Consider the following 115,343-nt stretch of genomic DNA (forward strand, 5'->3'; position numbering starts at 1 on the left):
TAATTGTATATCCGGATGTATTCAAAGTAATACCAGTACCGACATTAGCGCTTGCAAAGGTAAAGACTGGTGATCCTCCTATAGATACATCGTCTGCACCGACAACCCCAGACAACGTTGCCGTTCCTGTAGCAGTACCTGCAGTGGTACCATCATATATTTTATTATCTCCTGTTAAACCGACCACTGTTAATGTTGCCGCTGTAATATCTGCTGATAAGGTGGGTTGCGTTAAGGTATAATTTCCAGAATCTGTTCCTGAAATCGTATAACCCGACGTATTTATGGTAATTCCTGTGCCTACATTTGCCGATGCAAAGGTAAACACCGGTGATCCTCCTATAGATACATCGTCCGCACCAATAACTCCGGATAACGTTGCCGTTCCAGTTGCCGTAGCAGCAGTGGTACCATCATATACTTTATTATCTCCTGTTAAACCGACCACTGTTAATGTTGCCGCTGTAATATCTGCTGATATGGTGGGCTGGGTCAATGTATAATTTCCTGAATCCGTTCCACTAATTGTATATCCGGATGTATTCAAAGTAATACCAGTACCGACATTAGCGCTTGCAAAGGTAAAGACTGGTGATCCTCCTATAGATACATCGTCTGCACCGACAACCCCAGACAACGTTGCCGTTCCCGTAGCAGTACCTGCAGTGGTACCATCATATATTTTATTATCTCCTGTTAAACCGACCACTGTTAATGTTGCCGCTGTAATATCTGCTGATAAGGTGGGTTGCGTTAAGGTATATTTACCAGCATCTGCACCACTTATGGTAAAGCCTAAAGTGTTTACAGTAATGCCTGTGCCTACATTAGCCGATGCGAATGTATATGTTGGTGAGCCAGTTAAATTTACCGTATCACCTCCTAAAACTCCTGATAGCGATGCTGTTCCCGAAGCTGAAGCTGTCGTGTTGTCATCATATACTTTGTTATTACCAGTTAACCCAGTTATGGTTAGGGCGATCAGAGACGTAGTAGTTACATCTATCTTAGTTGGAGATGCTTGCAAGTTAGGTGACCCTTCATCATCTTCTGCTACCGCATATACATCGTAAGCTGTTCCTGCTGTTAAACCAGTAACGCTAAAATTATTGGTAAACCCTCCTGTACTTACGGCTGCATTTCCACTAGTCACTGCAGAACCTCCTCCTGATGCTGTACCTGCTTTTACTTCTGCTGAACTTGGAGCTGAAGCTCCATCTGCAACCACCACATAATAGATACTTCCGCCTTCGTCAATATCGGTTCCCAAAGTAAAACCTGATTGAGTAACCGAAGAAGAACTCGGGGTACTGTTCTCAAATACTGGAGCCGTTGTGTCTCCTGCACTTGGAATCTTCCATATTTGTCCAAAGATCTCATTTTCATTATCTACTACTGTAAAATTGGTGTCATCTGCCTGCCAAACGACTAACAATCTAGAGGAAACCGTACTATAAGCTGCGTTTACAGCCAATACTCTAGTTAAATTACTACCAGTTCCTCCAACAGCACTTACTCTTTCGTCATCTATTCCTGTATCTACATTGAGGTTAGTTATTCTTTGTAAATAGGCTTCAAACTCATTATCAATTTGTCCTCCATCGTTACTTTCTCCCTCCCAAACTGCCACATATTCTCCAGCATCCGGTAAATAGGCTAGTGCAACATCTGTTCCATCATAAAGAGCATCTCCTGCAACATGATCACTTGCTTTGTTTATGGAACCAACTAATGTTCCTGTATTACTAACCAGCTGCGTGTAGATTTCATTTTTTCCATCTAAAGCAGTATCAGCGTCTGCGGCTACTAAAAATTGATTATTTGTAGCGTTGTATACTACTGCGGCTACATCTGCATCAAAACTAGTAGAAGCTCCGGCGTCAATAATAACAAAGTCCGCACCTATTTCAGTACCGACATTACTAATCCGCTGTCCAATAATATCATTATGGCTATTTACAGGATCAGCATCCCAAACCACCAAATATTCATTATTCGTTGAGTTCCATGCTACTGCAGGGTCGTTGGCATCAGAATCTGCCGTAAGTGTTGAGTTTGAAATTCTAAAATCGTTTGTACCAATTTCTGCCCCTACATTGCTAATTCGTTGCCCATAGATTTCTCTAAGATTATCTGCAACACCAGAATCCGTATCATCTGCATCCCAAACCACTAAATATTCATTGTTGGTTGCATTATACGCCACATCTGGGTCACTTGCCGCCGCTGTCGTAGTTCCACTTCCACCTGCATCACTAATTCTAATTTGACTTCCAGAAAGTGTTCCATTCGCATTTACAATGCGTCCAAAAATTTCATATTCATCATTGACCATACCTCCAGTATTGTCATCCGAATCCCATACCACTAAATACTGGTTATTGGTTGAGTTATAAGCTACTTTTACAGAAGATGCATCATAGTCTGCATTTCCTGCTACATTGGAACTAATTAAAAATTGATTGACCACCGTGGTTCCATCACTTCCTTTAAGGATTTCTCCATAAATTTCGTTTTTATTGTCTGTCCCATTGTCTCCATGCCAAACGACTAAAAACTGATCATCGGTGCTGTTAAAAGCAACATCAGGAGCATTGGCATCGTAATTAGTATTCGATGCTGGTCCCATATTACTAATTCTAAAGTCATCACCTACCAAAGTTGTTACCGGCGCATTTACCGTCATTACCAGCGCTTCTTGATAGGTCGTGGTCCCATCGCTTACCTGAATTCTCAAATTATAGGTGCTCTTCGTAGCAAAATTAAAAGTAGTATTTGCTTGTAGTTCTGTACCTGAAATAGCAAAAGAAGCATTATCTGTACTTCCAGCACCGGCTACCAATGTATATGTAAACGTATTTGATTGATCTGCATCTACTACAAAAAGATCTGAAATTTTTGTCCCTGAAGTAGTCCCACTTTCGATAGTTGGAGGGTTCGGGAAAATTTCTATGGGTGCAGAATTACTTACAGAAACTGTAAAGCCTTGCCCCCAGATTTCTTCTTCTCCATCTGCTAAAGAACCTGTATCATTTTCTCCTTCAAAAACAATTAAGGCACTACCTGTACCTGTTACCGCTACCCTGGGATATCCGGCATCGAAGTTAGAATTCCCTTCTCCTCCTAAATTACTTATTCTTAATTGAGAACCTAGTAATGTATTGGTGTTTGAAATCAATCTTCCGAAAATCTCTACCTCTCCATCATCCAAGGCCTGACTATCATCCTCTCCTTCCCATACTACCATATACATATTATTGGAAGCGTTCCAAGCAACATCTGGTTGACCTCCTCTAAAATTATCTCTTGTTGTTGCTGTAGCCTCAGCATCATTTCCCATTACAGAAATTCTAAAATCATTTGTACCAACTTCTGCACCAACGTTACTAAGACGTTGTCCAAAAATCTCTACTTCATTATCTACTACTGGAGCACCATTGTCATCCGCTTGCCAAACCACCAAATATTCATTATTAGTTGAGTTATACGCAATTTCAGGATTGAAAGCCGAATACGTTGTGGTTGCATCTCCCATATCTGAAATGACAAAATCATTGGTGCCCGTTTCTGCTCCTGCATTGGTTAATCGTTGTGCATAAATCTCAAAACCATTAGCTGTGCTTTCTGATCCGTACCACACCACCATATATTCGTTATTTGTACTATTCCATACCACATCTGGGTGTGCTGCATCTGGATCTATTGTTCCAGTACCTCCCATATCAGAAATTCGGAAGTCGTTCGTACCTACCTCTGCTCCTACACTACTTAATCGTTGCCCAAAAATTTCAAATTCTAAATAGGTCATTCCTAAGCTTGGGTCTGTTGCTGACCATACCACTAAATATTCATTATCTGTAGCATTCCATGTTACTTTCGCATTGGAAGATAATCCAAGGACGTTTCCTGTTCCGTTCGTATCGGAAATACGAAAATCCGTTCCTACTTCTGCTCCAGCGGCTGAGATTCTTTGTCCCCAAACTTCGGTCTCTCCGTCAATTAAACCTCCAGAATTTGTATCTCCAGTCCAAACAACTAGAAATTCATTCGTAGTGGAGTTATATGCAACGCTAGGTGCGCTTCCTCTGTAGATGGTAACTCCGGTTGAAGTCATATTAGAAATTCTGAAATCTGAACCTACTTCAGCTCCTGTGGTAGCGTTAATTAGTTGTCCGTAGATTTCTTGCTCTCCATCCACATCATCTCCTTCCCATACAACAAGATACTGTCCAGTTGTTGAATTATATGCGATAGCAGCTCTATCACCATCTATACTGGTGACACCATCTGTACCCATATCTGAGATACGAAAATCGTTGGTTCCGATTTCTTGAGCAAAAGAAAAAATTGTAAAAAATAAAAAAACAAGGGTCTTAAGAAAAGTAATTTTCTTCATGGTGGTTTGGTTTTAGTTACAAAAACCCCTCTCACATTCGGGGGGAATATTTAGTATTAATTTAATTCAAAGAGTTCTCAATTATCTCTTTGACAAGTACCTGAAAATAAGCGACATAGTTAATCCTTTCAAATTAGTGATAATTTAAGCATTCACAAAAAAAAGTGAAGAATTTATGTTTTTTTGTGAAGTTTGAACGATTCTATTTTAACAAGGACTTTTGATTTAGAATGATCTTTTTATTTAAAAACAATACCCAAATAGTTCTTTCTCTACAATTAAAACATTTGCAAGAATAGATCTTAGGAAAGATCATTTGCATGAAAGATTTTTTGTTCTCTCTGTTACACTTTGGGCACATATTTCATATTGAAAACCTGGTAGTCTTTTTAACATTTTTTCCGGTTGAAGAATGTTTCAGGTCTACACAAAAATCTCCTATTTCATTCAGGTTAACAAAATTATGTGAATCTTATATCCGTTTTTGTGAAGTTTGACTACATGTCTTTTTAGAACGAAGTCAACAATTTTTCGACCCTTGCTTTATAACGTCTCGATACAGGAATTTCTTCTTTTGAAATCATGACAAAACCGTTTCCCATCAGGTCTACTTTAGAAAAATTTATAACATAACGTTGATGTACTTGAGTAAATAGAGTCTCTGGAAGTTGCTCTAAAAAATCACTAAGCTTAGCACGAATCATATGTTTTTTGTGATCTAAAAAAACATGTAAATAATTGCCATCAGATTGAATGTAATTAATATCCTCTAAAATCAATTTAACCCGAACATAATTATCTTTTATATAAATACTGGTACTCGTCTTTTTATAATTTGTAAAATTATTTATAGCAATATCAATAGTTGTTAACAATGTTGGTTCATTGTATGGTTTCATGAGGTAACCATTGGGCTGTGTCTTTTTAACTTTATTGATTGTTTCTTTATCTCCATATGCGGTTAAATAAACAAAGGCCATGTTATTGTGTTTTCTAATTTTGCTTCCCAGCCAAAGACCGTCCTTGTCTCCAGCTAAATTGATGTCTATTAAAACGATATCTACCTGAGTGTTTTTTAACGCCTCCCAGGCCTCCTCAGCATTGGCATAAGAGCCAACTATATTAAAGTCATTATCTTCTAATATTGTTTCTAGAGAAATTCTATTAAGTCCATTATCTTCTACAACAAAAACCGTTTTTTCTCCACTCATATCGCATTATTTTTATCTAAGAAAGTAAATGTATACGTAAGCTTTGTATCATTTACAATATTTACAGAGGCATTCATCTCTTCTGCTAACGACGTTATTAATCTACTGCCGAAGGTTTTATTCTTCTTTAGGTTAAGTTTGTCTTTCTTTATACCAACCCCATTATCAGAATAAATAAGTTCGCACAAGTCTTTATCTCTACTTATTTTAATAAAAACCTCTCCTGTATCCATTTGTTTAAACCCATGTTTAACTGAGTTGGTCATCAATTCATTGATAATTAATCCTATCGGATTCGCATAATCCAAGTGCAACGAAATTTCGTTTGCAAGAACAGTCACTTTTATCTTCTTGTTCGGATAAGCTGTCAATAAACTACTACTTAATTTTTCTAAATACTCTTGCATTTGAATATCGATAATATCATCTTTTTGATATAGCATTTCATGTATTAAAGACATCGATTGTATCTGATGTTGTGACTGCGCCAAAATCTCTTCAGAATTAAACCCTTTATTCTTTTTAGCATGTATCAGTAACAAACTGGCAACAACTTGTAGGTTATTTTTTACGCGATGATGCACCTCTTTAACAAGTATTTTATTTTCCGCCAATGCTCTATCTACAGTTATTTTTTGTTCCCGTATGGTTCGGTTGTCTTTTCGTATTTTAAAGAACGTAAAATAAAGAAAAACAAGCATTCCAAATAAGCCTATTAATCCTATCTTCTGATATAAATTAATTCTACGCTGAGATTCAAAAAGTGTTTTTGCCTCTTCCAGCTCTTTTTCTTTGATATCCGTCTCATATTTTAGTACACCGCTCATAAAGCTCTTGTCTATCTTAACTTTATTCAAAGAGTCTGAATACTTATTATATAGTTTGAAATAGGAATTGGCTTTTTCGTGATCTCCTTTCAATAAGAGTGCTTCTACTTTTAACTCTAGCATTTCGGACTTTGCCTTGGGGTACACATAGGATTGTAAACTAGTTTCGGCGCTGTCTATATATTTCAGGGATAACCCAATTTTTTTTTGATTCAAAAAAAGCTTACCCAACCCATTGTATGCATCAATAACTATATTCAATTCGTTAAACCCTTTAGCTTGTTTCAGTTCCTTTTTATATAAAAACATGAGTTTATTCGCATTGTCTGCTTCAGACGATGTCTCTTCTGCATTCGTCCTCAAAACATCTTCAAAATAATTTACATAAGGATGGCCCCCTTCTGGTGTTGAATTCAAAAACTCAAGAACTTTAATTCCTTTGTTAAAATAATGGTGAGCACTATCCTTTCGCTTCATGTTTCTAAAGCACAACCCAATGTTGTTCAATGAACTGCTTTGCAATAAATACAATTTTCGCTCTTCATACTTTTTAGCGCTTTTCTTATAGGACTCTATGGCTCTTTCATAATTATTTAATCGATAATGCACATAGGCAACTTCACTTTCATAAACACTTCCTCCACTTACAGGGTATCCTACCTTTTCGCTTGTTTCATAATATATCGGAAGTATTTTCAAAAATTCATTGAATTTTTCAGTCTTCCTGTATACCTCTTTCAATCCAAATAAAATTCTCGTCGCCAGTATAGAATCTTTTATTTCGGGATACGCCAGTAGTTCTTTTGATAATACTACAGCTTCATCGTGAGCGTTTGTTGTAAAATATATCCTTAATAGGTTAAATTTGGATAGAATAATTTCATCAACGGTTTCATTTCCTTTTGCCCAATCAATCGCTTTTAGATTATACTCAATTGCCTTGTCAAAACTTGAAAAATAATTCTTAAGTGTTGCATAATTATCATTTATCGTATCCAACACACGCTGAGACTCCTTAAAATCTTGCTTATTATTTACATTTCTCCCATCAAAAGTTTGACTTATACCATATGATGAGTAAAAGCATATAAAGCATATGTACAACGTAAATTTGACAATATGTGCACTTGTCTTTTTGATGATCTATAATATTTAAGTGAGATTGTGGTTAAAAATATTAATTTAAATCAAATTAAAGCCAAGAAATGTGAAACTACCTATGTTTTCTGTTAACTATCGAAACGGAAGCCATTAAATAGTGTGTTAGTATTGTTCTCATTACAAATATTTGCATCCGCTATTAGTATTTTATATGAATTGAAAAATCATAATCATTAGGTCGTCCTTTTTAGCTATTTTTAGCAAATGAATTTCCTTGCTCACCTCTACTTATCAGAAAGTAATACCAATATTATGATTGGAAATTTTGTTGCAGATAGTATTCGAGGAAATCAATTTACACATTTACATCCTGAGATCCAACAAGGAATTCGACTACATAGAGAAATCGATACGTTCACAGATGCGCATGATATTGTGCGAAGAAGTAAGCGAAGACTACATAAACGATATGGTTTGTATGCCGGAGTTGTTATCGATATTTTTTATGATCATTACCTAGCCAAAAACTGGAATAACTACTCAGCTATACCTCTCGATCTTTATGTAGATCAAGTGTATAAATTACTTCAAAATAACTTTGACATTCTTCCTGAAAAAACGCAATACATGCTCCCTTTTATGATAGAGCATAATTGGTTGTACAACTATCAATTCAAAGAAGGAATTGCACGCGTAATGAATGGTATGAACAGGCGTACCAAAAATAGAGCTCAAATGAATCTAGCCATAGAAGATCTTGTAGTTCTAGACAAGGAATTTCAAGAAGACTTTGTCGCTTTTTTTCAAGAATTATGTATCTTTTCACATCAAAAATTAAAAGACATACAATCAGCATAGACATTATGAAAAAATATATTTTACTAACCCTTATTTCTTTCTTATTATATAATTGCAAGCTAGAACAAACAACCAAGATAACCGGAGTAGTTGCTGATAAAGGTATGGTAGTTTCCGCCCGAGAAGAAGCTTCTAAAATAGGTGTTGAAATAATGCAAAAAGGAGGAAATGCTTTTGATGTCATGATGGCCACTGAATTAGCGTTGGCGGTAGCGTATCCTTACGCTGGAAATATTGGCGGTGGTGGATTTATGGTCTATCGAATGAAGAATGGAGACGTTGGTGCACTGGATTATCGCGAAAAAGCGCCATTAGCATCTACCAGAGATATGTATTTAGATGTGGATGGAAATGTGATTCCTGGAAAAAGCACCGTAGGTGCCATGGCTGTGGGTGTTCCTGGAACTGTTGCTGGTGTTTTTGAAGCGCAAAAAAGATTTGGGAAATTATCCCCTGCACAGATTATTGCACCCGTGGTTGCTTTGGCAAAAAGAGGAGTTATCGTTACTAAAAAACAAGAGGCTCGAATAAAAAAATATCAAAAAGCGTTTGAATTAGTAAATCCTGGTTTTAATCTTTTCAATAAAAATATTAAGGAAGGAGATACAGTTAAGTATAATGCTTTAGCAAACACATTAGAACGTATTGCTAAAAATGGTCGCGATGAATTTTATAAAGGGGAAACTGCACAGCGTTTTGTACAATTCATGCAAGAAAGTGGAGGGATTATTAGCTTGAAAGATCTTCGTAAATACGAAGCCAAATGGAGAACCCCTGTTTCTTTTGAATATGATAATTTAAAAGTAATTTCTATGTCTCCACCTTCCAGCGGGGGAGTTTGTTTAGCACAAATTATGAATGGGGTTGAACCTTTTGATCTAGCATCTTATGGTCATAATACTACTAAAACTATTCAGATTATTGCAGAAGCGGAAAGAAGGGCATACGCCGATCGAAGTTTCTTTTTAGGAGATCCCGATTTTGTTAAAATTCCTTTGGACACCCTGATCAGTAAAAATTACACTAAAAATAGAATGTCTGATTTCTCTTTTGAGAATGCCACTAAGTCTAGTGATGTATCTTATGGGAACATCGAGATCATAGAAAGTAATGAAACTACGCATTATTCAATCGTAGATCAATTTGGAAATGCAGTGTCTGTCACAACAACTTTAAATGGTGGTTTTGGTTCCAAATTGTATTGTGCCGATTTAGGTTTCTTTTTAAACAATGAAATGGATGACTTTAGTAGTAAACCTGGAGTTCCAAACTCGTACGGATTGGTAGGTGCTAAAGCGAATGAGATCGCGCCAGAAAAAAGAATGCTCAGCTCCATGACACCTACTATTGTAGAAAAAGATGGAAATTTACATTTAGTAGTGGGCTCACCTGGGGGATCCACTATTATTACCTCGGTTTTGCAAACCATCTTAAATGTGCATGAATATGGTATGGGTATGCAAGAAGCTGTAAATCAACCTCGATTTCATCATCAATGGCTCCCTGACGTGGTTATGATTGAACCAAACAAATTTGACTCGATTACTAAAGCGGAACTAGGAGGTCTCGGATATGTTATTGATGAACGTAACTCTCGTGTGATTGGAAAAGTAGACGCCATTTTAGTCCTAAAAAATGGAAAACTAGAAGGCGGAGCTGATCCTCGTGGAGATGATACTGCTGTTGGATTTTAAATTATAACATTATGAGCATTCAACCCTTTCATTTAGCGATACCCGTAAAAGATTTGGAATTATGTAGAGCATTCTATAGAGATGCTTTGCAGTGTAAAGAAGGAAGAAGTTCTGACCAATGGGTAGATTTTAATTTCTTTGGGCATCAATTAGTTATCCATCAAAAAGACGATTACAAACCTCAGAGAATATCAAATCCAGTAGACGGGCACGATGTACCTGTACCGCATTTTGGAGTGGTGCTGCAATGGGAAGACTGGACCATACTTGCTGAAAGACTGCAGAGAAAAAGAACAAAGTTCATCATTGCTCCTACCATTCGTTTTCAAGGAAAAATAGGTGAACAGGCAACCATGTTTTTTAACGACCCTGAAGGGAATGCTTTAGAGTTTAAAGCTTTTAAAGACATTGATCAATTATTTACTACTTAAATGCAAACTAAGGAAACGCATATTGTTCCTCCTCAGGAAAAAGCGATCAGAATCCAAGAATACGCTGTTAATATTTTTACAACCATCCCTACACGATCAGCGCTGAAGAAGGCAATCAAAAAAGGTTTGATTCTTGTAAATGATCAAACATCTTCAACCAGTATTTTACTCAATGGAGGAGAAAAAATTGAACTACTGGAGCAAGACACTGCTACTCCCAAAAAACAATTTACACTATCGCTATCTGTTGCTTTTGAAGATGATTATTTAGCAATCATAGAAAAACCTGCAGGTATTTTGGTGAGCGGAAATACCTTCAAAAGTATTGATAATGCATTAGTTCAAAATCTAGCTAAAAGCAATCTGACTGACATGGTAAGACCACGACCTGTGCATAGATTGGACTATCCTACAACCGGTCTTTTATTAATCGGCAAAACAAGTGCAAGCATCTTAGCACTAAACTCTTTATTTGAGCAAAGGAAAGTTCATAAAACCTATCATGCTATTACTATAGGTTCCATGACTCAAATTGGAAGAATACAATCTCTTACGGACGGTAAAGAAGCGGTTTCCCATTTTAAAGTACTTCAATCCGTTACTTCTAATCGGTTTGAAGAATTGAACTTGGTTGAACTTTCTCCTGAAACAGGAAGAAAACATCAGTTAAGAAAACACATGTCTGAATTGAATAACCCTATACTGGGAGATACAGCATATGGAAAAGAAGGGCTTATCCTAAAAAGGAAAGGGCTCTATTTGCATGCGAGTAAATTGGAATTCACACATCCTTTTACGGAAGAGTATGTGGTTGTAGAAAGTAAGTTGCCTAAAAAATTCATCAAGATTTTTCCTGACTTTGCATTCTGATAAAAGCTTTTTTTAATCTATCAACGAATCTTCTGATCTCATCCTCATTCATACTTGCAAATCCAATACGAATAGCATTATGCCCACTATTTTCCATATCGTAACGCCTCCAATCTCCTATTTCTAATTTAAATTTTCTAGCATTCTCACATACTATATCCCAGGAGTATTTCTTATTCAAGGCTACCCAAACCGCCATTCCTCCCTTAGGCAATTGAAAAGAAAATGCATCTCCCAGCTCTTCTTTTAAAAGTTTACAGAACAGATCCCTTCTGATCTTATACGCTTTTAGAATCTTTTTAATATGTCGATCTAAATCTCCTGTTTTTATAAAATCTGCAAATGTCAGTTCAAGTAAAGCATCCCCTTGTCTATCTATATACCTTCTAGTCTTCGCTGCCTGGTCCACAAAATCTTTTGGAGCAACCAAATATCCTATTCTGAAAACTGGAGCCACCGTTTTGCAAATAGACCCTATATAGATTACATTTCCATGTGTGTCATGACTAGCTAATGGTAAAATAGGCGCATGATTGTAATTAAAATCGTAATCATAGTCGTCTTCAATAATGGCAAATTGATACTCCTTTGCCAAATTCAATAAATGAATTCTTCTTTCGGCGGAAAGCGTTACCGTAGTGGGATGATGATGATGCGACGTCACAAAAACTGCTGTGATCTTTTTCCTTTTACACACTTCCTCTATTTCTTGTGTGTTTAGTCCATTTTCATCTACAGTAACACGAACTAAATTCGCTTTTTGTTCTTTAATAGTTACATCCGCCGCTATATAATTAGTATTTCCGACAATCACATTACTGTGCTCTGTTAACAGTAATCTGGATGCTAAAAATATCCCCATTTGACTCCCTCTAGTAATCAGTATTTGCTCCTCCGAAATATGTAACCCTCTTGTAGTATTCAAGTATTCAGCCAGCGCTTTTCTTAATTTTGAATTTCCATGAGTAGGACCATACGTCAATGCTTCTAAAGTGCTTTTCTTTCCTGCTAATCGCCTATACGTTCTAGCTATTTCTTCTAAAGGAGTCAGTCGAACATCAGAAATTCCATCATCTACAACGGTCCAATCTTTTTCAGTATTGAAGGTTTTTCTTTCCAGTAATGCTTCTTTTTTAAAGGTGAAGTTTGCGCTACTACTACAAAACTCTTTATCATCTAATAGGTATTCCTGTTGATGCAAAATTGGCAGATCCGCATGAACATAGGTGCCTTTTTTCGGAATGCTCTCTACCCAACCTTGCAGTAATAGCTCATCATAACACGCTACAACCGTTTTTCTATGAACTCCTAATAACATTGCTAAATTTCTACTACTGGGCAGCTTTGTTTTTGGAGGTAACGTTCTATTCTTTATCAATGTTATAAATTGATTTGACAATTGAAGATATAGCGATGGCCCCTGATCGCGTTGCAGTGAAAAACTTGTTTTATAAGGAAACATATCTGGACTACTGAAAATATTAATTCTGGATGAAAATAAAAGTCCATAAATCTAGTAGATTTGAATTAGAAAAGCAAGAACAATGATAAAATCCGAACTTACATCAGAAGAATTTGACATCTATTACAAGAGATATTTGGACAAATTAGATACAAACACCTCTTTAAGAAATGGGTTTAAGGAAGGGCAGAAAAACCTAGTCACTTTTTTTAAATCTATTCCTAAAGAAAAGGGAACCTACCGTTATCAAACAGATAAATGGAGTATAAGAGAAATTTTGCAACATTTGATAGATACAGAAAGAATCTTTATGTATCGCTGTTTTAGAATAGCCAGAAAGGATACAACACCTCTAGCTGGTTTTGATCAGAATATTTACATCACTCCCTCTGGAGCAAATGAAAAATCTCTCGACGATCTGCTGAATGAGTTTATCATCAATAGAAATAACTCCATAGCATTATTAAACAGCCTCACAGACACAAATCTGCAATTCATAGGAAATTCGAACGGAGGAGAAATGTCGGCCAGAGCAGCAGCATTCACTATTATTGGACACGACATTTGGCATATGGATGTTATAAAAGAACGATATTTATAAGATGTTAGAAATTAGACCCAATTGTGAGCATTGCGGTAAAGATTTACCCAATACTTCAACAGAAGCTATGATATGTAGTTTTGAATGTACCTATTGTAAAACTTGTGCTTTGGAAATCTTTGAAAACGTATGTCCCAGTTGTGCCGGGAATTTTGTAGAACGCCCCATTCGTCCTAGCAAAATGGTTGAAAAGTATGCTGCTTCTGATAAGATAGTACTCGATAAAAAAGATCTTGAAAAAGCGAAAAGATTGTCAGAAAAATTTAAGCATATTGAACCTCATAAAAGATGAAAATTCAGATTTTCTGATTGTATACATGATTATTTACAGCACTAAAACCTAAAAAATTATGATGCCTATTAACGAAATGATCCTATTTGCATTAGCAGCACTTATTATGGTACTATCTCCAGGACCTAACATGATCTATTTAATTTCCAGATCTTTATCACAAGGAAAGAAAGCAGGAATTATTTCTTTATTCGGAATTATGTGCGGATTCTTATTCCATATTTTAATGGTAAGTTTCGGATTGACTGCCATCTTTTTTGCCGTTCCGTATGCCTTTATGATTGTCAAGTTTCTAGGAGTGGGATACCTACTCTATCTGGCTTATAAAACCGCTACTTCAAACAACAAAATATTTGAGGCGGGTAATCAACTAAAAGCAGATAGTGCTATTAAACTATTTAATGCCGGGTTACTGACCAATGTACTGAATCCAAAAATGGCCATCTTTTACCTCTCATTTTTTCCTCAGTTTATAAAACCTGAATACGGTTCTATTTTAGGACAAAGTTTTCAATTGGGTATCATTCAAATTATGATAAGTTTTATTGTTAATTTTTTGATCGTAGTATCTGCGGCTAAAATGGCTAGTTGGTTTTCAAAAAAACCTATTTGGTTAAAAATTCAAAAGTGGTTTATGGCATCTGTTTTATCAGGACTGGCTATTAAAATGGCATTCACGAAAGCAAAATAACGATTGATAAAGTTACTAAAGAAAGAACAATATTTTTAAGTATAGATACTATGAAGGAATATCAAAAATCAAAAATAAACAGAATTAAAAGAGGTCAAAATAGAGCCACATACGATGTAGAAAAGATCGATGCTATTTTAGATGCTGGTTTTATAGGTTTTGTGAACTATATATTTGAAGGTAAACCTATTTCCATTCCTATGGGGTATGGTAGAAAAGGTAATAAGATCTACCTACACGGCTCTCAAGCCAATAGAATGCTAACTTCTCTATTAAAAGCAAAAGAAATATCGATGACCGTAATGCACCTTGATGGGTTAGTTCTAGCGCGGTCTGGTTTACATCATTCTGTAAATTATAGATCAGCCACGCTGTTCGGAACCTTGAAGAATTTAGAAGATGATCTAGCAAAAGAAGAAGGCTTAAAATGTTTTATGGATCATATGATGCCAGGACGTTGGGATGGAATTCGTTCTATGCATCAGGAAGAACTGGATAGAACGTTGGTAGCTGAAATGACCATTGAAACAGCTTCGGCTAAGATCAGAGATGTAGGAGTAAATGATGAACCAGAAGATTATAATCTGGATGTTTGGGCTGGAATCGTTCCTTTAAAACAAATTGCTGAATATCCTGTTTCCGATGATCAATTAAAGTCAGGAATTAAGATCCCCGATCATGTAATGCGCTATTACGAAGAGTACAAATATTAAACAAATAAAGAAAACTTGATAAATCCATTTATTTTATTGCTTACATTAAGGCTACAGAGTACATTGCACATATGAAAAAATTCGATGTTATTATTTTAACTGATCCACGTTATGCAGATGAATCAAAAGTGGATCAATACAGTCAAAATGTATACTTGGAGGATAACCTCTTGAAGGAAGCTCTAGAAAAATTAGGAATGAACGCTTCTAGAAGGTCTTGGGATGACCCGAATTTCGATTGGTCCTCTACACATTTCATCATTTTTAGAACGACGTGGGATTATTTTGATCGATATCAAGAATTTTCTGCTTGGTTAAATGAAGTAAGTAAAGTTACTACTCTTCTTAATTCCGAAAACCTAATTCGTTGGAATATTGATAAACATTATATGCAAGACCTTCAAGATAATGGTGTGCATATTTGTGAAACCTACTTTGTTGAACCTGGAGAAACTGCTTCCTTAAAAGAACTAGTAAAACGTTACGATCTAAATGATTTCGTTTTAAAGCCATGTATATCTGGTGGAGCTCGTCATACCTATAAAATTGATATAGAAAGTCTTGATGAACATGAGGAGATCTTTTCTAAATTGATTCAACATGAGGCTATGATGTTACAACCATTTCAACATAACATTGTCTCTAAAGGCGAAATTTCTTTGATGGTGATGAATGGTATCTATACACATGCTATTTTAAAGATCGCTAAGGAAGGAGATTTTAGAGTTCAAGACGACTATGGAGGCTCCATTCAGGACTACATGGCGAGTGCTGAAGAGATTGCATACGCAGAGAATGCCGTAAAATCATGTATAGAAATGCCAATATATGCAAGAGTTGATGTATTTTTAGACAATCAAAACAAGTTAGCCTTGGCTGAGCTGGAATTGATCGAACCAGAATTATGGTTTCGTAATCATCCAGAGGCAGCAATGGAGCTAGCAAAAGGTATTAAAAATAGAATCAAACAATATGAAGAAATTTCTTAAAGTACTGGGAAGTCTCTTAGGGATCCTGATCTTAGTAGCACTCATATATTATTTTGTTAAAAATGAACCTTTGCCTGAAGGCATACAAGGTAAAGAGGCAGATACTCTTGCATTAAAAATGCTTTCCGCTATGAACAATGATGCCTTTAAAAGCACCGAAGTTTTGGAGTGGAGTTTTAGAGGAGAACATCACTACAAATGGAAAAAACAAGAAGGAAAAGTAGAAGTATCTTGGAATAATCAAACTGTTGTTCTGGACCTAAATGATCATACCAAAAGCCAAGGGAACAATAAAGAAGTCATTCAAAAAGCCATGGATTATTTTAATAATGATAGCTTTTGGCTAGTAGCCCCTTATAAAGTATTTGATCAAGGAACTGAACGCAGTATCGTTAAACAAGATGGGAAAGACGCTTTAATGGTAACCTATACTTCTGGAGGCAGTACTCCAGGAGACTCTTATCTATGGACATTAGATTCTAACTATCTTCCCACTTCTTATAAAATGTGGGTAAAAATTATTCCTATTGGAGGTGTTTCGGCAACTTGGAATACTTTAAACACCATGGATTCTGGTGTTAGGCTTCCTTCAAAACATACCCTTTCTTTATTCGGTATGGAGTTAGATATGGGTGAAGTAAAAGCTTATAATCCGAATGCCGATGCCTTAGCCAATAACATATTAAAAGCAATTAAACACGAAGCGTATAAGAACACGCGTTATATTGATTGGAGCTTCGGAGGACGAAGACATTATAAATGGGATAAACAGGAACATATCGTTGAAGTTTCATGGAACGACGTAAAGGTTATTTTACATCCGAATAATTTAGATAAAAGCAAGGCATTTTTAAAAGGTGTAGAAACTCAAAATAAAGATAGTTTTGTAAAAAGGGCTTGGGACCTATTCAATAATGACAGTTTTTGGTTGGTAGCTCCTCATAAGTTGTATGAACCTGGAATTATACGTAGTATTGTTATAGAAGATAACAAAGAAGCTCTCAACGTGAAATATACTACGGGTGGTACCACTCCTGGAGATTCCTACACATGGATTGTAGATTCTAACTATGTTCCAAAAAGTTATAAGATGTATGTGCCTTCTATGAAAATGGTAGGAACTCCTGCAACCTGGGAAGAATGGATCACCACTGAATCAGGTACTTTATTGCCCAAAAATCATACCTTCTCTGGTAATAGGAAATTAAGTATGGGCGATGTAAAAGCATATAATTAAGATGAATTCAAGAATTATTTCAAACGGTATACTAAGAGCCTTAGCCATTGTAGTAGGAATTGCGTTATTATGCTATTTCCTGTATATGATACAGTCAGTTTTGGTATACATCGCTATTGCTGCTGTTATCGCGTTAATAGCTAGGCCTTTGATTATTTTCCTACGAAGAAAATTAAAATTCCCAAATACACTGGCAGTAATAACATCTATGGTCGTTTTTCTGGCGCTTCTCATGGGGTTAATAGGTATGTTTATTCCTTTAGTAGTTGAGCAGGGAGGAAACCTCTCCCTTTTAAAGACGGCCGATCTTGAAAGTAACATTTCAAGTATTATGGAACAGGTAAACGCATATTTTGAATCGAAAAATATTGATATTCTTAGCGAACTGAAAAGCGCAGATATTTTCTCAGGATTAAAGTCAATACCAGAAGTACTAAACTCTATTGTTGGAGCTATGGGATCTCTAAGTGTTGGATTATTTTCTGTGCTGTTTATTTCATTCTTTTTCATGAAGGATAGTAGAATATTCAAAAACTCAGTACTTGCCATTATTCCAAGTGGTACAGAAAATAGATTTTCACATTCCTTAGAAAAAATTAATGATTTATTATCTAGGTATTTCTTAGGATTAATGTTACAAATTACTATACTATTTGTGCTGTACACAATAATCCTTTTAATATTTGGAATTTCTAATGCAGTAGTCATTGCATTTCTATGTGCACTACTAAACATTATACCATATGTAGGGCCATTAATTGGTGCATTCTTAATGATCATTTTATCGATGACGAGTAATTTAGGTCAGGACTTTCAGTCGGAAATTTTGCCAACCACTACCTATGTAATGATTGGTTATGTAATAGCTCAGTTAATAGACAATTTCTTCAGTCAACCGCTTATATTTTCCAAGACCACAAAATCACACCCGCTCGAGATTTTTTTAGTGATCATTATTGGCGGTTTATTAATGGGACCTCTTGGAATGATTATCGCAGTGCCAACATATACTGTACTGAAAGTAATTTTAAAAGAGTTCTTATCTGAGAATAAAATTGTTAAGTCATTAACAAAGGACATTTAACGCTGTGCAATTGAGTAGTAATATCTAACCTATGCTAGGAAAAATCCATTTTTACTTAGGAATTAGTATTGTCATTATATTTATTTTGACAGGTCAGTATATGCATCATAATTATGATCATTTAAAAGGTATGGAGCAAATGAACAGAGCTTTGTTTCGCGCAGGTCATTTATATATATTATTATTTGGCCTTATTCATATTGCCTTAGGATCTTATTTTAGAAGAATTAAAAATGTCATATTTAGAAAAATACAATGGTTGGGTTCCGTTATACTATTTATAGCTAGTTTTCTAGTGATCTATGGTTTTTTTACCGAATTACCCACAGAACATATTGAACGACCACTAACAAGAATGAGCCTGTACCTTGTGCTTTTAGGCATTTCAATTCACGGTCTTGTCTCTTTAAAGAAAGATTAGTTTGGAAAGGTTAAACACATCCATATTACAAAAAGAAGTACAGCAATTTATAGCTAAGAACCTTACTTCTGATATTACAAAACTAATCTTAAAAGGCAGTCCTTTTACCGATATATCGGTACAAGAATTAGCTAATCAGATTGTTGCAAGGCAAAAATCAAGAAAGAAGCTCCCCACCTGGTTCAATTCAGACATGATCTACTATCCCAACAAGTTGAGTATTGAACAAAGTTCATCCGAGATCACGGCAGCATATAAAAGTAAGTTGGTTTCAGGAAATTCTTTAATTGATATAACGGGAGGGTTTGGTATTGATGCTTTTTATTTTTCAAAAGAATTTAAAAACGTTACCCACTGCGAAGTAAACACCGAATTATCAGAGATTGTTTCATATAACAACAAGCAACTAGGGATATCAAATATTGAAACCATTTCTGGAGATGGGATTAAATTTATACAGCATTCTAAGAAGAAGTTCGATTCTATTTATGTAGATCCTTCTCGTAGAGATGATGTAAAAGGTAAAGTTTTTCTGTTAGGAGATTGTCAACCAAACATCCCTGAAAATCTAGAGCTCTTATTTGAAAGATCGAACACTATATTGATTAAGAATTCCCCTATTCTTGATATTACCAGTACTATCAAAGAATTAGCATTCGTTAAAGAAATTCATATTGTAGCGATCAATAATGATGTGAAGGAATTACTATTTCTGTTAGAAAAAGGGTATCAGTCAACTATTATGATACATACGGTTAATTTCAGTAAAAATCAAATACAAAAATTTAGTTTTCCGCATACATCAAAAGAAAAGGCCCACTATGCAGCCCCAAAAAAATACATATACGAACCCAATGCAGCCGTGCTAAAATCAGGAGGGTTTAATGAAATCGCGGTTCAATTGAAGTTAGATAAAATTCATCGACATTCTCATTTGTATACTAGTGATGTACTTGTTGAGGATTTTCCAGGAAGAATCTTTAATGTTACTGAGGTCTTACCTTACGACAAAAAACTGAAAAGAAAGTTAGTTTTTAACAAGGCTAATATCACAACCAGAAACTTCCCTAAAAGCGTAGCGCATATCAGAAAGGAGCTAAAGCTTAAAGATGGTGGTGAAAATTACCTGTTCTTTTCGACAGATATACACGATAACTTGATTGTTCTTAATTGTGTTAAAAATGTACTAAAACACTCATAAGCAACCATATAAAAAGCATTTTTTTTTAGGATTTTAATTTTTTTGTATTACTTTTGAACCAATAACTCCTCGGAGTTACACATAAAGTGTTTTATTTTAGGGGTATAAAACACTTCATAAGCCTTGATTTATTCAAGGCTTTTGTTTTTTCAGGCAAAACTTCTAAATATGATATTTAAACTTCCTAGATATTATAAACTCATAGAAATTTAGTAATTTTAGCCATATATAAAATATATAATGGCAAACAAAAACATACGTACTTTATCCTATCGAAAAGAGTTAGAAGAGAATCTTTTTGAAAATATTGCTGACGCTTCTCAAAAGAGCGATTCCAAAGAAGAGTTACAAGCGATCTCTAAACGATTTATGATCGACGATTCTGTAGTAGTAGGAACTAGTTCGTTTTATGATTTTACTAGAGAGGAAAACAAGAACAAAAAAATCCATGTGTGTAGTGGAACGGCTTGTATGGTTGCTAACACACAACATAACCTTCACAAAAATTTAGAAAAGCATTTTGATGAATCAGAAATAGGACATGCTGCATGTGTAGGTCGTTGCCATAGTAATGGAGCATTTATGTTTGATGATAAAACGTATAATGCTAACACAAAAGAATCTCTTGATGCAATTATCAACACGAAAGAGTATCAAGAAAATTCCTACCAAGTTTCGGCAAATACAACCGCGATTTTAACATCACAAATAGGTGATATTTCAAATTTCTATGCACTTGCAGATCAACACAAAAATGATTCTCAAGCTTGTATTCAGCAATTAAAGACCTCAAATTTAAGAGGTCGTGGTGGTGCTGGCTTCCCTTTTTGGTTCAAGTTGGATGCCGTGATTAAAGAAAATAGCGACCAAAAATATATCGTCTGTAATGCAGACGAGGGAGACCCTGGTGCCTATTCAGATATGTATCTGATGGAACATCAACCACATAAGGTGTTATTCGGAATGTATATGGCAGGACTTATCGTTGGCGCCAATACGGGAGTATTATATATTAGAGGGGAATACCCAGATTCTATTAGAATTGTTAATGATGCCATACTAGCTCTTAAAGAGAAAAATTTAGTAAATGGATTTACATTTAAAATTATTCGTGGACAAGGATCTTATGTATGTGGAGAAGAAACGGCTTTATTGAGTTCTATTGAAGGATTAAGGCCAGAAGTTCGTGTACGACCTCCCTATCCTGCTCAATACGGCTTATATGGCAAACCAACTGTATTGAGTAATGTTGAAACATTTGCCAATGTGCATTGGATATTAGAAAATGGTGGAGAAGCATATGCCTCACTAGGAACAAAACAGTCTACTGGGACCAAATTAGTTTCTTTAGATAGTTTATTCAATACTCCGGGTATGTATGAAATAGAAATGGGCACACCTTTACAAACCATTTTTGAAGATTTTGGAGGTGGTTTTAAATCGGAAGTGAAAGGATTGCAAATTGGAGGTCCTTTGGGAGGAATTGTTCCGATGCATAAAATTCCAGAATTAACTTTAGATTTTGAATCACTTGGAACCAATGGTTTTTTATTAGGGCATGCAAGTTTTGTATCTATCCCTATTGATTTTCCAATGGTTAAATTCTTAGAACATTTGATGGAATTTACAGCAGATGAATCTTGCGGTAAGTGCTATCCTTGTAGGATAGGTTCACACAGAGGAATGGAAATGCTTCAAAAAGCACAAAATTCTGATTACAAAATAGATCGACAATTATTTGATGACCTTTTGGAGACATTAGAAATAGGTTCGTTGTGTGCATTAGGTGGTGGAGTGCCACTACCTGTTAAAAATGCATTACAATATTTTCAGGAAGAATTGAATGAATACTTCATAAACAACTAAAAAGATGACTGCATATATTAATAACGAAGCATACGAGTTTCATTCTGGTGAGACGATCTTAGATTTTGTAAGACGAATCGAACAGGACAAAAATGCAATTCCGACTATGTGCCAGGACGATCGGTTAGAGAATTTTGGTTCGTGTAGAGTGTGTTCCGTAGAAGTTGCCAGAGAAAAAGACGGGCCAACTAGAACAATGGCTTCCTGTCATACTCCGGTTGGTGAAGGGCAATATATCTATCATAATACTGAAAAAATGCAACGTTTACGTAAAAACATTGTTGAGTTAGTATTAACTGATTACCCTTCAGATAAAGTATTCCCGGCCGATCAGAAAAAAGCAACACCTTTTCAAGAAACCATTGCTCAGATAGGAATTCCAAACGTTCGATATCCAGAAGGTCAAAATCATCTAGATATTGAACCAGACAGATCACATCCATATATCAAATCGGACCTTTCACAATGTATCAATTGTTTTCGTTGTGTTAGAGCCTGTGAGGAAATTCAAGGGGAAATGATTTTAAATATGTCAGGTCGAGGATTTGCTACGAACATTATTAAAGGTTTTGATACGTCTTTCGACGAATCAGCGTGTGTATCGTGCGGTGCCTGTGTGCAAACTTGCCCAACTGAAGCCTTGACAGACAAGTACGAAACTAAAACATTAATTGCAGACAAGACAGTAAGAACTACCTGTACCTATTGTGGTGTTGGTTGCCAATTAGATGTCTCTGTAATTGATGGAAAAATCAAAGGAATTCAAGCGCCTGAAACCGCCGAAGTAAATGAAGGACATACCTGCTTAAAAGGTCGTTTTGCTTTTGAATTTTACGATCACCCAGATCGTTTAAGAGAACCTATGATCAAAAAAAATGGAAAGTTTGAGGAAGTTACCTGGGATGAAGCATATGACTTTATTGCAACAAAACTCATTGATATAAAAAATAAATATGGACCCGATTCCATTGGAGGAATTTCTTCTTCTAGGGCAACCAATGAAGAGAATTATTTAATGCAAAAAATGATTCGTGTTGCCGTCGGAACCAACAATATTGATGGCTGTGCACGCGTTTGTCATGCTCCTACCGCTTGGGGAATGCAACAATCTTTTGGTACCGGAGCCGCAACGAATTCAGTAGAAGATTTAAAACAAGCCGATGCTATTTTCTTGTTTGGAGCCAACCCAATCAAAGGACATCCAGTAACTGGTGCAAAGATCAAACAAGCTTTTATGAAAGGGGTTACTTCTATTGTGGTCGATCCTATTAAAACGAAATTGGCAGAGTTAGCTACTTATCATTTACAAATACGTCCAGGAACTAATGTTGCCATTTTAAATATGTTAGCACATTACATTGTAATGGATGATCTTGTAAACAAGCATTTTATCGAATCTTATACTGAAAAGTATGACGAGTTTAAAAGTCATGTTGAGCACCTTAATATGGATGAACTAGCATTACTAACAGGTGTTTCTAAAGAGTTGGTTCGAAAAGCGGCACACGCATATGCAACGGCAGATAGAGCCATGGAATTTCACGGTTTAGGTGTTACAGAGCATTTTCAAGGAAGCAAGACAGTAATGTTACTATCTAACCTAGCAATGATGACTGGTAACATTGGAAAAAATGGAGTTGGATTAAACCCTTTACGTGGGCAAAACAATGTACAGGGAGCAGCTGACATGGGAGTTCAGCCACATCAGGGAGCAGGATATTTAGATGTTAGCAAAAAAGATATACAACAATATTTTGCAGATAAATATGGGATTGAAAAAATGCCAACCACAAACGGTTTGAAAATTCCAGAAATGTTAGACGCTGCAATAGATGGAAAAATAAAAGCCCTTTATATTATGGGTGAGGATACTATCATGACGGATCCAAATACCAATCATAGTATCAAGGCCTTTGAACAAGTAGAATTAATTGTAGTTCAAGAATTATTTATGACGGCTACTACCGAAATGGCAGATGTTGTATTGCCTGCTTCTTCTTATTTTGAAAAGAACGGAACCTTTACAAATGGAGAGCGAAGAGTACAACGTGTCAATAAGGTTGTAGAGCCTATTGGAAACACAAAACCCGATGGTCAAATCATTATTGATATGATGGCACGTTTAGGTTATGAGCAGCCAACTGGGCTAACCTATGATGCGGCTAATGTAATTGAAGAGATTGCTGATGTTATTCCTTTTATGAAGGGGTTATCTTGGAAACGATTGGGAGAAAATGGTTTGCAGTGGCCTATTAAAGAAGATGGAACAGATACTAAAATGCTGCATGTAAATGGTCAATTTAAAAAAGGAATAGGTACTTTTCATCATTTTGATTTTGAAGAGACTCCAGAAATAGTAAGTCATGGAAAGAAATATCCGTTTATCTTAACCACAGGTCGAGAGTTAGAACATTATAATTCTGGTACCATGACACGTAGAACGGATAATCAAAAGATACTATCTGACGATGTTTTAGAGGTACACCCGAAAGATGCCATTAAAAAAGGAATTAAAGATAACGAGACCGTTCGTATTTTTTCGGATCGAGGAAGCGTTGAAATACCTGTTAAATATTCAAGAAATGTAAAGAGAGGTATTTTACGTACCACATTTCACCAACCCGAAGTTTTCATTAATATCATAACAGGAAGTGTTGGAGATAAAGAGACCATGACACCAGAATATAAAGTTGTAGCTGTAGATTTTGAGCGATTATAATTTCATAGACACTTCTTTTTTTGGCTATGACGGAATTCAAGTAACCAAAAATATTCCTACAAAAGTTAGCGATGATATTGTTGTTGAGGCTGCCTTACAAATCAACATTAATGAAGAGTCATACACAGTCGTAATGCGAACACCTGGCAATGATTTTGAGTTAATTAGAGGCTTATTGTTTGCAGAAGACATCTATCGAGATAAAAAATCGTTGCAACTAAATATTGTCGAGCAACACGAAAATGGTTTTTCCATTATCAACGCCACAATTCCAAAGAATACACTAGGTAAGGGTTATTTAAACAAGAGAACCTTACTCTCTGTTTCTTCTTGCGGCATTTGCGGTAAGCAAGAGTTAGGTGCTATCAAACCTAAAGGCGAAGCTCTTAATAATGAACATCTTATTTCAGCTAAAAAGATAAAAGAGATGTTCTCAATAATGGCTAATCGGCAAGACCTGTTTACACATACGGGTGGAAGTCACGCCGCATCCATATTTAATGACAACTACGAGCTGCTTACGATTAAAGAAGATATTGGAAGGCATAATGCAGTAGATAAATCTATCGGTCAACTTATCAATAATGATATGCTAAAACAGGCGCTGTGTATGTTGGTAAGCGGTCGTGTTTCTTATGAAATTGTTTCCAAAGCTTTTTTTGCCAAGATCTCTATTATTATTGCTGTTTCTGCATGTTCAAGTTTAGCCATAGATTATGCCAAAGAATTTGGTATTTGCCTTATTGGATTTAGTAGAGAACATAAAATGACTATCTATGCAAACCCTTCGAAAATTAAATTATAAGAGTATGAAAAAATTGATATTGCTTGCTTTTTTAATAGGAAACTCATTATCGATTTTTTCTCAAAAAAACTCAAATGTTCCCGAGAAAAAGGAACAATCAGGCTTTTTTGCTGTTGATTTTTTATCAGTTGAAATGCCTTTTAACGCCACTTTCTTAAATGAACCCAATATGGGATTGACTGGAATTCACTATAATCTAAAATTCGATAATTTCTATACTGGATTAGGGATATATGGATCCGTTACAGGAAAAAGAGGAGGGCTTTTTACATTAGGCATTAATGCAGGTTTTCAAAAATATCTTTCTGAACGATTTTTTATAGACACTGGGCTACATTTTGGTGGCGGTGGTGGTGCCGGTGCTCCTGACGGAGGTGGTGCCTTTATCTTACCGCATTTGAATCTAGGATACGATTTCAAAGATTTTTCTCTTACTACAGGATATAGTTACATCAACTTTTTTGACGGTGGAGATATCACGAGTCATCAGATTAATATAGCACTCCAAATTCCTATGGACTTTAGCTATTCTTCCTATAAGAATGCTGAATCCAGTTTTTCATCTGATGAAATTAAAGCCTCCGATTGGAATCAAAATGGTACGAAGACGTCATTTATGCTTCATTTGAATAATCTATCAGTAAAAGGTGGTTCCCAAGATACTAATGGGCTCCCACTAGCTGGTGAAACAATTAGACTCGCCGGATTTGAGTTTAATTCTTACCTTTCTGATTCGTGGTTCTTTTTAATTAAAGCAGATGGTGCATATGATGGGATACCTGCTGGATATATGGACATTTTGCTAGGTGCAGGTTATCATTTATCATTGAATAATGATCGAACTAATATTTTGGCAAAATTAGCCATTGGTGCCGGAGGTGGCGGCGGAGTCGATACGCAAGGTGGAGTTTTAGTGTATCCTGATATCTCATTGGAACAACATATTAGCGATAATGTGTACCTATCAGTTAACAAAGGTTTTTTAATGAGCCCCAATTCTTTTTTTAAATCGTCAACACTCGGATTCGGTCTGAAGTACTATACAAACATAAATGGTTTAGCTAATACGAGCAGTAAAAATACGTTCAAAGAATTTGAAATTATCTTAAAACAAGACATGTACCTCAATGCAGATAGAGACCTTGCACCTACGCAGCACTTACACCAAATATCTATGCAACTGAACTTTAGCTTAACAAAGTCATTATATGTAGCAGGGCAAACATCTTTCGCAAATTTCGGAAATGCTGGAGCTTACGCAGAAGGAATTGTTGGAATTGGGCTGAAAACAAATTCTTTTTTCAATGAAAAAGTAGCACTATTTGGGCAAGTATTAGCAGGTGCAGCAGGAGGCGGTCATATAAGTACAGGTGAAGGACTGATTATAAAACCAAGTATTGGAGGAAATTGGTTTCTTAATGATGAGTTGAGCTTGCGTGGAGCATTAGGTTATGTTAAAGCATATGGCGGAGATTTAAGTAGTCCTTTCTTGAATGTCGGAATAAGTTATCGCTTCTCTTTTTTAAGTTCCAACTAAGGCGCTTTTAATTATTTAAAATAGGGATTCAAAGTTTTAGAATGTCATATAATACATAAAGATCACTGAGTCTAACATCACAGGTAATTTTAGTATCTTTCAAAGAAATTATCAACTCACATGAAAAGACGCTCCTTTGTAAAAAAGGCAACATTAGGTTCTTTTGTTGCATTATTGGGTACTGATATCGTTTTTGGATCCAATATGTTGAAAGGGTATACTCCTTTGGCATTGCAAGAAACCGATCCGTTCAAACTCTTCAAAAAGCATAAAGAGATGGTTGTGCTAAACAACCGACCCTGGAATATGGAAGCGCAAGCTCATCTTTTAAATGATACCATTACACCAACTACAAAGATGTTTATCCGAAATAATGGGAGAATTCCTGAAGATATTGATGTATCGACATGGACGTTAACCATAGATGGTGAATCGGTTGCTCAAAAGAAAACGTATACGCTTGCGGAATTACAATCCAAATTCAAACAATACACCTATCAACTTACGTTAGAATGTGGTGGTAATGGGCGAAGTGAATTCAATCCACCTGCAAAGGGAAATCAATGGACTATAGGAGCTATTCATTGTGCGGAATGGACAGGCGTCCGTTTAAAAGATATATTAGATGATGCAGGGATAAAAAGTAATGCGGTATATATTGGCTATCATTCTGCCGATACGCACTTAAGCGGAGACCCTGCGAAAGAACCAATCTCAAGAGGAGTTCCTATGTCGAAAGCATTACAAGATGAAACCTTGATCGCATTTAAGGTGAATGGCAAAGACATTCCGTTAGCTCATGGATATCCTTTGCGATTAGTAGCCGGTGGATGGCCCGCTTCTGCATCTGGAAAATGGTTGAACAGAATCAGCGTTCGTAACAAGGTTCATGATGGCACCAAAATGAAAGGGAAAGCCTACAGAGTCCCTTGCGAACCGGTTGCACCAGGAGCAAGTGTTAAAGATGAAGATATGTGTATCATTGAATCGATGCCCGTAAAATCGTTGATTACCAGTCCAAAGTCTGGCGGAATGATCAAAGAAGGAAAGTCTTTAAAAATTAGAGGTCATGCCTGGGCTGGAGAATTAGAAGTTGCCAAAGTCTCCTACTCTATCGATTTTGGAGCTACCTGGCAACCAACTGTTTTACAACAACCTTCGAACAGATTAGCTTGGCAAAACTTTTCCGCAAACATCAACTTTCCGAAAAAAGGGTATTATGAAGTTTGGGCAAAGGCGTTTGACAGTAATGGTATTTCTCAACCCATGATCTTACCAGGATGGAATCCTAAAGGGTATTTAAACAATGCGTGTCACCGAATAGCGATTAAAGTAATATAAATGAGCAATCAGGAGCATATAAAACGAGCACAAAGCTTACTGAATAGTGCTATATTCTTGTTGTCTATGGCAACATTACTACTACTTTTTCTAATCTACGACCCTACACTCTCCATTTTTGAAAAGACTCCTGATAACCAGGTGGCCATTGTAGATGAAGACAAAATTGAGAACGGTATTCACCTTCGTACAGGGTTAAAAGATGCTAAAGGCTTAATGACTGTGGTGAACAACTGTACCAACTGCCATTCTGCAAAACTGGTTATTCAAAATAGAATGAATAAAGAGCGTTGGGATGCGACCATTCGATGGATGCAAGAAACACAAAACTTATGGGACCTTGGAGAGAATCAGCAAATCATTGTGGATTACCTGGTGACGAATTACCCGGTTTTGGAGAAAAGCAGACGAGAAAATTTAGCAAATATTACATGGTATGAGATCAACGATTAGCATATTTGTTACTTTACTGTTATTGATATCCTGTAAACCAAAAGAAAAGGTTGATAACAGGATCAATTACCTCATCGAGTTTGAGGCATTTCAAAAAATAGCTACTCAACCCCAAATTAAACTGATCGATTTTCGAAAGCCGAAACAGTATAACGACGGACATATTCCAAGCGCCATTAATATTTGGCGATCGGATATTGAAGATCACGCCTATCCATACAAAGGAATGATCGCTAAAAAAGAAACTATAGAACAGTTGTTTAGCGCTTTAGGAATTCATCCTGATGACCTACTTATTGTGTATGATGATAATGGCCTATGTGATGCGGCTCGTTTTTGGTGGGTTCTGCAGCAATACGGACATACCAATATACGGTTACTTCATGGAAGTTATTCAGGTTGGAAAGAACAAAATGGCGCTGTGACTACTGAAAAACCTGAATTCTCTAAAACCGATTTTAGATTTAAAAACAATGCTTCTTCAAAATTATACATCGGAAAAGAAGCGGTGTCAACATCATTGAATACTATCACTATTGTCGATACCAGAACACCAGATGAATTTTCTGGTAAACGACAAAAAAAAGGAGCCTTTAAAGGAGGAAGAGTTCCTACGAGTATTTCCATCAACTGGACTTCCGCTATCGATTATCACAACAAAAAGAGAATGCGTCCTATAAACGAGCTTGACAGTATTTATGGCGCTAGATTACCATCCAAAAAAGATCCAATAATTGTGTATTGCCATACTGGAGTTCGCTCTGCACACACTATCTTTGTATTAACTCAATTGCTTGGGTATGAAAATGTAAAGAATTATGATGGGTCCTGGTCAGAATGGAGCTACTTTAACGACTTACCTTTCGAACAAGATAGTATTACTACAATTTTAAAATAGTATGTCAAGATATATAGATGCCTTTATAAATGCTTTTAATGGAAGTTTAGATTGGACCTGGAAATCTATTCTTTTTGAAGTTCCGTGGTACCAAAATTACTTTTGGGGATTGATCCTGATCTCACTACTTGTTTGGGGGCTAGAAATCGTGTTTCCATGGCGTAAAGAACAATCTATCTTTCGTAAAGACTTTTGGTTAGATGGATTTTACATGTTCTTTAATTTCTTTGTGTTTTCTATTGCCATTGACGGATTTTACAGAGTCTTAAATATAGCCTATACCGATTTGGGCTTAACTTCCAATAGTCTAGCAATTGTAAACATTAAAGAATGGCCCATGTGGATTCAGTTAGTGACCTTCTTTATTGTGTTGGATTTTGTACAATGGTTTACACATGTTTTGTTGCATAAGTTCCCGCTATTATGGCGATTTCATAAAGTGCATCATAGCGTTAAGGAAATGGGCTTTGCTGCACATTTGAGGTATCACTGGATGGAGAACATCTTATACAAGCCTTTAAAAACATTTGGTATCATGATCTTGGGAGGTTTTGAACCCGAACAGGCGTTTATTGTGCACTTTGCCGCCATTACTATTGGACACTTTAATCATGCCAACATTAAAATTACCTGGGGTGTTTTAAAATATATATTTAACAACCCGGTCATGCATTTATACCATCATGCCTATACCCTACCCGAAGGAAAATATGGGGTCAATTTTGGCATTAGCCTAAGCCTATGGGATTATCTCTTTAAAACCAATTATATCCCTGAAGATAGCGGCACTATAGAAATTGGTTTTCCCAAAGACAATGAATTTCCTAAAACTTTTTGGGGACAGTTGTGGTATGGATTCAAAAAGAGATCTTAAGTTGTTATCTCTTAATAAAACAAAAAAGCCTTACTATTTCTAGTAAGACTTTATGTGAGCCCGATAGGGTTGAATATCCTTTTGGGATCCATGTTGAAAATCCCGCCTAGCACTTTCAGTGTATGCTTTTCTGTTTTTCAAAATTTGAATCTGAACATCCATTCCAAAAAACAGAAAAGCCTAACAAGTAAAAACTTGTTAGGCTTATTTATCTGTGAGCCCGATAGGATTCGAACCTATGACCGCCTCCTTAGAAGGGAGGTGCTCTATCCAGCTGAGCTACGAGCCCGTAGTTTTATTGTTTCTACGAAAACAGTGTCGGGGTGGCAGGATTCGAACCTGCGACCTCCTCGTCCCAAACGAGGCGCGATAACCGGGCTACGCTACACCCCGAGTGCAATTTTCTTAGCGGAGAGACAGGGACTCGAACCCTGGCGACGAAAAACGTCGACAGATTAGCAATCTGCTGCATTACCACTCTGCCACCTCTCCTTCAATTTTTATACCGAAGTATTTATTAAAAATTGCGAGCCTACATAACAAACAAAAGTTTATCGTTTAGGCGGGTGCAAATGTAAGATTACAAAAACAATCTTGCAAGCGTTTTTCTCAATTTTGTTCAAAAAATTTAATCTGGATACTCTACGCGCAAATGATAAATGTTCATCAATTTGGTTTTTATCACTTTTTTGATTTTCTCAATTTCTCTAAACGTAATATCCGAATTGATAAATTGATTATCTGCCTTTTGCTTTTCCACAATCTTATTAATAAGATCATCAATAGATTGCGCCGTTGGCGTCTTTAAACTCTTAGACGCTGCTTCCGCAGCATCGCACATCATAAGAATAGCAGTTTCCCTAGAAAAAGGAATGGGTCCCTGATATTGAAATTTCTCAATATGTACTTCTTCCTCAGGATAACGTTGCTTTTCCTGCATATAAAAGTAATAGACCAAACTCGTTCCATGATGGGTTCGTATAAAATCAATAATCCTATCTGGCAGTTTATTCTTTTTTGCTAGTTCTATTCCTTTTATGACATGATCAATAATAATGGTAGCGCTATCAACTGGAGAGAGGTCATTATGTGGATTTACTCCTGTTGACTGGTTCTCTATAAAGTACATAGGATTCAACATCTTACCAATATCATGATACAAGGCTCCTGTTCTAACTAACATGGAGTTTGCTCCAATCTCATTCGCTGCTGCTTCTGCCAAGTTCGCCACCTGCATTGAATGTTGAAACGTTCCCGGTGCTTTTTCGTTCAACTCTCTTAATAGTTTGGAGTTGGTATTCGACAACTCTAACAAGGTTACATCCGACACCAATCCAAACGTTTTCTCATATACATAAATAAAGAACAATGATAGAAAGGATAGCAATCCGTTGGCTCCAAACATGAGTAGGTACTCCCATTTTATTTGTAGTGCATTTCCTTCTTTTATAATAGAGAATGCTAAATATGTGATCATATAGATCAACGTAATCTGACCTATTGAAATAAACAGGTTTGCTCTTTTGTGTAATTCAGAAACGGTTAAAATCGTTACAATTCCGGCAATTATCTGTAGATAGATGAATTCAAAACTATTAGGCACGATAAACCCTAAAAGTAATATGGTAAGAACATGTGCAAACAGTCCTAATCTTGCATCGAAAAACGCTTTTAAAACAATGGGTAAGATACTCAATGGAACTACGTACAAATACTCAACATTATATTTGATAACCAATGTTTGAATCAATACCATTAAGAATACATTGAAGAAAATAAAGGTGACCTTATTATTATTTTCAAATATCTCTATTCTATACTTTCGTAAGAAAAGTAAGAGCATTAACAATGCTAATGAAACCAAAACCGTATACCCGAAAACGATCCAGGTATAATTCGATTCTGTCCATACATTAGACTCTGATTCACTCTTCAGTGACTCTAAAATTGCCAACTTCTTACCTTCTACGATATCTCCTTTTGAAATAATTCGCTCTCCCTTGGATACTTTACCGATGGTCAGTGATATATTTTTTATGGCATCTTCAATAATTCTATCAGTAAAAGCTTTATCATAGGAAATGTTTGGCACAACAACTTCAGATAAGGCATCAAAAACAAGAGTTCCTCCATAGTTTAAAGGCCTCCCACCTAATCGACTAATAATAATATCTGAAACTTCATTCGACGTCAAAAAATTACTAAACAATATATCTTCTACCTGATTCTCCTTCTTCAACGAGATCAAAATATTCTTGTTGGACACTACATTATCACTTACATTATCTACGAATCCAATTTTATATATCTCATCAATTATAGTAGTTCCTAAAGAAATACTGCTTGTAATTTCTTCATTAGTAATAGAGTCACTTACCTGCTCAAAAGACATTTTAGTTAAAAAACGATCTTTAACATCATCTAATACACGCGTGTCATCCTGAAAATAAAGTCGAGCATTATCGCGAATCGACTTTTTATCCAGATCTATTTCTGCAGTCGTCTTTTGAATGGCAAAGTCAAAAGGTGCCAGTAAGATGTCATACTGCCAAGGTTTCCCTTTATTAAAATCATATTTGAACTGACCTCCTTTAGGGAAAAAATATACAATAGAAACAGCCGTAATCAAGAATAGTATTACTTTGTAAATAATAGTATTGTGTTGATATAATCTATTTATGGTCTTACTCATCGTAAAATTTTGAATAACAAACTTAACTAAAAAACCTGAGGTCAAAAATTGAAGTAATACAATCAACTCAAATTTGATTAAAAATGGTTAATTTTGCACAGTAAAAAATCAATAAATATTATATGAAAGAAGTCGTAATTGTTTCAGTAGCCAGAACTCCGATTGGAAGTTTTATGGGAAGTTTATCTAATATTCCTGCACCGAAATTAGGTGCTCATGCTATAAAAGGAGCCTTAGATAAAATTAACCTAGACCCTAACATGGTCCAAGAAGTTTTTATGGGAAATGTAGTTTCTGCAGGATTAGGTCAAGCACCGGCTAGGCAGGCTGCTATTTTTGCTGGAATTCCAGATACTGTTCCTTGTACTACCGTGAACAAAGTATGTGCTTCAGGAATGAAATCAATAATGTTGGCTTCTCAGACTATTGCGCTCGGTGATGCAGATATTGTTGTCGCCGGAGGAATGGAGAATATGAGTTCTATACCACATTATCATCATGCTAGAAAAGGTTCGAAATTTGGGCCTATTAAAATGGAGGATGGAATGCAAAAAGATGGCCTGGTAGATGTGTATGGACAAGTGGCTATGGGGGTTTGTGCAGATGAGTGTGCTACAGAATATGAGTTTTCTAGAGAAGATCAAGATAATTTTGCCATTCAATCTTACAATAGATCAGCTGAGGCTTGGGCTTCCGGAAAATTTGCGAATGAAGTAGTACCTATTGAGATTCCTCAACGAAGAGGAGAACCTATTCTGATGTCTGAAGATGAAGAGTACAAAAATGTAAAAATGGAGAAAATTCCAAGTTTACGTGCGGCATTTACAAAAGAGGGTACGGTTACAGCTGCGAATGCATCAACCATTAATGATGGTGGTGCGGCATTAGTTTTGATGTCTGCTGAAAAGGCTGAGGAACTAAATTTAAAACCTTTAGCAAAAATAAGTAGTTATGCAGATGCTGCGCACGAACCAAAATGGTTTACGACAGCGCCGGCTAAAGCTTTACCTAAAGCATTGGCAAAAGCGAACATTGATATTAATGATGTTGATTATTTTGAATTGAATGAAGCTTTTTCTGTTGTTGGTTTAGCCAATATGAAAATTTTAGGACTTGACGATAGCAAGGTAAATGTAAACGGCGGTGCAGTATCTTTAGGGCACCCACTTGGTGTTTCAGGAGCCCGTATCATTATCGCATTGACCTCTATTCTAGCACAAAATAATGCACGTTTTGGTGCTGCTGGTATTTGTAATGGAGGTGGTGGTGCAAGTGCCATGGTAATCGAGCGAATTTAATCTTGTTGAAAATATGCTCTACGGCATTTGTAATTTAAGTATTGTACCTCTTCGTTTAGAAGCTAGCGACACTTCCGAAATGGTCTCTCAACTCTTGTTTGGAGAACATTTTGAGGTTTTAGAACAGCATGCCAAATGGAGTAGAATTAAGCTGCAATACGATAATTACGAAGGCTATATTGATAATAAACAGTTTGTCGAAATTTCGGAGGACATGTTCCTTAAACTGTCTAACGAACACAAGACATTATCTGGGGAAATTCTAGATTTCTTTAGTGACTCGAAAAATAATTTAACCACAATTCCTATAGGGTGCCACTTGCCTTTTTATAATAAGGAGCACTTTGTTATTGGTTCACACTCCTATTCGTATGATGGCATTACCTATTCAGGTAAGCTTTCGAAAGAAGAGATCATAAATAAGGCTTTCCTATTTTTAAACACACCTTATTTATGGGGAGGAAGAACTCCTTTCGGTATCGACTGCTCTGGTTTTACGCAAATGGTCTATAAGCTATGTGGATATCATTTACAAAGAGATGCTAAAGATCAAGCTACTCAAGGAGAAGTCTTAAGTTTTATTGAAGAAAGTGAGCCAGGAGATTTGGCGTTTTTTGACAATGATGAAGGCATCATAACCCATGTTGGGATTATTATGAAAGACTATTACATTATTCATGCACATGGTAAAGTGCGTATTGACCTTTTAGATCATAGTGGTATTTATAATTTAGATACTAAAAAACATACCCATAAACTTCGAGTTATAAAGAAGATCATATAAAAAAAGCCGAAACTATGCTTCGGCTTTTTTTTGTTTTATACTCTAGAGGCTATCCCATCTTTTTCAAGATATCTCCATATTCTTTTGCTTTATCTTCCATTTCTAAGATCTCATATAGACTTTTCAAAATCTTTACTGTGTCTACTGTTCTTCTATATTGATCTCCTTTCTCCAGGTAAGGTAATGCTTCTTTATAAATTAATTTCTTCTTAGCTTCTAACTCATCATACTTATCAAAATCAGTCAACCCTTCCATTTGTTTGTTGATCGCTTCTTCTTTTGATACGATTAATCTATATACACTAATATAAGCATCGCCATAATCAGGCTTTAACTCAATTGCTTTTTTGAAATATTTGATTGCTTCTTCTTCTTTTCCTTTCTTATCGCTATTGATAATTCCAAGGTTATAAAATAAAATTGGATTGTTAGGATCTAACTTGACAGCTTTTTCCATCATCTCTCCAAACTTATCCATCTTATTTAACTTGATATAAAAATCAGCTTCTGTAAGCAGTAAGCTTAAATCATTAGGATTCTGAGCTCTTACTTCCTGAATCATTTTAATAGCTTCATCTGTTTTACCAGTTCTATTTAATAAAAGCGCAATATTCTTAATAATATCTCCTCTTTTAGACCCGCTAACTTCATCTCTAGGCTCTTTAAATTGACCTAATCTTACCATGTTATCTCTTTGCGTTTTACTTCCTAAATTTCTTTCAACACCAGTCTCTTTTTCCTTTGCATAGTAAATAGTTCTAATACCAGTATAGTTTAAGTCTTTTAATTGCATATACCTTTTAAGAGATCCTTCATAGTCTTGAGCGTTATACGCACTAAGTGCTGAGTTTTGTAGTGCTGCTGTATCACGCTTATCCAATGTGTATGCTAATAAAAAGTCTTTCGCGGCATTTACATAGTCTTTGTCTTTTGTAAATAAATTTACCGCTCTATTACGCACATTGTCAATCATTTTATCAACTATGGGCTGCGCAGTAGCTACATATTTCTTACGACCTGATTTTTTTTCAGTTTCTTTTAAATTATCGAAAGCCGTTGCTGCATCTTCATACTTTTGTGTAGCATTAAAAGTCTGAACCTGCAAGTAATAGAATTTAGCTTTCATTTTTGCATCCATATTAGACACCAAACCTTCAGCAGTTTTTAACGCTGTAGCAGCTGTCTTATAATCTAACTTCTTAATAGCCCTTTCTGCCGTCTTAATCTCATTCTTTTGCGCAAAAAGACCTGTTGTTAATAGACCTACAAAAAGCGCTAATACTTGTTTTCTCATTTTGTTATTTCTTAGATTGTAATGTTTATTCTTGATTTTCATTTGTACCATTTTCAATTTCCGTGCCATCATTTTCTTCACCTTCATCGGAATCTTCTTCATGCATTACTTTTGCTACAGCAGCGATACTGTCGTCTTCTTTTATGTTGATCAGTTTTACACCTTGAGTAGCTCTACCCATAACACGTAAATCTTCAACAGCCATTCTGATCGTAATTCCTGATTTATTGATGATCATCAGATCATTACTATCGTCTACATTTTTTATGGCCACTAAATTACCTGTTTTTTCTGAGATATTCAATGTTTTAACACCTTTACCTCCTCTATTGGTAATTCTATAATCTTCTAAGTTAGATCGTTTACCATATCCTTTTTCGGATACCACTAAGATATTACTCTCCATATCATTCACTGCAACCATTCCAATAACTTCGTCATTTTCATGCCCCAATGTAATTCCTCTAACTCCAGAAGCTGTTCTACCCATAGGCCTTGTTTTTGCTTCTTCGAATCGAATTGCTTTTCCAGATTTTAAGGCCAACATTACTTGACTATCGCCTGTAGTAAGTTTTGCTTCTAAAAGCTCATCATCTTCTCTAATGGTAATGGCATTAATACCATTAGTTCTAGGTCTAGAATATTGCTCTAAAGATGTCTTTTTTACTTGACCTCGTTTGGTCGCCATAATCACATAATGGTTATTTACATACTCTTCATCTTTAAGATCCTGAGTTACCAAAAACGCTTTTACCTTATCATCTTGTTCTATATTAATAAGATTCTGGATTGCTCTTCCTTTTGATGTTTTTCCACCTTCTGGAATTTCAAAAACTCGCATCCAAAACACCTTTCCTTTTTGTGTAAAGAACAACATGTATTGATGGTTCGTTCCTATAAATAAATGCTCTAAGAAATCTTCATTTCTAGTTGCCACTCCTTTCTGTCCGCGACCACCTCTATTTTGCACCTTGTATTCATCAAGATTTGTGCGCTTTAAGTAACCTGCATTTGAAATAGTTACTACTACTTTAGAGTCTGGAATCATATCTTCAATTCTCATATCTCCTCCCGCATATTCTATAGTAGAACGACGCTCATCACCATACTTTTCTCCTATATGAATTAGTTCATCTTTAATGATTTGATAGCGCCTAGGTTCATTCGATAAAATGTCTTTTAAATCTGCAATTGTTTTAACAATTTCATCATATTCTGCTCTTAACTTATCTTGCTCTAAACCAGTTAAGTTACGCAACCTCATTTCTACTATTGCTTTAGCTTGAATTTCTGTCAATTCAAATCGCGTCATTAAGCTTTCTCTAGCCTCATCTGCATTCTTTGAAGCTCTGATCAATTTGATCACTTCATCAATATTATCAGATGCAATAATTAGTCCTTCTAAAATGTGCGCTCTAGCTTCAGCTTTCTTCAGTTCAAACTCAGTTCTTCTAACAACAACTTCATGTCTATGATCTACAAAATGGTGGATCATTTGTTTTAAATTCAACTGCTCAGGCCTTCCCTTTACCAGCGCAATATTATTCACACTAAAAGATGTTTGTAAAGCGGTATACTTATATAGTTTATTTAAAACAATATTAGGGATTGCATCACGCTTTAAAACATATACTATACGCATTCCATTTCTATCAGATTCATCTCTAATATTTGCAATGCCCACTAATTTTTTATCATTAACCAACTCAGCAGTTTTCTTAATCATATCTGCCTTGTTCACTTGATAAGGAATCTCAGTAACAATAATACACTCTCTACCTTTAACTTCTTCGATAGTAGCCTTAGCTCTCATAACAATTCTACCTCTTCCGGTATGAAATGCATCTCTCACTCCATCATATCCATAAATGATACCACCTGTAGGAAAATCTGGAGCTTTTACATGCTGCATCAATTCATCTATCTCAATATCTCTATTATCAATATACGCGATGGTCCCATTAATTACTTCGGTAAGATTGTGCGGTGCCATATTAGTTGCCATACCTACGGCAATACCAGAAGCTCCGTTCACCAATAAATTGGGAATTCTTGTAGGAAGTACAGTTGGTTCTTTTAAAGTATCATCAAAGTTTAATTGGTGATCTACAGTATCCTTATCAATATCTGACAACATTTCTTCAGATATCTTTTGCATTCTTACCTCTGTATAACGCATTGCAGCTGGACTATCTCCGTCTACAGAACCAAAGTTTCCTTGTCCATCTACCATCATATATCGCACACTCCAATCTTGGGCCATACGTACCATGGAATCGTAAACAGATGTATCTCCATGCGGGTGATACTTACCTAATACCTCTCCAACAATCCTTGCTGACTTTTTATACGATCCAGTAGCTTTAATTCCTAATTCATGCATACCATACAATACCCTCCTGTGAACAGGTTTTAAACCATCTCTTACATCAGGTAATGCTCTTGATACAATTACAGACATAGAATAATCTATGTACGCAGATTTCATCTGTTCCTCGATGTTAATCGGAATCAACTTTTCGCCTTCAGCCATATGTTTTTCTTGTTAATTTTTTACTAAATTTTTAATAACAAGGCAAGATACTATAATTCCTATTTTTCACCAAGATTTTACAAGCCCATTTCCTTAGAGTTATCAACATTTCTTGATAAATTTTTAACACTTTTTAGATACCTGATTTTCAAGTAGTTTTAGCGCTATTTTTTGGGGTCAAAATGGCAGGTTTTACCGCTTGGCATTCTTTTTGTAATTTTTTAGTGAAAAAAGGACTAAATTTACAAATAGATAAAAGAAAATATGGACGATAATTTTTCACCAAAAGTAAGAGATGTCATTACATTTAGTAAAGAAGAGGCCCTGCGTTTAGGGCATGACTTTATCGGAACGGAGCATCTATTATTAGGTTTGATAAGAAAAGGAGAAGGAAAAGCTATTGATATATTAGATACTTTTGAATTAGATCTTGAACTCATTCGAAAGAAATTAGAGCAATTAAACCCTGCTTTACCATCTATTGATAGAGAGAGTCAAAAAAAGAGCCTTCATTTAACTAGACAAGCAGAAAAGGCGTTAAAAACGACGTTTTTAGAAGCTAAGCTATATCAAAGTGACGCTATAGACACTGCACACTTGCTTTTATGCATCCTTAGAAACGAGAATGATCCTACCACAAAATTGCTTAATAAGTATGATGTAGATTACGATCAATCTAAAGCCTTATATAAAGAATTGCATGTAGAACAAGACGACTTACCCATAAATCCGATTGCTGAGACACCTTCTGATGACGAATTTGCATCTTCAGAAAAAAGCAATCCATATGAGCAACCTCAAAAAGGGAAAGCTTCTAAGAAATCTAAAACACCAGTTTTAGACAATTTTGGTAGAGATTTGACAGCTTTGGCAGAAGCTGACAAATTAGACCCTGTTGTTGGTAGGCAAAAAGAAATAGAAAGAGTCTCGCAAATATTAAGCAGAAGAAAGAAAAACAATCCAATGCTTATTGGAGAACCTGGTGTAGGTAAATCTGCTATTGCGGAAGGTCTAGCCATTAGAATTGTAAATAGAAAGGTTTCAAGGATTTTGTTCGACAAAAGAATTGTGTCTCTAGATCTTGCCAGCTTAGTTGCAGGAACTAAATACAGAGGTCAGTTTGAAGAACGGATGAAAGCGCTAATGAATGAATTAGAAAAGAATGAAGATATTATCTTGTTTATTGACGAAATTCATACCATTGTTGGTGCTGGAGGAGCTACTGGATCTTTGGATGCCTCAAACATGTTAAAACCCGCTTTGGCAAGAGGAGAAATTCAATGTATTGGAGCTACTACTTTAGATGAGTATAGAACAAACATTGAGAAAGATGGAGCTCTTGAGCGTCGTTTTCAAAAGGTGATTGTAGACCCTACAAGTGTTGAAGAAACTATTCAGATACTACACAATATTAAGACTAAATATGAAGCACATCATCATGTCGATTTTACAGATGATGCTATTGAGGCTTGTGTGAAGTTGACAAATCGTTATATGACGGATCGATACTTACCAGATAAAGCTATTGATGCTTTGGATGAAGCAGGTTCAAGGATTCATATTACAAATATTGTAGTACCCAAACAGGTATTAGAACTGGAAACTCAGTTAGAAGTCATAAGAGAACGAAAGACAAGTGCAGTCAATGGTCAGAAGTATGAAGAGGCTGCTAAATTGAGAGATGATGAGAAAAATTTGGAAGCAGCTTTAGAGTCGGCACAAAGACAATGGGAAGATGATTCTAAGTTAAACAGAGAGATCGTAACCGAAGATAACGTGGCAGAGGTAGTTTCTATGATGACTGGAATTCCAGTAAATAGAGTTGCAGAAGCGGAAAGTCATAGACTTAGTGAATTACCTAGCATGATTAAAGGCAAGGTGATCGGTCAGAATGAAGCGGTTACCAAAGTAGTAAAAGCCATACAACGAAATAGAGTTGGATTAAAAGATCCGAATAAACCAATTGGTTCATTTATCTTCTTAGGTCAAACTGGAGTTGGTAAAACGCAATTGGCTAAAGTACTTGCTAGAGAATTATTCGATTCTGATGATTCATTGATCAGAATTGATATGAGTGAGTATATGGAGAAATTTGCTATTTCAAGGTTAATCGGAGCACCTCCAGGATATGTAGGTTACGAAGAAGGTGGACAACTTACTGAGAAAGTTCGAAGAAAACCGTATTCCGTGATATTATTGGATGAGATTGAAAAAGCACATCCAGATGTATTTAACATGTTGTTGCAAATATTGGATGACGGATACATTACAGATAGTTTAGGTAGAAAGATCGATTTTAGAAATACGATCATTATCATGACCTCTAACATTGGTGCACGACAGTTGAAAGACTTTGGCGGCGGTGTTGGTTTTGGTACAGCAGCGAAAAGCGCTCAGGCAGATGAACATGCAAAAAGTGTTGTCGAAAATGCCTTAAAGAAATCTTTCGCTCCTGAATTCTTGAACAGAATTGACGATGTTATTGTATTTAATGCTTTAGAGAGAGAAGATATTCATTCTATTATCGATATTGAGCTAGATAAATTACTAAAAAGAATCGCTGATTTAGGCTATACATTAAACCTAAGCGAGAAAGCTAAAGATTATATAGCAGACAAAGGCTTTGACAAAAAGTATGGCGCTAGACCTTTAAAAAGAGCCATTCAAAAATATATTGAAGATGCCTTAGCAGAGGAAATTGTGAGTTCAAAACTAGCGGAAGGAGATACTATAAAAATGGATCTCGATGCTAAGAAAAATGAGTTGACAATTAAGATAAAGAAGGGCAAGAAGACACCTGAACCTCAAGACAAATCTTCTTCCGATGAATAAAACAAACCCCGAGTGAAAACTTGGGGTTTTATTTTATAAATACCATGACCATAGAAAAACGTTTACAACAGTTTTACATAGACAACAACCTTCCTAACAATGGTGGAGTCGACAAAAACACATTCAGATTGAAGGTATTTGGTATTAATTGGAAATTTCCGAATCCTCAATTCAGAAAAGATATTGTTCACATCCATGACATACAACACATTTTAAACGATTGTGATACTTCCTGGAAAGGAGAAACTTATATTTCAGGATGGGAACTCTCAACTGGTATGTGGAAACATTTCCCCGTCTGTCTCTTTAGTTTTTGGGCTGCTGGTTATGGTGTATGGATGTACCCTAAAGCATTATTTACAGGGTATAAGAAGGGAGTAAATGATATCGGTATTATTGATATAAAATTGAATAAATCGGATTTTATGAAAATGACATTGGATCAATTGAAAGATCTTGTTTCTAAAAAAGAAAAAACCACTTTTGGAATGGTGCAATGGCTTCAATTTCTTTTCTGGTTGCTTATAAGTGAAATTCTTTTTCTCACCCCTTTTGTGATCGGTATAATACTCATTATATCTTTAATCAAATAGGTACTAAATGAAGAAGATTGTACTATCTCTTTAGATTATTATCAAAACAATGGCGAAATGGCAATTTTTAAATTTATGAATTCACTATAAGTGAATCAACAAGCTTTTGAAGCTCTATTATTCATCAATTTATAGTAATTTCGCTTGCATTAATTGAATTGATTATCCATTATGAAAAAAATCACCTTTCTTTTTATAGCATTTGTAGCAATTTCATTTACAAAAACACCTGTGCAAGAAGGTGCTATTTTAAATTTACTTTGCTCTGGTAAATGGGTTATTGAGTACGCCATGATTGGCGATGTTAAAAGAGAGTTTTCTGAAGAGCGAAGTAAAAGCACCTGGCTCGTTTTTTACAAAGATGGTACGAACGATGCGATGAGCCCTGAAGGACTTCATAAAGGCACCTGGAAATATGATGCAGAAAAAAAAGAAATTACGTTTACAGAAAACAGCAAGTTTACCAAAGGTAAGGATCAGGTAACGGTTCAAAAGATTAAACAACTTGACAAAAATAAATTGGTTTTAGAAACCTCAGCAAGGAATCAAGTGTTCGCTATTCATTTTAAAAAAGAATAGTTTCTTAGAACAATTCTCCACTATCAATTTCTAGAGAAGCGATAAAACTAGATGCATTCATAATATCGTCATGTAATACTCTATCCTCTCCTACTAAAGATACCTCATCTCTAAAAGCCACAAGCAAAGATTCAATAAAAGGTGAACTTTTTGCCTTTCCAAAAGATAAAGCTTGAGAAGCTGTAAATAATTCAATCGCTAAAATGGTTTGAATATTATCTACCACTTTTTTTGCTTTGGTAGCTCCATTTGCGCCCATACTCACATGATCTTCCTGACCATCGCTAGACTCAATTGAATCTACACTAGATGGTGTGGCGTATTGTTTATTTTGACTAACAATACTTGCCGCCGTATACTGAGGAATCATAAATCCTGAGTTTAGGCCAGGATTGGACACTAAGAATGGTGGTAAATGCCTATGACCGGATACGAGTTGATAAATTCTACGTTCAGAAATATTTCCTAATTCTGACATGGCGATAGCCAAATAATCTAACGCTAACGCTAACGGTTGTCCATGGAAATTTCCTCCAGACACGATCATATCTTCATCTACAAAAACATTAGGGTTATCAGTAACCGAATTGATCTCTGTCAAGAACGTTTTTGTGGCAAAGCGAATCGTATCTTTGGTAGCCCCATGAACCTGAGGCATGCACCTAAATGAGTATGGATCTTGTACATGTTGTTTTTCTTGTGCTATCAAAGTACTATCTTCCAAAAACTCACAAATCCTTTCCGCTGTTTTAATCTGACCTTTATGTGGTCTTACTAGATGAATCAATTCGTTAAAAGGTTCTATTCTACCATCAAAGGCTTCCAAAGAAATAGTTCCTATCAGGTCTGCTAAATAAGATAACTTAAGACACTTTAGAAGGTTATGAACTCCATAAGCGCTCATAAACTGTGTTCCATTTAACAGTGCCAAGCCTTCTTTGGATTGCAAATTTATTTTAGACCAGCCGAAACGTTCTAATACTTCTTGTCCAGATATTTTTTCCCCATCAATATATGCTTCACCCATTCCTATCAGCGGCAATGCTAAATGTGCTAAAGGTGAAAGATCTCCTGAAGCGCCTAAAGACCCTTGCGTATACACCACAGGGTAAATTTCATGATTGTAAAAATCTATTAATCTATTTACGGTTTCCAATTGCACTCCAGAATGTCCATAACTAACCGATTGTATTTTTAGAAGCAACATCAGTTTGACCACTTCTTGTGGTACTTCTTCTCCAGTTCCACATGCATGACTCATTACAAGATTCTCTTGTAGCTTTTGCAAATTCTCTCCCTTTATCTTCACATTATACAAAGCGCCAAAGCCAGTATTGATTCCGTAAATAGGTGCTGAATCTTCATCCATTTTATCATCAAGATACTTTCTGCACTTGATAATTTTATCACTAGCAGACATAGATAGTTCTAGTTTACTTTCTGAATAAAGAATATGATAAATAGTCTGTAGATCTAAAGGAGTACTACTAATGGAATGCGTAACTGTCATATTGATTTGATTGCTGGTATAAAAGTCTACATTCAATCATAATTATGCAACTAATTTTAACAATATTTCTTTGGAATTAGTTTTATCTTTACAATCTACAAATTATAAGAGAACATATGAAAAAATTAAGTTTCCTAGTATTAACATTAGTATTACTAGCTTCTTGTAAGCCAGAGCATCCATCGGATTATATGTCCTTTTCTGGAAAAATAGAAAATAACAAAGATTCCGTACTTTATATAAATGGAGGCAATTACAGAAAAACAATTACCATTAACGAAGATGGCACTTTTAAAGATACTTTAGTTATCAAAAGGAAAGGGAATCATGGGATTATCTTAGGCAAGAAAAGATCTTTTGTTTTTTTGGATAATGGTTTTGACCTAGCGTTACATGTGGACAGCGATTCTTTTAACAGAGAAATGAAATATGAAGGTAAAGGGTCTGCTACCAGTAATTTTGTAAGTGCACAGTATTCATTCTCTAAAAGTTTTGGAGAGCCGTTTGAGTATTTCGGCTTAGAAAAAGATGCATATTATGCCAGATTAGATAGTATTGAAAAAGGAGTTGCGCGCATTGCAAAGGAACATAGCGATGCGGACACACTTGTTTTAAATCAGGCAAAAAAGTTCAATACACAGTTCTTAAGTAACATGAGAAATGAGAAGATCTATGAAGTACAGCGTAAAAAATTCTTAGAAGTAAAAGTTTTAAGAGATCGTATGGCTAAAGGACAACCTTCTCCTGAGTTTAATGACTATCTTAACTATAAAGGTGGTAAAAACAATCTCTCTGACTATAAAGGTACATATGTGTATATAGATCTTTGGGCGACTTGGTGTAAACCTTGTATTGCGCAGTTCCCTGCACAAAAGCAACTTGAAAAAGATTATCATGGTAAAAACATAACCTTCTTAGGGATCGCTACAGACGATGAAAGAACAGCAAGATCTTGGGACAAAGCAAAAAAACTTTGGAGAGATGCTGTTAAAAAGTACGACCTTGGTGGAGTGCAGCTTTTTGCTGTCGATAAAGAGTTTGCCGTTGGTTTTTCTGTCAGTACTATTCCGAGATATATTCTTTTAGACCCGGAAGGTGTTATTGTAGATAATAATGCCCCTAGACCATCGGACCCAAAACTTCGAAAACTTTTTACCGAACTAGGTATTTAATAAAATAAAAAAAGCGAGATGAAAATCTCGCTTTTTTTTATGACATTCTGTTTTAATTAGTCTTTATATACACCCATCTCCGCATACTTGTCCATTCTTTGGCTTACTAAGTCTTTGGCCGATAGATCTTTTAATTCTTCAAAAGCTTCCGTAATAGTGTTTTGTACTAGCCTATAAGCTTCTTCTCTATTTGAATGTGCTCCACCTACTGGTTCTTTAATAATGCCATCAATAAGTTTCAACTTTTTCATATCGTCTCCTGTCAACTTTAATGCTTCCGCCGCTTGCTCTTTAAATTCCCAACTGCGCCATAAAATAGAAGAGCAAGATTCTGGAGAAATTACGGTATACCAAGTATTCTCCATCATAAAGACCTTATCTCCTACTCCAATTCCTAAAGCTCCTCCAGATGCACCTTCACCAATTACAACCGTAATAATCGGAGTTTTCAATTTGGTCATTTCAAAGATGTTTCTCGCAATAGCTTCTCCTTGACCTCTTTCTTCTGCCTCTAAACCAGGGTATGCTCCAGGAGTATCCAATAAGGTAACCACAGGAATCCCGAATTTTTCAGCCATTTTCATCAATCTTAATGCTTTACGATACCCTTCTGGGTTAGCCATTCCAAAATTTCGGTATTGTCTCGTTTTTGTATTGTATCCTTTCTGCTGACCAATAAACATGTAAGACTGATCACCAATCTTTCCAAGCCCCCCAATCATTGCCTTGTCATCTTTTACACTTCTATCTCCATGAAGCTCCATAAAAGTATCTCCACAAATTGCCTTAATATAATCTAATGTATAAGGTCTATTTGGGTGACGAGAAAGTTGAACTCTCTGCCAAGGCGTTAAATTTTTGTATATTTCTTTTTTTGCTTTTTCTAATTTCTTCTCAATTTTTTTACAAGTAGCAGTAACATCTATATCACTGTCTTTACCAATATCATAACACTTTTCAAGTTGTTCTTCTAAATCCTTAATTGGTAATTCAAAGTCTAAATACTCCATAGTTTACTTATTAGATTTTGTAAAATAGTATCGATTTCTATTGTTTGTTTGTAAATACAAACTTACTATAATTTTTGTATCGGTGCGCAAATTTTTATTTTTAAAAATCTGCCACCTTTTTAATCTTATTTTTAATTTTTCCAGCGTTTTTGATCACTCCGTTTAAAAGTACTACTCCAAGTACAATCACCGCCCCAAGATAAAATCCCGAGTTCATTTCTTCTTTCTCTCCAAAAACAATAAGCGCCAAAATGATTGCATATACAGGCTCTAGGTTGATGGTTAGCATAATTGTATAAGGGGTTAAATGCTTCATTAATTTTACTGAAGCTATAAAGGCATAAGCGGTACAGAAACTACTTAAGACAAACAACCATAACCAATCCATCGCAGGAAGCTGAAAAAACTCAATTGTAAATTTCCCTTGAACTCCTAAAAACACAGTCACAAATAATACTCCAAACAATAGTTGGTAAAAAGAAATTACATTGGCATCATGCTTTTTTACATATAGCCCGTTTAAAACTGAAAATAATGCTGATAGTAAAGAAGAAATCAATGCATATATGATTCCCCAAGTATATTGAGTTTCAAAATTAAAAATAATATAGAGTCCAAAAACAACAATACAACCCAGTAGTATCTCTACCGGTTTTATTCTTCTTTTGAAAAAAAAAGGTTCTATAAAAGAAGTAAAAAAAGCTCCTGTGCTCATCGTTACCAAGGCTACCGAAACGTTTGACACTTTTATTGCTTTAAAAAATGTAATCCAATGCAATGCGATTACTATTCCTAAAAAAACAAACTTTAGTATTGCTTTTTTATCGAGAGAAAATGTTTTCTTTTTCCACACAAAGTAAATGGCTATAAAGAAAACTGCCAAGAGCATTCTATACCAAACTAATGCAATGGCTTCAATAGAGATTAACTTACCCAATATAGCGGTAAACCCCCATATAAAAACAATAAAATGAAGATGAAGATAATGATGTAGTTTACTTCCTTGCCTTGACATAAAAATAGAGTGCTAAACAACCAAAAACAATATTAGGGAACCACACATATAACAAAGAATTTACTCCCGCTACAGCCCCTAATACTTCTGAAACTTTTAAGAAGAACACATAAATGAACATAATTCCAATTCCCAATGCAAGATTTACTCCTACACCTCCTCTTCGTTTTTTAAAGGTCAAGGCAACAGCAATAATAGTCAGTATATAAGAAGATACTGGCAAACTTGTTCTTTTATGTAGCTCAACCAGATAGGTATTTAGATTTTTAACTCCTCTTTTTCTTGAGATGTCTATAAACTCCATAAGCTCGTCCGTGGGCATTTCCTGAGACAAGGTCGATTTGAACATTAAATCTTTAGGTGTAAATGTAAAGGTAGTGTCTAAGACAATTCCAGAAGAGATGCTATCCATTTTTGGAAAGATCTTTCTTATTTTATAATTTGTTAAATCAAATATACTATCCTTTTCTCTCCATTTAATATTATCTGCAGTAAGTTTATATTTAAGCTCAGTACCATCATAATACTCTAAGGAAAAATACGTCCCGGAAGAAAATCTAAAATTGTAGCTTTTCAGGTATATATATGAAGTATCACTTAATTGAAGGCTAAAATCGTGGATTGAATTCTCTCCAAATTTCGCCTTTCGAATATAGGTTTTCTCAAACTTGTTTCGAACTTTACTACTATTTGGAACCACATAGTGATTCATAGCCAAAGCAAAAATAGTTACCAGTGTAGCACCTATAAAATAGGGATACAAAAATCTAGTAAAGGAGATTTTAGCATTGGTCATTGCCACTACCTCTGTATTATTAGAGAGTTTTGTTGTAAATAAAATAACGGCAATAAACAGCGCCAATGGCATAAAAGTATTTGCATAGTAAATGATAAAATTCTTGTAATAATCATTTATTATAGCCAAAGCCGTAAGCGTGTCATCTCTTAAAAATTTATCAATTTTTTCAGAAATATCGATTGCAACTGCTATAGGAATCAAGATCAGTAGGGTAAACAAAAATGTTACCAAGTATCTTTTTAATATGTACCAATCTAGTATTCTCAAGATTACAGTCGTTTATTCATTTGATGCACCATTTTATTCTTCCAATCTAAGAAATCTCCAGCAATTATATGCTTTCTAGCTTCTCTAGTCAGCCATAAATAAAATCCAAGGTTATGAATAGATGCAATTTGTTTTCCTAGCATTTCTTTCGATGCGAATAAATGTCTTAGATAGGCTTTAGAATACTGAGTATCTACATCGGTAATTCCCATGGGGTCAATTGGCGAGAAATCATTCTCCCATTTTTTATTTTTGATATTGATGGTACCATGTGCGGTAAATAACATTCCATTTCTAGCATTTCTTGTTGGCATTACACAGTCGAACATATCAACACCTAATGCAATATTCTCTAAAATATTGATCGGAGTTCCTACACCCATTAAATAGCGCGGTTTGTCTTCTGGCAAAATGCTGCATACAACATCTGTCATTTCATACATTTCTTCTGCAGGTTCTCCTACAGACAATCCGCCAATAGCATTTCCTTCAGCTTCTACAGAAGCAATAAATTCAGCCGACTGCTTTCTTAAGTCTTTATAAGTACTTCCCTGAACAATTGGAAAAAACGTTTGATTATAGTCGTACTTTAAAGGTGTTTTTTCTAAATGATTGATACATCTTTTCAACCATCGGTGGGTCATATGCATCGAGTTTCTAGCATAATTATATTCACACGGATAAGGAGTGCACTCATCAAAGGCCATAATAATATCAGCTCCAATAGTACGCTGAATTTCCATAACATTTTCTGGAGTAAAAAAGTGGGTTGAGCCATCTATATGGCTTTTAAATTTTACTCCCTCTTCCTTAATCTTTCTTCTTCCTGATAAAGAATATACCTGATATCCACCAGAATCGGTTAAGATATTTCGGTCCCAGTTCATGAACTTATGCAAGCCTCCAGCTTGTTCCAAAATGTCTGTTTTTGGGCGTAAGTATAAGTGGTAGGTGTTTCCCAAAATAATATCGGGGTTGATCTGTTCTTTTAATTCGGATTGATGTACGCCCTTTACAGTAGCAACGGTACCTACAGGCATAAATATAGGAGTCTCTATAACGCCATGGTCTGTAGTAATTGTAGCCGCTCTGGCTTTGGACTGAATATCTTTAGATTCTAATTGAAATTTCATTGCCTGCAAATATACATAAATAGGATATGGAGAAAGACTAAAACATTCTTAAGATTTACCTTCGGTGTCTTCTTCTATTTTTACCGTAATTTGAACCACCTCTAGCACTCTTTTTTTTATCTATCGACGCTTCTTCTGTTTTTGAAGATGTACTGATCATTTGATTGATCTCATTCATTTCTTTTTCTGACAACTCTCGCCATTCACCTGGTTTTAATGACCCAAGTTTCACATTCATGATCCGCGTTCTTTTCAATTTTTTAACTTCATAACCCAGATATTCGCACATTCTACGAATCTGCCTGTTTAATCCCTGAGTTAGAATTATGGTAAAGGTATTCGCATCAATCTTGGTCACTTTACACTTCTTTGTAACAGTACCAAGTATTGGAATTCCATTCCCCATTTTATGTACAAAAACAGCATCGATCTGTTTATCTACTGTAACAATGTATTCCTTCTGATGATTATTTCCTGCTCTTAAAATCTTATTGACAATATCACCGTCATTGGTTAAAAAGATCAATCCCTCAGAAGGTTTGTCCAATCGGCCTATAGGAAATAATCTTTGCGGGTGATTCACATGCCGCACAATATTTTTCCGCTCTTTAGAATCGGTGGTAGATACAATTCCAACGGGCTTATTCAAGGCAATATATAATGTCTTAGGTTTTGATTTTAAACGCTTTCCCTGTAATCGAACCTCATCTCCTTCAAATACTCTATTTCCTAATTGAGCAACTTCACCGTTGATCGTTACCTCTCCAGCCACGATGAACTTCTCAGCTTCTCGTCGGGAACAAATTCCAGTTGAACTGATATATTTATTTAAATTGATTGACTCGTTATTGCTATTCAAAACAGTAGATATTTTTGCAAAGAAACATAAAGTTTAAAGGACAATAGTTCTAAATGTCAAATTAATTCTGGGGGTATGCACTTTTTTTGTGGGAGGAAGTCTGTGCAACCAATTCTTCTGCGTAGTACCTTTCATCAACAACAAACTCCCCTCTTCCAAAATGATATCCACTTTATCCTTGGTATTTTTATGTTTGAATGAGAACTTGCGGGTTGCTCCTAAGGTCAAAGATCCTATAGTTCCATTATTCTCGAGTGATTTTTCTCCATCACTATGCCATGCCATTCCTTCTTCTCCAGTATGATATAAATTCAGTAAACAAGAATTATATGTTGCTCCAGATATCTCCTCAACGATTTTTTTTAATTCCAACAGTTCCTTGGTCCATATATGAGCTTGTTTTACGACACCTGAGTATTTGTAACTGTACTCCTCATCTCCGAACCAAGCTACTTTCCTCTTAGTAGTATAGTGCTTGCCAAAAACAATGGCCTGATCATGTTCCCATGGAATTTCGTTAAAAAGATTTTGATAATAGGAAGCACATTGCTCTTTATTTAAAACAAGACCATGATAGACAACTTCCCCTTCATAGGGTAAAATATTCTGTACGATATCTGGATTAAATAGATCCATTACTCTTTAGATGATTTGACGTTGCTCTTTCCTTTTACAATGTAAAAATAGGATCTTCGATTTTTTTGATGCTCCTGTTCAGAACATGTACCTGAATTAGCATCATTACAATGATTCAGTAATTGATCTTCTCCAAAGCCTTTGGCACTTTGGATTCTATTTGCAGCGATTCCTCTAGAAATAATATAATCCCTAGTAGACTTCGCTCTTTTATCGGACAATATTCTATTATAGTCACTACCGCCTCTTGAATCTGTATGAGATTCTATTCTGATCACCATTTCTGGATACTCATTCATAACGGTGACAATCTTTTCTAGCTCATATTCTGCATCTTCTCGAACATCCCATTTATCAAAGTCAAAATATATAGGATTGATCACGATCTGATCATCAATAATTAATGGAGTTAAAAATAACTTTGAATCAATGATCCATCCACGAACATCTTCGGTCTTTACCGTAGTTTTATCAGAAACAAAACCTTTCTTATCTCCTGTCAGTGTGTACAAGTTTTCACAATCCACATTGTTAAAACGATAACGTCCTTCCGTATCTGTAAGCACAGTAGCTAAAACTTCGCCCTTCGAGCTGATTAATTTCACCAATGTCTCAGGTAGTACCGTTTTATCTTTACTATTATAGGCAACACCTGTTATTGACTCTTCACACTTCTTTACGTCGAAGCGATAGATATCATCGTCTCCTCTCCCACCTTCTCTATTGGACGAGAAATATCCATAATTTTCTCTAGTAAAAAAGGCAAAATCATCTTTAGAACTATTGAAAGGAGCTCCTATATTTATTGGTTCTTCATAATTATCAGTGTCGATTTTTGATTTAAAAATATCTAGCAACCCTAATCCTAAATGTCCATCCGAAGCAAAGAATAATTGGTCGTTATCAGAAACAAATGGAAACATCTCTCTACCTTCCGTATTAATCTTTGGTCCTAAATTCTTTGGAGTTCCAAATCTTCCTCTTGGCAATATCTTGACTTTATAAATATCTGTCTGACCATATCCTCCCGGTTTATCTGAAACAAAATACAATTCAGATTCATCTGCGCTTAGCGCAGGATGGCCCGTGGAATAGTCATCATTATTAAAAGACAATGCCCTTGGCGGTGTCCAAATTCCATTTTTCAATCTGGATCTATAGATCTTTAAATGGGTAGTCCTCTTATTGTCCGTTTTTAGTTTTTTTCCATCAAAATTATCTCTGGTAAAGTACATCGTCTTCCCATCCTTTGTAAGTATTGCATTAGCGTCATGGTATTTGCTATTAACCCTAGATACCAAACGTACATCTCTTGTTCCTTTCAACACATAAATATTGAGCATGGGTTGTTTATTCCAGTCGTACAAGGTTTTTTCCTTGGCTACGCTAGAAGCTCGTGTCGAAGAAAAATACATGCGCTTATCACTTTGGAACCCTCCAAAATCAGAATACTGTGTATTAATTATCAAGTTCTTCACCTCAATATCTTTGTTTACATCAGTAAATGTCTTTACATAATCTTTATGTTGCTGTAGCTTCTTTCCTCTGGAATCGCTTTCTTTCTTTTTTTCAAACTTTAACAACCAATCATCTGCCTCGCTGTATTTTTTATTCGCTTTTAAACTTTGAGAATATCTGTAGTAATATTCTGCCTCTATGTCGTAATGCTCGTACAAATCGAATAATTGTTTATACCAATATTCAGACTTATCTGTCTTCACATTAAAATAATAGCAATCTCCTAATCTACTTAACACTATTTTAGACGTATCTCCTTTTGCGGCAATTCGTTCGTATAACTCTGCAGCTTTAACATAGGCGAATTCGTTAAAATATCGATTCGCGGTCGATCTACTCTGCGCCAAAGAGCTCAGCGTAAATAACAAGCATATATATGTGCATATTCTCTTCATGTTAAAAGAATCTAGGCGATTTTAATTTTGGTTGCTTAAAGATATTATATCTTAGCAACGCTTCGTGTGTTCCAGAATTATAATTTTGAAAATTAGAGGTTGTTAAGTCATAGCTATACCCAACAAATAATCTTTCATTTACTTGAAGTCCTGCTAAAGCACTTATGGCATCATTCCATCTGTATGCCATGCCAAGCGTAAATCGCTCCATCCACAAAAAATTTGCAGATAGATCCATAGAGATCGGTGCTCCCGAAACGATTTTTGATAAAATGGCAGGTTTAAATTTAATCGAATTGGTAAGATCAAACACATATCCGGCAATTATAAAATAGTGTAATTTTTCTTCAGCTACGGATTCTGCCAGATCGCTATAATGATCCGTTTTTAAAAAGTTCGGTACAGAAATCCCAGCGTACCAATTAGACTCAAAATAGTAAATCCCTACTCCTAATGAGGGTAAAAATCTGTTGTTTATATTTTCATTAAACACGGCATCGGGTTGTTGAAATCTTCCTTTAGACCAATCCAAGTTTAGCATTCTACCTCCCACTCTAAAACCCAATGCCAGGTTTCCTTTCGTACTTGTTCGAATCCGATAAGCTAAATTTCCCTCTATTATTGTTTCTTGCGAAGGTCCCAAAATATCGTTAATAACGTTAATCCCTAAACCTAAACCCGTTGTTCCTAGTGGTGTTTGAAAGCTCAACGTTTGCGTTTCAGGAGCTCCTGAAAAACCTACCCACTGCGTTCTTGCCAATGCCACAAAAGAAGTATGATCTTTCGCACTGGCATAACCTGGGTTTATAGCCATGGTATTGTACATATACTGCGTGTACTGCGGATCTTGTTGCCCTTTAACAGTGCCAGATAGCAAGCACATACACCATAGCCAAAATATGTACGTCTTTGTTTTCAATATACAGTTTCAATTGAACCTGTAATTTAGGGTTTGTATTTTTAATTATACGAGATTGCACCAAAAAATTATTCGTACGTTGTAAGCTCATATCCTTTATCTGTAAACTTAAAAAATGATTTGAACGGCCTCCATTTAGACCATTCCGGATAATCATGTATCCATTGAAAAATGAGTTTATCTTCCCCTTTGGACATCACGCGAATTTTTCCTTTCGTAACATTTTGGTGTTCGTCAAAGGATACTGAAAAGTCAACAATCTGGCCATTCTTAGCGGTTGCATAATTGGGCAACGGTGGATTAAAGGTAAAAGTTAAGGTATGATCAAAACTACTATGTTTATAGGTTTTTATTTGATCGTTGTTATCCACTTCAAATCGAATAAAGTTTTGACGTCCCAATTTTTCACTTACATACACATTTCCTTGCTTTTTAAAATGCCTATTCCAGTTACTTGATAAGCTCTTATCAGATACAGTGAATACGTTTTTTCCATATACCTTGACAGCGCTGTACACGTCTTTATTATACCAGCTCTTTTTTCCTTTCTCCTCCTTGTATGCATAATCTTTGCCATTAAACAAAACTTTATCTTTAGTTGTACTTACTGTCTTTGTTCTTAAATGGTATAGTAGTATATAACCTACACTGTGAATACTCGGGGTTAGTCCTTTTTTATGACGCTTTAATGCAGCGCTTTCATCAAAGTTTACAGTCCACTCAATAATTTCATCATCTTTATCCCTGAACTTGATATACAAGCCTTGTGGTTTTCCTTTTTTCCCTTTCTTTTTATAAACAATATCCCGATAGAATGAGTTTGCTCTTGACCGCTTCATTGCAATTGAATCATTCAAATAATAGTATTGTAATTTACGTCCACTTTTTTCTGATAAAAAAACGCGTACTAATTTGTATTCTGGGTTTGCAGGGTTATCATACGTAGTAACTTCGATCATCTCGTACTTTGGATGATTATCTAACCATGTTGCCCAATAGTGATCCCAATAATTCCAAAAATTAGTATTGATAGGAATGGTTGGGTATTTTCTCGTATCGATCGGACTATTTTTTTCTTGTGCTCCTAATAGTTGAATAGACAATAACAATATTGTAGTTGTTAAAATGCATATAAGTCTTACCATAATAGATTGTTTTATTTATAACAATAGTATAATGAAGGACAGCATGTTACAAGGATTTGAAAGGTCTTTCGCCCGACTTTCTCCCGACATGGTAGAAAATAAAAAAACCACTCAAGTAAAACTTGGTGGTTTTTGTTTTCAAGCTTTGCGCTTGTTTGCGGAGAAAGAAGGTTTAACTACGTTGATCCCTTCTTACCATAAGGTCAAAATGAAAAATCAACAAAAACAATGTTTTTACATGTATAAAAATTAAAAGGTCGCTAAGAAGTAAAACTTCAGCGACCTTTATTAATTTTTGAATGATTTTTCATTCTCTGAGCGGAGAAAGAGGGATTCGAACCCCCGGACCTGTTACAGTCAACAGTTTTCAAGACTGCCGCATTCGACCACTCTGCCATTTCTCCGGTCGGCTTTCGGTTTCCCGTTAGCGGATGCAAATATAGAAAGCTTTTTTGTTTTCTGAAAACATTTTCTTCTTTTTTAAAGTATCCTTTTTATAAGATCTTTTCTATGAAATAGATACATTTGTATACTCACAATCTGCTCATGTTAGATTACATTCTTTTAGTGCTTATTGGTTTTATAGCAGGAGCTATAAATATACTGGCAGGAGGTGGCTCGCTACTGACATTACCAATGCTTATTTTTATGGGACTCCCACCTACTGTAGCTAACGGAACGAATAGAATTGCGATTATTGTTCAAAACATATTTGCTGTTAAAGGCTTTCAAAGTAAAGGCGTTTCTTCCTTTCCTTTTAGTATCTACCTGGCTGGTTCCGCAGCGGCCGGAGCGGTTATTGGCGCATTAGCCGGCGTAAACATTAAAGGAGAAATATTTAATAAGATCTTAGGAGTGATCATGGTACTCGTTGTTGGGTATATGGTATTTGCTCGAAAAAAATCAGCAAAAGATCTTTTAGAACGTATCACTGGAAAACATTTTTGGTGGGGAGTCATCGCTTTCTTTTTTGTAGGATTATATGGCGGTTTTATTCAAGCAGGTGTTGGATTTATCATGCTACTTTTCTTATCAAGCATTAACCATTTCACCCTGGTAAAGAGTAATGCCATCAAAGTGTTTGTCGCACTCGTTTTTAATTGTATTGCCATTCTTATTTTCGCCTATCATGATCAGGTGTTTTGGAAATACGGTTTTATTCTATCCCTTGGAAATGCATCTGGCGCATGGTTAGCGAGTAGATGGTCCGTAAATAAAGGAGATGGTATCATTAAGAAATTCTTGATTGTTATGGTACTAGTCATGGCCATCAAGCTATGGTTTCCTGATTTTTATAGTATCTTAGCAACTCAATTTTTAGAACTTTTTTAATGGCTTTTAATTCTTTTGGAAATTTATTAAAATTAACCACATTTGGTGAATCTCACGGTATCGCTATCGGTGGAATTATTGATGGGTTTCCTGCTGGTGTAACGATTGATTTAGGCGCTGTTCAAAAAGAATTAGACAGAAGAAAGCCTGGGCAATCCAAGATCGTTACACAACGAAAAGAACCCGATACGGTTGAATTTCTTTCCGGAATATTTGATGGAAAAACAACGGGTACTTCTATTGGTTTTATGATCAAGAATACCAATCAAAAGTCTAAAGATTACTCGCACAATACCAATACATATAGACCTTCTCATGCGGACTATACCTATGATCAAAAATATGGTTTAAGAGACTATAGAGGTGGCGGAAGAAGTTCGGCAAGGGAAACAGCGAATTGGGTCGTTGCAGGAGCTTTGGCTAAACAGTTGATTGCTCATATCAATATCAATGCATTTACCTCATCTGTAGAGGATATTTTTATGGAAAAGCCCTATCAAGATATTGATTTTTCCAATACAGAAAGTAACGATGTTCGTTGTCCTGATCCTGAAACAGCGGAGCGCATGATTGCAAAGATCAAAGAAATTAGAAAAGCTGGTGATACTATCGGAGGAACCATCACCTGTGTAGCACAAAACGTACCTGTTGGACTGGGCGAACCTATTTTTCATAAACTTCATGCTGAGTTGGGAAAAGCCATGCTATCTATCAATGCAGTAAAGGGTTTTGAGTTCGGTAGTGGATTTTGTGGAGCTAAAATGAAAGGTAGTGAACATAATGACCTCTTTAATAAAGATGGTTCTACACAAACAAATCTATCAGGTGGAGTTCAAGGAGGTATTAGTAATGGCATGGATATTTACTTTAGAGTGGCCTTTAAACCTGTAGCCACCATCATGCAAGATCAATCTACCATCGACTCTGATGGAGAAGAAACAACCATATCAGGAAAAGGGCGTCACGATCCTTGTGTCGTACCCAGAGCTGTGCCTATTGTAGAGGCTTTGACCGCTTTGGTATTAGCAGATTTTTATTTGTTGAATAAGACTAGAAAGAGTTAGGCTTTTACATCACTTGTTTTTAAAATAATTAAGTCTTCTATCGGGCTTTTTACATTTTTGATAGTTGAGTCTGCTACTTTAACATACACTAAAGTGGTATTGATATTTTTATGCCCTAATAATTTTTGTATAATCCTAATATCCGTACCATTTTCTAATAAATGAGTTGCAAAACTATGCCGTAGTGTATGTACTGTGACATGTTTTCTGATTTCACAATTTACAACTGCCTTTTTTAGGATTTTCCTAATACTGCTATCGCTATATTTTTTATAACCAACGCCTTCGAAAAGAAAAACCTTTGGTCTGTACTTTATAAAATACTTTCTCAATAGTAGCAGTAAATTATTGGGTAACATGATCACTCTATCTTTCTTTCCTTTACTATTTTTTATGGTTACCAACATCCTGTCACTGTCGATATCTACGATACATAAATTAATAAGCTCGCTAATTCTTAACCCTAAACCATAAATTGTAGCAATTATAGTTTTATGCTTACAATTTTCTGTGGAGGTGATAATATCATACATTTCTTTTTTCGATAAAATTGAAGGCAAATGTTCTGATTTTCTGGTTGGGTATATTATTGAAAAATCTATACTACGTTTAAAAATTTCCTTGTAAAATAATTTTAAGGCTCCTATTAGTTGTTTTTGTGAAGAAACACTATAGTTCTTCTTTTTAATACTATTTACAGAAGATAAAATAATATCCTTATCTGAAAGTTTTTCGAGTATTTCTATGGTATACTCATGTTCTTTTGTAAAAGTATTTAGCGAACTCATATAGCTTTCTATAGTATTTTGGCTATATCTTTTGATCTCTAAAATAGTTTTAAAATCTAAAAGGTGTGACATAACTTCTTTTTCATAGGTTATTTCAAATCTATTAAAAAGTTCTGAATAACCTCTTTATTCCATTGGTTATTGGTCATAAAAATGTTAAGTTTGGATATACTAACGTTAGCTACAATAGCCCTAAAAAAGGTCAGTGATAATTTCCCCACCGCACAAGAGATTTTTATTTGATTTTGCCAACGCACAGACAAGCACATTGCGTCTGCCCTTCAGGACAGCCACAAAGAGCTTGCCTCCCCACCCGCACATTTAAGAATTTGAATTTCGTTTTCGAGTTGGATACAACTTCTGCTTAAAATCGGTGATTTCATCTTTCAATTTTTGGTTGGCACTATTCAATAATTCATTTTGATGCTTCATGATACTTAATAAGTCATGCATGGCATTGAGGTTTTCCAGTTGAACTGAAACGATTTGTTCTAAATCGGCTTTGGTATATCTTCTGCTCATAAGAATTGCTTTTTGACAATAATTAATTTTTACGAAAATACAATTAATTGTTGTTTTATGAAATTTTAATTCGATTAAAACGAAAGAAATTTGCATGAAACTATAATCCTGAACTAAAACCGTTTGTTTTGAACATATTATATTTACACCAAACAGCAATTTAGTTGCATGATGGATAAAATAAATTACAATAGGATAAAAGCTGTATTGGCTGAAAAGAATGTATCATCTAAGGAGCTAGCAAAGTATCTTGACAAAACAGAATCTACTGTTTCGAGATGGTGTACTAATGATGTTCAACCTTCTGTAGAGGTCTTTCATCAAATTGCCCAGTTTCTTGATATAGATATTAGAGAGCTTTTTGTATCAACGAAAAATTAGAATGGATTGAGCTCTATGAAAATAAAGAAAACAGAAATAAAAGAACTCATCCAAATTATAGGTTTCAAACCACAGGACGGAGAGAAAGATATTTACTATAAAAATTATCCCAAGCATAAGGACTATATCCTCAAAATAGATTTTGAAAACGAAAAAATTGAGTACGGATCAAAGATCAAATTAGGAGACTTAACTACAAGCAATTTTGAACACAGTGAAAATTTTGTTGTGTTAGAATGTGTTGACAGAGTTTTAGAAAAAGGATATGCTCCAAATAAACTTTCGTTGGAACATAAATGGCCAATGGGAAGAAAAGAAAAAGGCAAATTGGACATTCTAGTCTTCGACAAGGATGACAAAGCCTATTTAATGATTGAGTGTAAAACTTGGGGAGATGAATACGAGAAAGAGAAAAAGAAGATGCAGCGTGATGGTGGGCAACTTTTTTCATATTTCCAACAAGATACCGCTGCACAATACCTCTGTCTTTATGCTTCTCGTGTTTCAGACGGAAAAATTGATTATTCCAATGAAATTGTAAAAGTTGATGAACAATGGAACGAACTGAATAATCAAAAGGAAGTTTTTGATCATTGGAACAAGAACTTTAAAGACAATGGGATTTTTGAAGACTGGGCAAATGCCTATGACGTTGAAATTAAAGCTATAACCCGAAATAGATTAAAAGAGCTTACAGAGGAAGATAGTGGAAGGATCTTTAATCAATTTGCAGAAATTTTAAGGCACAATGTTGTTTCAGATAAGCCAAATGCCTTCAATAAAATCTTCAATTTATTTCTATGCAAAATAGTTGATGAAGATAGAAAGGACACTGAAGAATTAGACTTTCAATGGAAAGATGATGATACGGATGAATCCCTCCAGAATAGATTGAATGATCTGTACAAAAAGGGAATGAAAGACTATCTAACTAAAGAAGTAACAGATTATAATCAGAGTCAAGTTTCGGATAAACTAATTCGATTAGACCAGGCAGACAGAGAACAAATTTTAAAAATGTTCTCGGATTTACGTTTACGAAAAAATCCAGAATTTGCTTTTAAAGAAGTTTTTGACGAAAAGTCATTCCGTGAGAATGCTGTTGTAGTGCGTGAAGTTGTGGAATTACTTCAACCTTATCAAATTCGGTATGGACATAAACAGCAATTTTTGGGAGACTTCTTTGAACTACTTTTAAGTACAGGAATTAAACAGGAAGCTGGACAGTTTTTTACTCCAGTTCCTATAGCTAAGTTTATTATTTCATCATTACCTATCCGAGAGCTTATCAATAAAAATATTGACAATGACAAAACCCAAATACTACCATATATTATAGATTATGCTGCTGGAAGTGGTCACTTCCTCACTGAAGCAATGGATGAAGTTCAAAACATTATTCAAGAGATTGATGAAACCAAACAGCGTCCTTCAGTAAAACGAAACTTGAGTAGTTGGAAAATTAATCCTTTTGATTGGGCATACGATTATGTCTATGGTATTGAAGCAGATTATCGTTTGGTAAAAACCGCCAAAGTAAGTTGCTTTCTAAATGGTGATGGGCTGGCAAATGTGATTCATGCAGACGGTTTAGATCATTTTAAAAATAGTACAGATTATAAAGGGAAACTCAAAGAAGTAAGCAAAGATGACCCCAAAGACAATGGTGTTTTTGACATTTTAGTTGCAAACCCTCCTTACTCGGTTTCATCATTTAAAAACACACTCAAAAATGGTGAGGAATCTTTCAATCTTTTCAATCGACTGACAGACGACAGTTCAGAAATTGAAAGTTTATTTATTGAGCGTACCAAACAACTATTGAAACCTGGAGGTTGGGCAGGAATCATTTTACCAAGCTCTATACTTAGTAATTCTGGAATTTATACTGATGCCAGAGAAGTTATTTTAAAATACTTTTCGATTAAAGCGATTGCTGAATTTGGCTCAAACACCTTTATGGCAACAGGTACCAATACCGTAACTCTCTTTTTAGAACGTAGAGCTAATAATGATTGGAAAAAGATAGAAACTGCTATTAAGAAGTTCTTTGAAAAACCCAAAGAAGCTACGATAAATGGCATTGAAAAAGCTTTTGGGAAATATATAGAAGAAGTTTTTGAGGATGTTTCTTTACAAGACTATTTCAGTTTGATAAACAAAAAACCAAATGAAACCATAAGTAAACAAGAATTTTTTATTGATTACAAAGCATGGTTTAACGGCTTAACTGAAATCAAGAATCTCAAGAAAAAACATAAAAGCGTACTAGATAAACTAAGAGTAAAACTAAAAAAGGAGAAGGACGAAGAGAAAAAAGCTAAAACTCAAAAGGAAATCGAAAAACTTGAAATAGAACAACCTAAAGAAATTACACGCTTGTTTTACAAAAAAGTGTTTTCTAAGGAACAGGATAAAATGCTTTATTTCTTTTTAGCACAACCACAACAAACGGTTTTAATTAAGGTTGGTGAAAAACAAGCCGAAAAAGATTTTATTGGTTACGAGTTTAGTAGTAGACGAGGACATGAAGGTATAAAGATGTATCGAGACAATGGCAAACCTTCAACCAAGCTCTATGATGAGGACAATCACTTAAACGAAGAGAAAGCCAACAGCTATATATATCATGCATTTTTAGGTGAGCAAAAAGATATAATAGAAAGTTTGCAAAACAACCTAAGTACTTTTGATCTAACAGAATTAATTGACTTTAAGAAATTGAGCTTTGAAAAAGCCATTTCCATTAACGCAAAAAAAAAAGTCAAAGTAGCTAGCAAATGGCCTGTACGTAAATTGGGCGATAACTTAATTACTCTTCTTGACGAAAGAAGGAAACCGGTTACAAAACGAGATAGAAAGAAGGGGCCATATCCTTATTACGGTGCAACAGGTATTATTGATTACGTTGCAGATTATATTTTTGACGAGCGCTTAATTCTGCTTGGGGAAGACGGGGCAAAATGGGGTGCAAAAGAAAACTCCTCATTTATTGTTTCAGGCAAATACTGGGTGAACAATCATGCTCATATTCTGAAAGTCAATGATGAGCTTATTAAGGACAAGTATTTAGTTGAAATACTTAATCAATTTGATTTGAGCGGATACATTACAGGGTTGAATGTGCCAAAGCTCAATCAACATAATTTGCTTCAAATTAGAGTTCCATTACCACCAAAATCAACTCAAGATAAAATCATAATAGAAATAGATGCAGTAGAACAGAAAGAAAAAGCAGGGATAGAGAAAATAGAGCGGTTGAGAGAAGATATTTCTTCCGTTATCAACCGAGCTTCAGGAATAGCTACAAAACTAAAAGTAATTACTTCAAAAATTGGAAGTGGTGCAACGCCAAAAGGTGGCAATTCTTCATATCAAAGTAGCGGTATCAGTTTAATCAGAAGCCAAAATATTTATGATTACGGTTTTGTAGAAAAGGGGTTAGTATTTATAAATGATGAACAAGCGAAAAAACTTGATAACGTAAATGTTGAGAAAAATGATGTTCTATTTAACATTACAGGGGCTTCAATAACAAGATGCTGTATTGTTCCAGAAGGATATTTGCCAGCAAGGGTAAATCAGCACGTTTCAATCATTCGGACAAATGATAAGGCTTTGCCTAAATACGTGCAAATGGTTTTGGTAAGTACTGAATACAAAAATCAACTTTTACAAATTGGAGAAGGAGCTACCTCAAGACAAGCAATCACAAAACAGCAATTGGAAGAATTTAAAATTCCAGTTCCTTCAATTTCTGAACAACAGAAAATAGTTAACAAGATAAATAAACTCGAAACAGAAATAGATCGAATAGAAAGTGAATTGGCGACTATGGATGAGCAAAAAGAAAAGGTTTTAAAAAAATATTTAGAATAGAAATGTCAGCGCTATTTGCACATTGCCATCCTCGTTCCTGCGGTGGCAAAGAGCAAAGCCAACGCGCAGATTAAAAAAAAGAAAATCAAATAAAAATCTCTTCTCCCCTCGCTTGGAAAAAGGGCAATGAAAAAAGAAAATAAATAGTAAACAGAAACGGCAGTGCTAATCGGGCTACAGTAGCTAACAAGGTGTATAGGTCATAGCCTCCCTTCGGTCAGCAACGCCCCATACACAGAACGTTGTAAACAATTCGCCAAAGGCGAACTTTGATCTGTGTTGCTACGCAAACACTACATCTCAAAGTAAATTGTTTACAACAGAGCGCTAAACCAAATTGCTTGTCTTTCATTAAATATACGAATCGCCTTTGAGCGGGTATCGAACCAAAAAAGTGTACAACTCATGCTAAATGCAATTTGATCCTATTTCTCGAATTCCCAAGACATTAAATTCTACATAAACGCTTCGAGAAAACGAAGCTAATTGACAATCAATAATTTGAGATTATATCGAAGTCTTTTGCTCAAAATATTGATAAAAGAATTTAGTATCTTTTCATTCTCGAAACAGAACTGCGTTTAGCGCTCTGTTGTGTTTCATTCGGAAAAGCCAACCGCACATTAAGCACATTTGGTTTTCTCCTTTGCACAAACCAACCCCAAAAAACCAAAAGAGCTTAACCTCCCTCCCGCTGAATTAGGAGTTTCTTTTTCGAGTTGGATATAACTTTTGCTTAAAATCGGTGATCTCATCTTTCAATTTCTTGTTGGCACTATTCAATAATTCATTTTGATGCTTCATGATACTTAATAGGTCATGCATAGCATTGAGGTTTTCCAGTTGAACTGAAACAATTTGTTCTAAATCCGCTTTGGTATATCTTCTGCTCATAATGTAAGTTTTAAAAAGTATTCTTTAGATTTTCTAAACAAATCTATCTATAATCTATCAAAATTCAAAATAAAACTTTAGATATTCTATATTTTTCTTTATAAGAGTTAAATTTATCTCAACAAATTCGAAAGATTTATGACCTCTTTAGGACTTTATTTGACCAAAAAATCTGTGAATAGAGCTATGGTTTCGAGACGAACGGGAATCAGTCAAGCACGACTATCTCAATTGACTTCCAACGAATCAACTAAGCTCCGTGCAGATGAACTCTATTTGATTGCTTTGGCAATTGACATATCTCCAGGAGAGATGTTTGAGGAAATTTTCAAAGACTTGAAATTGGAGAATGACTAATGAAACGAGATGACTTTCTTCTTGTCGATAAAATTAGCCTAATAGAGACCCGTTTTATTAAAAATGGTTGGGTCACTATATATGAAAGCGAGCATAATGATGTTGACCAACATCTAATATTTTGCTGTCTTGTAAATCAAGATAGGTTTGATTCTTATAAACTTGATAGAGATTGGGTTATTCAGCCAACATCTGAAGGAAAACCAGCTGTTTATGGGGATGGCAGATATGAAACCTATTCAGATGAAGGAATTGAGCCATTCATTTTTTCCAAGCATTTCAATTTTAACGGAGGTCATGATAGCTATATCGAAATAGCAGAAGAATTTGTCCTCTATTTCAAGCTCTATGAAAAAGGCGAGAATAAAAAGAAGAGAAGCTTCTACTTTATTGATGAAGTTGGAGACTTAGTAGAAGTAATTAAAATTCAGCCTAAAAAAGTTCAAGTTAGACTAAGCTATTTAATGGAATACATTTCGGTTCGCAAGGTCAATTTTTCCATCTGTTTTGACTTCATGCGATTATCATCCAAAAGCTTGTCAGAACTTGAAACAGAACCCAAAGATCAAGACTTCAAAGAAGAAAAGTGGACGTACAATCATTTTATAAGGCACTTAGAACCGAAGAAAACTCAAAGCTGGATTCATGGCAAGTGTTTTATAAAGTATGACCCGTCTAAAAGCAATACTTATCATTTTGATAATTTCCAATACGAGTCATTTATGACTGGTTATGATGACAATGGTAATGAGGTCTATCAATCATGTGAAAAGGAAAACGAAAAATATTTCGTTTTGACCTATTTCAAAAAAGAGGTTTTAGACAAATATTACAATGACCCATCAAGATATAATGTCTCTGGGTGGCGAGTTAGTTCAGATTTTTTTTCATTAAAAATAGATAACCATCATGATGAATATGTGGCCGTATTCCTTGTCGAGTTAAGAACTATACCGCAAAAAGAGCAGCTACATTGGAAACAATATAATATTCCTCCTAGAGAAGGCATGAGTGCCGCTTATTACAAAACAATGATTGAGGGAAGTTGGGCTGAACATTCTGGAACTCCTGATTTATTCTTTAAAGAGAAATATGATTCGATAAACAAAAAATGGGCTAAAAATTTCGGTTGGTCAATATACAAGCCATTGTCTGATGAAGACAGTCATAACTTCAAATCTCTACACATTCCTACAACAAATAATATTAAAGCATTTTGCGAGCAAATATTGGCGTTGGTTAAAATCACAATTGACAGTCTAAATGAAAAAGAATTAGGAAAAGGAATTGAACTTGAACAAAATGATAAAGGGATTACAAAATTTGAGAAATTTCTAAAATCGAAAGGTCATGAAATCCCTGAAATGATTGAGTTCCTTAGACACTTGCAGGATTTAAGATCAGGACTTGCAGCGCACCGTTTTAGTAAGAAAAATAAAAATGTCAAACGTGCTATGGAGTATTTCAATTTAGAAGATAACAATTTAGTTGAAGTCGCAACCGATATGTTTATCAAGTCAATTTTCACATTAAATACCCTAGAGTCATTATTTCTAAAGGAAAAGAACAAAAAATGAGCTTAGAAACTAAGTCACAAGAATTAAAAAATTTGGTATCAACCTATGATACTCAATGGTTTCTTGGTGATCTTTCAGGTTTGATGAAAAACATAGCTTCAGGAAGAGCACAAGATCAACTTGGTCAACTCTCTTCACCTATGCGTCAGCTATATTTCCTTGGTGGTCTTGCTGTTTCCTCTGATGGTAGTAATGGGATAGATATTCAATACACACCTGAGAAATGGAATAAGATTGTTGAACTCCTGAATGAAATAGAACGGGAGTATGATAAGCTTTTCTTCCCAAAACCAGACGAAGAAATTGATGAAGAATGGAAAAAAATTAGGCAAGTGGCTATGCCATCATTCCTATCTTACTTTAATCAAGGTCCATTAAACTATGAAGAGCAAACCATAAATTGGGTAAATGACTTGTACTCTCAATTAGATGATGCGATTGAAGCTGAAACCGGTGTAAAAACTGAAGACTTCATTCAATTCTACAATAATTTAGATGATTTAGTCCAGCGAAAATTTCAAGGATTTGGAACAAGAAAAGATCTTTTTCAAGAAGAATGGTTAACCTACACCAAAATCCAAATGGGTGTTGTTGATGAAGCTCCTGATTTTATCAAAGAGATGGGAGAGCAAAATCGACCCATGTATACGTTCGTTGCTGATCATGGTATCATTAACCGCTTCAAATTAGAAGACTTGGTTTCTGATGAATTATCAATTGAAACGATAAATATCATTTTATCGCTTCTTACCTGCAAAAGAGGACAAAGTGATTTTCTATACTACACTTCAACAAGACCAAGCAATCCGCTATATGAGTTTCCTATCATAGATATTGGAGAAGAAATATTTCAGGTGTTTGAAGTTAAACAGGTAATTCATGCAATTGATGATTTGCTTGAAAGGATCTGTTCGAAACAGAGTAAAGCAAAAGACAAGCTCATTGACAAAAAAGGGAAGCTTCTTGAAAATAGGATTGTAAACCTGTTCAAGAAATTCTTCAAAAAAGATTATAAATGTTTTGAGGGTTATTATGTTGATGGTTGTGAACAAGACATACTGTTTCTATGGAAAAAATATGCTTTTATCATTGAAGCAAAAGGATACAATTTGCGTGAGCCAATGCGTGATCCTAACAAAGCATTTGTGAAAATAAAGGATGACTTCAAAGCTTGTATTGGTTATGGGCATACACAAACTAAAAGAGTTGAACAGAAATTTATTGATCAAGTTCCTTTAAAAATTGAGGATAAGAATGGGAACCTGATTGAAGAAATTGACACAACTCAATATGAAGAAAATGATTTTTCAATTATTGTTAATATCAATTCATTTGGGCAAATACAAAATGATCTATCGACTCTTTTAGAGGTTGAAGAAGACGGAATATATCCTTGGGTGATTAAACTTGATGACTTAGAGACATTTTTTCTGACAATGATTGCAAAGAAGAAAAGACCTCAAGATTTCATAAACTACCTTTATCTAAGAGAAGAATTACATGGTAAGCTGATTTGTTCAGATGAGCTTGAAGTTTGTGGTGGGTATTTGAACGGAGTATTAACAGAAAAGAAAATTGAGAAAGCAGACAGAATTGTAACTACTCCTGATTTACCTGAAATTTTTGATAAACAATATAATAAGGGAATGGGGTTTGACAACGAGAAACTATTAGCAGAAAAGAAAAGTGGAAAGTATATGTTTTGGTAATGCCAACGCTATTTGCACATTGCCATCCTCGTACCTGCGGTGGCAAAGAGCAAAGCCAACGCACGAAAAAAAATGAAGAAAAAGAACGAAAACACAACAATATGTATAGTGCATAGCTACCCTGCGGGATAGCTACGACACCATACATGGAACGTTGTGCACAATGCGAAAAATCATTCTGAAATTGAAAGTTTGAACTAAAAAAGCCAACGCGCAAACAGCACATTTATTTTTTCCAACCGCAAAAAGCCAACGCTAAAAAAAATAAAAGAGCTGTTTTTCGCCAACGCTCGAAAAAAATGATACATTAGGAAAATGCAAACCGAAGAAGAAATCCTAAAAATAAAAAAAGTAAAAAACACCGCAGTCAGAACTGTGGTTTTACGACATCTTTTGAGCCAAGAAAAAGCACAATCGTTGAAAGATATTGAAAACGCATTGGCATACACGGACAGAAGTTCGATTTTCAGAACGCTGAAAACATTTGAGGAAAACAAAGTTATCCACAGCATTGAAGATGGTTCTGGAATGACCAAATATGCGGTTTGTGCCAAAGGTTGTAACTGCGACCCAAAGGATTTGCACTATCATTTTTATTGCAAAAACTGCGATAAAACATTCTGCCTTTTTGATGTTCCTATTCCCAAAATTCAACTTCCTGAAAACTTCAAACAACAACAAGCAAATATGGTCGTAAAAGGTCTATGCGACAACTGTAACAAGTAATCTTTGCAATCGAGTTGCAGTAAATCCCAAATACATTTGCATTATTCTTTTAAACCAGAATAAGCAGATGAAAAACATATTTTTAAACACATTATTTCTATTCGTATCAATTATAACGTTCGCACAGACGAGCGATATTTCCATTTCTGTGAAAGATGCAGAAACCAACGAACCATTATTGGGAGCGACCGTCTATTTTGAAGAATTAGAAAAAGGAGCAGTAACAGATTTTGACGGAATTGCCACATTTACAGAAATCCCAAATGGAAACCACATTATAAAAATTTCATACATAGGCTTCAAAACCATAGAAACTACTATTGATGTTGGAACACAAAAGGAGTTCGCTTTCAAGCTCGAATCGGGAGGTAATGAACTTGACGAAGTTGTCATACAATCTTCAAGAAGTACACGCACAGTAAGAAAAATTCCAACTCGAATTGAATTTATTGGAGCGGAAGAATTAGGCGAAAAAGCGGTAATGAATCCGACCAATATTTCAATGGTACTTCGAGAAAGTACAGGAATACAGATGCAACAAACTTCATTAAGTAGTGCAAATACCAACATTAGAATTCAAGGTCTTGATGGTCGTTACACACAACTTTTACGAGATGGATTTCCACTTTATGGCGGATTTTCAAGCGGTTTGAGTATTCTGCAAATTCCGCCATTGGACTTAAAACAATTTGAAATCATTAAAGGAAGTTCATCAACACTTTATGGCGGTGGAGCAATTGGAGGTTTGATAAATATGGTATCAAAAGCACCAGACGAAGAGCCAACTTTGGATATTATGTTGACACAAACACAAGCGTTAGGAAGTACTGCTAACGTATTTTATAGCAAACGGAATGAAAAATTTGGAGTTTCATTATACGGTTCAGGTCATTATCAAAAGGTTTACGACCCAGAAGATGATGGTTTTAGTAATTTACCACAAACAACATCTATTTCTTTCAACCCAAAATTATTTTATTATCCATCGGAAAAAACAACATTTTGGTTTGGCTTAAATGGAACGTATGACGATAGAATTGGTGGCGACATCACAAAAATTGAAAGTGGCGAAAATGGCATCCATCAATATACCGAAGAAAATCTATCGAAAAGGTTGAGCAGTCAAGCGGTTTACGAAACTCAATTAGATTCGGTTAGTTCATTAAATATTAAAAACAGCATCTCATTCTTTGACAGAAAACTAACCATTCCCGATTTTGCTTTTGACGGAAAACAAATAAATACATTCACAGAAATGAACTATCAAAAGTCCGCCAATAAAACAGATTGGATTTTTGGTGCAAATCTCTATACTTCTGATTTTGATGAAAATGATAATGCGACTTTGCAACGTGACCAAACAGATATAACATTCGGAGCATTTGTAAATAATATTTATGACATTTCGGATAATTGGATTTTGGAAACAGGATTACGAGCAGATTACAATACTGATTTTGGCTTCTTTCCGCTTCCAAGAGTTTCATTGCTATACAAAAACGATAGCGGATTTTCGAGCAGAATTGGTGGTGGTTTAGGCTACAAAATTCCAGATATTTTTACAGAAGAAGCTGAATTTATCAATTTTGAAAATGTACTTGGAATTGATAAATCTTCATTAGAAGCGGAACGTTCTTATGGTGTAAATCTTGATTTCAACTATCAAACACGCTTATTTGAAACCGTAGGTTTTTCTATTAACCAACTGTTTTATGTAACTGCGATTAATGATGCATTACTGTTAAATTCAACTGATAATGGATTTTTTCAATTTGAGAATGCAACAGACGAAATTTTGAGCAAAGGTGCTGAAACAAACATCAAGTTTACCTACAAAGATTTTCGATGGTTCTTAAATTATGCACTCATTGACACAAAATTGAATTATTTGGCTGGAAATCCACAAAAACCGCTAACTGCAAAACATAACGCAGGAAGTGTTTTGATGTACGAATCTGAAAAATGGCGAATCGGTTATGAAACGTTTTACACAGGAAAACAATTTTTGTCCAATGGAACTGAAACAACCGATTTTGTAACGATGGGATTATTGTTAATGCGAAACTTTAAATTTGGTAGTGCTTTTGTGAATTTTGAAAACTTTACCGACAGAAGACAAAGCAGGTTCTCGCCTTTAGTTTTGCCACCACACGACAATCCAGAATTTCCCGAAATATATGCACCAACAGACGGTTTTATATTTAGCGTTGGAATAATTATAAAACCTTTTGGAAATGAAGATGACGACTAAAATGAACAGAACAATTTTTGAAATCAGTAAGATGGATTGCCCTTCCGAGGAAAATCTAATTCGAATGAAACTGGACGGAATTGAAGAAATCAAAAATCTCGATTTTGACATTCCCAACCGAAAACTGACTGTTTTTCACGATGGTCAAAACGACCAAATTGAAAAGTCAATTATCGAATTAAATTTAGGCGGAAAGAAAATTTCGACCGAAGAAATCAACGAAAAAGATTTTGTAGAAAACACCAACCAAAAAAAGCTACTTTGGATTGTACTGGCGATAAATTTTGTCTTCTTCATTATCGAAATGACCACAGGACTCATCTCGAAATCAATGGGATTGGTTGCCGATAGTTTAGATATGCTTGCGGACAGTTTCGTGTACGGAATTAGTTTGTTTGCGGTTGGTGGAACGTTGATTAAGAAAAAACGGATTGCAAAAATTGCAGGCTATTTTCAGATAACACTTGCGATTATCGGATTTGTGGAAGTATTGAGAAGATTTTTTGGAGCTGAGAAACTTCCTGATTTTTCAACGATGATTATCGTTTCGATTTTAGCACTTATCGCAAACGGAATTTGTCTTTACATTTTGCAAAAGTCAAAGAGCAAAGAAGAGGCACATATGAAAGCGAGTATGATTTTTACATCAAATGACGTGATTATCAATTTGGGAGTAATAATCGCAGGAATTTTAGTGAATTGGCTAAATTCCAACAAACCTGATTTAATTGTTGGAACAATCGTTTTTATAGTGGTAATACAAGGTGCATTTCGGATTTTGAAATTAAGCAAGTAATCGAAATTGCCAACGCTTAAAGCCAAACACATTTACAGTCGCTCAAGCCATCGCACCACCAAAACTGTAAAAGAGTATGTCTTGCCAACGCTCACTTTAGAACTAAACAACAAACATCGGAAAACCAAGCAGAACGTGAAAAGCACTATGCACAACAACGTATATAGCTCATAGCTATTTAGTTACATAACCGAAGTTAAGGTGTATTTGCGAGGTCGCCAAATTTTTAAATTTGATTATATTTGAAAAAAAAGTAAATATAAAAATTTAAAAATCTGGCTTGTGCCCAACCGAAAGGAAACAGCTATTTTGCACGCTACGAGCCATATACAAGACCGTTGTAGTGCATTAATAAAAAATGAAAGAAGAAGAAATACCAGATTATAACATTTTTATGATGTGCGAATCACTTGATAAAAATGCACTTTCCGAATTATCAAAAGAATTTAAAATTAGAAGTTGCAGAGAAGACGAACTACCTATTTGGAGGGCCTTTCCCTTTGACAATCCTAAAGATGCAATGGAATATGACCAATTCATGGTAGAATATTTCAATTCTACTTACAAAGGAAAAGAAACCGAATTCTATAATAAGACTTTATTCGTATGCGATAAAAATGATAACCCTTTAGCGACTTGTATGGTTTGGAAAGCCTATGGAGTATTTAATGCTATTCATTGGTTCAAAGTGCTGAAAAAAGCAGAAGGCAATGGAATTGGTCGTGCACTATTCTCAATTATTATGAAGAGTTTAAAAGATGAAGATTACCCAATATATCTTCATACTCAACCTTCAAGTTTTAGAGCCATTAAATTGTATTCTGATTTTGGGTTTGACATACTGACTGATGAAAAAATTGGAACAAGGCAAAATGAAATTGATGAATCTTTACCAATATTGAAAGAATTTATGCCAGACGATTTTTTTCAGCAACTCCGATTTAGAAAAGCACCAAAACCTTTCGTTGAGACGGTAAAGCGCTATAAAACAAATGAATTTTGAAAATTAAACCAAAAAGTAAAATGAAAGAATTCTTCAAAGACATATTTGAATATCACAATCACTTTAATCAAAAGTTGGCTGAACAACTTACTGAGAACGAAAATGAAATAACAAGTAGGACAATTCCTCTTTTTTCTCATTCAATTAATGCACAGCAAATATGGAATGCAAGAATTCTCAATAAAAGCCAATTTGGTGTACACGAACTACATTCACTTGAGGAATGTAAAAGAATAGATAACGATAACTTTAAGAATGTTATTAAGATTCTTAACGAGCGTGAATTGGATGAATTAATATCCTATTGTAATTCAAAAGGAGAAGAATTTAAAAATTCGATTCAGCAAATCTTATTTCACGTTGCTAATCACTTTACGCACCATAAAGGACAAATAATATCAGATTTAAGACAGAATGGAATTTCCCCAATTGTTACTGACTACATATTCTATAAACGATAAATAAAAAACGCACTACAACAATGTATATGCGATAATTGCTTCCTATAGTCAGCAACTACGCATATACTAACCGTTGTAAACAATTCGCCAAAGGCGAACTTTGATCTGTGTTGCTACGCAAACACTACATCTCAAAGTAAATTGTTTACAACAGAGCGCTAAACCAAATTGCTTGTCTTTCATTAAATATACGAATCGCCTTTGAGCGGGTATCGAACCAAAAAAGTGTACAACTCATGCTAAATGCAATTTGATCCTATTTCTCGAATTCCCAAGACATTAAATTCTACATAAACGCTTCGAGAAAACGAAGCTAATTGACAATCAATAATTTGAGATTATATCGAAGTCTTTTGCTCAAAATATTGATAAAAGAATTTAGTATCTTTTCATTCTCGAAACAGAACTGCGTTTAGCGCTCTGTTGTACTTCATTAAATAACAGTAATATGAAACTAACAAAGATTACAATTTTAATTATAGTAATAAGCTCAATATCAAGCATAAGTGCTCAAGAAACTTCGAATAAAATGAATTGGGAAGAAACTATTGAATTTATCAATAAGAATAAATCAGAGTTTAAAACTGCTATTTTCACATCCCCTGATGATTTTATTTTTCAATTAGATAAAACCGATTTAAAAATTACTTACATCACTGATGGTGTTTATGCTATCACTAAATGTGCTATCACAAAACTTGATAAAGTAAACAATGAAGGAGCACAAATATTCCTTGATTTTAATACAGAGAAGTGCACTAGATACGAATATAAAGGAACATATAAGAAAGGGGTTGAGAGAGAACCCGCAAATAAATTAGAAGTTGACTTTATTGATTTTTTTTTAGAAAAAGAAGATAATAGTCGTAGTCGTAAAATAATAGAAGCTTTTAAGCATTTAGCTAGTCTAGCATCTAAAAAATAATACGATGTAAACCTTTCAAATTTTAAAAGAATAACAAAATACAACAACGTGTATAAGCAATAGCGGTTTAAGTGCATATTTGAATCGTTTTTTCATTTTAATAGGTATGTTGTAAACTGAAAAGTTGTAGCTTTAAATCCGCTACAGCTCATACACAAGGCCGTTGGCAATAATTAAACTCGAATGAGATATTTATAAGAATGAATCGTGAAATAATAGATATAAATGACTACACAATCTTGTTGGAAGAGGCTTCTACCGAGAATAGTTTAATAGATTCATGTTTTTTTGACGAGCCCGTAATAGCTATCGCCTTTTATGGAGCAGGCGATGTTGGTCTTAACGTAAAATTTAATGGGAAAGTCAAAGAATTCCATCACACCAAAGGAATGGTTCTATCATTTTATGCAGATAATATGGTAGAATTTGAACATCATGTTTCCAAACTAAAATCGCTGCAATGTCTAGTAATCGCTACAACAATAAGAAACATAGACAAATTGCCTAATGATGAAGGTCAATTCCTGGAACAATTTTTATATCAATTAATTCACCCAAATGATCATTATGTTGAAGGTCCTGTATTCAATATGAGTCCAGAAATGTTTCAATTAGTTGAACAATTCTTTAGCAATACTTATGAGGGTAAGATTAAAATGATGTTTTATAAAAGTCATATCACGGCTTTACTTTCTCATTATTTTGGGCAATTGGCAAAACAACAAAACACAAAACTTGATACTTCGCAAATAGAAAAAATAAATCTTGCTCAAGAAATTTTATTATCAGATTTAGAAAATCCACCTTCATTAACAGAATTAGCCAACAGAATTGGTACTAACACTAATAAGCTTAAAATAGAATTTAAAGCGCAGTTTGGCGTTCCTGTTTTCAAATACTTACAAAATGAACGTTTAAAAAAAGCCTACAGTTTAATTAAAAACGAACAAAAAACAATTCAAGAAGCTGCTTGGGTTGTAGGGTACGATAGTTTAGGTTCTTTCTCTAACGCTTTTGAAAAAAAGTTTGGCTACAGACCTAGCCAAGTGTAAAATTCTTTTCGAATAAATCATAATTCTTTCTGAATAAGTCGTTGGAAGACAGCTAATATAGATTTGTATCATAATTCAAAAACTAAAGATTATGATTAGTAAAAATTTATTTAGCATTGTATGTGGTATGTTCGTTTGGATTTTAGGCGTTAGCTTTTACCTCTTATCATTTTATGTCCCAATTTTAGAAAATCCTGAATTACAATCTAATGTCGCATTGGCTTTAGGCATCATACCTAGCTCATGTATAGGAACATATCTGTTCTATACAAAAAGTTACATAAAACCATCTGCATTGGGGCTTACATTCGTTATTGTGGCTACGCTTCTAGATGTAATAATCACCGTTCCAGTATTTATAATTCCAAATGGTGGAAGCTATTCAGAATTTTTCGGGGATCCAATGTTTTATACAATTGTAGTTGAGTTTTACTTCATTGTATTCTATTTCGGAAATCATTTAACTAATAAAAAAATCAAAGCATGAAAACTATTGTTCTTTTTATAACGGTTTTATTGAATGCACTTTCCGTAGGTTTTTTCTTCGCTTGGTCTATCTCAGTCATATTGGGAACAAAAAAAGTAGGTCATTTAACGTATTTGGAAACAATGCAAAGCATTAATAGAGAAATCTTAAATCCGGTGTTCTTCCTTGTATTCTTTGGAAGCTTAATTGCATTGGTAATAACTACTTATTTACAGTTCAACAACAAAACTGTATTTGTGTTAGTGTTGGCATCAACAATCATTTATCTAATTGGCACTTTTGGAGTTACAGCCTTTGGAAATGTCCCCTTAAACAATGAACTAGAAGCATTAAATATTACCAAGCTTAACCTAATAGAGCTAAAGGATTTTAGAACCTATTATGAAGGTGCTTGGAATCATTTCCATGGTATTAGAACCATTTCAAGTATGTTTTCATTCATACTATTACTTATATCAATATTTATTCAAAAAACATTTTAAAACAAATCATTATGAAAACAAACATTTTAGTAATCGGAGGAACTGGCAAAACTGGTCGCCGAGTAGTAGAGCAATTACAAAACAAAGGAATTGAGCCAAGAATTGGTTCAAGAAATTCATCACCAAGCTTTGATTGGGGCAATAAAAATACTTGGGTAGATGCCTTAAACGGTATTGAAAAAATGTATGTCACTTATTATCCAGACCTAGCAGTTCCAGGAGCCAAAGAAGCTATAGAAAGTTTAACTTATTTAGCTAAAGAATTAGGAGTTAAAAAAATGGTATTACTTTCTGGAAAAGGTGAGGCTGAAGCTGAAGCTTGTGAAAAAATTGTAATGGATTCTGGCATAAATTATACAATCGTTCGAGCCTCGTGGTTCAACCAAAATTGGAGCGAAAGTTTCTTTTTAGACCCTATTCTTTCAGGAGAAGTGGCATTACCAATGTCTGATGTTTTAATTCCATTTGTAGATGCAAATGATATTGCAGAAGTAGCTGCAACTGTATTACTAGATGATACTTATAATGGTGAAATTATTGAGTTAACTGGTCCAGAATTAATCACGTTTAAAGATATTGTGAATATCATTTCAAGGGTTAGCAACAGAAAATTAAACTTCTATGACATCACATTAGAACAGTATATTGATGGTATGAAGCAAATGCAAATACCTAATGATGTTGTTTGGTTAATCGAGTATTTATTTAGTCATGTTTTAACTAATCCTAAGAATCAACTGGTAGTTGATGATATTGAACAAGTTCTAGGTAGAAAAGCAAAAACATTTCTAAAATATGCACAAGAAACTGCTGACACAGGGATTTGGAGTCATTCCATTGCACAAAATATATAATACCATTTAACAATTTTTAAAAAACATATAACATGAAAAATAAACAAATAGCATTAGGCGCTCTTTTTGGCGCAGGAATCGGCCTTTGCATTGGAATCTTGTCAAATAATATTGCAATTGGTTTGTCTTTAGGAGCTGGTGTGGGTTTAGTCTTTGGAACCGCTCTTGGAACTAGATTTAAAAAAGAGAATGAGAAATAAAAAATCCTAATTAAACTATTGCCAACAACATGCATAATTAATAGCGATTTGAGTCTTAATTCAAGTCGCTATTCTTTTTTTATTTTGTAATTTACTTTCCGAAAAGTATGGCATATAAGCTCGCTACTACTCATACACAAGACCGTTATTTAGTTAAAGGAACATGTTCTTTAAAGGATTTTGGCAAAAAAATATCCATTTTTACAATGCAAATATCAATAGCAGTTAAGTTTTAATCACTACGCATGTTAACTACAGGTCTTATTTTAATTCTAGCATCTCTTGGGTTAGCACAAGGTATTTTTTTAAGCATCTATTTATTAACGCTTAAAAATGGTGATAGAAAATCTCATCTTTTCCTTGCTCTTTTCTTATTAGGACTTACTATTAGAATCGGAAAATCCGTATTAAACTACTACATTACCTTAGAGAATTGGCAAAACAATATTGGTATTTCGGGGATTCTCTTTGCTTCTCCTTCACTGTTATTTTATGGGAAGACATTGTTTACTAAAAATCGTGAATTCTACATAAAGGATTACATTCATTATCTCCCGTTTGTTCTATTTCTCTTTTTAATTCCTTTTGTTCCAAGAAATGGTCACTTTGAATCCTTCTGGAACTATGGTATTGTGGTTTTCCATCTTTTATTTTACCTGATCTTATCTTGGTCTTACCTCAGAAAAAACAAGAACAACACTTCCAAAAGTGTAGTTGTTTGGTATCGTAATCTCTTAATTGGTGCTACCTTAATTTGGATTCATTATGTAGGCAATCTGTTCGATTTTAAGATGTACTATATACGAGGCCCTATATTTTACTCCTTATTAATTTATGCCTTCAGCTATCTTTTTTTAAATAGACATAAATTCACTTTACAGAAGTATAACAGTTCCAATCTGGATAAAAAAAACTCGATAAAACTATTTAATAGAATTAAAGTTCTTTTTGATACCGATCAAATCTATTTAGATACACATGTGACATTGGATGTTGTTTCTAAGAGGTTAGATGTGAAACCTAGAGAAATATCGCAAGCTATTAATGAAAATACCGAACAGAATTTTTATGAGTTTGTGAATCAATATCGTATAGAAAACGCGGAGCTCTTATTAAAACATCCAGATTATAAGAATGCTAAAATTGCAACAATAGCCTATGATTCAGGGTTTGGAAATGTGACTTCTTTCAATCTTGCCTTTAAGAAAAAAACAGGCCTAACTCCATCAGCCTACAAAAAAGTATAGCCATTATTTTTCGTTAAAGGAAACATGTTTAGTAAAGTCCTTTAGCAATTTAATGCTGAACATTGTGAAAACAATTAGTATTCAGCATGAACAGAAAAAAGTTTATTTACGGTTCACTTTTGGGTTTAGGAGCAGCCATTGCGGTACCTACCTATTTTCTTTCAACATCAAAAAAAGAATCCGATCAATTAGATGAAAAACTGATCAAGGATTTTGTAATCGCTGGTCATTCAAGGCTAGGATTGGTTAAAGAGATGCTCAATGAGCATCCGAACTTGATCTACACCTCATATGATTGGGGTAATGGTGATTATGAAGAAGCCATCGAAGGCGCTGCTCATCTTGGTAATAAAGAGATCGTAAACTATTTTATAACCAAAGGTGCCAGGCCAAATCTTTTTGCACTTACGATGCTTGGCAAAACAAATCTGGTAAAACCAATCATTGAAACCTACCCTAAACTACTTTTTGCAAAAGGTCCGCATGGCCTCACATTATTACACCATGCACAAGTTGGTGAATCTAAAGATCTTGAAAACTACTTTGTTCAAAAGGGATTAACACAACGAATACTAAAAATTAGATAAGAAAATTATGAGACAAATATGTACACTATTCATAGCATTACTATGTATTCAATGCGCAAACGATACGAACCAATTATCCGAAAAGGAACGTGAATTTGCTATTGAAGAATTAAATAAGTCAAGAAACAACCTACTAAAAAGTATAGCTAATTTGAATGCAATACAACTCAATTTTAAAAGTGATACAACTTCCTGGTCCATTTCGGAAAACACAGAACATGTCACCTTGTTCATAGATGAAGTATTTGAAATACTAGAAGAGTCTCTTGAACTTCCCGCAAATCCAGAAAGACGAAAGGATGTAAAATTTTCTGATAAAGAATTAATTGATTTTATACAAAACAGAGCAAATAAAAACAAAACACTGGAAGATTTTGAGCCTCGTAGCACATATGGAGATCATGTCGAAACAGTGAATATCTTGGAGAAAAAATTAGCAAAACACATTAACTATTTAAAAACGACTAAAGATGATTTGAGAAATCACTACGTGAATTTTGGAACCGTAGATGCCTATCAAATTTTCCTTTACATGGCGGCACATACAAATCGTCATGTAGCACAGATTAAAGAAATTAAAAATCATATAAACTTTCCCATAAAATAAATACACATGAAAAAAACAACCATTTTAAGTGCATTACTATTTTTAATATTTGCCTGCACAAACAATTCAAAAACCAATAGTACATCCGGCAATAGTCAGAATTACTCAGACTTAACACCCTTAGAGGTAGTACATAGGAGAATGGCTCTCTTTAATGAGCATAACTATGATGAGTTTATAAAACTCTACAATACAAATGTGGAAGTCTATACCTACCCTACTCGACTTATGGGGTCGGGTTCAGATAGGTTGTCTTCTATATTTAAATCAGACTTTGAAAATAAACGTGTGTCTGTTGAAATTGTAAACCAGATGAACAATGGTCCTTATGTGATCAACCATGAAATTGTAACTAATGATGGTAAAAAAACGAAATACATTTCTATTTACAAGGTTGAAAAAGGACTGATTAGTACTGTACGTTTTGTACGAGACTTTTAAAGAGTGTCCTTCAATAGGGTTTCTACATTTAATCAAACTAATTATCTTTGAGAAAACAATGACCTAAAATAGCCAATGATTTCATTGATAGTAAACATTTTAATTGCCTATGGAACTTGTCAAGCATTTTTTATTGCGTTTGTACTTCTAAAATCTGATCGTACGCTCTTTAAAAAGTTGTTTGCAACATTATTGATCATAGAAGGAATCATACTTTTTGAAAGATTATTTGTAGAAACCGGGCTTATTAATGACATGCCTCATATATTAGGAATTGGCCATCCTATTAGCTTTTTAAAACCTCCGCTGCTGCTGTTTATGACCCTAGCTATTACCATCCAACATTTTAAATTGTCTAAAAAATACTATTGGCATTTTCTTGGTTTTGGCTTTATGTTTTTGTTGAACCTTCCCTTCTACTTTTTAAGTGGTCCTGAAAAACTCGCAACAGTTAAGGCTTTTATGGATGACATTCCATCCTATTCCAGTTTCACTTTTTATTTTGCACTAAGTTTCTTTGTGTACATTGGCATTTACATCTATGTTAGTTTTAAAAAGTTAAAAGCTTTTAAAAATCAAGTACGAAATAATGCCCTGGTAAACTGGATGTATCATGTGTTCATTGGTTATTCACTGTTTTTGCTTTTGCATTTGATCTATTTTGTGATTCAACCCATTGGTGAATACAATTTTGCACTGGTTAATCAGGTAAGTATGCTTGCCATGACCTTTATCATTCAATCGATTGCCTACAAAATCGTTGACAAATCGACTATCTTTAATAGTAAGCCTCCAAACCTGGATAATCTGGAGCAACGTAAAAAAGGTGAAGCGGTAATCATAAGTGCATTAGAAGATGATAAGATATATTTAAATGATGAGTTAAGTCTTTCTGTTTTTGCCAAGTCTATATCTCTTCCAGCGTCGCATGTCTCTAAGATCATCAATCAAAAATTTAATTGCTCTTTTAAAAAATTGATCAATCAATATCGTTTTCAAGAAGCAAAGCATCGTCTTTTAGAAAACAATGACCCTTCCATTAAATTGATTGATATTGCTTTTCAATCAGGATTTAACAACAAGGTTTCCTTCTATCGAGCATTTAAAGAATTTGAAGGAATTTCTCCTTCTGAATTTCTGGAAAACACGAAAAAAGAAAAAAAATAAGGTTACAAAATCGTTCTGTAACCAATCGTATTCTCAATTTTCCTAATTATGCCCTAAAATCATTCAATTATGAAACATAAAGGCACCCTCATCATCAACAAACCAAGAGAAATTGTAGTCGCTATTTTTATGAACTCGGATTATAATAAAGAATATCAGGACGGATTCGTAAAAAAAGAACTGATCAAAGGAATTGCTAACGAGGAGAAGGCTATTTCTAAAATGTATTATACATCGGGTAATCGAGACATGATACTAACCGAAACCGTTTTAAAAAATGAACTACCAGATTCCTTCGAAGCATTCTATCATCACAAGCATATGGATAACACGATGAAATGTACATTTACGGAAATAGTTCCAGGGCAAACTAGATATAACTACGAATATGAATATACACGAATCAATTGGTTCATGCCGAAGTTAATGGCTATTCTATTTCCGGGTATTTACAAAAAACAAGGCGACAAATGGATGCGTCAGTTTAAAGAATTTGTAGAAAAGCAATAAACTATGTGGGAAGAAAAATTAAAACTATACGATGAATTGATCGCAGAATGTGATCGATTTGAAAGAAAGGGAAAAACAATGCCCTATACCTCTGCCAATGGATATATGTTCTCATTACTTAATAAAGCTGGAGAAATTGGGATTCGTTTTTCGAAAGAGGTTCAGGAAAAATACATGTCAACATGGAACTCGACCATTTACAAATCGTACAATGCTACCATGCGAGGGTATGTGTTAGTGCCTGAATCTATGCTTAAAAACACAGCCCTCATAATTAAGTACCTAAATGAGAGCTATGATTACGTTATGAGTCTTGAGCCTAAGTAAAAAGATGCTTTACACAAATTAATTTGCTAATTTCGTAGTTAGACCAAGCGAGCATCTTATAGTGTTCAGGTTTAACAAGAAAGTTAGAAAATTACCTTACGTGAGTGCGCTAGAATCATTACTGAAAGCTTTAGAAGATCATTGGTCCCATACCATTGAACTAAAAAGAAACGAATTCCTTGTTAAGAAAGGGACAGTACACACCAATCTATATTGGATAGAAGAGGGAAGCGTGCGTGTATTTATTGAAGACGAAATTGAAGAACATACTATTCGATTTGGTTATCAGAATTCCATTATGGGGGCCTTAGATAGCTTTTTAAATGATGAACCTACCATATTCTATATTCAGGCTCTTAAAAAATGTACGCTTCGAGTTATTTCCAAAGAAGATTATCTAGCATTTATAAATTCAAAAGAAGCGTACCAAGATATATGGCAAAAAATGCTAGAAGACTTTGTGATTCAGCAAATTGAGCGGGAGGTAGATCTAATTACGTATTCACCTCAAAAACGATTCGAACGCGTTTTTAAAAGGAGCCCTCAATTGTTTCAAGAAATTCCACAAAAATATATTGCCTCCTATTTACGGATGACTCCAGAGACCCTCTCAAGGATTCTAAAAAACCTTGATTAGGATCAACTTTTTTGATCTATAATTTTCTCAACTTTGTGAAAAGTTATAATATGAAAGTCCATTCTTCCGCACTACTCAAGGAGTTATCAGATTATGTGAATACACATTTAGCATATGCAAATTCACTAAAATCAGTTTCGAATGATCTGCTAAACGCTAAGCAAGATCTCAATGCATGGAGTGCTTTAGAATGTTTGGAGCATCTAAATTTATGTTTGAACTTTTACATTCCCGAAATAAAAAAAAGACTAGCATCTTCGCAGAAAGTTACGTCTGATTTTTTCAAGACAAATTATCTCGGAAATAAGTTCGCACTGAGTATGCTTCCTAAAGAAAACATGAAAAAAGTAAAAACGTTTAAGAAAGTCAACCCTATACATTCCAACTTAAACAAAGAAAACACGATAGGCACTTTCATACATCATCAACAGCATTTGCTACAACTACTAGAACTTTCACAAAACGAGAACCTGACGAAAACAAAAACAGCTACGCTACTTCCTTTTTTCAAATTGCAACTAGGAAATACCTTTAGAGTTATTATCTATCATAATGAAAGGCATATCATTCAAGCTCAAAAACAAATTGACATTCATTGAAAAACTAAACTTATCAACATTCTTCATTTTTTCATTTTTCTGATGTAACTTTAGTACTTCAAACTTTGAGGATCGAACCTTCTTATCGTATACTCGTTTGCAATTCTAACTTTTTATCGGATCACAAATGGAATACATCAAAGGGCGCGGTGCGCAACTGAACACGCATAATCGATTTTTACAGCATGAACATATTGTCAGGGATGACTTCTTAAACTATTGTGGGCTGGAAAACGAGAAGGTAACTAGCAATAAAACTAGTTATCTCGAGATTTTTCCAAAAACCATTATTAACAAAGTGAACAGTCCAGATATTGGGTTGATGTACTCTATGAATCCATATCAGGGGTGTGAGCACGGCTGCATTTATTGCTATGCTAGAAACAGCCATGAATACTGGGGATACTCAGCAGGTTTAGATTTTGAACGAAAGATTCTTTACAAAACCAATGCCGCCGAGTTACTGGAGCAAAAATTACGAAGTAGAAACTGGAAAGCACACGGCATTATGTTTTCTGGAAATACAGATTGCTATCAACCTATTGAAAAAAAATTAGAAATTACGAGATCGATGTTAAAGGTGTTATTGAAATTGAAGCATCCAGCAAGTATGATTACTAAGAATGCATTGATCTTACGTGATCTCGATATTTTAAAAGAAATGGCTACCATGAATCTAATCCATGTAAGTATTTCCATTACTTCATTATCAGAGGAAACCCGTAGAAGTCTAGAACCTAGAACTGCCTCTATAAAAAAGAGATTAGAAACGGTAAGAATATTGTCTGAAAACGGTATTCCTGTGAATGTGATGATGGCTCCTATTATTCCAGCTATTAATAATCATGAGATCTTTCCTTTGGTTAAAAAAGTTGCTGCAATCGGTGCAAAGTCTGCTGCATTTACGGTCGTTCGGTTGAATGGCGCAATAGGAAGAATATTTAGAGATTGGGTTCGGAAAGCGTATCCCGATAGAGCAGATAAGATTTTACATCAGATAGAAGATTGCCATAATGGAAGCCTAAACGATAGTAGGTATAGAAAACGAATGCGAGGTGAAGGTAAAATTGCGGAGCAGATTGCCAGTCAATTTAAACTCGCCAAAAAGTTATATTTCAAAAATGTTGAATATCCCAGGTTGGATTATACCTTGTTTGATAAACATCAAACTAATCAAACGCGTTTGTTTTAAACTAAAAACTATTGTAGGTTTGGATAAACGGACTTACAATGATCTCTCAAACATATGAAAAAGCTTAATCTAAATTTACTTACTATAGCGTTTGTCATCGCGAACTTGTTATGGATAAAGTCATTAATAGATATTTATAATTATTCAGATATTAGGCCTTCTTTTAGCTTTCCAACATTTTTCAACATACTTTTTTTTGCAGGAGCTGGTATTACAATACTGTTATCCGGAATGTATTTAAAATGGATTTTCAAACAGAAATTAATAACTCCCATTTCTGGAAAGTGGGTGCTTATTTTTTGGTTAGCGATTCCGCTTTCCGTAATCTGTGTAAGTCCTGTATGTTATAGCGGAAACATTTTTATCGCAGCTTACCCTGCCAGTGCGGTAATTCGTATTAGTTTACTTGTATTACCTATAATTGCCGCGATGCTGTATTATAACAACAAGAAGGAGGCCGCCATTTTTCTATTGCTGATGATGAGTTTGTTATTGTTAATTCCGAATGATAAGTGCCGAAATCCGTTTAATTACTGGTGGATTCAAAAAGTGGGTGCTTCTCCTCTTACCTACCTTCCAACAATGTTTGTAATCCTTTTCTCTATTGGAGGATTGTATGGAAAAAACAAATACCTTACTACGGTTATTATTTACGGTTTATGCGCTGGAGCATTGTTTCTGGCCATGGGTCATAGGATTAAACTACTCTGGTAATGTGTATAAAAAAAACCGAAGCTAATTGCTTCGGTTTTTTTTATTTATGCTTGACCTGTTGGTCCAAAATTCATTGGAATTGGAGGTTGTTCATAATCTTTTATTTCTCCATGAGCTTGCTCAAACTTATGCACATTATCTGCTAATGCTTTGGCTAACCTTTTGGCATGTTGTGGTGTTAGAATGATTCTTGACTTCACTTTAGCTTTAGGCACACCTGGCATAATATTGATAAAATCAACAATAAATTCAGATACAGAATGATTAATGATCGCCAGATTCGAGTAGGTTCCTTCAGCAACTTTTTCGTCTAACTCAATATTAATCTGCCCGTCTTTTGGTTGATTTTCGTCCATGTTCTATAAATTATAAACTGTTTTCAATTTCCTCTTTTGGTCCAACAATTAAATGATCATAAGTTCTCATTCCTGTACCTGCAGGTATTTTCTTACCAACAATTACATTCTCTTTCAATCCTTCTAATGTATCTATCTTACCACTTACAGCAGCTTCGTTTAATACTTTAGTAGTTTCCTGGAATGATGCCGCAGAGATAAATGATTTCGTCTGTAACGACGCTCTTGTAATACCCTGAAGTATTTGCTCTGCTGTTGCAGGTTGAGCATCTCTTGCTACTACTAAATTCTTATCGTTTCTACGCAATATCGAATTCTCATCTCTTAACTGACGTGCAGAAATAATCTGACCTGCATTTAAGTTTTCAGAATCTCCAGCGTCTTCAACAACTTTCATTCCGTAGATTGCATCGTTTTCTTTAATGAAATCTATCTTATGGATCAATTGGTTCTCTAAGAATAACGTATCTCCAGAATCAATGATCTTCACCTTACGCATCATTTGACGAACAACTACCTCAAAGTGCTTATCATTAATTTTCACCCCTTGTAAACGATATACATCTTGAATCTCATTTACTAAGTACTCTTGTACTGCAGATGGCCCTTGAATTCTCAAGATATCTGCTGGAGTTGTTGCTCCATCAGATAGTGGCATTCCTGCCTTGATAAAGTCATTTTCCTGCACCAATATCTGGTTAGAAAGTTTAATTAAATACTTTCTAATATCACCAGTCTTAGTCTCAACGATAATCTCTCTGTTACCACGCTTGATCTTACCAAATGTCACGACTCCATCCACTTCTGAAACTACAGCTGGATTAGAAGGATTACGTGCTTCAAATAATTCTGTTACACGTGGTAGACCTCCTGTAATATCACCTGCTTTACCAGATTTTCTTGGAATCTTCACTAAAATCTTACCGCTTTCAACCATGTCACCATCATCAACGATTAAGTGCGCTCCAACCGGTAAACTATATGAACGTAATGCATTTCCTTCTTTATCTTCAATAATTAAAGAAGCAATGATCTTTTTATTCTTAGAATCCGTAATTACTTTTTCTTGGAAACCTGTTTGCTCATCAATTTCTACTTGATAGTTTATACCTTGTTCAAGGTTATCAAACTTCACTTTTCCAGAGAATTCAGATACAATCACACCGTTAAATGGATCCCATTGACATACTACATCTCCTTTTTTGATAGTTCTTCTTCCTTTTTCAAAGATCGTAGAACCGTAAGGAATGATATTAGAACTTAATGTAATTCCTGTTTTCTTATCTGTGATCTTAATTTCAGCTGTTCTAGAGATTACGATATCAATTTCTTTTCCTTCGTTATCCTTACCTACCACTGTTCTTAAATCATCAATCGATACATTACCAGCAAAATTAGCTGTTAACTTATTATCTTCAGAAATATTTCCTGCAACCCCACCAACGTGGAATGTTCTCAATGTTAACTGTGTACCTGGCTCTCCAATAGATTGTGCTGCAATAACACCCACTGCTTCTCCAATCTGTACTTTTTTACGTGTCGATAAACTTTGACCGTAACATTTTGCACAAATTCCTCTTGCAGACTCACATGTTAATGCTGATCTTACCTGAATCTTATCAAGTCCAGACTCCTGCACTGCTTTTGCTAAAACAGGTGTAATTTCCTGACCAGGCTCTAACAATACTTCTTCAGTTGTTGGATGGTATACCGTTTGTAATGATACACGTCCTTCAATTCTATCACTTAAAGACTCAACAATCTCGTCATTCTTCTTAAGTGGCATGATCTCTAATCCTCTTAAAGTACCACAATCCTCTTCATTAATAATAACATCCTGAGATACATCTACTAAACGACGTGTTAAGTAACCAGCATCTGCCGTTTTAAGTGCGGTATCCGCAAGTCCTTTACGAGCACCGTGTGTAGAGATAAAGTATTCTAAGATCGATAATCCTTCTTTAAAGTTAGAAAGAATCGGGTTCTCAATAATTTCTCCACCACCAGCTGTAGATTTTTTAGGTTTTGCCATTAATCCACGCATACCTGTTAACTGACGAATCTGTTCTTTAGATCCCCTTGCTCCAGAATCTAACATCATATATACTGAGTTAAATCCTTGTTGGTCTTCACGTAAACGTTTCATAGATAACTCGGTTAATCTATTGTTGGTTGATCCCCAAACATCAATTACCTGATTGTAACGCTCTTTCTGCGTTAGCATACCCATGTTATAGTTCATTACAATTCCATCCACTTCTTTGTTTGCCTCAGCAATCATCGTGTGCTTTTCTTTTGGAATAATAATATCTCCTAAACTAAATGATAATCCTCCCTGGAATGCAAATTTGTATCCCATATTCTTGATCTCATCTAAGAACTGTCCTGTTGCAGGAATATCAGTAGCTTTTAAAATTCCACCAATAATTCCTCTTAACGATTTTTTCGTTAATACTTCATTAATATAACCTGCTGCTTCAGGAACTACTTCATTAAATAAAACTCTACCTACGGTCGTTGTAATTAACTTGGTAACTGAATTTCCATCCTCATCAATATCTTGAGTTCTAACTTTAATTCCAGCATTTAAGTCAACTTTTTCTTCGTTAAAAGCAATCGTCACCTCTTCTGGAGAGTAGAATGTTAATCCTTCCCCCTTTACAGGTACTTGTTTTGTTGACTTACGTTCTTTGGTCATATAATATAATCCAAGAACCATATCCTGAGAAGGTACTGTAATTGGAGCACCGTTTGCAGGGTTTAAGATATTATGAGACGCTAACATTAATAGCTGTGCTTCTAAAATAGCCTCAGGTCCTAATGGTAAGTGAACCGCCATCTGATCCCCATCAAAATCGGCGTTAAATGCCGTACATACTAATGGGTGTAACTGAATTGCTTTTCCTTCAATCAGTTTTGGCTGGAATGCCTGGATACCTAAACGGTGTAACGTAGGAGCACGATTCAGTAATACTGGATGTCCTTTAATTACATTTTCTAAAATATCCCAAACAACTGGTTCTTTTCTATCTATAATTTTCTTTGCAGATTTCACTGTTTTTACAATTCCTCTTTCAATCAACTTACGGATGATAAAAGGCTTGTATAGTTCAGCTGCCATATCTTTTGGCAATCCACATTCAAATAATTTTAATTCTGGTCCAACAACAATTACAGAACGTGCAGAATAATCAACACGTTTTCCTAATAAGTTCTGACGGAAACGTCCTTGTTTACCTTTTAGTGAATCAGATAATGATTTTAAAGGCCTGTTAGATTCAGTTTTTACTGCAGATGATTTACGTGTGTTATCAAACAATGAATCTACCGATTCTTGTAACATACGCTTCTCATTACGTAAGATAACCTCTGGAGCCTTAATTTCAACTAATCTTTTTAAACGATTATTTCTGATGATTACTCTTCGGTATAAATCATTTAAATCAGATGTTGCAAAACGACCTCCATCTAATGGAACTAATGGACGTAATTCTGGTGGAATTACCGGAACTACCTTCATGATCATCCACTCAGGATTATTCTCTCTATTCTTATTTGCATCTCTAAAAGCTTCAACTACGTTTAATCTTTTAAGAGCTTCTGTTTTACGTTGCTTAGACGTTTCAGTATTTGCTTTGTGTCTTAATTCAAATGACAATGCATCTAAATCAATTCTTGATAATAGCTCAATCAAACACTCAGCTCCCATTTTTGCGATAAACTTATTTGGGTCTGAATCATCTAAATATAAATTCTCTTGTGGTAAGGTATCTTGAATATCTAAGTATTCTTCTTCTGTTAAGAAGTCCATCTTTTGCAATGGCTCTCCTTCTGCATTTTTTGCAATACCTGGTTGAATTACTACATAACGTTCGTAGTAAATGATCATATCTAACTTCTTAGAAGGTAACCCCAATAGGTATCCCATCTTATTAGGTAATGATCTAAAATACCAGATATGAGCAACAGGAACCACCAAATTAATGTGTCCTACTCTATCTCTTCTTACTTTCTTTTCGGTAACTTCTACACCACAACGGTCGCAGACAATTCCTTTATAGCGAATTCTTTTATATTTACCACATGCACATTCATAGTCTTTTACAGGACCAAAAATACGCTCACAGAATAAACCATCTCTTTCTGGTTTATGTGTACGGTAATTGATAGTCTCTGGCTTTAATACTTCTCCTTTAGATGCTTCTAAAATAGACTCTGGAGATGCTAAACCAATTGAGATTTTGTTAAATTTTTTTACAGTGTACTTATCGTTGTTTCTTGCCATGATAATGGATTCGAATTAAAATTGTAAAAATGGCCTCTATGAGGCTTATAATTAAATGAATACTGGAATGTGTAACACATTCCAGTATTTCATATGTGCTATTCCTCTAACTTAACGTCTAATCCTAAACCTTTCAGTTCGTGCATTAATACGTTAAATGATTCTGGTAAACCTGGTTCTGGCATTGTATCACCTTTCACAATACTTTCATATGTTTTAGCTCTACCCATTACATCATCAGATTTTACTGTCAAGATTTCACGTAAGATACTTGACGCACCATATGCCTCAAGTGCCCATACCTCCATCTCACCAAAACGTTGTCCACCAAATTGAGCTTTACCTCCTAATGGTTGTTGTGTAATCAATGAATAAGGACCAATAGAACGCGCGTGCATTTTATCTTCAATCATATGTCCTAATTTGATCATATAAATTACCCCAACAGTTGCTGGCTGATCAAATCGTTTTCCAGTTCCTCCATCATACAAGTACGTATGACCAAATCTTGGTACTCCAGCTTCATCCGTAAATCCGTTGATCTCATCTAAAGATGCTCCATCAAAGATTGGTGTTGCATACTTCCTATCTAATTTCTGACCTGCCCAACCAAGAACAGTTTCATAGATCTGACCAATATTCATACGAGATGGTACTCCCAATGGATTTAATACGATATCTACAGGCGTTCCGTCTTCTAAGAAAGGCATATCCTCTGCTCTTACAATACGAGCAACAATACCTTTATTACCGTGACGTCCTGCCATCTTATCACCTACTTTTAACTTACGTTTTTTAGCAATGTAAATCTTCGCAAGTTTTAAGATACCAGCTGGCAATTCATCTCCAACTGAAATGGTAAATTTCTCACGACGTAAAACACCTTGTAAGTCATTTACTTTGATCTTGTAGTTATGGATTAACTCTCCAACTGAAGCGTTAATTCCTTTATCCGTAGTCCAAGTTCCACTTGTTAAGTGTACATAATCTTCTACAGAGTTTAACATTTTAAGTGTATACTTCTTACCTTTTGGTAATACTTCTTCACCTAGATCGTTGAATACTCCCTGAGATGTTTTTCCACTAATAAGTGCAAACAACTTCTCAACTAATATTGACTTAAGATTGTCAAATTTGGAAACAAACGAAGCTTCTAAACCAGCTATTGCTTCTTTATCTCTAGCTCTCTTTGTTTTATCCTTAACTGCCCTTCTAAATAATTTCTTATCAATTACTACACCTCTTAATGATGGAGAAGCCTTTAAAGATGCATCTTTTACATCTCCAGCTTTATCACCAAAAATAGCTCGCAATAATTTCTCCTCAGGTGTTGGGTCAGACTCTCCTTTCGGAGTAATCTTACCAATTAAGATATCACCAGGATTTACTTCAGCACCAATTCTGATCATTCCGTTTTCGTCCAAGTCTTTCGTAGCCTCTTCAGAAACATTAGGAATATCATTTGTTAATTCTTCAGTACCTAATTTAGTATCACGTACATCTAAAGAATACTCATCAATATGAATTGAAGTAAAGATATCCTCACGTACTACTTTTTCAGAAATCACAATCGCATCCTCAAAGTTATACCCTTTCCAAGGCATAAAGGCTACTTTCATATTTCTTCCTAGTGCTAATTCTCCTTTTTGAGTTGCATATCCTTCACATAAAACTTGTCCTTCAGAAACTCTATCACCTGTACTAACGATTGGCTTTAAGTTAATGCAAGTTCCTTGATTCGTTTTTCTAAACTTAATTAAGTTGTATGACTTCTCATCAGTGTCAAAACTTACCAGTCTTTCATCATCAGTTCTATCGTACTTAATGGTAATCTTGTTTGCATCTACATACTCTACAACTCCATTTCCTTCAGCGTTAATTAAGATTCTTGAATCTTTAGCAACCCTTCTTTCTAATCCAGTACCTACAATTGGAGATTCTGGCCTTAATAATGGAACAGCTTGACGCATCATATTTGATCCCATCAATGCACGGTTCGCATCATCATGTTCTAAGAAAGGAATTAAAGATGCCGAAATAGAAGCAATCTGATTTGGAGCAACGTCCATGTAATCAATTACATCTGGAGTTACAACTGGGAAATCTCCTTCTTCACGAGCAATTACTCTATCGCTAGCAAAACTTCCATCTGCATTTAAATCTAAGTTAGACTGTGCAATCTTCTTACCTTCTTCTTCTTCTGCACTTAGGTAAATTGGTTCTTGCTTAACATCTACCGCTCCTTCTTTTACCTCTCTATAAGGTGTTTCTATAAACCCTAAGTTGTTCACTTTTGCAAATACAGAAAGCGAAGAAATCAGACCAATGTTCGGTCCCTCTGGAGTTTCAATAGGACATAAACGACCGTAGTGTGTATAGTGTACATCACGAACCTCAAATCCTGCTCTCTCTCTTGATAAACCACCAGGTCCTAATGCAGATAATCTACGTTTATGTGTAATCTCTGCTAATGGATTTGTTTGATCCATAAACTGAGAAAGTTGATTCGTTCCAAAGAAAGAATTGATCACAGAAGACAATGTTTTCGCATTGATCAAATCGATTGGTGTAAACACTTCATTATCACGAACATTCATACGCTCACGAATAGTACGTGCCATACGTGCTAAACCTACACCAAACTGACCAGCTAATTGCTCACCTACAGTTCTAACACGACGGTTAGATAAGTGATCAATATCATCTACTTCTGCTTTAGAATTAATCAATTCAATTAGATACTTGATGATTGTAATGATATCTAATTTTGTTAATACTTTTTGGTCGATATCTACATCTAAACCTAATTTAGTATTCATTCTAAAACGTCCTACTTCTCCTAGATTATAACGTTGCTCTGAAAAGAATAATTTATCAATGATTCCTCTAGCCGTCTCTTCATCTGGCGGTTCAGCGTTACGTAATTGTCTATAGATATGTTCTACAGCCTCTTTTTCTGAGTTTGTAGGATCTTTCTGTAATGTGTTATGAATAATTGCATAGTCTGCTTGCTGATTATCTTCCTTGTGAAGTAATACAGTTTTAGCTCCTGCCTCAATTATCTCATCAATATGTTCTTTCTCGATGATGGTATCACGGTCGAAAATAATTTCATTTCTCTCAATAGAAACCACCTCTCCAGTATCTTCATCTACGAAGTCTTCAAACCAAGTTTTTAATACTCTCGCTGCTAACTTACGTCCTAATACTTTCTTTAATCCAGCTTTAGAAACTTTTACTTCCTCTGCAAGGTCAAAAATCTCTAAAATATCTTTATCTCTTTCAAAACCTATGGCTCTGAACAACGTTGTTACTGGTAATTTTTTCTTTCTATCAATATAGGCGTACATAACGCTATTGATATCTGTTGCAAACTCTATCCAAGATCCCTTAAAAGGAATTACTCTTGCAGAGTATAGTTTTGTACCGTTTGCATGGAATGACTGCCCAAAGAATACTCCAGGAGATCTGTGTAATTGTGATACAACAACTCTTTCTGCTCCATTGATTACAAATGTACCTGCGTTTGTCATATAAGGGATAGTCCCTAAATAAACATCTTGTACAATCGTTTCAAAATCTTCATGCTCAGGATCTGTACAGTATAATTTTAGACGTGCTTTTAATGGCACACTGTGTGTTAATCCTCTCTCGATACATTCTTGAATGCTGTATCTTGGTGGATCTACAAAGTAGTCTAAAAATTCTAGTACAAAGTTGTTGCGTGTATCTGTGATTGGGAAATTATCCATGAAGGTCTTGTACAAACCTTCCTCACCTCTTTCTTCAGCCTTTGTCTGTAGTTGGAAAAAATCTTGGAATGACTTAACCTGAATATCCAAGAAATCTGGATAGTCCGTTCCAAGTTTTGAAGAGGCGAAATTGATTCTTTCAGTAGTGTTTTTCGTTGTCAAAAGAGAAAATATTTTTGATTAAAAATCTGAATTAAATAAAGAACGAATATATACACAAAATGGTTTAGGTCTAAGAATCGCTAGATTCTTAGTACCTAAACCTAAATTTGTTTAAACTAGGAGAGCTTACTTAAGCTCAACCTCAGCTCCAGCTTCTTCTAATGAAGCTTTAAGACCTTCAGCCTCGTCTTTAGAAACACCTTCCTTGATTGGAGCTGGTGCGCTATCTACGATACCTTTAGCTTCTTTTAATCCTAATCCAGTTAATTCTTTAACTAGCTTTACTACAGCTAATTTAGAACCACCTGCTGCTTTTAAGATTACATCGAATTCAGTTTGCTCTTCAGCACCACCATCAGCACCACCTGCTGCTGGTCCTGCTACTGCTACAGCTGCTGCTGCAGGCTCAATACCGTACTCGTCTTTTAAAATATCAGCTAATTCAGTAACCTCTTTTACAGTTAAGTTTACTAATTGTTCTGCGAAATCTTTTAAATCTGCCATTTCAATTGTTTTTAAAAATTTTTTATTATTTAGTTTATTAGTGCGCTAATTTATTTTTCTGATAATGTTTTTAGAATACCAGATATTTTACCTCCTCCTGATTGTAATGCTGAAACAACATTCTTAGCAGGCGATTGTAATAATGAGATAATATCTCCAATAAGTTCTTCTTTAGATTTGATGTTTACAAGAGCATCTAATTGATCGTCTCCTACATACACTGCCTCTTCCACATAAGCTCCTTTTAATAAAGGCTTATCTGATTTTTTTCTGAACTCTTTGATTACTTTAGCAGGTGCATTACCAGCTTCAGAAATCATTAAAGAAGTATTACCTTTTAATATATCTTGTAATTCTCCAAACTCCTTATCAGAAGCTTCCATTGCTTTTGACAGCAATGTATTTTTTACAACAGCCAATTTTACGTTTGCTTTAAAACAAGCTCTACGTAAATTTGAAGTAGTCAATGCATCTAACCCAGAAATATCTGCTAGGTAGATAGTATTAGTATCTGCTAATGTGGCTGTTAAATCCTGTATTACTTGTGATTTTTCTTCTCTAGTCATAATTATACGTTTTAACTGCTATTAAACAGATTTTACCTCAACTTCAACACTTGGGCTCATAGTACTAGACATAAAAACACTTTTTATGTACGTTCCTTTCGCCGCTGTTGGTTTTAACTTGATAATCGTTTGAACTAATTCGTTTGCATTTTCTGCAATCTTATCAGCATCAAAAGATACTTTACCTATAGCTGCATGTATAATACCAGTCTTATCAACTTTAAAGTCAATTTTACCAGCTTTTACATCTTTTACAGCTTTAGCAACATCCATAGTTACTGTACCAGTTTTTGGGTTTGGCATTAAACCTCTAGGACCTAAAACTCTTCCTAAAGGACCTAATTTACCCATAACACTAGGCATCGTAATAATAACATCTACGTCTGTCCAACCTCCTTTAATTTTCTGAAGGTATTCATCTAAACCAACATAATCAGCTCCGGCAGCTTCTGCCTCAGCTTCTTTATCTGGTGTTACTAATGCAAGCACTTTTACATCTTTACCTGTACCGTGTGGTAGTGTAACAACTCCTCTTACCATTTGATTGGCTTTACGAGGATCTACACCTAAACGAATAGCTAGGTCTACAGATGCGTCAAACTTTACAGTAGTAATATCTTTGATTAGAGCAGAAGCCGCCTCAATATCGTAAGACTTAGAGCTATCTAATTTAGCGTAAGCTTCTTTTTGCTTTTTTGTTAATCTTGCCATTTTACTAGTTTTTTATAAAGTTTATGCTGGTGCATTACCTTTTACTGTTAATCCCATAGAACGTGCTGTACCTGCGATCATTCTCATTGCTGAAGAAACCTCAAATGCATTTAAATCTACCATTTTATCTTCTGCAATCGTTCTGATTTGATCCCAAGTAACTGATGCTACTTTCTTTCTGTTTGGTTCACCTGAACCTTTTTTGATTTTGGCCGCTTCCATTAATTGTACTGCTGCCGGAGGTGTTTTTACAACAAAGTCGAAAGACTTGTCTTTATAAACAGTGATAACAACTGGTAATACTTTACCTTGTTTATCCTGAGTTCTAGCATTAAACTGCTTACAGAACTCCATAATGTTAACACCAGCAGCACCTAAAGCGGGTCCAACCGGCGGCGATGGATTCGCTGCGCCTCCCCTTACTTGTAATTTAACTACTTTACTAACTTCTTTTGCCATTTTAATAAATGTTTATAGTTGATGTATTTTAAAATTGGAAGCTAAAAAACACATCGGTATATATTTGTGTAACAATTATATTTTATCTACTTGCATATAGCTAAGCTCTAATGGAGTTTTACGTCCGAAGATCTTAACCATAACTTCTAATTTTCTCTTTTCCTCGTTTACTTTTTCTATAGTTCCATCGAAACCGTTAAATGGTCCGTCTACAACTTTCACCGTTTCACCTACTGTATAAGGAATTGCTATATTTTCGTCCTGAACTGCAAGTTCATCAACTTTACCTAGCATTCTATTCACCTCAGATTTTCTCATCGGTACAGGCTCACCTCCTTTGGTTTCACCTAAAAATCCTATAACTCCAGTAATTGCCTTGATTACGTGAGGAACCTCTCCAGATAGATTTGCTTCTACCATAATGTATCCTGGAAAATAAACTTTCTCTTTGTTTATCTTCTTTCCATTTCTAATCTGAATTACTTTCTCTGTAGGCACTAATACTTTGCTCACAAAATCAGAAAGACCTAAACGAGAAATTTCCGTCTCTATATAAGACTTTACCTTATTCTCTTGTCCTCCGATAGCTCTAACTACATACCATTTCATTACTGAATCAGTCATAATTAATTAGGTTTAAACATTGCGAAAAAATTATCTAATCCTGTTTGAAAAACCAAATCAATAGCAGCAACACCTAACGCAAATAATATGGTAAATACTGCAACCGTAACAGTGGTTTTCTGAGCATTCTCTCTAGAATACCACGTCATGTGATTATTTAGCTCTTCAAAAGAATCTTTGATATATTGTATAAATCCCATTTTATTATTTTGTTTTTGCACGGGTTGAGAGACTCGAACTCCCGACACCTGGTTTTGGAGACCAGTGCTCTACCAACTGAGCTAAACCCGTCTCTATTTATTCATAAAGGCGTCCCGATAAATCGGGACACCTTGTATAGTTAAATATTATTTTTAAAACTAATTGCTTAGTCTAAAATTTCAGTTACCTGACCTGCACCAACTGTTCTACCACCTTCACGGATCGCAAAACGTAAACCTAAGTTTAATGCAATTGGTTGGATTAAATCAACTGTAATAGTTAAGTTATCACCAGGCATTACCATTTCAACTCCATCAGGCAAGTTAATGTTTCCTGTTACGTCAGTTGTACGTACGTAGAACTGTGGACGGTAGTTGTTATGGAATGGAGTGTGACGTCCACCTTCTTCTTTCTTAAGAACGTATACCTCAGCTTTAAACTTAGCATGCGGAGTAATAGAACCTGGCTTACAGATTACCATTCCTCTTTTGATATCAGTTTTTTCAATACCTCTTAATAAGATACCTGCGTTATCTCCAGCCTCACCTCTATCTAAGATTTGACGGAACATTTCAATACCAGTAATAGTTGAAGCTAATTTCTCAGCTCCCATACCGATAATATCTACAGCGTCTCCTGTATTAGCGATACCAGTTTCAATTCTACCAGTAGCTACAGTACCACGACCAGTAATAGAGAATACATCTTCGATTGGCATTAAGAAGTCCTTATCAACTTCTCTTAATGGCTCTTCAATCCAGCTATCAACAGCTTCCATTAATTCCATTACAGTATCAACCCATTTTTGCTCACCGTTTAAAGCTCCTAAAGCAGAACCAGCGATTACAGGTCCGTTATCACCATCGTACTCATAGAAAGAAAGTAAATCTCTAATTTCCATGTCTACTAACTCTAATAACTCTTCATCATCAACCATATCAACTTTGTTCATAAAAACAACGATACGAGGAATTCCTACCTGACGTCCTAAAAGGATGTGCTCACGAGTTTGTGGCATTGGTCCATCAGTAGCAGCAACAACTAAAATTGCACCGTCCATTTGAGCAGCACCAGTTACCATGTTCTTTACGTAATCCGCGTGACCAGGACAGTCAACGTGTGCGTAATGACGATTTGCTGTTTGATACTCAACGTGAGATGTATTAATTGTAATACCTCTTTCTTTTTCTTCTGGAGCATTATCGATTTGATCGAAATCTTTAGCTTCAGACAAACCTGCGTCCGCCAAAACTTTTGTGATAGCTGCAGTTAATGTAGTCTTTCCGTGATCTACGTGTCCGATTGTACCAATGTTTAAGTGTGGTTTCGAACGGTCAAAATTTGCTTTTGCCATGATTAATTAATTTTAATTCTTAGTTAAATATATTTAGTGTCTAATTATAAACTTTTTTGAGCCAATGACGGGATTTGAACCCGTGACCTCATCCCTACCAAGGATGCGCTCTACCAACTGAGCTACATCGGCTTGGAAAAAAATTTGAGCGAGAGACCGGGTTCGAACCGGCGACATTCAGCTTGGAAGGCTGACGCTCTACCAACTGAGCTACTCTCGCAATTTGTAAATTCGTGGGGAGAGCAGGATTCGAACCTGCGAAGTTAAAAACAACGGAGTTACAGTCCGTCCTCGTTGGCCGCTTGAGTATCTCCCCTTAAATTTACTATTTTAATGAACTTCCTTTTGTTCTTTTAGAGCCGATGGAGGGACTCGAACCCACGACCTGCTGATTACAAATCAGCTGCTCTAGCCAGCTGAGCTACATCGGCGTTTTTCATAAAAAAACAGCCCGTTATTTCTAACGGACTGCAAATGTATAAAGTTTTTTTTATTTCTAAAACTTTTTGTTATCTTTTTTACAAGATTTATAAGGTTAATAAATCTCTTTGTTTTTCCTTTGATTTTTTTAGCTGTCTTTTTAACGATTCCGCTCCTAAACTAATTCCTTCTTCAAAAGACTTTGTTTGTTTTTTTACAATTAATTCAGAACCTGGCACATTCATTTTTATCTCAATAATTTTATTTTCTTTATCACTGGTATTTTCTACTTTTAGAAAAACCTCTGCATCCACAATCTTGTCATGAAACTTAACAAGAGCTTCCATTTTTTTTTCGATGAACTTCAGTAAATCTGAAGACGCATTAAAGTTGATTGATTGAGTATATACTTTCATAAATTATTTTTTTTATTGCTCCTAGGATGAGCTTGATTATACACCTTTTTTATTTTATCCAAGCTATTATGGGTATAGACTTGTGTTGAGGCTAAACTTGAATGTCCTAGTAATTCTTTAACCGAGTTTAAATCCGCTCCTCCATTTAACAAGTGTGTAGCAAAAGAGTGTCTCAATATATGGGGACTCTTTTTTACTTTAGAAGAAACGTTACTAAAGTACTTATTTATTATTCTATAAACAAGTGTTTCATATATTTTGTTTCCTTTATCGGTTACAAATAGGTGCTCCTTATTATGTGTAATCTCTTTCCTTAATTTGATATACCTATGAAGTGTTTCAATTACCGGTGTAATTAAAGGAACATATCGCTCTTTATTTCTTTTCCCCAATATTTTAATTGTTCCCTCTTCAAAATTAACAGCACTGATTGTGATAGATACCAATTCTATTCTTCTAATACCCGTTGAGTAAAACAGCTCAACAATCAACTTGTCACGAAGACTTGTAAAATCTCCTTCATCAAAACCTTTTAATACATTTGTGACTTCATCAACGGAAAAAGGAACCTGTACTTTCTTTTCTACTTTTAAAGCTTTATGCTTTACTAAAGGGTTCAATTCAATTTGTTTTGTCTTTTGTAAAAACTTATAGAAGGATTTTAGCGAACTTACTTTCCTATTAATACTATTGTTAGATATTCCTTGCGCTACTAATAAAACAATCCAACTTCGAATTTGACCATAGGCTACATTTTGTATATCTTCTTGATCAAACTCTACCTCACAAAAATCTTTAAAAGAAAGAAGGTCATTTTTATACGCCAGAATGGTATGGCTAGAATACTTCCTTTCTAAGGCCAGATACTCTAAAAAAGATTGAACGATCATGGTCGAATTGCATTTATTCAAAGTTAGCGAATTCATCTAAAACAAAGATCCCATATCATTATTGATATGGGATCTTCTTTATATCTTAAGAAAAAGTCTAACCAACCTCTTCTTGTGTTCTTAATCTTTGTACATAAGATGCTTTGATCTTTTGTGCTCTCTTTGCAACCGATGGCTTCGTGAAATGCTTTCTATTACGCAAGTTCTTCATGGTCTTTGTACGATCAAATTTTCTTTTGAAACGTTTCAAAGCTCTATCGATATTCTCTCCTTCTTTTACTGGAATAATTAACATATGTTGGCACCTCCTTTCAATGTCGTCTTTTTAAATTTGGACTGCAAAGATACAAGGTTTTTTTAATTGACAACTAATAACTTAAATATTTTTTAAGTGGCAGGTTTGTATTCTTTTTTGTCGATAATCATCTTAGCGATAATTTCCTTCAAGATCTCTGAAGTACCTCCACCAATGGGCCCCAATCTACTATCTCTGGATAAACGTGCCAATGGATATTCTTCCATATAGCCATATCCTCCTAACATTTGCAAGGCGTCATAGATTACTTGATCCGCTATTTTAGTAGAAATTAACTTAGACATACTAGCTTCCTTAACAACATACCCTCCATTTCCTAACCTTTTTGCCACAGAATAATTAAACTCCTTACACACCTCTACTTCACTTGCCATTTCAGCAATCTTATGTCTTAATGCCTGAAATTGATCTATACTTTTTCCAAAAGCCTCTCTTTCTGACATATATTGTAGTGCATACTCAATCGCATATTCTGCTCTTGCATGTGCATTGATTCCCATTAACAATCGTTCCAAAGCAAAATGTTGCATGATATAAGGAAAACCTTTCCCTTCTTCTCCCATTAAATTCTTCGCTGGCACAACCACATTATCAAAAGCAATTTCTCCAGTATCGGAAGCTCTCCATCCTAACTTATCTAACTTAGTAGCAGATATCCCTGGCGTATCTCTATCGATAACAAACATACTCATCCCTTTATGTTTCTCATCTGGATTTGTTTTGGCAGCAACTATTAGGTAATCAGAATACACCCCATTAGTAATAAATGTTTTCGATCCATTAATAATATAGGTGTCACCCTTTTTAACAGCAGTCGATCTCATTCCCGCAACATCCGATCCTCCGAAAGGTTCAGTAATACACAAACAGCCAATTTTATCACCATTAATACTTGGTGTCAAATATTCACGTTTTATATCATCATCTCCTTCTTTGTTTAAATGTGTCATAGCTAAATACACATGTGCCCACATAGCTGCAGCAAAACCTCCCGAGTTTATCTTCTGAAGTTCCTCCAGGAAGATCACCATATAAAAGATATCTAGATCTAACCCACCATAAGCTTCAGGGTAGCTAATTCCGAAATACCCCATTTCTCCAAACTTGGACCAAATGAATCTTTCAATATTTCCAGTTTGTTCCCACTTTTCGATATGTGGTACTACTTCCTTATGTAAAAAATCGCGAAAACTTTCTCTGAACGCTTCATGTTCCTCGGTAAAATACATACTTGCCATCTACTATTTGTTATTTATTTATTGAGCTAGCAAATATAAGACTATTCTATTGTATTTTTCTAAAGGAAACCCCTCTATATTTTTCAATTCTGCAATATCTTGAAGTTCTGCCACTTCGTCTCTCAATTCAAATATCTTCTTACAGAGTTCATAATCGATATACGGAATTGCCAGCACCTCTTTAAAAGATGCTGTGTTGACATTTATCTTTTTAATCAAAGGTTTTTCTTTTACCTTAAAAACAGCTAAGATTTTTTGAGCCGTTTCTTGTTTTAAATTCCAAACCTCAAATAATTGATCATTGTAGGTAAATCCCTGTAACTTATTCCTATACTTTAGTATTCGTTCAGATAACGTTTCCCCTACTCCATTAATAGATTGAAAATCATCAATAGTGGCTTCGTTTATATCTGTAGACGATATCACATAATCGGAAGCATGCGGCAAAATATCTTCCTTCTTAACAAATTGATGTTTTCCTTTTTCTAGTTCAGCCTGTCTTTTTACAACCCAATCTGGAAATTTAAAGTACGGCGCTATTTCTATTAACAACGAATCCGAAATTTTAGTAACTTGTTGAAATTCCTTTTTTGAGTTAACAAACTTTCCTATTTTTCGATAAGCCAACAATCGATCAATCTCTTTAATGGACATTCCTAATTGATATCCTTTATAATCGGTTATGTAATTGGGGTTGAAAGGGTACAGTTTAAACTTCTTTTTCTCTAATCGCAACTCATTTAAACTATCAAATTGTTTTTCAAAAAGTGCTAATTCTTTGGTATTTACGTCATAGGTATCTCCAGAAAAATCGATTGTAACATAAACTACCTGAAGCACGATAATGATTAGCAATAAACAAAAGATCCCATTTCGTTGGTTTTTATTATACCAGAAATGGGATCTTAATTTTTTCATTTTTCTTTTTCTTAGCAACCAATAAATATTCTTAAACTCAGCTAAAAGGTTAAGACTTGCTCGTCCTAATTGCCGTCATAAACTTTGACAACTCTTTCTTCACTTTAGGCGCTAATATCACAAGTCCAATCATATTAGGAACCATCATTGCAAAGATCATTGCATCTGAGAAACCAATTACGGAACCTAAACTAGCCGCTGCTCCTACAACAACAAATAAACAGAAAATAAGCTTGTACGTGTATTCCATTTTTTTAGTTCTACCAAATAAGTACGCCCATCCTTGGAAACCATAGTAAGACCAAGAAATCATAGTACTAAATGCAAATAACACTACTGCCACAGTAAGCACGTATGGGAACCATGAAATTGCAGATTCAAAAGCTCCTGAAGTTAATAGGATAGCTTGAGCATCATTCAACCCTGCATTTGCAGAAGTTACATTTCCTGTAATAACTAATACTAAAGCTGTCATTGTACAAACTACTACCGTATCAATAAATGGTTCTAATAAAGCAACCATTCCTTCTGAAGCTGCATATTTTGTTTTTACTGCTGAATGCGCAATTGACGCAGAACCAACTCCTGCTTCATTTGAGAATGCCGCACGTCTAAAACCTTGCACTAAAACTCCAATAGCTCCACCAGCAACTCCTTCTGGGCTAAATGCACCATTAAAAATCTGTGCAAATGCACTACCAATCATATCGTAATTAGCAATGATCACAAATAAAGACGCTGCTACATAAATAACTACCATAAATGGTACAATCTTGTCAGTTACTTTAGCTATTTTCTTAATACCTCCAATAATCACAATACCAACTAAAACAGCCATTACCAATCCGAACAACCATCCTTTACCGTGTATAAAAGATGCTTCTCCTCCTGTAATATTTTCAACTAATTGAAATGCTTGATTTACCTGGAACATGTTACCACCTCCAAAAGAACCTCCAATTACAAAAATTGCGAACAATGCAGCTAACACCTTTCCTAATCTTCCAAGTCCTTTAGATTTCAGTCCTTTTGTAAGATAATACATAGGGCCTCCGTACACAGTTCCATCCTCAGCAATATCTCTATATTTTACACCTAAAGTACATTCTACAAATTTTGATGCCATCCCTAAAAGACCGGCAACAATCATCCAAAATGTTGCACCAGCCCCACCAATAGAAACTGCAATTGCAACTCCAGCAATATTACCTAAACCAACGGTAGCAGAAAGAGCTGCTGTTAATGCCTGAAAGTGAGAAACCTCCCCTTCATGCCCTTCTACAGCAATTGTCTCAATAGCATCTCCTCCGGGTGTAGCATCACCTGCTCCAACCATAGATTCATGATGATCAATTTCATCGTACTTACCTCTTACAATATTAATGGAGGTAAAAAAACCTCTAAAGTTTATTAATTTAAAGTAGAAAGTAAAATAGGTTGCTCCTAAGATTAAAGGGAATAGCACCCAGTAAACTTTTACTCCACCTCCAAAATCAATTTGATAAAATATAAAATTCACAAACCATCCTGTTGCATTCCCAAAAGCTTGATCAATTTTTTGATCTAACCCTTTTTCCTGTGCAAATGTTAACATTGGAACTACTAAAAATAGTAGTGATAGAAGTTTTTTCTTCATGAGAAATAGTTGTTTTTTTAATTAGTGACTCGCAATATCATAAAAAAATGCCCTTCCAACAACTATTTACATGTTAAAAGTAACATTTAGATCAAGCTGTCCTTAAATCTTTGCAGGTCTTCTTGGAAACTTTTAGGATAAAATCCAAGTTCTCTATTTGTCTTGGATAAATCGAATCCTGTTTTTGGTGGTCGCTTTGCTACTTGGTTTAAAGTTGCTGTTGAAATTGGCTTCACCAAGTCTTTATTCAAATGAAATGCCTCAGCAATTTGAAGCACCATTTCATAGATACTTAATAAAGTGTTGCTCGAAATATTATAGACACCTTGTGCTTTTTTATCCATTGCTATCTTACAAGCCATTGCTAAATCTTCAACGTAGGTAGGCATTCGATATTGATCATCCACAATAGTAATCTCCTTACCACTTTCCAACGTATCTTTTACCCATAGCACAATGTTATTTCTAGACATGTTATTTACCAAACCATATACCAAAATCGTTCTTAAAACACTATAACTGGCATTTGACTTGGCTAATACTTGCTCCGACTTTAATTTAGACCATCCATAATAACTTAGCGGATTGGGAGTATCCGTTTCTTTATAATACCCCTTCTCTCCATCAAAAATAAAATCTGTGGAAATATGAATCAAATGAGCATTCGATTTAACAGATATTTCTGCAAGATTTTTAACAACATCCACATTTAATATAGTACATGCTTCTTTCTGACCTTCACAGGCATCTACATTGGTCATAGCAGCGGTATTTACGATAAAGTCAGGTGCAAACTTAATCACTATGTTTTGGAGTTGATCATGTTTTGTAATATCAATATCTATATAGGTGAAGTCAGTCCTATCTGTACGGTTTGCTCCCCTAGATACACCGAAAACTTCATATGCTCCGTTATCTTTTAGCAATAGGTTAATGAGTGTCTGACCTAAAAGACCGTTCGCCCCAGTTACAACTACTTTTTTCATTAAAAAAACTCTCTTAATTTATTGATTTGTTCTGGTCTACCTAACACAATTAAACTTGACCCAGCAAGTAACAACGTAGAAGCTTCAGGGTTAATCACATACTCTTTTTCGGGTGTTTTGTAGCCGATAACCGTACATCCAGTTTTCTTTCTTAAATCTAGATCAAGAATTGTTTTATGCACATATTTTTCTGGTAAGTCATCTATATCTATTTCCTTTAAATTAGTAGTTGTTTCTCCCGCAATCGTCAATCGATCTACAAAATCAATAACATCCGGAGTTACTACTAAGGAAGCCATATGATCACCTCCTAATTTATCTGGCATGATCACATTTTCTGCACCAGCTATCTTTAATTTATTATAAGAACTTTCAAGAGAGGCTCTACTAATAATAGTGCACTCATTATTTAATTGACTGGCACTTAATACCACAAACAAGTTGTCGGCATCGGAAGGTAAAGCGGTAATTAAATTTTTAGCTTTTTTAATGCCAGCTCTCATAAGAATTTCGTCGGTTGTTGCATCTCCCTGGATGCATAAAAATTCCTTACCTTCTATGGTATCAATAACCTTTTCTTCCTTTTCGATGATCACAAACTGCTCATTGTAACTCTTAAGTTTCAGCATTGCTTGTTTACCATTTCTTCCAAAGCCACAAATGATGGTATGATCGTGTAAATTCTCTATCGTTTTTTGCACCTTCTTTAATTTTAGTTGTTTAAATAATTGACCGCTGACTATGTATTCTGTAAAGGCCGAAACTGTATATCCAAAAATAACAATACTAGTGGTGATTAAAAATATGGTAAACATTTTTTCTCCATCGTTCAATGGTTGGATTTCTGAAAAACCAACCGTAGATATGGTGATGACAGTCATATACAATGCGTCGACGAAAGAATAGCCTGACAACCCCATATATCCAATAACTCCGATGGTAACCAACGAAACTAATAGCATAATTGCCTTCTGTAATTTGGATCTAAACAAGTTCATTATAAATCAAAAACGGAGTTTCTTTTGGTGTAGATCAAATCTTTTAGTTTCAGCAAAAACGCAAGCGTCAAATAAAATCCAAAAGACAACCCCACTGTGATGAATGAGATATAGATAAAAAACAGGCGAACATTTATAGTTCTCATACCCAATCTATCCGCAAACCTAGAAGATACATGGAATCCATTTCTCTCAAAAAAATGTCGTACCGAATCTACAAACTTCATACCTTGTTTTATAAAACTGCAAGTTAGCATTTTATCATGATTTTGCTCCCATGATTTTAACCAAAAATAAGATTGGATTGTGTAACTTTGCGTTTTTCCAATTTTTCCAATGCTAGAAGAACAAGATTATATTGAAGTTTTTGGAGCTAGAGCTCACAATTTAAAGAACATAGATGTTAAGATTCCAAGAGAGAAATTGGTAGTTATTACTGGTTTAAGCGGTAGTGGTAAATCTTCCTTGGCATTCGATACTATTTATGCAGAAGGGCAACGTCGTTATATAGAAACTTTTTCCGCCTATGCACGACAATTTTTGGGTGGATTAGAACGACCAGATGTAGACAAAATAGATGGTCTTTCTCCTGTAATTTCTATAGAGCAAAAAACAACCAATAAAAGCCCTCGTTCTACAGTAGGTACCATTACAGAAATTTATGACTTCTTACGATTACTTTATTCTAGAGCTGGTGATGCATATTCTTACAATACAGGTGAGAAAATGGTAAGCTATTCTGATGAGCATATAAAGAACCTCATCTTAAACGATTTTAAAGATAAAAAGATCGCAGTTTTAGCTCCTCTGGTAAAATCTAGAAAAGGACATTATCGCGAGCTGTTCGAACAGATTGGAAAACAAGGCTTTGTTCGGGTAAGAGTGGATGGGGAAATTCGAGAAATCGAAAAAGGTATGCGATTGGATCGATATAAAACGCATGACATAGAGGTAGTTATTGATAGAGTTATTATTAATGATAATGCTGAAAAAAGACTTGAAGAAACTATTAAAACTGCTTTATATACTGGTAACAATATTTTAATGGTTATTGATCTGGATGCAAACGAACCTCGGTATTTTAGTAGAGAATTGATGTGTCCAACAACAGGAATCGCTTATCCAAATCCCGAACCCAATACATTTTCCTTTAATTCACCAAAAGGTGCATGCGCTAACTGTAATGGATTAGGTGTTACCAATGAAATAAATCCTTTAAAGGTAATTCCAGACAACTCCATCTCCATTAATAATGGTGGAATTGCTCCGCTAGGAGAGCAAAAAAATAGCTGGATCTTTAAACAACTTCAGCTAATTGCAGATAGATATAAGTTTAAACTAAATGATCCCGTAAAAACGATTCCTAAAGAAGCGATGGATATTATTTTAAACGGCGGGAATGAAAAGTTTACTGTCCAATCCAAAGCAGCTGGTGTAAGCAGAAATTATGAGATTGATTTTGAAGGGATCAACGCGTTCATTTCAAGTCAATATAAGAATAGTGAAAGCACTTCCATCAAAAGATGGGCAAAAGGTTTTATGGACGAAGTAGCATGCTCTGTATGTGAAGGAAAACGTCTAAAGAAAGAAAGCTTACACTTTAAGATAGTAGAGAAGAACATTTCTGAATTAGCTCAGTTTGACATTAACGAGTTGGCAGATTGGTTTCGAGAAATCGATCAAAAACTTACAGAAAAGCAGCGTACTATTGCTACTGAAATCTTGAAAGAAATCAGAACGAGGATTCAATTTTTGTTAGATGTTGGTTTGGATTATTTAACATTGGACAGAACCTCAAAGTCTCTGTCGGGTGGCGAAGCACAGCGTATCCGTTTGGCTACACAAATCGGTTCGCAATTGGTAGGCGTATTGTACATTTTGGATGAACCGAGTATTGGACTTCATCAAAGAGATAATCAAAAACTCATAGACTCACTGGTTAAATTAAGAGATATCGGAAACTCCGTATTAGTAGTTGAACATGATAAGGATATGATAGAGCATGCCGATTTTGTTTTGGACATAGGTCCTGGTGCAGGAAGACATGGTGGAGAAATTGTTAGTGAAGGTACTTTTGAAGACCTGAAAAGTCATAGTACACTAACTGCAGACTATTTAACAAACAAAAGAGAAATTGCAGTTCCAAAAAAGAGAAGAAAAGGAAATGGAAAGTCCATTAAAATCTCGGGAGCTTCCGGAAACAACTTAAAGAATGTATCAGTAACATTCCCATTGGGAAAAATGATATGTGTAACTGGAGTTTCAGGAAGTGGGAAGTCTACATTGATTAATGAAACATTATACCCCATACTAAATGCACATATTTATAGAGGTGTAAAAAAACCTATGCCTTATAAAAGTATAAAAGGGATTGAGCATATTGACAAAGTAATCGATATCGATCAGTCCCCTATAGGACGAACTCCTCGTTCTAATCCAGCAACATACACTGGAGTATTTAGTGAAATAAGAAGTTTATTTGCAAAAACTCCTGAGGCGGCTATTAGAGGATATAAACCTGGTCGTTTTTCTTTTAATGTAAAAGGAGGTAGATGTGAAACTTGTCAAGGTGGTGGTGTTCGGGTGATTGAAATGAACTTCTTACCAGACGTACATGTAGAATGTGAAACTTGTCAAGGGAAACGATTTAACAGAGAAACGCTAGAGATTAGATACAAGGGCAAATCTATTTCTGATATCCTAAACATGACTATTAACGATGCTGTTAACTTTTTCGAGAGCATTCCGAAAATTCACAGAAAGTTAAAGACTATTCAAGATGTTGGATTAGGGTATATCACCTTAGGTCAGCAATCAACTACCCTTTCTGGAGGTGAAGCGCAACGGATTAAACTGGCATCTGAGCTATCTAAAAGAGATACAGGAAATACTTTTTATATTTTAGATGAACCTACTACAGGTTTACATTTTGAAGATATTAGAGTATTAATGGAAGTCTTAAATAAATTAACCGACAAAGGAAATACCGTTCTGATTATAGAACATAATTTAGATGTGGTGAAATTAGCCGACTATATAATCGATATTGGTATGGAAGGTGGAAAAAAAGGCGGGCAAGTTTTATGTACAGGTACACCTGAGCAAGTTATTAAACATAAAACCAGTTATACCGCTAAATTTCTAAAAAAAGAACTAATTTAGCCTTTGCACTAAATTAAAAATTAACTATTAAAATTATAGCAGATTATGACGAATGACGACAGAAAAATTAGAGAAAAACTACAACAAAAGACATGGAATGAAATTAAAACAAATGACTCTTGGGCCATTTTTAAGATCATGTCAGAATTTGTTGATGGATATGAAAAATTAAGCAAAATAGGGCCTTGTGTTTCTATTTTCGGATCTGCAAGAACAAAACCAGAAGACCCGTATTATAAATTAGCAGAAGAAGTTGCATTTAAGTTAACTCAAAACGGGTATGGGGTAATCACCGGTGGTGGTCCAGGTATTATGGAAGCAGGGAACAAAGGTGCCCATAAAGGAAAAGGAACTTCAGTAGGCTTGAATATAGAATTACCTTTTGAACAACACGATAATCCATGGATAGACAGTGATAAAAATTTAGAATTTGATTACTTCTTTGTTCGTAAAGTTATGTTTGTAAAATACTCACAAGGGTTTATTGTAATGCCAGGAGGTTTTGGAACATTAGATGAACTATTTGAAGCAATTACATTAATTCAAACCAACAAAATTGGACGTTTCCCAATCGTCTTAGTAGGTAAGAGTTTTTGGAGCGGTTTGATTGACTGGATCAAAAACACCTTACTTGCGGAAGGTAACATTAGCGAAAAAGATCTTAAACTATTTAGAATTGTAGATACTGCTGATGAGGCTATAGAACACTTGAACAAATTCTATACTAAATATAGCTTGAAGCCGAACTTCTAATATATGTTTTTCTTGAGGAGATTACATAAAATAGGAGCTGTTGCTTTTTTATTCATATTTGTTCTTCATACACATGGACAGACACGAATAAAAACCATGTTCTATAATTTATTGAATTATTCCAATTCAGTGGTTAGTCAGAATAAAACGGTACATCTAAAAACAGTTTTGGATGATATTCAACCAGATCTGTTTATGGTATGTGAACTCATAAATGTTCAAGGTTCGGATTACCTTTATAATAATGCAGTTCTAGCGTCAAATCCAGATTTTGCCAAAGCAACATTTGAGATAAGTCAGTCAGCCGCATCAGGGCTGCAGCAGATGGTGTATTATAATTCTAAAAAATTGATCCTGGAGTCTAGCAATATCATCACTACAAATGTTAGAGATATTAATCAATACACCTTCAAAATAAATACGGTAGATGCAGATACTAATCCGATTAAAATAGAAGTATTTGTAACACATTTAAAGGCTTCGACCGGAAATACTAATAGACAACTTCGATTGAGTTCAGTCGATGAATTCGTAGGTGAACTTTTTAGCATGCCTACAGATAGTTATGTGTTATTCGCTGGTGATTTTAATCTATATACTAGTAATGAAGAAGCTTATGTTCGGCTAACTGATAATTCGAATCCTATTGTAATGATAGATCCTATCGATAGGCCGGCACAGCCCTTTCCAAATGACGGTACAGATTATTTCGATCCAGACCATTACAATATTAATTATTTCTGGAGGAGTAATGCCTTTGCCGATATACATACACAATCTACAAGAACTAGTAATACTGGACTCATAGATGATAGCGGTGCAACGGGAGGTTTAGACGATCGATTTGATTTCATTATGATGTCTGAGAATTTTAATACGAGTTCAAATCTATTTTATGTTAACAACAGTTATAAGGCTTATGGAAATAATGGTAATTGCTACAACTCATATATAAGCAATACTAACTGTAATGGTACCTACAGTCAAGCTATTCGAAATGCATTAATCGAATTTAGTGACCACCTACCAGTTATTATGGAAATCGAGACCCCTAGCAATACCTTAAGCCTTGCTAGTGTCGAAAATCCTATCTCTTTTATTGGCTCGAATGTTGTAGATGATTTTCTGGAAATTAACGTCGAACCATCTTTTAGCGTCCATAGAGTAAGTATCTATAACCAAATGGGACAACTATTACAGCGAGAGAGCCTACAAGATTTGAGCATTATTCGCTTAGATGTTAGTCATTTATCGAAAGGTGTATATTATATTAGGGCTGGAAACCAGTTAAAACCCATTAAATTCTTAAAGATCTAATTGAAGTCAATTTTTAAAATATCTTGCTTTTTACTTTTTTCCTTGGCTATGAAGGCTCAGGAGAACAAGATAAAAATGAAAGCTTCATTAGATGACAAGAATGCCATTTTAACCATTCAGCAAGACATTGTTTTCTATAACAAATCTGATCAAGCACTTAATGAAGTATATCTTCACAATTGGTCTAACAGCTATAAAAACAACAAAACAAAACTGTCGCAACGTTTTATAGAAGATTACAAGAAAACCCTGTACTTTGCAAAAGCAGAAGACCGAGGGTTTTCGGATATTTTAAACCTTTCTGTTAATTATGAAACTGCGGATTTCAAAGAATTAGATGATCAGATCGACATTATAAAGATCAATCTAAAAAAAGTGCTTCTTCCAAAAGATTCTGTTACGATAACAGCTTCATATACTGTCAAACTTCCGAACGCTAAGTTTACCGGATATGGAAAAAATGTAGAAGGATATCATTTACGCTTTTGGTATTTAACTCCTGCCGTTTTTCAGAATGGGTGGAATATTATGAGCAATCTAAACATTGACGATCTATATTCTGACATATCTGACTTTCAAATTGAAATAAGTATTCCCAATATCTATACTTTGGAAAGCAACCTTTATCAATATGACGAAATCAAAAAAGGAGAAAGAAAAGAGTATTTTCTAATTGGAAAGAAGAAGAAAGACATTATTTTAAGCATTGATAAAGCGGCAAAATTCAGTTCTTTCAAAACCGACCGTGTCCATGTGAAAACTGATATTACAAATACTAGTATTGCACAACCACTAGGAACATCCATTTTGAATAGAGAGCTTCTATTTATCGAAAAATATCTCGGAAAATATCCTCATAAAGAGTTGTTTATTGACAGAATCACACAAAGCAAAAATCCTATCTACGGCCTAAACCAATTACCTAACTTTTTACGCCCTTTTTCTGATGTTTTTAAATGGGACATGACCATGTTTAAAGCAATTACAAAAAAATATATAGAGAACACATTATTGCTTAATAACAGAACCGACTATTGGTTAGTAAATGGAATACAGTATTACTTAATGATGGAGTATGCAGAGAAATACTACCCAGAAGTGAACTTATTAGGAAATCTTTCTAAAGTATGGGGAGTACGAAGTTTCAATTTTGCCAAATTAAAATTCAACGATAAATATCCTTTTATCTATCAGTTCAGTTCGCGAAAATTTCTAGATCAGTCCTTAACCACACAAGCAGATTCTCTTTCAAATTTCAACAGAAAGATTGTTAATAAATATAAGGCTGGACTTGGATTGCGGTATCTCGAAGACTACCTAAACAAAGATATTATTCGAAATTCTATTCAAGAATTTTACCTGAAAAATAATCTTAAAATAACAAATAGCAAGTCGTTTGCAGATATTGTTAGGAGTAAAACTGAAAAGGATGTAAACTGGTTTTTCGGAGATTATATTACCACGAATAAAAAAATTGATTATACTATTAAAAAAACGATTATCGTAGGAGATTCTATTGATGTGACCATTAAAAATAAAAGAAATATTACCGCTCCGATTGCATTATACGGAATCAAAGACAAAAAAGTTGTTTTCAAAAAATGGCTTACCAATATTGATAGCACGAAAACAATTCGTATTGCAAAAGGGAACTTTGATCGATTATCATTGAATTTCGAAAATACGTATCCTGAACATAATACCATAGATAATTCTAAAAGTTTAAAAGGTGGGCTTTTTAATAAGCCTTTGAAACTTACATTTATTAAAGATGTTAATGATTCCTATTATAATCAATTGTTTTATCAACCAGATGTAAAGTATAATTTCTATGATGGAGTTTTACTAGGAATGAAGTTACATAATAAGCCAGTTTTAACTCGAAACTTGCAGTTCAGTTTTACACCATCTTACGGAACAAAGAGTAATTCACTAACAGGTACTTTTTACACAAGATATTACCAATACTTTGAAAAGACAAGCATCTACAGGATGACCTATTCCATAAGCGGAAGTAATTTACATTATGCTCCTGATTTGGCTTATAATTCATTTAACCAAAGCGTCAGTGTTGAGTTCAAAAGAAAAACACTAAGAGACGCTGGAGTGCGGGTATTATCAGCACGACTTTTTAATGTTGACAAAGAAGTAGCTCCCGGAGTTGTTAAAACCGACCAAGATAAGTATAGTATTTTTCGATTAAGTTACTTCTATAATAATCCAAACATTATTAGTGGTTTTAAATACAACCTTAGTACAGAAATAGGTAGTAAGTTCTCTAAAGCCATCGCAGAATTTCGTTTCAGAAGTTTAACTGATAGAAATACGCAACTCGATTTTCGACTATATGCAGGAGCTTTTCTTACCAATAACTCTGATGGCGATTATTTTAGTTTTGGTTTGGATAGGGCTAATGATTATTTGTTCCAATTGAATTATATAGGGAGATCTGAGAATTCAGGTATTTTTAGTCAGCAATTTATATTGGCAGAAGGTGGATTTAAATCCGTACTACCTACTCGCTTTGCTAATCAATTTATGCTTTCTTTTAATTCAAATATTGGATTATGGCGTTGGCTCGAAATATATAATGATGTTGCTTTTTTGAAAAATCGAGGCGATCAAGTGTACTTTGCTTATGAAAGTGGGATTAGACTTAATTTTGTACACAATATCTTCGAATTATATTTCCCATTATACTCAAATAATGGCTGGGAAGTAGGACAACATGCCTATCCTAAGAAGATTAGATTTGTGCTAACTGCAAACCCAAGAGCAATTTTTAACTTTTTTAGACGAGGTTTTTTATAGAATTCGTACTCTTTTGTCATTTTTCATCATTTTTATTGAATTATCCTCAGTAAAAAACTAAATTTTTAAATTTCATCTAAAAAAACTACCTTTGCCAAACACAAAATTCCTATTGATTATGTCGAACGCTACTACTACAAATACTACCGAACTTTCCTTTAATGACTTTAAGAATGAAGTTTTAAGAGATTATAAGATTGCACGTATTAGTAGAGAGTGTAGTTTATTAGGACGTAGAGAGGTTTTGACAGGTAAAGCAAAATTTGGAATTTTCGGGGACGGAAAAGAAGTTCCTCAGCTTGCGCTGGCAAAAGCATTTCAAAATGGTGACTTCAGATCTGGTTATTATAGAGATCAAACTTTTATGATGGCCATCGGGCAATTAGATGCTCAGCAGTTTTTTGCCGGACTATATGCACATACAGATGTTCAGATAGAACCTATGTCTGCAGGACGTCAAATGGGAGGTCATTTTGCTACGCACAGTTTGAATGAAGATGGTAGCTGGAAAAATTTAACTGATCAAAAAAATTCAAGTGCAGATATCTCTCCTACTGCTGGTCAAATGCCACGTTTATTAGGATTGGCACAGGCATCTAAGATCTTTAGAAATGTAAAAGGATTAGAGAATCATGCTAATTTCTCAGTAAATGGTAATGAAGTTGCTTGGGGTACTATAGGAAATGCAAGTACCAGTGAAGGATTATTCTTTGAAACCATCAACGCTGCCGGTGTATTACAAGTACCCATGGTAATGAGCGTTTGGGATGATGAATACGGTATTTCCGTACATGCTAAATATCAAACTACTAAGGAAAGTATCTCAGAAATCTTAAAAGGTTTTCAAAAAGAAAATGATACAAACGGATATGAGATCTTTGTAGTTAATGGGTGGGATTACGTACAACTGGTAGATGTGTACAACAAAGCTTCTAAAGTTGCCAGGGAGCAACACGTTCCAGTACTGATTCATGTAAAGGAGTTAACGCAACCACAAGGTCATTCCACTTCAGGATCTCACGAACGATATAAAAATGCAGATAGATTACAATGGGAACAAGAACACGATTGTATTGTAAAAATGCGTAAATGGATACTAGAATTTGAATTGGAAGATGGTGATGGAGGAAGCTTTAAATTTGTAGAATCTGAAGAAGAATTGATTGCTTTAGAAAAAGAAGCAAA

Annotated in this window: 100 protein-coding genes and 9 tRNA genes (1 of these 109 running past the window's edge); 61 read left to right on the forward strand and 48 right to left on the reverse strand. The window is 34.9% G+C overall.

Annotated elements, in window-relative coordinates:
* The 3 genes from RQM59_RS12620 to RQM59_RS12630 form a co-directional block, all read right to left on the reverse strand.
* On the reverse strand, positions 1-4,396 hold a 4,396-nt coding region (locus tag RQM59_RS12620), incomplete at its 3' end, for a beta strand repeat-containing protein (RefSeq protein WP_349242486.1).
* Between the two features lie 509 nt (positions 4,397-4,905).
* On the reverse strand, positions 4,906-5,607 hold the full coding sequence (locus tag RQM59_RS12625) for a LytR/AlgR family response regulator transcription factor (protein WP_349242487.1): 702 nt from the start codon (positions 5,605-5,607) through the stop codon (positions 4,906-4,908).
* Positions 5,604-7,436 carry a histidine kinase dimerization/phosphoacceptor domain -containing protein gene (locus tag RQM59_RS12630; RefSeq protein WP_349242488.1) on the reverse strand — a complete coding sequence of 611 codons (1,833 nt, stop codon included), beginning with the start codon at positions 7,434-7,436 and terminating at the stop codon, positions 5,604-5,606. The genes RQM59_RS12625 and RQM59_RS12630 overlap by 4 nt, the downstream gene beginning before the upstream one ends.
* Before the next feature lie 363 nt (positions 7,437-7,799).
* On the opposite strand from RQM59_RS12630, the gene RQM59_RS12635 reads away from it, so the two are divergent.
* The 4 genes from RQM59_RS12635 to RQM59_RS12650 are packed head-to-tail and all read left to right on the forward strand — an operon-like array spanning position 7,800 to position 11,388.
* Positions 7,800-8,393, forward strand: coding sequence for an acyl carrier protein phosphodiesterase (locus RQM59_RS12635; RefSeq protein WP_432208145.1), 594 nt, complete (start codon positions 7,800-7,802; stop codon positions 8,391-8,393).
* 5 nt (positions 8,394-8,398) lie between these two features.
* Complete coding sequence (gene ggt, locus RQM59_RS12640; RefSeq protein WP_349242490.1) at positions 8,399-10,087, forward strand: gamma-glutamyltransferase; 1,689 nt, start codon at positions 8,399-8,401, stop codon at positions 10,085-10,087.
* 11 nt (positions 10,088-10,098) lie between these two features.
* Positions 10,099-10,518: a VOC family protein gene (locus tag RQM59_RS12645; protein WP_349242491.1), complete on the forward strand. Its 420-nt coding sequence runs from the start codon at positions 10,099-10,101 to the stop codon at positions 10,516-10,518.
* Positions 10,519-11,388 (forward strand): RluA family pseudouridine synthase, encoded by an 870-nt coding sequence (locus tag RQM59_RS12650; RefSeq protein ID WP_349242492.1) that lies wholly within the window; start codon positions 10,519-10,521, stop codon positions 11,386-11,388.
* On the opposite strand, the gene pdxR is transcribed toward RQM59_RS12650, so the two are convergent.
* Positions 11,360-12,850 (reverse strand): MocR-like pyridoxine biosynthesis transcription factor PdxR, encoded by a 1,491-nt coding sequence (gene pdxR, locus RQM59_RS12655; protein ID WP_349242493.1) that lies wholly within the window; start codon positions 12,848-12,850, stop codon positions 11,360-11,362. The genes RQM59_RS12650 and pdxR overlap by 29 nt on opposite strands.
* Before the next feature lie 82 nt (positions 12,851-12,932).
* Here pdxR and RQM59_RS12660 point away from each other — a divergent pair, with 82 nt between their 5' ends.
* The 17 genes from RQM59_RS12660 (at position 12,933) to RQM59_RS12740 (ending at position 30,572) form a co-directional block, all read left to right on the forward strand.
* A complete protein-coding gene (locus RQM59_RS12660) occupies positions 12,933-13,451 on the forward strand; it encodes a DinB family protein (RefSeq protein ID WP_349242494.1) in 519 nt (172 codons plus the stop codon).
* A 1-nt stretch (position 13,452) separates the two neighbouring features.
* Positions 13,453-13,743 (forward strand): DUF1272 domain-containing protein, encoded by a 291-nt coding sequence (locus tag RQM59_RS12665; RefSeq protein WP_349242495.1) that lies wholly within the window; start codon positions 13,453-13,455, stop codon positions 13,741-13,743.
* A 58-nt stretch (positions 13,744-13,801) separates the two neighbouring features.
* Positions 13,802-14,434: a LysE family translocator gene (locus RQM59_RS12670; protein WP_349242496.1), complete on the forward strand. Its 633-nt coding sequence runs from the start codon at positions 13,802-13,804 to the stop codon at positions 14,432-14,434.
* Positions 14,435-14,484: 50 nt separating this feature from the next.
* Entirely contained in the window at positions 14,485-15,147 is a 663-nt protein-coding gene (locus RQM59_RS12675; protein ID WP_349242497.1) for a pyridoxamine 5'-phosphate oxidase family protein, read from the forward strand.
* 71 nt (positions 15,148-15,218) lie between these two features.
* The gene (locus RQM59_RS12680) at positions 15,219-16,136 is read left to right on the forward strand and encodes an ATP-grasp domain-containing protein (RefSeq protein ID WP_349242498.1); all 918 of its coding nucleotides are present in this window, start codon (positions 15,219-15,221) and stop codon (positions 16,134-16,136) included.
* The gene (locus RQM59_RS12685; protein ID WP_349242499.1) at positions 16,120-17,373 is read left to right on the forward strand and encodes a hypothetical protein; all 1,254 of its coding nucleotides are present in this window, start codon (positions 16,120-16,122) and stop codon (positions 17,371-17,373) included. The genes RQM59_RS12680 and RQM59_RS12685 overlap by 17 nt, the downstream gene beginning before the upstream one ends.
* A 1-nt stretch (position 17,374) precedes the next feature.
* A complete protein-coding gene (locus RQM59_RS12690) occupies positions 17,375-18,457 on the forward strand; it encodes an AI-2E family transporter (protein WP_349242500.1) in 1,083 nt (360 codons plus the stop codon).
* A 31-nt stretch (positions 18,458-18,488) separates the two neighbouring features.
* Positions 18,489-18,878, forward strand: a complete 390-nt coding sequence (locus RQM59_RS12695) for a hypothetical protein (protein WP_349242501.1) — start codon at positions 18,489-18,491, stop codon at positions 18,876-18,878.
* A 1-nt stretch (position 18,879) separates the two neighbouring features.
* Entirely contained in the window at positions 18,880-20,079 is a 1,200-nt protein-coding gene (locus RQM59_RS12700; RefSeq protein ID WP_349242502.1) for a class I SAM-dependent methyltransferase, read from the forward strand.
* 240 nt (positions 20,080-20,319) lie between these two features.
* Positions 20,320-21,945: an NADH-ubiquinone oxidoreductase-F iron-sulfur binding region domain-containing protein gene (locus tag RQM59_RS12705; RefSeq protein ID WP_349242503.1), complete on the forward strand. Its 1,626-nt coding sequence runs from the start codon at positions 20,320-20,322 to the stop codon at positions 21,943-21,945.
* Positions 21,946-21,949: 4 nt separating this feature from the next.
* The gene (fdhF, locus tag RQM59_RS12710; RefSeq protein WP_349242504.1) at positions 21,950-24,664 is read left to right on the forward strand and encodes a formate dehydrogenase subunit alpha; all 2,715 of its coding nucleotides are present in this window, start codon (positions 21,950-21,952) and stop codon (positions 24,662-24,664) included.
* The gene (gene fdhD / locus RQM59_RS12715) at positions 24,651-25,469 is read left to right on the forward strand and encodes a formate dehydrogenase accessory sulfurtransferase FdhD (protein WP_349242505.1); all 819 of its coding nucleotides are present in this window, start codon (positions 24,651-24,653) and stop codon (positions 25,467-25,469) included. The genes fdhF and fdhD overlap by 14 nt, the downstream gene beginning before the upstream one ends.
* 4 nt (positions 25,470-25,473) lie before the next feature.
* Complete coding sequence (locus RQM59_RS12720) at positions 25,474-27,006, forward strand: hypothetical protein (protein WP_349242506.1); 1,533 nt, start codon at positions 25,474-25,476, stop codon at positions 27,004-27,006.
* A gap of 120 nt (positions 27,007-27,126) precedes the next feature.
* Positions 27,127-28,347 (forward strand): sulfite oxidase, encoded by a 1,221-nt coding sequence (locus RQM59_RS12725; RefSeq protein WP_349242507.1) that lies wholly within the window; start codon positions 27,127-27,129, stop codon positions 28,345-28,347.
* The gene (locus tag RQM59_RS12730) at positions 28,348-28,800 is read left to right on the forward strand and encodes a monoheme cytochrome C (RefSeq protein ID WP_349242508.1); all 453 of its coding nucleotides are present in this window, start codon (positions 28,348-28,350) and stop codon (positions 28,798-28,800) included. It begins immediately after the preceding gene.
* The gene (locus RQM59_RS12735; protein ID WP_349242509.1) at positions 28,784-29,698 is read left to right on the forward strand and encodes a sulfurtransferase; all 915 of its coding nucleotides are present in this window, start codon (positions 28,784-28,786) and stop codon (positions 29,696-29,698) included. Before RQM59_RS12730 ends, RQM59_RS12735 begins: the two co-directional genes overlap by 17 nt.
* Before the next feature lies 1 nt (position 29,699).
* Entirely contained in the window at positions 29,700-30,572 is an 873-nt protein-coding gene (locus RQM59_RS12740) for a sterol desaturase family protein (protein ID WP_349242510.1), read from the forward strand.
* A 215-nt stretch (positions 30,573-30,787) separates the two neighbouring features.
* Here RQM59_RS12740 and RQM59_RS12745 read toward each other — a convergent pair.
* From RQM59_RS12745 to RQM59_RS12760, 4 genes are all read right to left on the reverse strand, one after another.
* A tRNA-Arg gene (locus RQM59_RS12745) sits at positions 30,788-30,861 on the reverse strand.
* A gap of 29 nt (positions 30,862-30,890) precedes the next feature.
* Positions 30,891-30,965 (reverse strand) — tRNA-Pro (locus RQM59_RS12750).
* 16 nt (positions 30,966-30,981) lie between these two features.
* Positions 30,982-31,064 (reverse strand) — tRNA-Ser (locus tag RQM59_RS12755).
* Between the two features lie 136 nt (positions 31,065-31,200).
* Positions 31,201-33,264 (reverse strand): HD family phosphohydrolase, encoded by a 2,064-nt coding sequence (locus tag RQM59_RS12760; protein ID WP_349242511.1) that lies wholly within the window; start codon positions 33,262-33,264, stop codon positions 31,201-31,203.
* Positions 33,265-33,386: 122 nt separating this feature from the next.
* On the opposite strand from RQM59_RS12760, the gene RQM59_RS12765 reads away from it, so the two are divergent.
* Together RQM59_RS12765 and RQM59_RS12770 are read left to right on the forward strand one after the other, a co-directional pair.
* Positions 33,387-34,562 carry an acetyl-CoA C-acyltransferase gene (locus RQM59_RS12765; RefSeq protein WP_349242512.1) on the forward strand — a complete coding sequence of 392 codons (1,176 nt, stop codon included), beginning with the start codon at positions 33,387-33,389 and terminating at the stop codon, positions 34,560-34,562.
* Between the two features lie 13 nt (positions 34,563-34,575).
* A complete protein-coding gene (locus RQM59_RS12770) occupies positions 34,576-35,346 on the forward strand; it encodes a C40 family peptidase (RefSeq protein WP_349242513.1) in 771 nt (256 codons plus the stop codon).
* A 49-nt stretch (positions 35,347-35,395) separates the two neighbouring features.
* On the opposite strand, the gene RQM59_RS12775 is transcribed toward RQM59_RS12770, so the two are convergent.
* Positions 35,396-36,640 carry a tetratricopeptide repeat protein gene (locus RQM59_RS12775; RefSeq protein WP_349242514.1) on the reverse strand — a complete coding sequence of 415 codons (1,245 nt, stop codon included), beginning with the start codon at positions 36,638-36,640 and terminating at the stop codon, positions 35,396-35,398.
* A 25-nt stretch (positions 36,641-36,665) separates the two neighbouring features.
* Complete coding sequence (gyrA, locus tag RQM59_RS12780; RefSeq protein ID WP_349242515.1) at positions 36,666-39,173, reverse strand: DNA gyrase subunit A; 2,508 nt, start codon at positions 39,171-39,173, stop codon at positions 36,666-36,668.
* 264 nt (positions 39,174-39,437) lie between these two features.
* Here gyrA and RQM59_RS12785 point away from each other — a divergent pair, with 264 nt between their 5' ends.
* The 3 genes from RQM59_RS12785 (at position 39,438) to RQM59_RS12795 (ending at position 43,177) form a co-directional block, all read left to right on the forward strand.
* Positions 39,438-42,005, forward strand: coding sequence for an ATP-dependent Clp protease ATP-binding subunit (locus tag RQM59_RS12785; protein ID WP_349242516.1), 2,568 nt, complete (start codon positions 39,438-39,440; stop codon positions 42,003-42,005).
* 44 nt (positions 42,006-42,049) lie between these two features.
* Entirely contained in the window at positions 42,050-42,598 is a 549-nt protein-coding gene (locus RQM59_RS12790; protein ID WP_349242517.1) for a hypothetical protein, read from the forward strand.
* A 171-nt stretch (positions 42,599-42,769) separates the two neighbouring features.
* The gene (locus RQM59_RS12795) at positions 42,770-43,177 is read left to right on the forward strand and encodes a hypothetical protein (RefSeq protein ID WP_349242518.1); all 408 of its coding nucleotides are present in this window, start codon (positions 42,770-42,772) and stop codon (positions 43,175-43,177) included.
* Between the two features lie 4 nt (positions 43,178-43,181).
* On the opposite strand, the gene hutH is transcribed toward RQM59_RS12795, so the two are convergent.
* Positions 43,182-44,687 (reverse strand): histidine ammonia-lyase, encoded by a 1,506-nt coding sequence (gene hutH, locus RQM59_RS12800; RefSeq protein ID WP_349242519.1) that lies wholly within the window; start codon positions 44,685-44,687, stop codon positions 43,182-43,184.
* 116 nt (positions 44,688-44,803) lie between these two features.
* Between hutH and RQM59_RS12805 the strand changes: the two genes are divergently transcribed.
* Entirely contained in the window at positions 44,804-45,859 is a 1,056-nt protein-coding gene (locus RQM59_RS12805) for a TlpA family protein disulfide reductase (RefSeq protein ID WP_349242520.1), read from the forward strand.
* A 56-nt stretch (positions 45,860-45,915) separates the two neighbouring features.
* Here RQM59_RS12805 and RQM59_RS12810 read toward each other — a convergent pair whose 3' ends face one another.
* The 10 genes from RQM59_RS12810 to RQM59_RS12855 all read right to left on the reverse strand — a co-directional run bounded on the left by RQM59_RS12810 (position 45,916) and on the right by RQM59_RS12855 (position 55,959).
* Complete coding sequence (locus RQM59_RS12810; RefSeq protein WP_349242521.1) at positions 45,916-46,869, reverse strand: acetyl-CoA carboxylase carboxyltransferase subunit alpha; 954 nt, start codon at positions 46,867-46,869, stop codon at positions 45,916-45,918.
* A gap of 100 nt (positions 46,870-46,969) precedes the next feature.
* Positions 46,970-47,884: a DMT family transporter gene (locus tag RQM59_RS12815; RefSeq protein WP_349242522.1), complete on the reverse strand. Its 915-nt coding sequence runs from the start codon at positions 47,882-47,884 to the stop codon at positions 46,970-46,972.
* The gene (locus tag RQM59_RS12820; RefSeq protein WP_349242523.1) at positions 47,865-48,950 is read right to left on the reverse strand and encodes an LptF/LptG family permease; all 1,086 of its coding nucleotides are present in this window, start codon (positions 48,948-48,950) and stop codon (positions 47,865-47,867) included. The genes RQM59_RS12815 and RQM59_RS12820 overlap by 20 nt, the downstream gene beginning before the upstream one ends.
* A 2-nt stretch (positions 48,951-48,952) precedes the next feature.
* A complete protein-coding gene (gene tgt, locus RQM59_RS12825; RefSeq protein WP_349242524.1) occupies positions 48,953-50,083 on the reverse strand; it encodes a tRNA guanosine(34) transglycosylase Tgt in 1,131 nt (376 codons plus the stop codon).
* A 55-nt stretch (positions 50,084-50,138) separates the two neighbouring features.
* Positions 50,139-50,942 carry a 23S rRNA pseudouridine(2604) synthase RluF gene (rluF, locus tag RQM59_RS12830; protein WP_349242525.1) on the reverse strand — a complete coding sequence of 268 codons (804 nt, stop codon included), beginning with the start codon at positions 50,940-50,942 and terminating at the stop codon, positions 50,139-50,141.
* Positions 50,943-50,975: 33 nt separating this feature from the next.
* A complete protein-coding gene (locus RQM59_RS12835) occupies positions 50,976-51,578 on the reverse strand; it encodes an alpha-ketoglutarate-dependent dioxygenase AlkB family protein (protein WP_349242526.1) in 603 nt (200 codons plus the stop codon).
* Complete coding sequence (locus RQM59_RS12840) at positions 51,578-53,491, reverse strand: OmpA family protein (protein ID WP_349242527.1); 1,914 nt, start codon at positions 53,489-53,491, stop codon at positions 51,578-51,580. The genes RQM59_RS12835 and RQM59_RS12840 overlap by 1 nt, the downstream gene beginning before the upstream one ends.
* 1 nt (position 53,492) lies before the next feature.
* Positions 53,493-54,410: a PorP/SprF family type IX secretion system membrane protein gene (locus RQM59_RS12845; RefSeq protein ID WP_349242528.1), complete on the reverse strand. Its 918-nt coding sequence runs from the start codon at positions 54,408-54,410 to the stop codon at positions 53,493-53,495.
* Positions 54,411-54,478: 68 nt separating this feature from the next.
* Positions 54,479-55,555, reverse strand: coding sequence for a hypothetical protein (locus RQM59_RS12850; protein ID WP_349242529.1), 1,077 nt, complete (start codon positions 55,553-55,555; stop codon positions 54,479-54,481).
* A gap of 319 nt (positions 55,556-55,874) precedes the next feature.
* Positions 55,875-55,959 (reverse strand) — tRNA-Ser (locus RQM59_RS12855).
* A gap of 142 nt (positions 55,960-56,101) precedes the next feature.
* On the opposite strand from RQM59_RS12855, the gene RQM59_RS12860 reads away from it, so the two are divergent.
* The gene (locus RQM59_RS12860) at positions 56,102-56,887 is read left to right on the forward strand and encodes a sulfite exporter TauE/SafE family protein (RefSeq protein ID WP_349242530.1); all 786 of its coding nucleotides are present in this window, start codon (positions 56,102-56,104) and stop codon (positions 56,885-56,887) included.
* Complete coding sequence (aroC, locus tag RQM59_RS12865) at positions 56,887-57,951, forward strand: chorismate synthase (RefSeq protein ID WP_349242531.1); 1,065 nt, start codon at positions 56,887-56,889, stop codon at positions 57,949-57,951. The genes RQM59_RS12860 and aroC overlap by 1 nt, the downstream gene beginning before the upstream one ends.
* Here the strand turns inward: aroC and RQM59_RS12870 are convergent.
* Together RQM59_RS12870 and RQM59_RS12875 are read right to left on the reverse strand one after the other, a co-directional pair.
* Positions 57,948-58,811, reverse strand: a complete 864-nt coding sequence (locus RQM59_RS12870; protein ID WP_349242532.1) for a tyrosine-type recombinase/integrase — start codon at positions 58,809-58,811, stop codon at positions 57,948-57,950. The genes aroC and RQM59_RS12870 overlap by 4 nt on opposite strands.
* Before the next feature lie 249 nt (positions 58,812-59,060).
* Positions 59,061-59,261, reverse strand: a complete 201-nt coding sequence (locus tag RQM59_RS12875) for a hypothetical protein (RefSeq protein WP_349242533.1) — start codon at positions 59,259-59,261, stop codon at positions 59,061-59,063.
* 168 nt (positions 59,262-59,429) lie between these two features.
* Between RQM59_RS12875 and RQM59_RS12880 the strand changes: the two genes are divergently transcribed.
* Both RQM59_RS12880 and RQM59_RS12885 read left to right on the forward strand, forming a co-directional pair.
* The gene (locus tag RQM59_RS12880) at positions 59,430-59,642 is read left to right on the forward strand and encodes a helix-turn-helix transcriptional regulator (RefSeq protein ID WP_349242534.1); all 213 of its coding nucleotides are present in this window, start codon (positions 59,430-59,432) and stop codon (positions 59,640-59,642) included.
* A 15-nt stretch (positions 59,643-59,657) separates the two neighbouring features.
* Positions 59,658-63,521, forward strand: coding sequence for a restriction endonuclease subunit S (locus RQM59_RS12885; RefSeq protein ID WP_349242535.1), 3,864 nt, complete (start codon positions 59,658-59,660; stop codon positions 63,519-63,521).
* Positions 63,522-64,220: 699 nt separating this feature from the next.
* Here the strand turns inward: RQM59_RS12885 and RQM59_RS12890 are convergent.
* The gene (locus tag RQM59_RS12890) at positions 64,221-64,415 is read right to left on the reverse strand and encodes a hypothetical protein (protein WP_349242536.1); all 195 of its coding nucleotides are present in this window, start codon (positions 64,413-64,415) and stop codon (positions 64,221-64,223) included.
* 138 nt (positions 64,416-64,553) lie between these two features.
* Here RQM59_RS12890 and RQM59_RS12895 point away from each other — a divergent pair, with 138 nt between their 5' ends.
* The 25 genes from RQM59_RS12895 to RQM59_RS13015 all read left to right on the forward strand — a co-directional run bounded on the left by RQM59_RS12895 (position 64,554) and on the right by RQM59_RS13015 (position 85,323).
* On the forward strand, positions 64,554-64,772 hold the full coding sequence (locus RQM59_RS12895; protein ID WP_349242537.1) for a helix-turn-helix domain-containing protein: 219 nt from the start codon (positions 64,554-64,556) through the stop codon (positions 64,770-64,772).
* Positions 64,772-66,349: a hypothetical protein gene (locus RQM59_RS12900; protein WP_349242538.1), complete on the forward strand. Its 1,578-nt coding sequence runs from the start codon at positions 64,772-64,774 to the stop codon at positions 66,347-66,349. Before RQM59_RS12895 ends, RQM59_RS12900 begins: the two co-directional genes overlap by 1 nt.
* The gene (locus tag RQM59_RS12905) at positions 66,346-68,058 is read left to right on the forward strand and encodes a hypothetical protein (protein WP_349242539.1); all 1,713 of its coding nucleotides are present in this window, start codon (positions 66,346-66,348) and stop codon (positions 68,056-68,058) included. Before RQM59_RS12900 ends, RQM59_RS12905 begins: the two co-directional genes overlap by 4 nt.
* A gap of 315 nt (positions 68,059-68,373) precedes the next feature.
* Positions 68,374-68,784 carry a Fur family transcriptional regulator gene (locus RQM59_RS12910; RefSeq protein ID WP_349242540.1) on the forward strand — a complete coding sequence of 137 codons (411 nt, stop codon included), beginning with the start codon at positions 68,374-68,376 and terminating at the stop codon, positions 68,782-68,784.
* A 67-nt stretch (positions 68,785-68,851) separates the two neighbouring features.
* Complete coding sequence (locus tag RQM59_RS12915; RefSeq protein ID WP_349242541.1) at positions 68,852-71,035, forward strand: TonB-dependent receptor; 2,184 nt, start codon at positions 68,852-68,854, stop codon at positions 71,033-71,035.
* A 1-nt stretch (position 71,036) separates the two neighbouring features.
* Entirely contained in the window at positions 71,037-71,831 is a 795-nt protein-coding gene (locus RQM59_RS12920; RefSeq protein WP_349242722.1) for a cation efflux transmembrane domain-containing protein, read from the forward strand.
* Positions 71,832-72,189: 358 nt separating this feature from the next.
* A complete protein-coding gene (locus RQM59_RS12925) occupies positions 72,190-72,834 on the forward strand; it encodes a GNAT family N-acetyltransferase (RefSeq protein ID WP_349242542.1) in 645 nt (214 codons plus the stop codon).
* On the forward strand, positions 72,831-73,295 hold the full coding sequence (locus tag RQM59_RS12930) for a DinB family protein (RefSeq protein WP_349242543.1): 465 nt from the start codon (positions 72,831-72,833) through the stop codon (positions 73,293-73,295). The genes RQM59_RS12925 and RQM59_RS12930 overlap by 4 nt, the downstream gene beginning before the upstream one ends.
* 448 nt (positions 73,296-73,743) lie before the next feature.
* Positions 73,744-74,220, forward strand: a complete 477-nt coding sequence (locus tag RQM59_RS12935) for a hypothetical protein (protein ID WP_349240324.1) — start codon at positions 73,744-73,746, stop codon at positions 74,218-74,220.
* 200 nt (positions 74,221-74,420) lie between these two features.
* A complete protein-coding gene (locus RQM59_RS12940; RefSeq protein ID WP_349242544.1) occupies positions 74,421-75,272 on the forward strand; it encodes a helix-turn-helix domain-containing protein in 852 nt (283 codons plus the stop codon).
* Between the two features lie 91 nt (positions 75,273-75,363).
* Entirely contained in the window at positions 75,364-75,759 is a 396-nt protein-coding gene (locus RQM59_RS12945) for a DUF5367 family protein (RefSeq protein ID WP_349242545.1), read from the forward strand.
* Positions 75,756-76,241, forward strand: a complete 486-nt coding sequence (locus RQM59_RS12950; RefSeq protein WP_349242546.1) for an anthrone oxygenase family protein — start codon at positions 75,756-75,758, stop codon at positions 76,239-76,241. Before RQM59_RS12945 ends, RQM59_RS12950 begins: the two co-directional genes overlap by 4 nt.
* 11 nt (positions 76,242-76,252) lie before the next feature.
* Positions 76,253-77,095: an NmrA family NAD(P)-binding protein gene (locus RQM59_RS12955; RefSeq protein ID WP_349242547.1), complete on the forward strand. Its 843-nt coding sequence runs from the start codon at positions 76,253-76,255 to the stop codon at positions 77,093-77,095.
* Positions 77,096-77,127: 32 nt separating this feature from the next.
* Positions 77,128-77,295: a hypothetical protein gene (locus RQM59_RS12960; RefSeq protein WP_349242548.1), complete on the forward strand. Its 168-nt coding sequence runs from the start codon at positions 77,128-77,130 to the stop codon at positions 77,293-77,295.
* Positions 77,296-77,540: 245 nt separating this feature from the next.
* Entirely contained in the window at positions 77,541-78,542 is a 1,002-nt protein-coding gene (locus RQM59_RS12965; protein ID WP_349242549.1) for a helix-turn-helix domain-containing protein, read from the forward strand.
* 86 nt (positions 78,543-78,628) lie between these two features.
* Positions 78,629-79,129 carry a hypothetical protein gene (locus tag RQM59_RS12970; RefSeq protein ID WP_349242550.1) on the forward strand — a complete coding sequence of 167 codons (501 nt, stop codon included), beginning with the start codon at positions 78,629-78,631 and terminating at the stop codon, positions 79,127-79,129.
* Positions 79,130-79,136: 7 nt separating this feature from the next.
* Positions 79,137-79,736 carry a DinB family protein gene (locus tag RQM59_RS12975; protein ID WP_349242551.1) on the forward strand — a complete coding sequence of 200 codons (600 nt, stop codon included), beginning with the start codon at positions 79,137-79,139 and terminating at the stop codon, positions 79,734-79,736.
* Positions 79,737-79,742: 6 nt separating this feature from the next.
* Positions 79,743-80,177 carry a hypothetical protein gene (locus tag RQM59_RS12980; protein WP_349242552.1) on the forward strand — a complete coding sequence of 145 codons (435 nt, stop codon included), beginning with the start codon at positions 79,743-79,745 and terminating at the stop codon, positions 80,175-80,177.
* A 75-nt stretch (positions 80,178-80,252) separates the two neighbouring features.
* Positions 80,253-81,344 (forward strand): AraC family transcriptional regulator, encoded by a 1,092-nt coding sequence (locus RQM59_RS12985; protein ID WP_349242553.1) that lies wholly within the window; start codon positions 80,253-80,255, stop codon positions 81,342-81,344.
* A gap of 69 nt (positions 81,345-81,413) precedes the next feature.
* Positions 81,414-81,854: an SRPBCC family protein gene (locus RQM59_RS12990; RefSeq protein WP_349242554.1), complete on the forward strand. Its 441-nt coding sequence runs from the start codon at positions 81,414-81,416 to the stop codon at positions 81,852-81,854.
* A gap of 3 nt (positions 81,855-81,857) precedes the next feature.
* On the forward strand, positions 81,858-82,181 hold the full coding sequence (locus RQM59_RS12995; protein WP_349242555.1) for a hypothetical protein: 324 nt from the start codon (positions 81,858-81,860) through the stop codon (positions 82,179-82,181).
* Positions 82,182-82,281: 100 nt separating this feature from the next.
* Positions 82,282-82,818, forward strand: a complete 537-nt coding sequence (locus tag RQM59_RS13000; RefSeq protein ID WP_349242556.1) for a Crp/Fnr family transcriptional regulator — start codon at positions 82,282-82,284, stop codon at positions 82,816-82,818.
* Between the two features lie 50 nt (positions 82,819-82,868).
* Positions 82,869-83,417 carry a DinB family protein gene (locus tag RQM59_RS13005; protein ID WP_349242557.1) on the forward strand — a complete coding sequence of 183 codons (549 nt, stop codon included), beginning with the start codon at positions 82,869-82,871 and terminating at the stop codon, positions 83,415-83,417.
* Between the two features lie 127 nt (positions 83,418-83,544).
* Positions 83,545-84,609, forward strand: a complete 1,065-nt coding sequence (locus RQM59_RS13010) for a PA0069 family radical SAM protein (protein ID WP_349242558.1) — start codon at positions 83,545-83,547, stop codon at positions 84,607-84,609.
* 54 nt (positions 84,610-84,663) lie between these two features.
* On the forward strand, positions 84,664-85,323 hold the full coding sequence (locus tag RQM59_RS13015; RefSeq protein WP_349242559.1) for a hypothetical protein: 660 nt from the start codon (positions 84,664-84,666) through the stop codon (positions 85,321-85,323).
* Positions 85,324-85,367: 44 nt separating this feature from the next.
* Here RQM59_RS13015 and RQM59_RS13020 read toward each other — a convergent pair whose 3' ends face one another.
* The 24 genes from RQM59_RS13020 to RQM59_RS13135 form a co-directional block, all read right to left on the reverse strand.
* Positions 85,368-85,679, reverse strand: a complete 312-nt coding sequence (locus tag RQM59_RS13020; protein WP_349242560.1) for a DUF3467 domain-containing protein — start codon at positions 85,677-85,679, stop codon at positions 85,368-85,370.
* 10 nt (positions 85,680-85,689) lie between these two features.
* Positions 85,690-89,964 carry a DNA-directed RNA polymerase subunit beta' gene (rpoC, locus tag RQM59_RS13025; protein ID WP_349242561.1) on the reverse strand — a complete coding sequence of 1,425 codons (4,275 nt, stop codon included), beginning with the start codon at positions 89,962-89,964 and terminating at the stop codon, positions 85,690-85,692.
* Positions 89,965-90,062: 98 nt separating this feature from the next.
* Positions 90,063-93,878 carry a DNA-directed RNA polymerase subunit beta gene (gene rpoB / locus RQM59_RS13030; protein WP_349242562.1) on the reverse strand — a complete coding sequence of 1,272 codons (3,816 nt, stop codon included), beginning with the start codon at positions 93,876-93,878 and terminating at the stop codon, positions 90,063-90,065.
* Positions 93,879-94,004: 126 nt separating this feature from the next.
* The gene (rplL, locus tag RQM59_RS13035) at positions 94,005-94,382 is read right to left on the reverse strand and encodes a 50S ribosomal protein L7/L12 (protein ID WP_349242563.1); all 378 of its coding nucleotides are present in this window, start codon (positions 94,380-94,382) and stop codon (positions 94,005-94,007) included.
* A gap of 50 nt (positions 94,383-94,432) precedes the next feature.
* A complete protein-coding gene (gene rplJ, locus RQM59_RS13040; protein ID WP_349242564.1) occupies positions 94,433-94,948 on the reverse strand; it encodes a 50S ribosomal protein L10 in 516 nt (171 codons plus the stop codon).
* 21 nt (positions 94,949-94,969) lie between these two features.
* Positions 94,970-95,659: a 50S ribosomal protein L1 gene (gene rplA, locus RQM59_RS13045; protein WP_349242565.1), complete on the reverse strand. Its 690-nt coding sequence runs from the start codon at positions 95,657-95,659 to the stop codon at positions 94,970-94,972.
* Positions 95,660-95,680: 21 nt separating this feature from the next.
* On the reverse strand, positions 95,681-96,118 hold the full coding sequence (gene rplK / locus RQM59_RS13050; protein ID WP_349242566.1) for a 50S ribosomal protein L11: 438 nt from the start codon (positions 96,116-96,118) through the stop codon (positions 95,681-95,683).
* A 75-nt stretch (positions 96,119-96,193) separates the two neighbouring features.
* Positions 96,194-96,742 carry a transcription termination/antitermination protein NusG gene (gene nusG, locus RQM59_RS13055; RefSeq protein ID WP_349242567.1) on the reverse strand — a complete coding sequence of 183 codons (549 nt, stop codon included), beginning with the start codon at positions 96,740-96,742 and terminating at the stop codon, positions 96,194-96,196.
* Positions 96,743-96,744: 2 nt separating this feature from the next.
* Positions 96,745-96,942 (reverse strand): preprotein translocase subunit SecE, encoded by a 198-nt coding sequence (secE, locus tag RQM59_RS13060; protein WP_349242568.1) that lies wholly within the window; start codon positions 96,940-96,942, stop codon positions 96,745-96,747.
* Between the two features lie 18 nt (positions 96,943-96,960).
* Positions 96,961-97,033 (reverse strand) — tRNA-Trp (locus RQM59_RS13065).
* Positions 97,034-97,109: 76 nt separating this feature from the next.
* A complete protein-coding gene (gene tuf / locus RQM59_RS13070) occupies positions 97,110-98,297 on the reverse strand; it encodes an elongation factor Tu (protein WP_349242569.1) in 1,188 nt (395 codons plus the stop codon).
* Positions 98,298-98,356: 59 nt separating this feature from the next.
* A tRNA-Thr gene (locus tag RQM59_RS13075) sits at positions 98,357-98,429 on the reverse strand.
* A 15-nt stretch (positions 98,430-98,444) separates the two neighbouring features.
* Positions 98,445-98,517 (reverse strand) — tRNA-Gly (locus RQM59_RS13080).
* A gap of 14 nt (positions 98,518-98,531) precedes the next feature.
* A tRNA-Tyr gene (locus tag RQM59_RS13085) sits at positions 98,532-98,613 on the reverse strand.
* Positions 98,614-98,654: 41 nt separating this feature from the next.
* Positions 98,655-98,728: transfer RNA gene (locus RQM59_RS13090), tRNA-Thr, on the reverse strand.
* A 96-nt stretch (positions 98,729-98,824) separates the two neighbouring features.
* A complete protein-coding gene (gene hpf, locus RQM59_RS13095; RefSeq protein ID WP_349242570.1) occupies positions 98,825-99,133 on the reverse strand; it encodes a ribosome hibernation-promoting factor, HPF/YfiA family in 309 nt (102 codons plus the stop codon).
* On the reverse strand, positions 99,130-100,023 hold the full coding sequence (locus RQM59_RS13100) for a tyrosine-type recombinase/integrase (RefSeq protein WP_349242571.1): 894 nt from the start codon (positions 100,021-100,023) through the stop codon (positions 99,130-99,132). The genes hpf and RQM59_RS13100 overlap by 4 nt, the downstream gene beginning before the upstream one ends.
* 97 nt (positions 100,024-100,120) lie before the next feature.
* Positions 100,121-100,318: a 30S ribosomal protein S21 gene (gene rpsU / locus RQM59_RS13105; RefSeq protein ID WP_349242572.1), complete on the reverse strand. Its 198-nt coding sequence runs from the start codon at positions 100,316-100,318 to the stop codon at positions 100,121-100,123.
* A gap of 92 nt (positions 100,319-100,410) precedes the next feature.
* Positions 100,411-101,577, reverse strand: coding sequence for an acyl-CoA dehydrogenase family protein (locus tag RQM59_RS13110; RefSeq protein ID WP_349242573.1), 1,167 nt, complete (start codon positions 101,575-101,577; stop codon positions 100,411-100,413).
* 18 nt (positions 101,578-101,595) lie between these two features.
* The gene (locus RQM59_RS13115) at positions 101,596-102,495 is read right to left on the reverse strand and encodes a ComEA family DNA-binding protein (protein ID WP_349242574.1); all 900 of its coding nucleotides are present in this window, start codon (positions 102,493-102,495) and stop codon (positions 101,596-101,598) included.
* Positions 102,496-102,544: 49 nt separating this feature from the next.
* Complete coding sequence (locus RQM59_RS13120; protein ID WP_349242575.1) at positions 102,545-104,131, reverse strand: alanine/glycine:cation symporter family protein; 1,587 nt, start codon at positions 104,129-104,131, stop codon at positions 102,545-102,547.
* An 86-nt stretch (positions 104,132-104,217) separates the two neighbouring features.
* On the reverse strand, positions 104,218-105,117 hold the full coding sequence (locus RQM59_RS13125; protein ID WP_349242576.1) for an SDR family oxidoreductase: 900 nt from the start codon (positions 105,115-105,117) through the stop codon (positions 104,218-104,220).
* On the reverse strand, positions 105,117-106,115 hold the full coding sequence (locus tag RQM59_RS13130) for a potassium channel family protein (RefSeq protein WP_349242577.1): 999 nt from the start codon (positions 106,113-106,115) through the stop codon (positions 105,117-105,119). The genes RQM59_RS13125 and RQM59_RS13130 overlap by 1 nt, the downstream gene beginning before the upstream one ends.
* On the reverse strand, positions 106,115-106,342 hold the full coding sequence (locus RQM59_RS13135; protein ID WP_349242578.1) for a PspC domain-containing protein: 228 nt from the start codon (positions 106,340-106,342) through the stop codon (positions 106,115-106,117). Before RQM59_RS13135 ends, RQM59_RS13130 begins: the two co-directional genes overlap by 1 nt.
* Positions 106,343-106,451: 109 nt before the next feature.
* On the opposite strand from RQM59_RS13135, the gene uvrA reads away from it, so the two are divergent.
* The 5 genes from uvrA to RQM59_RS13160 form a co-directional block, all read left to right on the forward strand.
* Positions 106,452-109,277, forward strand: coding sequence for an excinuclease ABC subunit UvrA (gene uvrA / locus RQM59_RS13140; protein ID WP_349242579.1), 2,826 nt, complete (start codon positions 106,452-106,454; stop codon positions 109,275-109,277).
* A gap of 45 nt (positions 109,278-109,322) precedes the next feature.
* Positions 109,323-110,030: an LOG family protein gene (locus RQM59_RS13145; protein WP_349242580.1), complete on the forward strand. Its 708-nt coding sequence runs from the start codon at positions 109,323-109,325 to the stop codon at positions 110,028-110,030.
* A gap of 12 nt (positions 110,031-110,042) precedes the next feature.
* Positions 110,043-111,347: a T9SS type A sorting domain-containing protein gene (locus tag RQM59_RS13150; RefSeq protein ID WP_349242581.1), complete on the forward strand. Its 1,305-nt coding sequence runs from the start codon at positions 110,043-110,045 to the stop codon at positions 111,345-111,347.
* Between the two features lie 75 nt (positions 111,348-111,422).
* Positions 111,423-114,158, forward strand: a complete 2,736-nt coding sequence (locus RQM59_RS13155; RefSeq protein ID WP_349242582.1) for a gluzincin family metallopeptidase — start codon at positions 111,423-111,425, stop codon at positions 114,156-114,158.
* Positions 114,159-114,276: 118 nt separating this feature from the next.
* Positions 114,277-115,343 carry the start of an alpha-ketoacid dehydrogenase subunit alpha/beta gene (locus RQM59_RS13160; protein ID WP_349242723.1) on the forward strand. It continues 1,384 nt past the right edge of the window, so only the first 1,067 of its 2,451 coding nucleotides appear in the window; its start codon is at positions 114,277-114,279; the stop codon falls past the right edge of the window.

Origin of the sequence: Asprobacillus argus (assembly GCF_032248395.1) — a bacterium.
Lineage (GTDB): Bacteria > Bacteroidota > Bacteroidia > Flavobacteriales > Flavobacteriaceae > Polaribacter > Polaribacter argus.

Coding starts and splice junctions, on each gene's coding strand:
- RQM59_RS12785 (WP_349242516.1), top strand. CDS start 39,438: ATGGACGATAATTTTTCACCAAAAGTAAGAGATGTCATTACATTTAGT.
- RQM59_RS12765 (WP_349242512.1), top strand. CDS start 33,387: ATGAAAGAAGTCGTAATTGTTTCAGTAGCCAGAACTCCGATTGGAAGT.
- RQM59_RS12645 (WP_349242491.1), top strand. CDS start 10,099: ATGAGCATTCAACCCTTTCATTTAGCGATACCCGTAAAAGATTTGGAA.
- RQM59_RS12870 (WP_349242532.1), bottom strand. CDS start 58,811: ATGTCACACCTTTTAGATTTTAAAACTATTTTAGAGATCAAAAGATAT.
- RQM59_RS12815 (WP_349242522.1), bottom strand. CDS start 47,884: ATGTCAAGGCAAGGAAGTAAACTACATCATTATCTTCATCTTCATTTT.
- RQM59_RS12980 (WP_349242552.1), top strand. CDS start 79,743: ATGAAAAAAACAACCATTTTAAGTGCATTACTATTTTTAATATTTGCC.
- RQM59_RS12810 (WP_349242521.1), bottom strand. CDS start 46,869: ATGGAGTATTTAGACTTTGAATTACCAATTAAGGATTTAGAAGAACAA.
- RQM59_RS12705 (WP_349242503.1), top strand. CDS start 20,320: ATGGCAAACAAAAACATACGTACTTTATCCTATCGAAAAGAGTTAGAA.
- RQM59_RS12835 (WP_349242526.1), bottom strand. CDS start 51,578: ATGGATCTATTTAATCCAGATATCGTACAGAATATTTTACCCTATGAA.
- hpf (WP_349242570.1), bottom strand. CDS start 99,133: ATGAAAGTATATACTCAATCAATCAACTTTAATGCGTCTTCAGATTTA.
- rplJ (WP_349242564.1), bottom strand. CDS start 94,948: ATGACTAGAGAAGAAAAATCACAAGTAATACAGGATTTAACAGCCACA.
- fdhF (WP_349242504.1), top strand. CDS start 21,950: ATGACTGCATATATTAATAACGAAGCATACGAGTTTCATTCTGGTGAG.
- RQM59_RS12915 (WP_349242541.1), top strand. CDS start 68,852: ATGAAAAACATATTTTTAAACACATTATTTCTATTCGTATCAATTATA.
- pdxR (WP_349242493.1), bottom strand. CDS start 12,850: ATGTTTCCTTATAAAACAAGTTTTTCACTGCAACGCGATCAGGGGCCA.
- RQM59_RS12690 (WP_349242500.1), top strand. CDS start 17,375: ATGAATTCAAGAATTATTTCAAACGGTATACTAAGAGCCTTAGCCATT.
- RQM59_RS12660 (WP_349242494.1), top strand. CDS start 12,933: ATGATAAAATCCGAACTTACATCAGAAGAATTTGACATCTATTACAAG.
- RQM59_RS12735 (WP_349242509.1), top strand. CDS start 28,784: ATGAGATCAACGATTAGCATATTTGTTACTTTACTGTTATTGATATCC.
- rpoC (WP_349242561.1), bottom strand. CDS start 89,964: ATGGCAAGAAACAACGATAAGTACACTGTAAAAAAATTTAACAAAATC.
- RQM59_RS13115 (WP_349242574.1), bottom strand. CDS start 102,495: ATGAAAAAATTAAGATCCCATTTCTGGTATAATAAAAACCAACGAAAT.
- secE (WP_349242568.1), bottom strand. CDS start 96,942: ATGGGATTTATACAATATATCAAAGATTCTTTTGAAGAGCTAAATAAT.
- RQM59_RS13020 (WP_349242560.1), bottom strand. CDS start 85,679: ATGGACGAAAATCAACCAAAAGACGGGCAGATTAATATTGAGTTAGAC.
- RQM59_RS12945 (WP_349242545.1), top strand. CDS start 75,364: ATGATTAGTAAAAATTTATTTAGCATTGTATGTGGTATGTTCGTTTGG.
- aroC (WP_349242531.1), top strand. CDS start 56,887: ATGGCTTTTAATTCTTTTGGAAATTTATTAAAATTAACCACATTTGGT.
- RQM59_RS12685 (WP_349242499.1), top strand. CDS start 16,120: ATGAAGAAATTTCTTAAAGTACTGGGAAGTCTCTTAGGGATCCTGATC.
- RQM59_RS13155 (WP_349242582.1), top strand. CDS start 111,423: ATGAAAGCTTCATTAGATGACAAGAATGCCATTTTAACCATTCAGCAA.
- RQM59_RS12940 (WP_349242544.1), top strand. CDS start 74,421: ATGAATCGTGAAATAATAGATATAAATGACTACACAATCTTGTTGGAA.
- RQM59_RS12795 (WP_349242518.1), top strand. CDS start 42,770: ATGAAAAAAATCACCTTTCTTTTTATAGCATTTGTAGCAATTTCATTT.
- RQM59_RS12740 (WP_349242510.1), top strand. CDS start 29,700: ATGTCAAGATATATAGATGCCTTTATAAATGCTTTTAATGGAAGTTTA.
- RQM59_RS13135 (WP_349242578.1), bottom strand. CDS start 106,342: ATGAAGTTTGTAGATTCGGTACGACATTTTTTTGAGAGAAATGGATTC.
- RQM59_RS12635 (WP_432208145.1), top strand. CDS start 7,800: ATGAATTTCCTTGCTCACCTCTACTTATCAGAAAGTAATACCAATATT.
- hutH (WP_349242519.1), bottom strand. CDS start 44,687: ATGACAGTTACGCATTCCATTAGTAGTACTCCTTTAGATCTACAGACT.
- rplK (WP_349242566.1), bottom strand. CDS start 96,118: ATGGCAAAAGAAGTTAGTAAAGTAGTTAAATTACAAGTAAGGGGAGGC.
- RQM59_RS12695 (WP_349242501.1), top strand. CDS start 18,489: ATGCTAGGAAAAATCCATTTTTACTTAGGAATTAGTATTGTCATTATA.
- RQM59_RS12805 (WP_349242520.1), top strand. CDS start 44,804: ATGAAAAAATTAAGTTTCCTAGTATTAACATTAGTATTACTAGCTTCT.
- RQM59_RS12895 (WP_349242537.1), top strand. CDS start 64,554: ATGACCTCTTTAGGACTTTATTTGACCAAAAAATCTGTGAATAGAGCT.
- RQM59_RS12935 (WP_349240324.1), top strand. CDS start 73,744: ATGAAACTAACAAAGATTACAATTTTAATTATAGTAATAAGCTCAATA.
- RQM59_RS12875 (WP_349242533.1), bottom strand. CDS start 59,261: ATGAGCAGAAGATATACCAAAGCCGATTTAGAACAAATCGTTTCAGTT.
- RQM59_RS12625 (WP_349242487.1), bottom strand. CDS start 5,607: ATGAGTGGAGAAAAAACGGTTTTTGTTGTAGAAGATAATGGACTTAAT.
- ggt (WP_349242490.1), top strand. CDS start 8,399: ATGAAAAAATATATTTTACTAACCCTTATTTCTTTCTTATTATATAAT.
- RQM59_RS12840 (WP_349242527.1), bottom strand. CDS start 53,491: ATGAAGAGAATATGCACATATATATGCTTGTTATTTACGCTGAGCTCT.
- RQM59_RS13015 (WP_349242559.1), top strand. CDS start 84,664: ATGAAAAAGCTTAATCTAAATTTACTTACTATAGCGTTTGTCATCGCG.
- RQM59_RS13005 (WP_349242557.1), top strand. CDS start 82,869: ATGAAAGTCCATTCTTCCGCACTACTCAAGGAGTTATCAGATTATGTG.
- RQM59_RS12985 (WP_349242553.1), top strand. CDS start 80,253: ATGATTTCATTGATAGTAAACATTTTAATTGCCTATGGAACTTGTCAA.
- RQM59_RS12885 (WP_349242535.1), top strand. CDS start 59,658: ATGAAAATAAAGAAAACAGAAATAAAAGAACTCATCCAAATTATAGGT.
- rpsU (WP_349242572.1), bottom strand. CDS start 100,318: ATGTTAATTATTCCAGTAAAAGAAGGAGAGAATATCGATAGAGCTTTG.
- RQM59_RS12990 (WP_349242554.1), top strand. CDS start 81,414: ATGAAACATAAAGGCACCCTCATCATCAACAAACCAAGAGAAATTGTA.
- RQM59_RS12920 (WP_349242722.1), top strand. CDS start 71,037: ATGAACAGAACAATTTTTGAAATCAGTAAGATGGATTGCCCTTCCGAG.
- RQM59_RS12950 (WP_349242546.1), top strand. CDS start 75,756: ATGAAAACTATTGTTCTTTTTATAACGGTTTTATTGAATGCACTTTCC.
- RQM59_RS12965 (WP_349242549.1), top strand. CDS start 77,541: ATGTTAACTACAGGTCTTATTTTAATTCTAGCATCTCTTGGGTTAGCA.
- RQM59_RS12725 (WP_349242507.1), top strand. CDS start 27,127: ATGAAAAGACGCTCCTTTGTAAAAAAGGCAACATTAGGTTCTTTTGTT.
- RQM59_RS12890 (WP_349242536.1), bottom strand. CDS start 64,415: ATGAGCAGAAGATATACCAAAGCGGATTTAGAACAAATTGTTTCAGTT.
- RQM59_RS13010 (WP_349242558.1), top strand. CDS start 83,545: ATGGAATACATCAAAGGGCGCGGTGCGCAACTGAACACGCATAATCGA.
- RQM59_RS12775 (WP_349242514.1), bottom strand. CDS start 36,640: ATGAGAAAACAAGTATTAGCGCTTTTTGTAGGTCTATTAACAACAGGT.
- RQM59_RS13125 (WP_349242576.1), bottom strand. CDS start 105,117: ATGAAAAAAGTAGTTGTAACTGGGGCGAACGGTCTTTTAGGTCAGACA.
- nusG (WP_349242567.1), bottom strand. CDS start 96,742: ATGACTGATTCAGTAATGAAATGGTATGTAGTTAGAGCTATCGGAGGA.
- RQM59_RS13120 (WP_349242575.1), bottom strand. CDS start 104,131: ATGAAGAAAAAACTTCTATCACTACTATTTTTAGTAGTTCCAATGTTA.
- RQM59_RS13110 (WP_349242573.1), bottom strand. CDS start 101,577: ATGGCAAGTATGTATTTTACCGAGGAACATGAAGCGTTCAGAGAAAGT.
- RQM59_RS12680 (WP_349242498.1), top strand. CDS start 15,219: ATGAAAAAATTCGATGTTATTATTTTAACTGATCCACGTTATGCAGAT.
- RQM59_RS12910 (WP_349242540.1), top strand. CDS start 68,374: ATGCAAACCGAAGAAGAAATCCTAAAAATAAAAAAAGTAAAAAACACC.
- RQM59_RS12760 (WP_349242511.1), bottom strand. CDS start 33,264: ATGAGTAAGACCATAAATAGATTATATCAACACAATACTATTATTTAC.
- RQM59_RS12650 (WP_349242492.1), top strand. CDS start 10,519: ATGCAAACTAAGGAAACGCATATTGTTCCTCCTCAGGAAAAAGCGATC.
- RQM59_RS12995 (WP_349242555.1), top strand. CDS start 81,858: ATGTGGGAAGAAAAATTAAAACTATACGATGAATTGATCGCAGAATGT.
- RQM59_RS12770 (WP_349242513.1), top strand. CDS start 34,576: ATGCTCTACGGCATTTGTAATTTAAGTATTGTACCTCTTCGTTTAGAA.
- RQM59_RS12850 (WP_349242529.1), bottom strand. CDS start 55,555: ATGGTAAGACTTATATGCATTTTAACAACTACAATATTGTTATTGTCT.
- RQM59_RS12675 (WP_349242497.1), top strand. CDS start 14,485: ATGAAGGAATATCAAAAATCAAAAATAAACAGAATTAAAAGAGGTCAA.
- gyrA (WP_349242515.1), bottom strand. CDS start 39,173: ATGGCTGAAGGCGAAAAGTTGATTCCGATTAACATCGAGGAACAGATG.
- RQM59_RS12955 (WP_349242547.1), top strand. CDS start 76,253: ATGAAAACAAACATTTTAGTAATCGGAGGAACTGGCAAAACTGGTCGC.
- RQM59_RS12960 (WP_349242548.1), top strand. CDS start 77,128: ATGAAAAATAAACAAATAGCATTAGGCGCTCTTTTTGGCGCAGGAATC.
- tuf (WP_349242569.1), bottom strand. CDS start 98,297: ATGGCAAAAGCAAATTTTGACCGTTCGAAACCACACTTAAACATTGGT.
- RQM59_RS12975 (WP_349242551.1), top strand. CDS start 79,137: ATGAGACAAATATGTACACTATTCATAGCATTACTATGTATTCAATGC.
- uvrA (WP_349242579.1), top strand. CDS start 106,452: ATGCTAGAAGAACAAGATTATATTGAAGTTTTTGGAGCTAGAGCTCAC.
- RQM59_RS12925 (WP_349242542.1), top strand. CDS start 72,190: ATGAAAGAAGAAGAAATACCAGATTATAACATTTTTATGATGTGCGAA.
- RQM59_RS12670 (WP_349242496.1), top strand. CDS start 13,802: ATGATGCCTATTAACGAAATGATCCTATTTGCATTAGCAGCACTTATT.
- RQM59_RS13130 (WP_349242577.1), bottom strand. CDS start 106,115: ATGAACTTGTTTAGATCCAAATTACAGAAGGCAATTATGCTATTAGTT.
- RQM59_RS12970 (WP_349242550.1), top strand. CDS start 78,629: ATGAACAGAAAAAAGTTTATTTACGGTTCACTTTTGGGTTTAGGAGCA.
- RQM59_RS12860 (WP_349242530.1), top strand. CDS start 56,102: ATGTTAGATTACATTCTTTTAGTGCTTATTGGTTTTATAGCAGGAGCT.
- RQM59_RS12790 (WP_349242517.1), top strand. CDS start 42,050: ATGACCATAGAAAAACGTTTACAACAGTTTTACATAGACAACAACCTT.
- tgt (WP_349242524.1), bottom strand. CDS start 50,083: ATGAAATTTCAATTAGAATCTAAAGATATTCAGTCCAAAGCCAGAGCG.
- RQM59_RS12720 (WP_349242506.1), top strand. CDS start 25,474: ATGAAAAAATTGATATTGCTTGCTTTTTTAATAGGAAACTCATTATCG.
- rplA (WP_349242565.1), bottom strand. CDS start 95,659: ATGGCAAGATTAACAAAAAAGCAAAAAGAAGCTTACGCTAAATTAGAT.
- RQM59_RS12905 (WP_349242539.1), top strand. CDS start 66,346: ATGAGCTTAGAAACTAAGTCACAAGAATTAAAAAATTTGGTATCAACC.
- RQM59_RS12900 (WP_349242538.1), top strand. CDS start 64,772: ATGAAACGAGATGACTTTCTTCTTGTCGATAAAATTAGCCTAATAGAG.
- rplL (WP_349242563.1), bottom strand. CDS start 94,382: ATGGCAGATTTAAAAGATTTCGCAGAACAATTAGTAAACTTAACTGTA.
- RQM59_RS13100 (WP_349242571.1), bottom strand. CDS start 100,023: ATGATCGTTCAATCTTTTTTAGAGTATCTGGCCTTAGAAAGGAAGTAT.
- RQM59_RS12665 (WP_349242495.1), top strand. CDS start 13,453: ATGTTAGAAATTAGACCCAATTGTGAGCATTGCGGTAAAGATTTACCC.
- RQM59_RS12880 (WP_349242534.1), top strand. CDS start 59,430: ATGATGGATAAAATAAATTACAATAGGATAAAAGCTGTATTGGCTGAA.
- RQM59_RS12730 (WP_349242508.1), top strand. CDS start 28,348: ATGAGCAATCAGGAGCATATAAAACGAGCACAAAGCTTACTGAATAGT.
- RQM59_RS13145 (WP_349242580.1), top strand. CDS start 109,323: ATGACGAATGACGACAGAAAAATTAGAGAAAAACTACAACAAAAGACA.